At 71.3% G+C, this 114,354-nt stretch carries 100 protein-coding genes and 5 pseudogenes (2 of these 105 only partly in view); 76 read left to right on the top strand and 29 right to left on the bottom strand.

Annotated elements, in window-relative coordinates:
- From A3862_RS06835 to A3862_RS06810, 7 genes are all read left to right on the top strand, one after another.
- A protein-coding gene (locus tag A3862_RS06835; RefSeq protein ID WP_071000282.1) for an efflux RND transporter periplasmic adaptor subunit crosses the window boundary here: on the top strand, positions 1–253 show its 3' portion. The gene continues 1,115 nt to the left of window position 1, outside the view; the window shows 253 of its 1,368 coding nt (coding positions 1,116–1,368); the start codon falls outside the window, past its left edge; it ends in the stop codon at positions 251–253.
- Positions 254–264: 11 nt separating this feature from the next.
- On the top strand, positions 265–3,513 hold the full coding sequence (locus A3862_RS06830) for an efflux RND transporter permease subunit (protein WP_043075181.1): 3,249 nt from the start codon (positions 265–267) through the stop codon (positions 3,511–3,513).
- Positions 3,514–3,518: 5 nt separating this feature from the next.
- Positions 3,519–4,079, top strand: coding sequence for a threonyl-trna synthetase (locus A3862_RS06825; RefSeq protein ID WP_089231486.1), 561 nt, complete (start codon positions 3,519–3,521; stop codon positions 4,077–4,079).
- Between the two features lie 40 nt (positions 4,080–4,119).
- A complete protein-coding gene (locus A3862_RS06820) occupies positions 4,120–5,061 on the top strand; it encodes a cation diffusion facilitator family transporter (RefSeq protein WP_043075180.1) in 942 nt (313 codons plus the stop codon).
- A gap of 15 nt (positions 5,062–5,076) precedes the next feature.
- The gene (locus tag A3862_RS31425) at positions 5,077–5,247 is read left to right on the top strand and encodes a hypothetical protein (protein ID WP_159392781.1); all 171 of its coding nucleotides are present in this window, start codon (positions 5,077–5,079) and stop codon (positions 5,245–5,247) included.
- Between the two features lie 100 nt (positions 5,248–5,347).
- Positions 5,348–5,638, top strand: coding sequence for a hypothetical protein (locus A3862_RS06815; protein WP_024828429.1), 291 nt, complete (start codon positions 5,348–5,350; stop codon positions 5,636–5,638).
- A gap of 259 nt (positions 5,639–5,897) precedes the next feature.
- Positions 5,898–6,083, top strand: a complete 186-nt coding sequence (locus A3862_RS06810) for a hypothetical protein (RefSeq protein WP_160532428.1) — start codon at positions 5,898–5,900, stop codon at positions 6,081–6,083.
- Positions 6,084–6,932: 849 nt separating this feature from the next.
- Here A3862_RS06810 and A3862_RS06805 read toward each other — a convergent pair.
- Positions 6,933–7,232, bottom strand: a complete 300-nt coding sequence (locus tag A3862_RS06805) for a hypothetical protein (RefSeq protein ID WP_071000283.1) — start codon at positions 7,230–7,232, stop codon at positions 6,933–6,935.
- A 108-nt stretch (positions 7,233–7,340) separates the two neighbouring features.
- Between A3862_RS06805 and A3862_RS06800 the strand changes: the two genes are divergently transcribed.
- The 3 genes from A3862_RS06800 to A3862_RS06785 all read left to right on the top strand — a co-directional run bounded on the left by A3862_RS06800 (position 7,341) and on the right by A3862_RS06785 (position 11,479).
- Positions 7,341–7,613 carry a metal-sensing transcriptional repressor gene (locus tag A3862_RS06800; RefSeq protein WP_024828426.1) on the top strand — a complete coding sequence of 91 codons (273 nt, stop codon included), beginning with the start codon at positions 7,341–7,343 and terminating at the stop codon, positions 7,611–7,613.
- A 10-nt stretch (positions 7,614–7,623) separates the two neighbouring features.
- Complete coding sequence (locus A3862_RS06795) at positions 7,624–8,955, top strand: MFS transporter (RefSeq protein ID WP_071000284.1); 1,332 nt, start codon at positions 7,624–7,626, stop codon at positions 8,953–8,955.
- Between the two features lie 1,972 nt (positions 8,956–10,927).
- Positions 10,928–11,479, top strand: a complete 552-nt coding sequence (locus A3862_RS06785; RefSeq protein WP_043075177.1) for a PAS domain-containing protein — start codon at positions 10,928–10,930, stop codon at positions 11,477–11,479.
- 64 nt (positions 11,480–11,543) lie between these two features.
- Here A3862_RS06785 and A3862_RS06780 read toward each other — a convergent pair whose 3' ends face one another.
- The 7 genes from A3862_RS06780 to A3862_RS06745 form a co-directional block, all read right to left on the bottom strand.
- The gene (locus A3862_RS06780; protein WP_024828423.1) at positions 11,544–11,849 is read right to left on the bottom strand and encodes a hypothetical protein; all 306 of its coding nucleotides are present in this window, start codon (positions 11,847–11,849) and stop codon (positions 11,544–11,546) included.
- A gap of 879 nt (positions 11,850–12,728) precedes the next feature.
- The gene (locus A3862_RS06775; protein WP_071000285.1) at positions 12,729–14,648 is read right to left on the bottom strand and encodes a TniQ family protein; all 1,920 of its coding nucleotides are present in this window, start codon (positions 14,646–14,648) and stop codon (positions 12,729–12,731) included.
- On the bottom strand, positions 14,638–15,750 hold the full coding sequence (locus A3862_RS06770) for a TniB family NTP-binding protein (RefSeq protein WP_083374423.1): 1,113 nt from the start codon (positions 15,748–15,750) through the stop codon (positions 14,638–14,640). The genes A3862_RS06775 and A3862_RS06770 overlap by 11 nt, the downstream gene beginning before the upstream one ends.
- An 11-nt stretch (positions 15,751–15,761) precedes the next feature.
- Positions 15,762–17,864, bottom strand: a complete 2,103-nt coding sequence (locus tag A3862_RS06765; protein ID WP_111473455.1) for a DDE-type integrase/transposase/recombinase — start codon at positions 17,862–17,864, stop codon at positions 15,762–15,764.
- A gap of 98 nt (positions 17,865–17,962) precedes the next feature.
- Positions 17,963–18,748 carry a hypothetical protein gene (locus A3862_RS06760; RefSeq protein WP_071000287.1) on the bottom strand — a complete coding sequence of 262 codons (786 nt, stop codon included), beginning with the start codon at positions 18,746–18,748 and terminating at the stop codon, positions 17,963–17,965.
- A gap of 150 nt (positions 18,749–18,898) precedes the next feature.
- Positions 18,899–19,885, bottom strand: coding sequence for a hypothetical protein (locus A3862_RS06755; protein ID WP_071000288.1), 987 nt, complete (start codon positions 19,883–19,885; stop codon positions 18,899–18,901).
- Positions 19,886–20,860: 975 nt separating this feature from the next.
- The gene (locus A3862_RS06745; protein WP_124262950.1) at positions 20,861–21,556 is read right to left on the bottom strand and encodes a hypothetical protein; all 696 of its coding nucleotides are present in this window, start codon (positions 21,554–21,556) and stop codon (positions 20,861–20,863) included.
- A 482-nt stretch (positions 21,557–22,038) separates the two neighbouring features.
- Here A3862_RS06745 and A3862_RS06740 point away from each other — a divergent pair, with 482 nt between their 5' ends.
- Together A3862_RS06740 and A3862_RS06735 are read left to right on the top strand one after the other, a co-directional pair.
- Positions 22,039–22,791, top strand: a complete 753-nt coding sequence (locus A3862_RS06740; RefSeq protein WP_043075270.1) for a hypothetical protein — start codon at positions 22,039–22,041, stop codon at positions 22,789–22,791.
- Between the two features lie 219 nt (positions 22,792–23,010).
- Positions 23,011–23,592, top strand: a complete 582-nt coding sequence (locus A3862_RS06735; protein WP_043075269.1) for a toll/interleukin-1 receptor domain-containing protein — start codon at positions 23,011–23,013, stop codon at positions 23,590–23,592.
- Between the two features lie 22 nt (positions 23,593–23,614).
- Here the strand turns inward: A3862_RS06735 and A3862_RS06730 are convergent, their stop codons facing one another.
- Positions 23,615–23,971, bottom strand: coding sequence for a hypothetical protein (locus tag A3862_RS06730; protein ID WP_043075268.1), 357 nt, complete (start codon positions 23,969–23,971; stop codon positions 23,615–23,617).
- Positions 23,972–24,068: 97 nt separating this feature from the next.
- On the opposite strand from A3862_RS06730, the gene A3862_RS06725 reads away from it, so the two are divergent.
- Entirely contained in the window at positions 24,069–24,281 is a 213-nt protein-coding gene (locus tag A3862_RS06725) for a DUF2188 domain-containing protein (protein ID WP_043075267.1), read from the top strand.
- Between the two features lie 27 nt (positions 24,282–24,308).
- Here A3862_RS06725 and A3862_RS06720 read toward each other — a convergent pair whose 3' ends face one another.
- Entirely contained in the window at positions 24,309–24,518 is a 210-nt protein-coding gene (locus A3862_RS06720; protein WP_043075266.1) for a hypothetical protein, read from the bottom strand.
- Between the two features lie 208 nt (positions 24,519–24,726).
- Here A3862_RS06720 and A3862_RS06715 point away from each other — a divergent pair.
- Both A3862_RS06715 and A3862_RS06710 read left to right on the top strand, forming a co-directional pair.
- Positions 24,727–24,822 (top strand): annotated as a pseudogene (locus A3862_RS06715) (arsenic resistance protein ArsH); the annotation flags it as partial.
- 201 nt (positions 24,823–25,023) lie between these two features.
- Positions 25,024–25,512 (top strand): hypothetical protein, encoded by a 489-nt coding sequence (locus tag A3862_RS06710; RefSeq protein ID WP_124262949.1) that lies wholly within the window; start codon positions 25,024–25,026, stop codon positions 25,510–25,512.
- 127 nt (positions 25,513–25,639) lie between these two features.
- On the opposite strand, the gene A3862_RS06705 is transcribed toward A3862_RS06710, so the two are convergent.
- The gene (locus A3862_RS06705; protein ID WP_083374424.1) at positions 25,640–26,332 is read right to left on the bottom strand and encodes a DNA-binding protein; all 693 of its coding nucleotides are present in this window, start codon (positions 26,330–26,332) and stop codon (positions 25,640–25,642) included.
- A 256-nt stretch (positions 26,333–26,588) separates the two neighbouring features.
- Between A3862_RS06705 and A3862_RS06700 the strand changes: the two genes are divergently transcribed.
- The 8 genes from A3862_RS06700 to A3862_RS06665 all read left to right on the top strand — a co-directional run bounded on the left by A3862_RS06700 (position 26,589) and on the right by A3862_RS06665 (position 35,456).
- Complete coding sequence (locus tag A3862_RS06700; protein ID WP_043075265.1) at positions 26,589–27,143, top strand: metallophosphoesterase family protein; 555 nt, start codon at positions 26,589–26,591, stop codon at positions 27,141–27,143.
- A complete protein-coding gene (locus A3862_RS06695; RefSeq protein ID WP_043075264.1) occupies positions 27,140–27,937 on the top strand; it encodes a metallophosphoesterase in 798 nt (265 codons plus the stop codon). Before A3862_RS06700 ends, A3862_RS06695 begins: the two co-directional genes overlap by 4 nt.
- 133 nt (positions 27,938–28,070) lie before the next feature.
- Positions 28,071–28,844, top strand: a complete 774-nt coding sequence (locus A3862_RS06690) for a sigma-70 family RNA polymerase sigma factor (protein WP_043075263.1) — start codon at positions 28,071–28,073, stop codon at positions 28,842–28,844.
- On the top strand, positions 28,841–29,473 hold the full coding sequence (locus tag A3862_RS06685) for a hypothetical protein (protein ID WP_043075262.1): 633 nt from the start codon (positions 28,841–28,843) through the stop codon (positions 29,471–29,473). The genes A3862_RS06690 and A3862_RS06685 overlap by 4 nt, the downstream gene beginning before the upstream one ends.
- The gene (locus tag A3862_RS06680; RefSeq protein ID WP_043075261.1) at positions 29,460–32,888 is read left to right on the top strand and encodes a UvrD-helicase domain-containing protein; all 3,429 of its coding nucleotides are present in this window, start codon (positions 29,460–29,462) and stop codon (positions 32,886–32,888) included. The genes A3862_RS06685 and A3862_RS06680 overlap by 14 nt, the downstream gene beginning before the upstream one ends.
- A 143-nt stretch (positions 32,889–33,031) precedes the next feature.
- Positions 33,032–33,724 (top strand): multiubiquitin domain-containing protein, encoded by a 693-nt coding sequence (locus A3862_RS06675; RefSeq protein ID WP_043075260.1) that lies wholly within the window; start codon positions 33,032–33,034, stop codon positions 33,722–33,724.
- Positions 33,724–35,118, top strand: coding sequence for a ThiF family adenylyltransferase (locus tag A3862_RS06670; protein ID WP_071000290.1), 1,395 nt, complete (start codon positions 33,724–33,726; stop codon positions 35,116–35,118). The genes A3862_RS06675 and A3862_RS06670 overlap by 1 nt, the downstream gene beginning before the upstream one ends.
- Positions 35,118–35,456 carry a DUF6527 family protein gene (locus A3862_RS06665; protein WP_043075215.1) on the top strand — a complete coding sequence of 113 codons (339 nt, stop codon included), beginning with the start codon at positions 35,118–35,120 and terminating at the stop codon, positions 35,454–35,456. Before A3862_RS06670 ends, A3862_RS06665 begins: the two co-directional genes overlap by 1 nt.
- Positions 35,457–35,588: 132 nt before the next feature.
- Here the strand turns inward: A3862_RS06665 and A3862_RS06660 are convergent, their stop codons facing one another.
- The gene (locus A3862_RS06660; protein WP_160532431.1) at positions 35,589–36,536 is read right to left on the bottom strand and encodes a phage exclusion protein Lit family protein; all 948 of its coding nucleotides are present in this window, start codon (positions 36,534–36,536) and stop codon (positions 35,589–35,591) included.
- A 543-nt stretch (positions 36,537–37,079) separates the two neighbouring features.
- Here A3862_RS06660 and A3862_RS06655 point away from each other — a divergent pair.
- Together A3862_RS06655 and A3862_RS06650 are read left to right on the top strand one after the other, a co-directional pair.
- Positions 37,080–37,586, top strand: coding sequence for a hypothetical protein (locus A3862_RS06655; RefSeq protein WP_043075217.1), 507 nt, complete (start codon positions 37,080–37,082; stop codon positions 37,584–37,586).
- Positions 37,583–39,250 (top strand): TniQ family protein, encoded by a 1,668-nt coding sequence (locus A3862_RS06650; RefSeq protein WP_071000291.1) that lies wholly within the window; start codon positions 37,583–37,585, stop codon positions 39,248–39,250. Before A3862_RS06655 ends, A3862_RS06650 begins: the two co-directional genes overlap by 4 nt.
- A gap of 13 nt (positions 39,251–39,263) precedes the next feature.
- Here the strand turns inward: A3862_RS06650 and A3862_RS06645 are convergent, their stop codons facing one another.
- The 4 genes from A3862_RS06645 to A3862_RS32465 form a co-directional block, all read right to left on the bottom strand.
- Positions 39,264–39,926 (bottom strand): hypothetical protein, encoded by a 663-nt coding sequence (locus A3862_RS06645; RefSeq protein ID WP_043075220.1) that lies wholly within the window; start codon positions 39,924–39,926, stop codon positions 39,264–39,266.
- A gap of 262 nt (positions 39,927–40,188) precedes the next feature.
- Positions 40,189–40,926, bottom strand: coding sequence for a PAS domain-containing protein (locus A3862_RS06640; protein ID WP_236961832.1), 738 nt, complete (start codon positions 40,924–40,926; stop codon positions 40,189–40,191).
- 506 nt (positions 40,927–41,432) lie between these two features.
- Positions 41,433–41,954: a LysR substrate-binding domain-containing protein gene (locus tag A3862_RS06635; RefSeq protein ID WP_107645319.1), complete on the bottom strand. Its 522-nt coding sequence runs from the start codon at positions 41,952–41,954 to the stop codon at positions 41,433–41,435.
- Between the two features lie 295 nt (positions 41,955–42,249).
- Positions 42,250–45,150 carry a bifunctional diguanylate cyclase/phosphodiesterase gene (locus A3862_RS32465; protein ID WP_269467569.1) on the bottom strand — a complete coding sequence of 967 codons (2,901 nt, stop codon included), beginning with the start codon at positions 45,148–45,150 and terminating at the stop codon, positions 42,250–42,252.
- 158 nt (positions 45,151–45,308) lie between these two features.
- Here A3862_RS32465 and A3862_RS06625 point away from each other — a divergent pair, with 158 nt between their 5' ends.
- Entirely contained in the window at positions 45,309–46,829 is a 1,521-nt protein-coding gene (locus tag A3862_RS06625) for a hypothetical protein (protein WP_052517002.1), read from the top strand.
- Positions 46,830–47,060: 231 nt separating this feature from the next.
- On the opposite strand, the gene A3862_RS06620 is transcribed toward A3862_RS06625, so the two are convergent.
- Entirely contained in the window at positions 47,061–48,560 is a 1,500-nt protein-coding gene (locus A3862_RS06620; RefSeq protein ID WP_071000293.1) for a TniQ family protein, read from the bottom strand.
- Between the two features lie 499 nt (positions 48,561–49,059).
- On the opposite strand from A3862_RS06620, the gene A3862_RS06615 reads away from it, so the two are divergent.
- On the top strand, positions 49,060–50,073 hold the full coding sequence (locus A3862_RS06615; protein ID WP_043075223.1) for a hypothetical protein: 1,014 nt from the start codon (positions 49,060–49,062) through the stop codon (positions 50,071–50,073).
- A 309-nt stretch (positions 50,074–50,382) separates the two neighbouring features.
- Here A3862_RS06615 and A3862_RS06610 read toward each other — a convergent pair whose 3' ends face one another.
- Complete coding sequence (locus tag A3862_RS06610) at positions 50,383–50,661, bottom strand: metal-sensing transcriptional repressor (RefSeq protein ID WP_043343706.1); 279 nt, start codon at positions 50,659–50,661, stop codon at positions 50,383–50,385.
- Between the two features lie 371 nt (positions 50,662–51,032).
- Between A3862_RS06610 and A3862_RS06605 the strand changes: the two genes are divergently transcribed.
- Complete coding sequence (locus tag A3862_RS06605) at positions 51,033–53,369, top strand: restriction endonuclease (RefSeq protein ID WP_043075224.1); 2,337 nt, start codon at positions 51,033–51,035, stop codon at positions 53,367–53,369.
- A 130-nt stretch (positions 53,370–53,499) separates the two neighbouring features.
- On the opposite strand, the pseudogene A3862_RS06600 reads toward A3862_RS06605, so the two are convergent.
- Positions 53,500–54,232: pseudogene (locus A3862_RS06600) on the bottom strand (cation transporter).
- 58 nt (positions 54,233–54,290) lie between these two features.
- On the opposite strand from A3862_RS06600, the gene A3862_RS06595 reads away from it, so the two are divergent.
- The 12 genes from A3862_RS06595 to A3862_RS06540 all read left to right on the top strand — a co-directional run bounded on the left by A3862_RS06595 (position 54,291) and on the right by A3862_RS06540 (position 68,274).
- Positions 54,291–54,704: a MerR family transcriptional regulator gene (locus A3862_RS06595; protein ID WP_043075225.1), complete on the top strand. Its 414-nt coding sequence runs from the start codon at positions 54,291–54,293 to the stop codon at positions 54,702–54,704.
- 861 nt (positions 54,705–55,565) lie between these two features.
- Entirely contained in the window at positions 55,566–56,474 is a 909-nt protein-coding gene (locus A3862_RS06590; RefSeq protein WP_071000294.1) for a GGDEF domain-containing protein, read from the top strand.
- A 212-nt stretch (positions 56,475–56,686) separates the two neighbouring features.
- Positions 56,687–56,953 carry a hypothetical protein gene (locus A3862_RS06585; protein WP_024828390.1) on the top strand — a complete coding sequence of 89 codons (267 nt, stop codon included), beginning with the start codon at positions 56,687–56,689 and terminating at the stop codon, positions 56,951–56,953.
- 1,332 nt (positions 56,954–58,285) lie between these two features.
- Positions 58,286–59,242 carry a hypothetical protein gene (locus A3862_RS06575; RefSeq protein WP_052517004.1) on the top strand — a complete coding sequence of 319 codons (957 nt, stop codon included), beginning with the start codon at positions 58,286–58,288 and terminating at the stop codon, positions 59,240–59,242.
- A 99-nt stretch (positions 59,243–59,341) separates the two neighbouring features.
- Entirely contained in the window at positions 59,342–60,124 is a 783-nt protein-coding gene (locus A3862_RS06570) for a metallophosphoesterase (RefSeq protein ID WP_043075229.1), read from the top strand.
- A gap of 41 nt (positions 60,125–60,165) precedes the next feature.
- Complete coding sequence (locus A3862_RS31965) at positions 60,166–61,914, top strand: AAA family ATPase (protein WP_236961830.1); 1,749 nt, start codon at positions 60,166–60,168, stop codon at positions 61,912–61,914.
- Positions 61,911–62,915: a metallophosphoesterase gene (locus A3862_RS06560; RefSeq protein ID WP_107645320.1), complete on the top strand. Its 1,005-nt coding sequence runs from the start codon at positions 61,911–61,913 to the stop codon at positions 62,913–62,915. Before A3862_RS31965 ends, A3862_RS06560 begins: the two co-directional genes overlap by 4 nt.
- 52 nt (positions 62,916–62,967) lie before the next feature.
- On the top strand, positions 62,968–63,417 hold the full coding sequence (locus A3862_RS06555) for a hypothetical protein (protein WP_124262947.1): 450 nt from the start codon (positions 62,968–62,970) through the stop codon (positions 63,415–63,417).
- Positions 63,414–65,456 (top strand): AAA family ATPase, encoded by a 2,043-nt coding sequence (locus A3862_RS06550; protein WP_124262946.1) that lies wholly within the window; start codon positions 63,414–63,416, stop codon positions 65,454–65,456. The genes A3862_RS06555 and A3862_RS06550 overlap by 4 nt, the downstream gene beginning before the upstream one ends.
- Before the next feature lie 472 nt (positions 65,457–65,928).
- Entirely contained in the window at positions 65,929–66,813 is an 885-nt protein-coding gene (locus A3862_RS06545) for a hypothetical protein (RefSeq protein ID WP_124262945.1), read from the top strand.
- 367 nt (positions 66,814–67,180) lie between these two features.
- Entirely contained in the window at positions 67,181–67,318 is a 138-nt protein-coding gene (locus A3862_RS31420; RefSeq protein WP_159392782.1) for a hypothetical protein, read from the top strand.
- 41 nt (positions 67,319–67,359) lie between these two features.
- Complete coding sequence (locus A3862_RS06540) at positions 67,360–68,274, top strand: 3'-5' exonuclease (protein WP_071000297.1); 915 nt, start codon at positions 67,360–67,362, stop codon at positions 68,272–68,274.
- A 307-nt stretch (positions 68,275–68,581) separates the two neighbouring features.
- Here the strand turns inward: A3862_RS06540 and A3862_RS06535 are convergent, their stop codons facing one another.
- Complete coding sequence (locus A3862_RS06535) at positions 68,582–68,794, bottom strand: hypothetical protein (protein WP_043075244.1); 213 nt, start codon at positions 68,792–68,794, stop codon at positions 68,582–68,584.
- Positions 68,795–69,565: 771 nt separating this feature from the next.
- Here A3862_RS06535 and A3862_RS06530 point away from each other — a divergent pair.
- From A3862_RS06530 to A3862_RS06515, 4 genes are all read left to right on the top strand, one after another.
- On the top strand, positions 69,566–70,615 hold the full coding sequence (locus A3862_RS06530) for a DNA-processing protein DprA (RefSeq protein WP_024828379.1): 1,050 nt from the start codon (positions 69,566–69,568) through the stop codon (positions 70,613–70,615).
- A gap of 232 nt (positions 70,616–70,847) precedes the next feature.
- Complete coding sequence (locus A3862_RS06525; protein WP_159392783.1) at positions 70,848–72,083, top strand: HAD-IA family hydrolase; 1,236 nt, start codon at positions 70,848–70,850, stop codon at positions 72,081–72,083.
- 304 nt (positions 72,084–72,387) lie between these two features.
- Complete coding sequence (locus tag A3862_RS06520; protein WP_124262943.1) at positions 72,388–73,515, top strand: hypothetical protein; 1,128 nt, start codon at positions 72,388–72,390, stop codon at positions 73,513–73,515.
- 23 nt (positions 73,516–73,538) lie between these two features.
- Positions 73,539–74,210, top strand: coding sequence for a hypothetical protein (locus A3862_RS06515; RefSeq protein ID WP_043075246.1), 672 nt, complete (start codon positions 73,539–73,541; stop codon positions 74,208–74,210).
- 486 nt (positions 74,211–74,696) lie between these two features.
- Here the strand turns inward: A3862_RS06515 and A3862_RS06510 are convergent, their stop codons facing one another.
- Entirely contained in the window at positions 74,697–75,998 is a 1,302-nt protein-coding gene (locus A3862_RS06510) for a sodium:proton exchanger (RefSeq protein WP_083374428.1), read from the bottom strand.
- A gap of 46 nt (positions 75,999–76,044) precedes the next feature.
- Positions 76,045–76,596 carry a DedA family protein gene (locus A3862_RS06505; protein WP_083374500.1) on the bottom strand — a complete coding sequence of 184 codons (552 nt, stop codon included), beginning with the start codon at positions 76,594–76,596 and terminating at the stop codon, positions 76,045–76,047.
- 224 nt (positions 76,597–76,820) lie between these two features.
- Here A3862_RS06505 and A3862_RS06500 point away from each other — a divergent pair, with 224 nt between their 5' ends.
- Positions 76,821–78,341, top strand: coding sequence for a phospholipase D-like domain-containing protein (locus tag A3862_RS06500; RefSeq protein ID WP_043075248.1), 1,521 nt, complete (start codon positions 76,821–76,823; stop codon positions 78,339–78,341).
- Positions 78,342–79,104: 763 nt separating this feature from the next.
- Here A3862_RS06500 and A3862_RS31030 read toward each other — a convergent pair.
- Positions 79,105–79,674 (bottom strand): hypothetical protein, encoded by a 570-nt coding sequence (locus tag A3862_RS31030; RefSeq protein WP_124262942.1) that lies wholly within the window; start codon positions 79,672–79,674, stop codon positions 79,105–79,107.
- 182 nt (positions 79,675–79,856) lie between these two features.
- Between A3862_RS31030 and A3862_RS06495 the strand changes: the two genes are divergently transcribed.
- The 5 genes from A3862_RS06495 to A3862_RS06475 all read left to right on the top strand — a co-directional run bounded on the left by A3862_RS06495 (position 79,857) and on the right by A3862_RS06475 (position 87,890).
- Positions 79,857–80,441, top strand: a complete 585-nt coding sequence (locus A3862_RS06495) for a PepSY domain-containing protein (RefSeq protein WP_052517014.1) — start codon at positions 79,857–79,859, stop codon at positions 80,439–80,441.
- Between the two features lie 786 nt (positions 80,442–81,227).
- Positions 81,228–81,623 carry a hypothetical protein gene (locus A3862_RS06490; RefSeq protein WP_024828371.1) on the top strand — a complete coding sequence of 132 codons (396 nt, stop codon included), beginning with the start codon at positions 81,228–81,230 and terminating at the stop codon, positions 81,621–81,623.
- Between the two features lie 734 nt (positions 81,624–82,357).
- Entirely contained in the window at positions 82,358–82,768 is a 411-nt protein-coding gene (locus tag A3862_RS06485) for a hypothetical protein (protein ID WP_024828370.1), read from the top strand.
- Positions 82,707–85,676, top strand: a complete 2,970-nt coding sequence (locus A3862_RS06480; protein WP_133250924.1) for a phosphoribosyltransferase-like protein — start codon at positions 82,707–82,709, stop codon at positions 85,674–85,676. The genes A3862_RS06485 and A3862_RS06480 overlap by 62 nt, the downstream gene beginning before the upstream one ends.
- A 1,392-nt stretch (positions 85,677–87,068) precedes the next feature.
- Entirely contained in the window at positions 87,069–87,890 is an 822-nt protein-coding gene (locus A3862_RS06475) for a hypothetical protein (protein ID WP_071000299.1), read from the top strand.
- 186 nt (positions 87,891–88,076) lie between these two features.
- Here the strand turns inward: A3862_RS06475 and A3862_RS06470 are convergent, their stop codons facing one another.
- Positions 88,077–88,805 (bottom strand): hypothetical protein, encoded by a 729-nt coding sequence (locus A3862_RS06470; RefSeq protein WP_043074887.1) that lies wholly within the window; start codon positions 88,803–88,805, stop codon positions 88,077–88,079.
- 1,334 nt (positions 88,806–90,139) lie between these two features.
- Between A3862_RS06470 and A3862_RS06465 the strand changes: the two genes are divergently transcribed.
- From A3862_RS06465 to A3862_RS06450, 5 genes and pseudogenes are all read left to right on the top strand, one after another.
- Positions 90,140–91,264, top strand: a complete 1,125-nt coding sequence (locus A3862_RS06465) for a mechanosensitive ion channel family protein (protein WP_024828366.1) — start codon at positions 90,140–90,142, stop codon at positions 91,262–91,264.
- Positions 91,265–91,874: 610 nt separating this feature from the next.
- Positions 91,875–92,114 (top strand): annotated as a pseudogene (locus A3862_RS06460) (transposase); the annotation flags it as partial.
- Between the two features lie 328 nt (positions 92,115–92,442).
- Positions 92,443–92,724 (top strand): hypothetical protein, encoded by a 282-nt coding sequence (locus A3862_RS31415; protein WP_043074888.1) that lies wholly within the window; start codon positions 92,443–92,445, stop codon positions 92,722–92,724.
- Positions 92,720–92,857: pseudogene (locus A3862_RS06455) on the top strand (IS5/IS1182 family transposase); the annotation flags it as partial. The gene A3862_RS31415 and the pseudogene A3862_RS06455, both read left to right, overlap by 5 nt.
- Before the next feature lie 223 nt (positions 92,858–93,080).
- Positions 93,081–93,866 (top strand): annotated as a pseudogene (locus A3862_RS06450) (phage terminase large subunit family protein); the annotation flags it as partial.
- Positions 93,867–94,188: 322 nt separating this feature from the next.
- Here the strand turns inward: A3862_RS06450 and A3862_RS06445 are convergent.
- A complete protein-coding gene (locus A3862_RS06445) occupies positions 94,189–95,166 on the bottom strand; it encodes a hypothetical protein (RefSeq protein ID WP_043760108.1) in 978 nt (325 codons plus the stop codon).
- 30 nt (positions 95,167–95,196) lie between these two features.
- On the opposite strand from A3862_RS06445, the gene A3862_RS06440 reads away from it, so the two are divergent.
- From A3862_RS06440 to A3862_RS06430, 3 genes are all read left to right on the top strand, one after another.
- The gene (locus tag A3862_RS06440) at positions 95,197–96,390 is read left to right on the top strand and encodes a phage portal protein (RefSeq protein WP_111473452.1); all 1,194 of its coding nucleotides are present in this window, start codon (positions 95,197–95,199) and stop codon (positions 96,388–96,390) included.
- Between the two features lie 93 nt (positions 96,391–96,483).
- Positions 96,484–96,996 carry an HK97 family phage prohead protease gene (locus A3862_RS06435; protein WP_043760111.1) on the top strand — a complete coding sequence of 171 codons (513 nt, stop codon included), beginning with the start codon at positions 96,484–96,486 and terminating at the stop codon, positions 96,994–96,996.
- Between the two features lie 26 nt (positions 96,997–97,022).
- Positions 97,023–98,315 carry a phage major capsid protein gene (locus tag A3862_RS06430; protein WP_052083759.1) on the top strand — a complete coding sequence of 431 codons (1,293 nt, stop codon included), beginning with the start codon at positions 97,023–97,025 and terminating at the stop codon, positions 98,313–98,315.
- Positions 98,316–98,571: 256 nt separating this feature from the next.
- On the opposite strand, the gene dps is transcribed toward A3862_RS06430, so the two are convergent.
- The 3 genes from dps to A3862_RS06415 all read right to left on the bottom strand — a co-directional run bounded on the left by dps (position 98,572) and on the right by A3862_RS06415 (position 101,050).
- Positions 98,572–99,117 carry a DNA starvation/stationary phase protection protein Dps gene (dps, locus tag A3862_RS06425; protein ID WP_043353382.1) on the bottom strand — a complete coding sequence of 182 codons (546 nt, stop codon included), beginning with the start codon at positions 99,115–99,117 and terminating at the stop codon, positions 98,572–98,574.
- Between the two features lie 112 nt (positions 99,118–99,229).
- The gene (locus A3862_RS06420; RefSeq protein WP_078947095.1) at positions 99,230–100,153 is read right to left on the bottom strand and encodes a S1 family peptidase; all 924 of its coding nucleotides are present in this window, start codon (positions 100,151–100,153) and stop codon (positions 99,230–99,232) included.
- Between the two features lie 126 nt (positions 100,154–100,279).
- Positions 100,280–101,050: a S1 family peptidase gene (locus tag A3862_RS06415; protein WP_043760114.1), complete on the bottom strand. Its 771-nt coding sequence runs from the start codon at positions 101,048–101,050 to the stop codon at positions 100,280–100,282.
- Between the two features lie 25 nt (positions 101,051–101,075).
- Here A3862_RS06415 and A3862_RS06410 point away from each other — a divergent pair, with 25 nt between their 5' ends.
- The 12 genes from A3862_RS06410 to A3862_RS06355 are packed head-to-tail and all read left to right on the top strand — an operon-like array spanning position 101,076 to position 111,324.
- Positions 101,076–101,639, top strand: coding sequence for a head-tail connector protein (locus A3862_RS06410; protein ID WP_043760115.1), 564 nt, complete (start codon positions 101,076–101,078; stop codon positions 101,637–101,639).
- A 34-nt stretch (positions 101,640–101,673) separates the two neighbouring features.
- On the top strand, positions 101,674–102,027 hold the full coding sequence (locus A3862_RS06405) for a head-tail adaptor protein (RefSeq protein WP_043349544.1): 354 nt from the start codon (positions 101,674–101,676) through the stop codon (positions 102,025–102,027).
- Positions 102,024–102,452 (top strand): tail completion protein gp17, encoded by a 429-nt coding sequence (gene gp17 / locus A3862_RS06400; RefSeq protein WP_043387353.1) that lies wholly within the window; start codon positions 102,024–102,026, stop codon positions 102,450–102,452. The genes A3862_RS06405 and gp17 overlap by 4 nt, the downstream gene beginning before the upstream one ends.
- 11 nt (positions 102,453–102,463) lie before the next feature.
- Positions 102,464–102,874: a phage major tail protein, TP901-1 family gene (locus A3862_RS06395; protein ID WP_043349538.1), complete on the top strand. Its 411-nt coding sequence runs from the start codon at positions 102,464–102,466 to the stop codon at positions 102,872–102,874.
- A gap of 5 nt (positions 102,875–102,879) precedes the next feature.
- Positions 102,880–103,212, top strand: a complete 333-nt coding sequence (locus tag A3862_RS06390; protein ID WP_043387351.1) for a gene transfer agent family protein — start codon at positions 102,880–102,882, stop codon at positions 103,210–103,212.
- A 14-nt stretch (positions 103,213–103,226) separates the two neighbouring features.
- The gene (locus tag A3862_RS06385) at positions 103,227–103,430 is read left to right on the top strand and encodes a phage tail assembly chaperone (protein WP_075382066.1); all 204 of its coding nucleotides are present in this window, start codon (positions 103,227–103,229) and stop codon (positions 103,428–103,430) included.
- A gap of 9 nt (positions 103,431–103,439) precedes the next feature.
- Positions 103,440–104,012 (top strand): phage tail tape measure protein, encoded by a 573-nt coding sequence (locus A3862_RS06380; protein ID WP_043760119.1) that lies wholly within the window; start codon positions 103,440–103,442, stop codon positions 104,010–104,012.
- Between the two features lie 43 nt (positions 104,013–104,055).
- Entirely contained in the window at positions 104,056–104,697 is a 642-nt protein-coding gene (locus tag A3862_RS06375) for a DUF2460 domain-containing protein (RefSeq protein ID WP_043760121.1), read from the top strand.
- 14 nt (positions 104,698–104,711) lie between these two features.
- Positions 104,712–105,587 (top strand): DUF2163 domain-containing protein, encoded by an 876-nt coding sequence (locus tag A3862_RS06370; RefSeq protein ID WP_111473451.1) that lies wholly within the window; start codon positions 104,712–104,714, stop codon positions 105,585–105,587.
- Positions 105,584–106,159 carry an NlpC/P60 family protein gene (locus tag A3862_RS06365; protein WP_111473450.1) on the top strand — a complete coding sequence of 192 codons (576 nt, stop codon included), beginning with the start codon at positions 105,584–105,586 and terminating at the stop codon, positions 106,157–106,159. The genes A3862_RS06370 and A3862_RS06365 overlap by 4 nt, the downstream gene beginning before the upstream one ends.
- A complete protein-coding gene (locus A3862_RS06360; protein WP_111473449.1) occupies positions 106,147–110,055 on the top strand; it encodes a baseplate multidomain protein megatron in 3,909 nt (1,302 codons plus the stop codon). Before A3862_RS06365 ends, A3862_RS06360 begins: the two co-directional genes overlap by 13 nt.
- Before the next feature lie 18 nt (positions 110,056–110,073).
- Positions 110,074–111,324: a DUF2793 domain-containing protein gene (locus A3862_RS06355; RefSeq protein WP_111473448.1), complete on the top strand. Its 1,251-nt coding sequence runs from the start codon at positions 110,074–110,076 to the stop codon at positions 111,322–111,324.
- Positions 111,325–111,363: 39 nt separating this feature from the next.
- On the opposite strand, the gene A3862_RS06350 is transcribed toward A3862_RS06355, so the two are convergent.
- A complete protein-coding gene (locus A3862_RS06350) occupies positions 111,364–111,924 on the bottom strand; it encodes a GDSL-type esterase/lipase family protein (protein ID WP_236961821.1) in 561 nt (186 codons plus the stop codon).
- A gap of 86 nt (positions 111,925–112,010) precedes the next feature.
- Between A3862_RS06350 and A3862_RS06345 the strand changes: the two genes are divergently transcribed.
- From A3862_RS06345 to A3862_RS06320, 6 genes are all read left to right on the top strand, one after another.
- Entirely contained in the window at positions 112,011–112,520 is a 510-nt protein-coding gene (locus tag A3862_RS06345; protein WP_111473447.1) for a phage tail tip lysozyme, read from the top strand.
- Positions 112,521–112,586: 66 nt separating this feature from the next.
- Positions 112,587–113,108, top strand: a complete 522-nt coding sequence (locus tag A3862_RS06340; RefSeq protein ID WP_111473446.1) for a hypothetical protein — start codon at positions 112,587–112,589, stop codon at positions 113,106–113,108.
- A 40-nt stretch (positions 113,109–113,148) separates the two neighbouring features.
- Complete coding sequence (locus A3862_RS06335; protein ID WP_043387337.1) at positions 113,149–113,508, top strand: hypothetical protein; 360 nt, start codon at positions 113,149–113,151, stop codon at positions 113,506–113,508.
- A 1-nt stretch (position 113,509) separates the two neighbouring features.
- Positions 113,510–113,731: a hypothetical protein gene (locus A3862_RS06330; protein ID WP_075381255.1), complete on the top strand. Its 222-nt coding sequence runs from the start codon at positions 113,510–113,512 to the stop codon at positions 113,729–113,731.
- 197 nt (positions 113,732–113,928) lie between these two features.
- Complete coding sequence (locus A3862_RS06325) at positions 113,929–114,300, top strand: PepSY domain-containing protein (protein ID WP_043354854.1); 372 nt, start codon at positions 113,929–113,931, stop codon at positions 114,298–114,300.
- A 35-nt stretch (positions 114,301–114,335) separates the two neighbouring features.
- Positions 114,336–114,354: the beginning of a response regulator transcription factor gene (locus tag A3862_RS06320; protein ID WP_012321897.1), read on the top strand. The gene runs 659 nt beyond the window's last position; the window shows 19 of its 678 coding nt (coding positions 1–19); it begins with the start codon at positions 114,336–114,338; its stop codon lies beyond the right edge, outside the window.

The raw sequence follows: 114,354 nt of genomic DNA, 5'->3' as shown, positions 1-114,354 counted from the left end.
CGAGGTGGACGTCTCGCGCGACGACGTCGCCGTCCGCGTGCCCAAGGCGGCGGTCCAGACGGTCGAGGGCAAGAGCGTCGTCTTCGTGCGGACGCCGGAGGGGTTCGAGAAGCGCGAGGTCGAACTCGGCCGGTCCGACGACGACGCCGTCGAGGTCGCCTCGGGCCTGAAGGCCGGCGACGAACTCGCGGTCGGCAACACCTTCCTGCTGAAAGCCGAGCTCGGCAAGTCCGAAGCCGACCACGACCATTGAGGGGACGGACCATGATCGCCCGCATCCTCGACTTCTCCGTCCACCAGCGCTGGCTGATCCTCCTGCTGTCCCTGCTCGCCGCCGGCTTCGGCGGCTACGCGGTGACCAAGCTGCCGATCGACGCGGTGCCCGACATCACCAACAACCAGGTGCAGATCAACACGACGGCGCCGTCGCTGTCGCCGGTCGACATCGAGAAGCAGGTCACCTACCCGGTCGAGACGGCGCTCGCCGGCATCAAGGGCCTCGAATACACCCGCTCGCTCTCGCGCAACGGCTTCTCGCAGGTCACCGCGGTCTTCGCCGAGACCCTCGACATCTACTTCGCCCGCCAGCAGGTCGCCGAGCGCCTTGCCCAGGTCAAGAAAGACCTGCCGCCGGGCGCCGAGCCCGCGATGGGCCCGATCTCGACGGGCCTCGGCGAGATCTACATGTGGTCGATCCACTACGCGAAACCGGGCGACCGCAAGGTCTCGCAGGGCGGGAAGCCCGGCTGGCAGCCGGACGGCAGCTACCTGACCCCCGAGGGCCAGCGCCTCAGGACCCCGCTGGAGCAGACCGCCTTCCTGCGCACGGTCCAGGACTGGATCATCCGGCCGCTGATCAAGACCGTGCCCGGCGTTGCCGGGGTCGACGGGATCGGCGGCTTCGAGAAGCAGTACCACGTCCAGCCCAATCCCACGAAGCTCGCGTCCCTGGACCTGTCCTTCGCGGACGTCGGGCGCGCCCTCGACACCAACAACGCCAACCAGGGCGCCCGCTACCTGGAGGACAACGGCGAGGGCTACGTCGTCCGCGCCGCCGGCCGCCTGGAGAACATGGACGACATCGGCAACGTCGTGGTCGCGACCCGCGGCGGCATCCCGGTGCGGATCAAGGACATCGCCGAGGTCCGCATCGGCCGCGACCTGCGCACCGGCTCGGGCAGCGAGGACGGGCGGGAGGTCGTGGTCGGCACCGCGCTGATGCTGATCGGCGAGAACAGCCGCACGGTCGCGGCCGCCGTCGACGCCAAGATGGACCAGATCCGCAAGAGCCTGCCGCCCGGCGTCGAGGTCCAGACCGTCCTCGACCGGACCCGCCTGGTGGAGGCGACCGTGAAGACGGTGGCCAAGAACCTGTCCGAGGGCGCGACCCTCGTCATCGTCATCCTGTTCCTGCTGCTCGGCAACATCCGGGCGGCGATCATCACGGCGCTGGTGATCCCGGTCGCCATGCTGATGACCATGACCGGCATGGTCGAGGCGAAGATCTCGGCCAACCTGATGAGCCTCGGCGCCCTCGACTTCGGGCTGATCGTCGACGGGGCGGTGATCATCACCGAGAACGCCCTGCGCCACCTCGCCGAGAAACAGCATGCGCTGGGCCGGACCCTCGACACCGAGGAACGGTTGCAGACGGTGCGGGCCTCGGCCGAGGAGATGATCAAGCCGTCCCTCTACGGGCAGGCGATCATCATCCTGGTCTACGTGCCCCTGCTGACCTTCACCGGCGTCGAGGGGAAGATGTTCCAGCCGATGGCGCTGACCGTGATCATCGCGCTGGTCGCCGCCTTTGTGCTCTCGCTGACCTTCGTGCCGGCGCTGATCGCCATCGTCATCACGGGCAAGGTCACCGAGAAGGACAACCTGATCATCCGGGCGCTCAAGGGAGCCTACCGGCCTGTGCTCGGCGCCGCGGTCAGGGCGCCCTTCGCGTTCGTCGGCGGGGCCCTGCTGTTGCTCGTCGTCGCGGGAGCCTTGTTCACCCGGCTCGGCACCGAGTTCATCCCGACGCTGGACGAGAAGAGCATCGCGCTCAACGCGACCCGCATCCCCTCGACCTCGCTGAGCCAGTCGCAGGCTATGCAGCTCAAGGTCGAGCAGGTGGTCTCGAAGTTCCCGCAGGTCGCCTACGTCTTCTCGAAGACCGGCACCGCCGAGGTCGCCTCGGACCCGATGCCGCCGAACTCGTCCGACACCTTCGTGATCCTCAAACCGCAGGAGGAGTGGCCGGATCCGGAGCTGCCCAAGGCGGAGCTGCAGGAGCAGATCGAGAAGGCGGTCGGGCAACTCGCCGGCAACGTCTACGAGTTCTCCCAGCCGATCCAGCTGCGGTTCAACGAGCTGCTCGCCGGCAGCCGCGGCGACCTCGCCGTGAAGGTGTTCGGCGAGGAGTTCGAGCCGATGCTCAAGGTCGCCAACCAGGTCGCGGCCATCCTCAGGGGCATCGAGGGCGCCGAGGACGTTAAGGTCGAGCAGACGGCGGGCCTGCCGTTCCTGGAGATCAAGATCAACAAGGCCGAGGCGGCCCGCTACGGCCTCAGTACCGGGGCGATCCAGGACGTCATCGGCGCGGCGATCGGCGGCCGGGACGCCGGGGTCGTGTTCGAGGGCGACCGGCGCTTCCCCATCGTGGTGCGCCTCACCGACACGGTGCGCGAGGACCGGGAAGCCCTGGAGAACATCCCGGTGCCGCTGCCGCCCGGCCTGAACGGCCGGGCGACCTCGGTCCTGCTCAAGCAGGTCGCCAGCTTCTCCGTCGCGGAGGGGCCGAACCAGATCTCGCGCGAGAACGGCAAGCGCCGGGTCGTCGTCACCGCCAACGTCCGCGGGCGCGACATCGGCTCGCTCGTGGCGGAGGCCCAGGTGAAGGTCGGGAGCCAGGTGCAGCTGCCGCCCGGCTACTACGTGACCTGGGGCGGGCAGTTCGAGAACCTCGCCTCGGCCAAGAAGCGGCTCGCCGTCGTGGTGCCGGTGTGCTTCTTCCTGATCTTCCTGCTGCTCTACTCGGCGCTGGGCAGCCCGCGCGACGCGCTCCTCGTGTTCAGCGCCGTGCCGCTGGCGCTGACCGGTGGCATCGTGGCCCTGTGGCTGCGCGGGATGCCCGTCTCGGTGCCGGCGGCGGTCGGGTTCATCGCGCTCTCGGGCGTGGCGGTGCTGAACGGCCTCGTGATGCTGACCTTCATCAAGCAGCTCGTAGCCGAGGGCCGGCCGAAGCGGGAGGCGATCCTGGAGGGCGCCATGACCCGGCTGCGGCCGGTGGCGATGACCGCCCTCGTCGCGTCGCTCGGCTTCGTGCCCATGGCCATCGCCACCGAGACCGGCGCCGAGATCCAGCGGCCGCTCGCCACCGTGGTCATCGGCGGCCTGATCAGCGCCACCCTACTGACCCTGGTGGTGCTGCCGGCCCTCTATGCGCGCTTCGGCAAGGTCGAGCCCGCGAAGGCGGCCCAGCGGCCGGGCGAGGCGGCCCCCCGGCACCTCAAGGCGGCGGAGTAGGCGCGATGCGGGAAATCGCCGGACTCGCGACGGCCACCGCGCTGTGCGTCCTGAACCTGTCGCACGCGGCGCGGGCGGAGGAGGCCCCCGGCCGCGAGGCCCCGTTCGGTCTCGCCTGGGGCCCGGTCGCCACCGTGCCGCGGCCGCTCAAGGTCGACCGCGAGGCGAACCTGACCGGCCTTTACTATCCCAGCGGGTGGGGGCCGGCCACCGGATCGGAGACCGCGGAGGTGGTCCTGGTGGTCTGCCGGGACGAGGGACTCCAGGAGATGGTCTGGGTCGGCGTGCCCCTGTCCGGGGAGGCGCTGGAGCGTTCGCGCAGGACCATCCACGACGAGGGCGTGCGCCGCTACGGCGAGCCCGGGCCCGGCCCGTCGGCAGGTTCCGAGGTCTGGCCCGGCGGCCGTGCGCTCCTTGCCAGCCGCGGGACCGCCGACGGGCGGCGCCAGCTCGTGATGGCCGCCTTCGGCCCGGGCTACGCGGCCTGCTCGCAGGCCCATCGCGCCGCGACCGGGCATCCGGCCGGCGCGCACGTCGCCGACCTCATCGGGACGGACGGTCCGTGAGGCCGCCCCCCTCGCAACGCAGCACATCCGGAAGGTAGGCATGGGACACGGACACGCGCACGGCGGCGGCCATGGGCACTCGCACGGCGGTGGCATCCCCTCCGGCTCGGCGGCCGCCCGGAACAAGGGGCGCCTCGCCTGGGCATTGGCGCTGACCCTCACGTACATGTTCGCCGAGGTGGTGGGCGGCCTGCTCACCGGCAGCCTGGCGTTGCTCGCGGACGCCGCGCACATGGTCACCGACGCGGGCGGTCTCGCCCTGTCGCTGCTCGCCATCCACTACGCGGGCAAGGCCCCGACGCCGGGCAAGAGCTTCGGCTACATGCGCTTCGAGATCCTGGCGGCGCTCGCGAACGCCGTCGTGCTGCTCGGGGTGACCGTCTACATCCTCTTCGAGGCCTACCGCCGCTTCGTCGAGCCGACCGAGATCCTCGGCTGGCCGATGATGCTGGTGGCGCTCGTCGGCCTCGGCGTCAACCTCGCCAGCATGCGACTTCTGTCGGGCGGATCGTCCGAGAGCCTCAACGTCAAGGGTGCCTACTTCGAGGTCTTCTCCGACATGCTGGGCTCGCTCGGCGTCATCGTCGCGGCGCTCGTGGTGATGTGGACCGGCGTTCGCTGGGTGGACCCGCTGGTCGGGGCCGGCATCGGGCTGTTCATCGTCCCGCGGACGTGGCGCCTGCTGAGCGAGGCCCTGCACATCCTGCTGGAGGGGACGCCCCCGGGCGTCGACCTCGCGGCCCTGAAGGCCGAGATCGAGGCGATGCCGGGCGTCCGGCGCGCCTACGACCTGCACGCGTGGACGCTCACCTCCGGGTTCGACGCGATGAGCGGCCACGTGGTGGTCGACGACCCCGCCGGCGGTCCCGCCGTCATCCGGGCCGTCCGCGGGCTGATGAAGGAGCGGCACGGCATCGAGCACGTCACGGTCCAGGTCGAGGACGAGGCGCTCGCGGCCGAGGGCGCGCACCTGCCGGTGTGACCGGGGGCGTCGGACATGAGCAAGAAATCGGAGCGGCTCCAACCCGACTGGACGTCGAGGCCACGCGGCAGGCGACGCGTCAGGCCCTACGTCCGCAAGGCCGCCAACCGGGCGATGGTGGTCTACTCGATGGGGATCGCTGTCGCGCTGCTTCTGATCATGGCCATGAAGGGCAGGTTTCATTGAGGTGCCCGTCGTGGATCGGGATGTGCTCCGGCGAGGCCGGCCTTTGTCAATCGCGCGCGGGCGCACGGGAGGTTTCGGGGGCGATGCGAGGCGATAGATCATGAACAGCGAGCAGACGCATCACTTCGCGGTGACCACCACGGCGATGATCGCGGTATTGCGGACATCCACGATAGCGATGATGCATCTCGTCATGCAAAAATTGCCGCCTCACGAGCGGGAAGTGGTCTTCCGCGAGATCGCCAGCACGATCGGCGACCTGCCCCCCGACTACACCCAGGAGAGCCCGGTCGGGACGAGGTTCTACGAGGAGGTGGTGGCCGAGGCGCCGGAGCTCGCGAAGGCGTTCGCGCGGGACCTGCGCCGGACCTTCGACCGAAAGGATCCCTGACGCCGGGGGCCCGGTGCGGCCGGCCCGCGGCTCCCGGAACGGCGAAGATCGCCGCGCGACCGCCTTCCCGCCCCGCCGGGCGGACCTCGGTCCGATCGGGGGATGTCTCGGGGGGACGGCCCTCGGAAGTGCCATGAGGATATCGATGGGTTCGAGGGACCGACGTTCTCGGCGGCGCCGTTCCGGCAGCCGCGTCGATGGTGGGCCCGGGGAGCCCGCGCGGCCGGCCCGGCCCGCCACGGCCGTGCTCCTGGCGGGCGTGGCCGCAGCGCTCGGCGTCCCCGAGGCGGCCTTCCGCGATGGCTCGGCGGCGCTGGCAGAGCACGCCGAGACGGCCGCGATGTTGCAGGCGTGGCAGGGCCTGCGCCACCGGGCGGACCGCCAGGAGGTCCTGGCCCTCGCGCGCGCCCTGGCGTTGGCGCCCCCTGGCGGGCCGGGCCAATGACGACTCCTGTTCGGGGCCGCGGCGGACCGGCATCGCGGGCGACAGCTCGCACCAGCCCCGGCCGGCCGGCTTCGGAACGACATCCCAGAACCGAGCGGCGACGTTGAAGACGTTGCGCCCGCTCGCCGCCTCGCCGCCTCGCCGCGGACCGTGACCGCCGGACGCTCGCCGACCAGGGGCATGCCGCCTGCGCGCACCGCGGGGCCGACACGGACCTTCGACAGGTCGACGACCGAGTAGAGTTCGATCTCCAGGTTGTCCCGCCCGACCGCGGCCCCAGGGTCGACGCGGCGCTCGACGATCTTGCCCGCGATGTGTGAGCGGATCTCCTGACGCTCGCACTGTGCCTCCGGCTGGTTCGACAGGCGTCGATCTCGGCCGTGCCCGGGCCCGGGAAGATGAGCTTGCGCCGGGCGGCGTCCTCCCTGACCTTGAGGTCGGGTAGCTCGCCTGCGAGCGCAGGTACTGCCGCTCGGACATGATGCGCTTGGCACAGAGGACCTTGTCGCGCTCGAACACCGGCCTCCGGGGGGCGGCGGACACCCTGGCGACGGGGTGCTCGCCCTTCGATTCGGTGATCTCGCGGCCGTCGAGCGGGGTGACGACCTCGCCCTTCGCCATCCGGTCGCCGCGGCCCATGCGCAGCCTGGCGACCTCGCCGGTCGTCTTCGCCGTGATGGGCGCGGCCGGCATCCTGCGCCCCGAGCCGCCACGTCGCGATCAGGAAGCCGTCGGCGATGGTCAGCGGCGCGGGGAGGGGACGCCTGAACATGTCGATGCCATGGGCGGTCGGCCGCAGGCGTGGGCGCGCGGTGCCGCCGTTCGAGTGCAGGTACCGGACAGGCTTCCTCACGCCCTCAGTGGCTCGAACGGCTCCCGGACCCTGCCAGCGGCATGCACGGGCCGGTCGCCGACCGGGAACGTCGTGGCCGTCCAGGCGGCGCCCCCGGCGGCCGGAGCGAGAACGGGCATCGCGTCCTGCGCGCGGGATTGGGCGTGGTCGGCCAAGTCGTCCTCGGCATGCCGGCCCGCGCCATGGTCGTGGTCGGCGAACGCGTGCACGACAGGCGTCGTAGCCCCACGACGACCATCGACCATCGTCGGCATGACCAGGACGGCCATCGGCGCGAATGCGAGGGCCGCCGCCATGAGACGCCGCCACGAGGACACCCGACCCCCCTCTCTCGGAGCGAGCCAGCCGACGCCGGAACGTCGATTTCCCTTCTCATATCCTATCCGGGGGGATAGCACGTCGACATGGAACGTGCGCACGCCTCCCACCCGGACATCGTCAAGCGCCTGAGGCGCGCCAACGGCCACCTCGCCGGCGTCATCGCCATGATCGAGGAGGGCCGCGCCTGCGTGGACCTCGCGCAGCAGCTCCACGCGGTCGAAAGCGCCATCGCCAGCGCCAAGCGCGTCCTCATCGAGGACCACATGGAACACTGCATCGGCGACGGGGTCGGGGACGGCGGCACGACAGCCAAGGCCGCGCTCGCCGAGTTCAAGGCGCTGGCGAAGTACCTGTGAGGCTCGCCCGATGCTGAGCGTCCTCGCCGACCGTACCTACCGGCACCTCTACGCCGCGCAGGTCATCGCCCTGATCGGCACCGGCCTGCTGACGGTCGCACTCGGGCTGCTGGCCTATCGCCTCGCAGGCCCGGAGGCCGGCGCGGTGCTCGGCATGGCGCTCGCCATCAAGATGGTCGCCTACGTGCTGGTGGCGCCCGTGGCGAACGCATTCACCGGGCGGTTGCCGCGTCGCGCCTTCCTGGTTTCGACCGACCTCGTCCGCGCCGCCGTCGCCCTGATCCTGCCGTTCGTCGGCCAGGTCTGGCAGGTCTACGTCCTCGTCTTCGTGCTTCAGTCCTGCTCGGCCGCCTTCACCCCGACCTTCCAGGCGACCATCCCGGACATCCTTCCGGAAGAGCGCGACTACACCCGGGCGCTCTCCCTCTCACGGCTGGCCTACGACCTGGAGAACCTGCTCAGCCCGGCGCTCGCTGCGGTCCTGCTGACCGTCATCGACTTCCACTGGCTGTTCGAAGGGACCGTGGTGGGCTTCCTGTGCTCGGCGGCGCTCGTCGTCTCAGTCAGCCTGCCGAGCCCGAAGTCGACCGAGCGCCGCGGGATCTATGACCGGACCACGAGGGGTCTGCGCATCTACCTCGCCACGCCCCGCCTGCGCGGGTTGCTGGCCCTGAACCTCGCGGTGTCGGCGGCCGGCTCGATGGTCATCGTCAACACAGTCGTGATCGCGCAAGCCATCCTGCACCGGCCCCAGAACGACGTCGCCGTGGCGCTCGGGTTGTTCGGCGGTGGCTCGATGGTTGCGGCCCTGCTCCTGCCGCGGGCGCTCGACCGGCTGCCGGACCGGACCGTGATGCTGCTTGCGGCGGGTCTCCTCGGCGTCGGGCTGCTCGCCTTCGCCGCGACGACCTGGGGAGGCGTGATCGGCTGGCCGATGCTCCTCACGACCTGGCTCGTGCTCGGGGCTGGCTACTCCGCCGCCCAGACCCCGACCGGGCGGCTGCTCCGGCGCTCGGCCACGCCCGAGGATCGGCCCGCGGTGTTCGCGGCGCAGTTCGCCCTGTCTCACGTCGCTTGGCTCATCACCTATCCGCTCGCGGGGTGGCTCGGCGCAGAGGCCGGCCTGCCGGTCACGCTCGCGGTCCTGGCTGCGCTCACCCTGGCGGCCGTCGCGGCGGCGGCCGTGCTGTGGCCCGCCTCGGATCCGGACGTCGTCGAGCACGCGCATCCCGACCTCTCGCCCGACCACCCCCACCTTGCGGGCGCCGGCCGGGGCCGGCACGTCCACGCCTTCGTCATCGACGACCTGCATCCCCGGTGGCCGACGGCTAGGCCGGGCTGAGGCCGGCACGCACCGGGCGCTGCCGGCGGAACGCCAGGGCGCCGGTCCCAAGCCGTGCGCCCCATGCCGTCCACCGGGCGGGCCGCCGGCTGCGGGGAGGCTTGCTCGTCCCCGACATCTGCGTCTGACCGCGGTCTGCCGCAACGGCTGCGCATCCCGGTGGCCAGGCCGGCAGCCGCCCTGCGCGGGCCGGGCGGTGCTGCGCGGGACCGATGGGCGGGCGGCCAACTGTTCCGTCCTCGCATCCCGAAGCGCGCCGGAAGCGCGCCGCCGTTGCGGCCTGGCGGCGTCGTGGCGTCCGGGACCGTCGTTCGGTCAAGCCACCGAGCCACACTCCGACTCGGCCATCGGGTGCCGCCCGGCCTTGGCCGGGTGCGCGGTGGCCCGGGCCACGGCCCCGGGTGTCGGGCGCTTCGCCGCTCCCCACGAGATGCTGAAGGTCCGGCGTGGATCGGCTCGGACCGCATTCCCCTCGGTCGCCTGACGAGCCGAGCCGCGCGTGGCGTCCCAGGAAAGGGGCGGCACGTCCCCCGAGTGGCCATCCAACCCCATGACGCGCATCGAAGTCTCGCCCGCGAAGGACTTGAGCGTCCACGACCAGCGGGGGGACGACGATGCGTCCGTCCACGGGATCCCGCCCCGGGGCCGCGACGACGGGACGTTTCAGATGCCGTGTTTCCGCGCGCCGGGAATGGGCCGCGCCGCAGCGGCGGCGATCCGTTGCCTTGTGCCAAGAAACCGCGCGCGGCATCCTCAACACGGCTCATCGGTGGCCTCAGATCATGCGGCGGACGCGCGCGATCCCGGTCCCAGACGAGCATGACCGGAGCGGCTTCGGCGACATCACGCCGGTCCCGCCGCCGCCCGAACCTCGTGCGGCCCTCGCCGCCGAGGTCGCCGCGGCGCCGGTGTCGCTGCGGCAGCGCGCTTTCACGGACACGGCGACCGCCGCCGAAGGCAGGGCCGGACTTCAAGGGACCCCGGTTCCTGGCCGGAAAGGGAACGTTCCGCGTATGCCCGATCTGGGAGGATGGGTGAGCCGCCAGATCAGAATTGCTCGGAAGCGATCGCACGCCAGAAGCCTCAGGTGAGGGGTTCCAGCTGTCGCCGGATCTGCAGCTCACGCCGGGCCTACTCTCGAACGTCGTTTCGTGTGGCGGGATTTGCGATCTTGCGGTTCAGGCTATCGGTCGTATGGCCTTCGAAGGGTCGTTCCGACGTCCAACGTCGGCGGATCAACCCGATCATCGACTGCTTGGTCATTCTCGCCTTCGCGCCGGCTGGCGCTTCCCCATCCACTCGCAGGCAGCGCAATGATCGTAGCCGAGGCCGGTGTGATCACCCCCGGATTCCGGTCGGCGTCCACGACACGGGAAAGGCGGCCTGCCCGCTTCCGACCCAACCGAGCCGCCGAGAGCGCTGGCAGCTCCCCTCATAAGCGGCTGTCCTTCTCGGCGTGGGGGCCGGGTGGAAACGGGTTTCGGTGTGTCGGTGCGAAGTTGTGACAGCGCGCGCGGTGCCGCGTGCGCTCACACGCGGAGGGCGGCGTGGACGGGGACCGGTGCCAAGGACCGCCATCACCCGCTCCGGACCGTAGGCCAGGACCAGGAAGCCCATCTCGGTCGCCTCGTTTCTCAACCGGCGCATCCGGAAGTGCATCGCCCCCATCCAACCTCAGGGAGTCCCGAACCGCGATCGCGAGGCCAAGGTTACCGGTGCCTCCCCTGGCGGCGATGGCCCTGCCCGACTGCGCGGTCCCGATGTAGGATCGGTAGGTTTCACCGTTCGGCCGCCTTCCCGGTCCGCGACCTCGCGGTGGGCGTCGAGGGCGACCGCGCGGCCCGCGTCGGTCCGCAGTCCGTGCCACAGCCGCAGCATTCGTCAGGACCGACCGCTCGTGGCGTCGCCCTGGGGTCGAGAACCGCTCGCGTCCGTTCATCGCGCGCGGGGAGCACGGCCGGACCATGCGACGATGATCTTCGTGACCGACGCTCGCGGGCGATGCGTCTACGCCTGCCCTGAGTGGGAGGCACTCACCGGCCAGCCAAGCACGGAGGCCCTCGATCGGGGGTGGGTCCTACGCGTTCACCCGGACGACCGCGGCACCGCCACCGGCATTCTCGATGAGGCCCTCGCGAGCGGGGCGGAGTTCAGCATCCGGTATCGCCTGCTCAAGCCCGACGATACCCCGCGCTGGGTTGGGGCGGGTGGCGTGCCCTCGTTCGGCATCGAGAACGGCGCGTTCATCGGCTATCTCGGCTCGATCACCGAACTGGCCGGGGGGGCCACCGATACGATCGCGGCCTATGGCAACGTCGGTCGGTTCGTGCCGCCCCCACCCCACCCGGCGACCATGCCGATCGACACCCTCGACCTTATCGCCGATCACTTGATCATCACCCATTCGCTGATCGAGGAGGACGACGGGGCGAAGGCAGCGCTGCCGGGCGCGCGGATCGCCCTACTTGAAGTTGGCCTTGCCCTTGCCGCCCGGATGCGGATGCAAGGCCGGTCGCTGAACTGACCGACCAGGACAGAACCCGCGTCGCGGCGGACTGGATGCGGTCACCGGACACGAAGACCCACCGCTACCCCTGGCCCTCCTGCGAACCGTCGCATGCGGCCTCGGTCGCCGGCCCGGACGGCGGCTCATCCGGCGCCTCGGCGCCCGCCGCAGCGGCCTCGACGGCGGACAGCACGCGATGGCGCGTCACCGGGTCGGAGATCGCCGCGAACGCCCTGACGAGCCTTGCCGTCTCCGGATGGCGCAGCAGGTCGAGGACCGGCGATACGCCCTCGATCGAGCCGACCGTTCCGACGAAGAAGGTCGCGACCGGGACGCGCAGCCGATCCGCGATGGCTTGCAGGCGATCGGCGCCGGTCCTGTAGCCCACCGCCCCGTCCGCTGGTCGGCGCCGAACGGAGGCATGGGACGCGGGGCCGAGAGCTGTTCGGTCCGCTCCATGAGCGGTCGGCGTTTCGGCGACGCCAGTGCTGGTCGCGCATCCACCGGTCGGGCGTTTAGTGGTGGGGCGCCACCTCGACTTCGGCTCGGTCGTCATGTGCGGTGGGGACCTACGGGCGATGGCCGAAGCCTGCCGCCCCGACAAGGTTCTCAAACCGCACCACGCCGGATGGAGTTTCGTGCAGCGCAACAATCCCAGCGTGCGTCTGTGGCATGGCCCGGTCGTTCGGCTTGGCGGCACGTCCACATCCTGCGTCGCGTCGATGGGTGGGGAGTGCCGCAACGTTCGGGGCCCCGGCCCCATCTGGAGCGGCCGCCTGCGTGCCCGACGTCCGAACGGCCTGGCAGCTCTCCGATGCGTGCGCATCCGCCTCGGCAGGCCCGAGCCGGCTGCGGCTGCGACGGTCAGCGAGAGGTCCCTTCGGTTCAAGGACGGACACCCTGAACGAGGGGTCGACGGTGGAATGCCGATGTCACCGCCAGCGAGCCGTCGACGATCCGCCATGAGCCCCCGGGGCTCGGCGAACCTGTCCACCGACCCGCGTCCGGTCGAGCGAGGGGCCCGCGGACAAGGCTTTGCGGGTTCCTCGGGGGGAATCCGGGCGCGGGCCGGTCGACGGCTCGGATCGCGCGTCGCTGCGCCCATGACAGTCCGCAACCTCCGGCGAACACCATCGGCTGAGCCGCTTCCACGCTGCCGGTCGTCGGCGCCGCGGTCGAACGGCGCCGGGGTCGGCCGGCGGCCCCGACGGCGGGCTCGGATCGATGCCGGACGCTGGGCCGGGGCCTCGCGCCGTTCCGCGGCGCCCTATGGCGCTGCGCGGCGGCGGGTTCCTGGCAACCGGTCGGCCACGGCCCCGGCGGACGGGCGCACGACCGGTCGGGAGCCCACTCCAGGCCCGGGTCGCGGCGGCCGTCTCCGCCGTGTGGCCGGCGTCGCGCGCGGGAGGGTTCCGACGTCCTCCCTGCGATAGAACGTCGGGCCGCCGGGCGACCCGGACCCGAAGGCCGGCCCGATCCCGGACCGCGACAGCCTCCGCGCCATCGCCGCCGCAGACGTCCCCTCGGCGCGCGCCAGCTCGCCGGCGGACACGAAGCCCTGCCGGAACTGCGCCCAGTCCGCGCGCGCCACCTCGCGCCGGTGCCGGTTCCGGAAGCCGCAGGGCGCGCGGCGCAGCCCGAGCCGGCCCGACGCGACCAGGGACCTCGCGAGCCCGCGGTCGCCGACCCGGGCCACGACCTCCGTCCAGGGGACGTCGTCGCTGGGCGCCCGTTGCAGCGCCGCGACGTCGGCGACCCGGAGGACCAGGCCGGGGAGCCCGGCCCGGCCGCGCACCCGTCCCCGGGGGGCAAGGCGGCCGTCCAGGACCGCCCGCACGATCGAGCCGATCGACGACATGCCGCGCCGCGCGGCCTCCGGCAGCGGGGCGCAGCCCGCGGGCACGTCGCGCAGGCGCGGCACCCCCGTGAACACCCCGACGGCGAGCCGCTCCACGGCGGCCCGGTCGAACCGGTCCTCGCGGACCTCGCGCCCGTGCCGGGGCAGGACAGGGACCAGGCAGCCGGCGGACACGACCGAGGCCATCCCTTCGTTGGTCAGGCCGAGCGCCCGCCGCGCCTCGGCCGACCAGCACGTCGCGGCGGCGAGGTCGGCCAGACGGGCGCAGTCCGCGGCGGCGTAGAGCGGTATCGGGCTCGGCCCCGGCGCCGGGACCGCCCCGAGAGACGCGAGCAGACGCTCGACGGTCGCCTTCTCCAGGCCGGTAACCCTGCTGAGACGGGCGACCGTCCCGAGGACCGGCTCCGTGACGGGCCGGCCGAGCAGGTCCCTGCCCGGTTGAAGGGGCAGGGACGCGATGGCGTGCGCGCGGAGCGCCTCGCGGACCGGCCCGTAGGCCGGGTCCCGCTCGTCGTGCACGAGCCAGCCGTAGAGCCGGCCGTAGGCCACGCCGGGGGTCAACTCGTCGCGGTCCGGCCGGGCCGTCGCCACCAAGCCGTCGAGGAAAGAGCGGAACGGCGAGGGGCCGCCCTCGAACGCCGCCATGCCGGCGGACAGCAGCGGGCCGGCGTCCACCAGCCTGGCGTCGCTCCGCGCGCGGCGTCCGTGGAGGCGCATCGCGCCGACGCGCTCGACGAGGGGGATGGCGGCGGCCAGCGACAGCGCGTCGAGCAGCGGGACCCGGCGCCGTCCCCCGAAGCCGAGGCGTCCGAGGACGTAGGTCTCGCCGGGGAATCCGGCCTCGCAGGGTGTGGTGGCGGGATCCGGCATGCCGGCGTCCCCCGCCGCCGCCGCGGCGAGGTCGGTCCCGTGCCGGGGGCAGCGCCGGAGGGAGCGGACGTCCCACCAGGCCCGGCGGAACGCCCGGGGGGGCGGCGCGTCGAGCCGTGCCGCGTCCTCCGCCTCGCACGCGCGGCAGCGTCGCCGGGCCGGGGGCGACCAATCGGCCCGCGCGACGATCTCGTCGCCGAGCCGGACCGTCGCGCCCTCGACCACGAAGGTGGCGGCCCGCAGGGCGCCGGCGTCGACGCCGGCCAGCGCGGCGACCCGGTCCGTGTCGCGCCCCGCCACGACCGACCTCCAGTCCAGGCCGTTGGCGGCCGCGAACGCCGCCGGGCTCCCGGCCCCGTACCGCCGCGAGAGGCGTTCGAGCAGGGCGTAGGCCGGCTCGCCGCTGCCCGGCGCCAGGTGCAGCGGCAGGCGGGCCGCCGGCTCGGGCCTACTTGCCATAGCTCGGCTCCGGGACGCCGCCGGTCCCGCGCAGGCGGGTCAGGTCGCCCCCTGCCGGCGTCGCCGGGCGCCGGAGCGCCCTGCACACCGCGTCGGGTTTCATGAGGAACGGGTTGGCGCCGTCGCCGCGGCGACGCCAGCGCTCGTAGGCCACGGCGAGGGTGTCGTCGACGCAGTTGTGACCGGCCTTGAACGACATCTCCGCGGCGAGGTGGATGAGCTTGGACGCGAGGCCGACATAGCCGTCCGTCGCCAGCCGGAAGCGGTCGACCTTCTCGGCGAAGCCGCTTCTTGCCCGGAAATGCAGGGCCACGAGTTGGTCGTCGTAATGATTGAGGAAGTCGGCGAACTCCTCCCGGGCGGCCTCGCCGGCGAACGGCGTCATCGGCAGCTTCGCGCCGCGGCGCTCGAATTGCTTCCAGCGATCGAAGAAGGTCATGACGGACGGCTCGCCCGCCAGCACGAGCTGGATGTCGGTCTCGTTCAGGAGCGTCTTGAGGGTCTCGGACACGGTGCGCTCGTGCCTGTCCGTGCGCGCCAGGTTCACGATGTGCTGGAACTCGTCGATCTTGACCACCCGCACCCCGCGCGCCTGCGCGACCTTGACGAACTGCCGCATCAGCATCGGCTCGGACGGCCGGTCGCTCGCCTCGTACCCGGCCACCTGCGACAGCATCTTGACCAGGAGCGCCTTCATGCGGCCGGGCGAGGGCGCGTCCAGGCGCAGGACCGGCAGGGGGTCCGCCCAGCTCGTCTTGACGTCGGGGAAGTCGACCGCCGTCAGCTCGCGGTCGAGGACCCAGCTCTTGCCCGCCCCGGCCTCGCCGCCGATCACCAGGACGTTGCCCCGCTCCCGCCGGCGCGCGCGGTCGCGCAGCAGGCGCATCTCCCGCTGGGCCTCCCCGTACGCCACGGTGGGGACGTGGATGCGTTCCCGCATGGCCAGGACGAAGGCGTCGAGCCGGGCGGCGTTGTGCGGCGCGTCCCAGTTCGTCCTGCCGCCCCCCGCGGGGCCGCCGGGCGCGGCCGCGCCGGAGGGGGGCGCGGATCCGGGGACCGGCTCGCGGGAGGCGTGGGCGTCGGGCGTCATGGCGTGTGTCATGGGTGTCGTCCTCAGTCGTAGTATTGCGAGCGGGTGACCACGGAGCCGCGGCGGGCCGGCGCGCCGGCAGCCTCGGCGGGGGAATGCGTCGCCGCGGCGGACGGTGCCTCGGCCGCCTCGGGCGTCGGCAGGGCCGCGACGGCACGGGCCGGCCGGGCGGCGTCGGCGAACTTCTGCTTCCCCCTGCCCAGGGGCTTCCCGGCGCGGTCGTCCCGGCTGGCCCGCTCGAACATCTCCACGCGCGCGTCCGCCAGCGTCTCCCGACGGACCCGCTCGGATTCGGGCGTACGCTCCTTCGACCGGTTCCTGAGCCGCTTCCACATGTCGAGGTCGAGGCCCTCGATCAGGTCCGGCTCCTGGCAGGTCGCCCGGATCTCCACGTTGGGCTCGACCGTGTCGTCCCAGACGGTCATCGTCGTCAGGTCGAGCGGGTCGAGCGCGCACCGCCACTTCCGCTTGCGTCCGTGGAGCTCCCGCAGGCGCTCCAGCTCGGCGCAGTCCCAGTGCAGTTCGAGGTACTCGATGCCGGTGTCCTGGATCGGCTTCAGCAGCGGCAGGGCGGTAGCCACCACGACGTCGCGCGCGCTGGGCGGCATGTCCACCCCGAGGGGCGACATCTCCTGCCAGACCTCCATCGGCGTCCTGTGGAACAGCCCGCGGTGGTTCTTCTGATGGTAGTAGGCCGCCACCCAGATCGCGAACAGCACCCTGATCTCGCCCATGGTCATGCGGGCGCGGTCGTGCGGGCGGTAGTCGCCGCGCCGCTCCGGGCTTCCGAACGTTCGGCCGGGCATCGTTGCGAAGTTGCGCTGGACCTCGCCGAAGAAGCGCTCGACGCGCCCCTTCTCCCAGGGCGCCCGCCGCGGGCAGTAGAGCAGCTCGAAGCCGAGCTTGGCCGCCGCGGCCTTCAGGGCGAGGCTGTGGAACTCCTTGCCGTTGTCGAGCCTCAGGACCTTCGGCATCCCGAAGACCGGATTCACGACCGCGCGCCCGTTCACGCTCACGTCTGCCTTCGCCGAGAGCATGCTGCGCAGGCACAGCATCACCGACACGTACGAGGGGGGATCCAGCGAGATCGACCATCCCACCACGCATCGCGTCGCCGTGCAGATGGCGAGCGTCAGCCAGGGCCGCCCGGCGATGCCGCGCTTTCGCCGATGGGAGCCCTCCTCGGTCTCAAGCGGTTCGCCGCCGCGGTCGCGCACGACCGTCACGTCCAGGAGGACGTGATCGATCTCGATGACCTCGCACGCCTTCTTTGGCGAGGCCCGGCGCCGCTTGGCGTCGAAGCGCATCGCCGCCTTGCGCGGCTTGAGCCGGGCCTCGGCGAGCTCGCGGGCGCCGAAGCGCCCCGTGACGAAACGGTGGAGCGCCGTCTCCGTGAGCGGCGTGAGCCTGTCGCCGGTCTCCCGGTTGTGCTGCTGGACGCGCCCCGCCACGTACTCGTGGAGCAGGCGGATCGTCGGCCCTTCCTCCTGGCGGTAGAAGGTCCTGACGGCTTCGGCCATGAGGTCGACGAGGGCGGGCGCCAGCTCCCTGGGCTTGCGCCCCTTGCGATCGTCGAGCCGCACCAGGGCGGAGGGCTCGCGGCCGGACCGCTCCCAGCGCCGCATCCAATCCCGCAGCGTGGGGGCGGACGGCGTGGCCTCGGCCCTCGCCTGCTTCCGCGCCGCGGCGTCGGGCAGGAGGCCCGGGACGCCGGCCCGGCGCCGCCTGAGGCTCGCCACCGCCCGGGCCACGGACGCGTACCGGCGTGCGTTGCGCCGGAACAGCGTTCCGTCGCCGTTCTTCCGGCGCTCCTCCAGCCCGTCGATCGTCATGACGTAGTCCAGGCGGCGCTCGGCCTCCGCCTGCCTGTGGTCGGGGAACTCGGACAGGCTCCGCCGCAGGTTCTCGCGGATGCCGGCCGGCAGGGCCGGGTGCAGCTGCCTCGGGATCACGAACTTCCCGGAGAAGTAGAGCGACGCGATCTCCTTGGATCCGTGCGTCACCGTGCGCCCGTCCACCTCGCTCCGGAACACGCAGCCGGCCTGCTCGCGCGACATGTACGTATGCGTGACGTCCTCGATCCTGACCGACGAGCCGAGGGGGAAGTTGATGAAGGGCACGATCATGGGTCGCTGCCGACTTGCTGGGCGGTGGGCGCGGGAGGGGATCGACGGCGACGGGTGCGGTCCGGGCGGCCGGGACGGCCCGCCGCCGGGACGGGCGATCAGGCGCGCCGGTCCCGCTCGGCGCGCCGGGCGGCGCACAGCAGCAGGGCGATCGCCCGTGCCGGCCGCGCCATCTCGCGCTCGGTCCAGACGACGAAGCCGATCCCCCGGGCGTGGAGGGCCTCGCGGACGGCCCTGTGACGCGCCATCGTCCCGGGCCGACGGGCGAGGCGCCGCGGCTTGACCTCGACGTAGGCGATCCCGAGCGCGGTCAGCGCGCCGAAGTCGGCGGTGTATCGGCGCGGCGTCCCCGCGTCGTCCCACGACTCGGAGGCCGGTTGCTCCAGGTAGTCGGAGACCTCCCGCGCCTCCTCCAGCAGGATCGCGGCGGTCCGTTCGAGAAGGCTTTCGTAGGCCACCATCCGCCCCGTCTTCCTCGACGGCCGGAAGCCGCTGAAGGTGTCGCGGCGGCCGGTCACCAGGCGGCGCCGCAGGCGCCGATAGCCGGGGGGCGGCGCCGCGGCGGCCGGATCCGCGGCGAACGCGCCGCGCCAGGTCGCGAGGGTGCCGGCCGCCTCCTGCGGCCGAGGCCGACCCTGCGGGAGGACAGCCGGGGGTGTCCCGGAGACGGCCGGGCCGGGCCGCCCGCCGTCGGGGGCGGCCGCGACCGTCCGGTGGCCCGAGACGTTGCGGCACCAGGACGCGACCATCCCCGCCGGGGAAACGGCGACATGGATCCCGGTCGCCCGCTCCCGGAACAGGTATCCGTCGGCGATCGCCCTGACGAACTCATGGGTTTCGGCGGCGAAGGGGGTGGCACACATGGCGTGTCTGCTCTCGGTCATGGCAAGATCCTGGATCGGCGGCGGCGATCCCGAGGGTGGGGGCGGTCGCGGCCGTTCCGTCGGGGCGAGGTAGGCCCCGGCATGCGATCCGGGGCGCGGCGGGCGGCGCCCCGCCGACCGACGGTCGGCGCAGGCGGGACTGCGGCGCGGTCAGCCCGCGGTCGCGGCGATCTTCTCGCCGTCCGGTCCGAGCCACCGCCGAAGATGTTCGGCGAGGCCGCGGATGCCGGAGATGCCCATGTGCGCCGCGACCTTGCGCAGGACTCGTTCGGACGGATTCCGCTGAGACGCGCCGGTCGGCACGTAGTGGATGCTGACCCCGAGGGCGTGCGCCGCCTCGCGGAACGACGCGCTATGGAACTCGCGGGCGTTGTCGACCAGGACGGCGGTGGGGGCGAGGGCCGCGAGTCCGATCACCTCGACGCCCGCGGCGGACACGCCGCCATGGAGCAGGCGCACGAACTCGCCCGCTTCGAGGGACCGTCCGAGCGCGGCCCCGAACGGGCGCCCGCCGCGGTCCCACGCGAGGGCCAGGTCCGCCGTTTCCCCCGAAGCGTCCCGCAGGCGGACGATGTCCATGCGAACCGCGCCCTCCGGAAGCCGGGGGTCGGGGCGTCGCGCGCCGTCGATCCTGCCGAAGCGCCGCGGGGCATCCGCAGGATCGACGGCCGGCTCGGCCGCGCGTCGATGCGGGGCTTGGCGGGAGCGGCGCTGTTCCGGGATGACCGTGCGCGCGGGCGTCGTCATCGACACGACGCCGTGATCAGGCGTCGTGCCGGGCTTCGCCGGTCTCGCCGGCCCCATGACGTCCGGCAGCTGTGCGCCGTCGCCCATCCGGACAGGCCTGACGGGCGTCGCCGTCCCGCGGCTGCGCAGCACCGGGATCAGAGCGGCAGGGTCGCGGCCGGCGCTTTCGTACCGGCGGCACCATGCGGCCACGGTCCGGGGGGCCGGCGGCTTGCCGCCGACCTCCGCCGCGACCTCCGCGACGACGGCGGCGACCCTGGTCAGCGCAGGCCGCCGGGCCAGGCCTCGCATCGCGCGGACGTAGACGAGTCGCCGTTCGACTTCGGCGGCGAGACGCTCGCTGGGGGCGGGCGCGGCGTGGCGGGTGGGAAAGTCGTTCTGGGGGGGCATGGATCTTCCTTGCCTGGCGGCTTGCGGGACGAGCGGATGCCGGGCGGGCACGGGGCGGCCGCCGACCGGCGGCTTCGGGCGCCGCTGCACGGGCGGACCCGTGCGGGTCGTCGTCGTACCGCCGCGGCCCAAGGGGGACGCTGACGGACGGGGGCACATCGGGGACGGGCGGGCTCGCGCGGCGTCGAACGGCTGGCGCCGGCGGGGCGAACGTGCCGCCTGGATCCGGCTGACCGGGGCGGCCCCGACCGGAGAATGCGACCAGGACAGGTCGCCATGCCCGCGGTCGGGCAGGGATGTATGTTTGGGGGAGGGTTGAGCGCGGACGGGTGTCGCAGCGACGCTCACGGTCGTAATACATGCGAGAGCGGATGTATGCAAGTGAGAAAATGCGCTAAGGTCCGCAAGACTGTGGATAAGGCGTTTTGTACATCGTTAATACTATCTAAAGATCGACAAACGGCGCGGCCGGCTTCGTTCGCGTCCGGTCGCGGGGAGAAGCGCGCCGGCGTCCCGCCGATCGGCTCGGTCGAAGCTGCGCGACCCTTCGGAAGCGGGCGGCCCCGCGTACGGTCCGCCCGTCGAAGCGGCGCCGCCCGATCGATTGATCGACCGCCACCGCGAGGCTCGCCCGCACACTGCGGCGATTCCGGGCCTTGCCCGTCGCAGGTCGGACCGCGTCGACATCGGCGGCGGTGAAGAAGCAGGAGCCGCGGGCGTCGGCCAGCCATGCGTGGGGCATGGTCGGTCCGCGGGCCCGGCCTCTCCTTCGCCGACGTCAGACCGCGCAGCCGTGCTCCGGCCGGTTCCGCGGCGGCGCGGGCATCCCGGGCGACGGACGGATCCTCCGCGGGATGGCGCTTCAGGTCGCGGCGGAGCCGCGCCAGGGGAACTCCCACACGCCCTCCGTGCCGGCCATCTCCGGCCCCGTGGGCTGGCGGATCCCGTCGTCGGCCCGGGCCTCCGGCCGAGCCCCTAGCCGTTCATGACGATCTGCCAAGCGGCCGCGCCGGGGCTGACTTCCGGGCTGACCGCGCCGCACGGTTCGACCCCGTGGAAGCCGTTTTCCATCATGAGCAGCAGGCCGTGGGACTCGCCGTCCAGGGTGAAGACTTCCCAGACACGGATCGCGTCGCCGGCGCTGTGCCGGCGGGCCTCGTAGACGGGATGCGTGGGCCAATCGACCACCGGGTCGAGCACGACGGTGACGGCGGAGCCGGCACGCGTGTCGTCATCGTATTCGTCGGGGGCCATCGCGCGAACGAGGCCGCGCCGATCCTGTCGCGCCAGGTCGACGTCCGCGTCCCATCGCTGCGGCCGATCCACGACCCGCATGGGTCCGTCCAGGGGGAACAGCGCGACGCCGCCCGCATCCCGCGCCACGGCGAGGCGGCGTCCCGCCATCGTCACGAGCACCCGCGTCACGTCCGCGCCACCGCCTCGCCGAACGGTCGCGGTCTTGTCGGACTCCAGCGCGCGAACGATCTCCGCGGCCCGATCCGAGGTCCGCCGGTTTTCGCCGTGATCGATCGCGAAGGTCGACGTTCCCGACACGACAGCGCGCCTCACGCGCTCGAATGCCTCCAGCCGATCGCGATGCAGCGGCGGTCTTCGGGGGATCTGAGTGGGCTCCGGCATAGTTGGTGACTCCTGGTGCGGGATGGTCGGCACCCGCATTCCCCCGCGTGGCCAGGCGCCTGGTCCGACTATGGCCAGGGCGGAAACGGGGTCAGGGACGCCGTGAGCGAGCCGGTTCCGAAGGTGGCGCGATGCGTAGGCGCCGCGGCCATGGGCCGATCCGCGTCTGGCCGCGCAGGCCCTGTGGCGGTTCCGGGTCGGGGGGCAGCAAAGCCGTTCTGGCCGACGTTGGCGATCGCGGATTGAGCGGATGGTTAATGGGCGGCCAACTCCAGGACTTCGCTGGCTGGGCCGCGCGCCTGATAGCCGATCCAAAGATCCGCTTTCGGACATCTAAGTTCCACGTCGGGTCAGCCTAGAGTAAAGCGGGCCGCCATCACTTGATGACGGCCCGCTGCCTTTGAGCGTGGGCGGCGCCCGAATCAGCCGTCACCGGCGTTCGTCGCTGAAGGTTTTTTCGATCTCCTTTGGACGAGCGTCCCGGGTCACCTTCCCCTTGTCGGAAGGAGAACGTCATGAAGTCCAAGGAAATCATCGAGCGCCTGGCAGCCATGCCGCCTCGGCCGCCGGGGGTTCCTGCCGTGCCGCCCATCGAGCTGGTCGCGATGGTGACCCGGATGGGACGAAGCCTGAGACAGTGGAAGAAGGAGACCCTGGCCGATTTCGCCTGTGTCTCGTTGTCTACGATCGAACGCGTCGAGCGCGCCGAGCCGGTCGGCGTTGAAAGCCTGGACAGGGTCGCCCTCGCGCTCGGCTATGAGAAGGGGGCCTTCACGGCCGCCCGCATTCCCATTCCACGCGAGCAGGCCGCCGCCGAGTTCGTCGAGGAAATGGGTAACCTCGAAGCGGTTCCGGTACGGCCCTTTCTGACGCACCGGCAGGTCCGGATGGTCGCCGGCACGCAGGCGTTCTTGATCCATCGTCCGGAACTCGGGCCCGCCTACGACGCCGACGTCGAAGCCCTGACGGAATGGATCGATCTGGTTTCATGGGTGATGGGGCCGCATTCCATAGGCGGCGGCGAGTTCAACCGCAGGCGGGATCTATGCGGGAATGTCCTTGCATCGGTGTCCGAGTTGCGAAGGAGAGGCGTGACCGTGCTGGTCGCCGTGATGGAAGCCCCTATCCCCGGTATCCCGGACTGGAAGGTCGCGATCATCTCGCTGACCCCCCGTCTCTCGGATCCCGGGGCCACCAACCGGCGGACCATCCTCGTCGACAGGCGCTTGGTCCAACCAGGACCGGGATATCTGCCCCACCTCGCCTAGGCCGACGACCGAAACCCTTCCGGTTTGGGAACAAACCGGGTCCAGGGAGCATGACTCGCGACCTTGGCCGCTAGCCAAACGGGGGCAACGATGCGCGCCCGCGCTTCCTTATCCACACGGAAGGCCGTCCCCCGGCCCAAGGCGGCACGGCCGCCGGCGCGCACGACGAGGCCGTCCGGGCAGCCCGGCAGGAAGGAAAAGTCCGAGGTCAGGATCTTCGTGTCCTACTCGCACATGGACGCCGACGCGCGCAGGAAACTCGAAACGCATCTGGCCCCCTTGAAGGGCGACAACGTCTCGACTTGGTTCGACGGCGACATGAACGCGGGCGACAAGCTCGATACCGCCATCGCCCGGGCACTCAGGAACGCCCACGTCTTCGTCGGCCTGCTGAGCCCCGACTACCTGGCGAGCCACTACTGCTGGAAGATCGAGTACAGGCGCGCCATGAACCGGCGTGCCCGCGGCACAATGCGGGTGGTCGCCGTCGTCGTCCGGCCCTGCGACTGGAAGTCGACCCCGGCCGCAGGCTTCAAGCTGCTCCCGGAAGACGGGCGGGAGGTCACCCGCTGGCGCAGTGCGGATGCCGCCTATCTCAATGTCGCTCAGGGCATTCGACGCGTAGTGGCCGCCGTCCGACGGGAAATCGCGGCGGCTTCGCAGCCGGCCAAGCCGAAGCGGGCCGCCGCCAAGGCCACGGCGAAGGCGGCCGCCAAGGGTTCGGCGCCGCCGAAGGCGAAGAAGCCACGTGCCCGGGCGAACGTGGCACGCAAGCCTTCCAAAGCGGGCACCAAGACCTGATCCGCCCCGCGGCGGAGGTAGCCTAGACGTAGCCCGGGTTCGGCTGCGCCCAGATCAGCTGAAGTGTGTTCCCCTTGACCTCGATCTTCAGGGCCGTGAGGTCCTCCAGCGCCTGAGCCATGCCTGCGACGGCCGCCTTCCCGAAGCCGTAGGCCGGGATCTCCAAGGAAGGCCGCTTGCACTCGGCCATCGACACCGCTTCCTGGACGATCTGGCCTATATTCGTCTCGACGAAGTCGACGCCGGCGTCCCGGCCATACAGCTTCACGTCGCGGAACAGGTGGTGGACGCCGCCGTCGCGCGACATCTGCAGGGAGGCGTTCGACATCGCCCGGCGGTGGGTGTCCTGAACCTTGGCCTTGATCTCCGTAGGCGTCACGGGGTTCTCCCTTGGCGTGGGTCAAATGGTTGACCCGTGCATTGAAAGCGTGGCGGCCAGCCATCACGTCACGCCTAGTTGGTGACGGAGACTGCCGATGACCAAGCCAGGAAACATCTACGTGGAGCCGCGCGAGGACGGCGACTTCGCCGTGCGCCGCGAGGGATCCAAGCGCGCGAGCGCCATCACGCCGACCCAGAAGGCGGGGATCGAGCGGGCTCGCGAACTGGAGCCCGACAAGAAGCCGAACGTGGCGCGGGTCCGGAACACGAAGGTCGGCGGTCCCGACCAGTTTCGGAAGACCCGATAGTCCACGGCCGTCGGATCGCGACCTTCGTCAGCGAAGGGTTGCGCTCTCGTCAGGTTCGAGATGCCGGTCCGCTCCGCCGGGACCGCCCGACGAGACGTGGCCATTCAAGCGCTCCAGATGCTCGAAGACATGCTCGAAGGCGGCCGTGATGGCTGCCTCGAACGAGCCGTCCGCCTTGCCCCGGGCCTGCTTCAGGCCGCTGAGCAGTTCGCGATGCTTTTCGGTGTCACTCGACATGATGCGTGCTCCCGCCGGGCAAACCGCCCGGTCCTCGAAGCCAAGTTCTCGCGTATCGTCGGGTTCCGGACGGTGGATGAAGCGCGCCAATCAGGAGCGACAGCCTTCGCGACGCTTCCCGCCGGCGGGAGGTCAAACGCTGTTTTTCGGATCGGGACCGCACACGCGCCATAGGGCGGCAGCCAGCCCGACATTCCCCAGTGCGGGTACCCGCGAGCGCGCCGACCGCTACAGCGAGCGGAAAGAACGGGAGCCCGAGCGCCTGAAGGCGGTCGTCGCCGACATCGGCTTCGTGAAGCGTTGAGGAACCGTCCGGCCCGATCACGCTGCCCCTTCCCGATCATGCCGCGATCGGGTCAGGTTTCGAACGGGACGATACGATCGGGGGCATCGGAGCATGGACGAACCGGATAACGGGGCAGCAGCCGCGCCGAGCCCTCGCGACGAAGCCGAATTCCATCGGTTCACGCGCCTTCAGCTCTCCTGCTCCGATTTCGCGCAGGCCATGAGCGCGGCCACCTTCCTCCTGCAGGAACTGGAAGACGACGTCGTCTACGGCCTGCCGGCCTGGCGGAAGTTCCGTTGCTACGAGACAACGATGGTCGTGGCCTACGCACGACCGTTCTCGCAATCCAAGGGACGGGTCCCGAAGCTCGGCTGGAAGGCGCTCGGCGTCGAACTGTCCTCGGCCGAATTGGCCCTGCACGAGAAGGTCGTCGCCCATCGCAATAGTCTCTACGGGCATTCCGACGCCGACGCCGTGGAACTACGGATGCTGTATCTCCACGAGGTGTTCAATCACAACGGCGCGGAGATGAACCTGTTCATGCCGCGGTTCGAGGAGCGGCCGCGCTTCGACCTCGATGAGATCTTCCGCATCTACGAGCTTTGCTCGAAGCTGAACCACCATGCCTTCATGGCGTGTCAGGATCTCGGCAAGCAGTTTCGCGATCGCTTCGAGCCCCTGCCCATGAATTTGAGCGATCCCGATTGAGCGGTTCGCTGGCCGGCGGTCACAGAGAAACGCCGGGCGGATCCGTCGTCTGCGCCCGAATATGCCGGCGCGGATAAAGTCGGCACAATTCCGGCGGGCCAGCCGGCAACGACCGTGGCCGCTTCGCTCAAGCTGGGGGAGCCGCTTCCCTGGCGCGGCCGAGCGTCGGGAACGTGCCGCGCGAGAATCCCGTCTCGCCGCGCTCGAAATACCAGCCGTGGCTCACCCGCACCGACATCTTCTTGTGCAGTGTCCTCGGCGTCAGCGGCTCCCGGCGATCCGCCGCCCCGCGCACCGTCGCCGGCTTCAGGAGCCGGAGGATCTGCGCCGCGGTCATCGTGCCGGAGGCGCGCAGGATCTCGTAGATCTCCCGCATGACGCGGTCCCAGAACTCCTCCGACCGGCCCCGCTCCAGCCGCGCCTCGGCCCGCGTGACGCTCTCGCGCAGCCCCGCGATCTCCGCCTCGGCCGCGTCCAGACGATCCAGCGCCTCGGCCAGCAGTTCCTCGCTCGCACGCACGGTCACCGCCAGGTTCTCGCGGTCCCGGGTCAGCCGCGCCGCCGCCTCGGCCTGCGCCGCCGCCCAGAGATCCCCCGCCACCTTCGCCAGCGCATCCTGCAGCGGCACCGGCAGCTCTTTGATCTTCAGCGCTGGCGCGTAGCCCTTCGCCGCCTTCCACTCCGCCAGCGCCGGCCCGACCTCACGGTTCGAGCCGCCCTTCTTCAGAAGCGGGATCAGCGTCCGCAGCGACACGCGTCCGGTCCTGGCTAACAGCCCGTCCGCCGCCCTGAACAGTTCCTGCTTCCGCTGCTCATTCATGGCCCGCCCCCCGCCACGCCACGAGCATCACCCAAGATGGTTAACGAGCCTATGGATTTCGGTAGCAAATCATGGTCGCGTTACCGCTACCGCTACCCCACCGAGTCGCGCTCCTTGCGCCCCGGGACCGTCCAGGGAATAAGGACCGCCCCGACCCAGGAGCCCGCCATGATACGCATCGGTCGTCCCACGCCCCCCTAAAACCCGGAGCGCGAGACCACCTGCGTCGAGCCTCCGCCAAGCGCGCGAGGCTCTCATGCCCCCTCGGATCCTCTTCTCAAGCGACCATCATTTCGCGCACCGGGCCACCCTTGGCGACCGGCTGGGCCTGCGACGCCCCTTCGACACGATGGAGGCCCATGACGAGGCCCTGATCGTGCGTTGGAACGCCGACGTCCGCCCGGGCGACACCGTCTGGCACCTCGGCGACTTCTGCTACCGCTGCTCCGAAGCCAAGGCCCGGGAGATCTTCACGCGACTGAACGGCGCCAGGCGCTATCTCGTTCGCGGCAACCACGACCGCATCGGCGCGCGCCTGCCCTGGGACGGCATCTTCGACGTCGCCCACGTGCAGGTTCCGCTGCCGGACGGGTCTGTCCAGGGCGTGTGGTGCAGCCACTATGCCCACCGAGTCTGGCCCCGAATGCACCGCGGCGACATCCATCTCTACGGCCATTCCCACGGCACGCTGCCCGGCACCGCGGCGAGCACCGACGTCGGCGTGGACTGCTTCGGCTTCCGCCCGGTCACCCTGGACGAGATCCGCATCCGCCTCGCCGAGAATGCCGCCAACGACGGGAGGGCGCCATGACGCAGAAGCTCTGGGTCTTCAGCGACCTCCATCAGGAATGGCCCGAGAACGCCTGGGATCCGGCGGCGCACGCGCCGCCCGACGGCTTCGACGTGGCCGTCGTCGCGGGCGACGTCCATACGCCGCTCGTGCGCGCCTTCGACTGGCTCGCCGAGCGCCTGCCCGACGTGCTGGTCGTCTACGTTCCGGGCAACCATGTCTTTTGGTGGGACCGGGGCGAGGACCGCTACACGCTCGTCGACCAGCTGTCCCGCGGCCGGGACGTCACCGCGCGCCACGGCATCCACCTGCTGCTCGACGACGCCGTCGTCATCGGTGGCACGCGCTTCGCCGGCGGCACGCTCTGGACCGACTTCCGGCTCGGCCCCTTCGGGCTTCACGCCGCCATGCGCGCCGCCCAGGGCCGCGGCGGCATGAACGACTATCGCCGGATCCGGAACGGGCCGCGGTCACGGCACCGTGTCGAGCCGGGCGAGATCCTCGCCCTGCACAGGAAGACGCGTGTATTCCTGGAGGCGACGCTCGCGACGGCGCACGACGGCCCGACGGTCGTCGTCACCCATCACGCGCCGCAGCCCGACAGCCTGCCGCGTCCGCACGAGGATCTCGGCTGGTGCTACACCTCGGATCTGCGTGACCTGATCCACGCGTGCGGCCCGGACCTGTGGGTCCACGGCCACATCCACCGGAGCGTCGATTACCACGTCGGCCGGACCCGGATGGTCTGCAACTCGCGCGGCCACCACGAGGAAGCCAGCGGCTTCGAGGATGGTCGCACCATCGACCTGCCTTGATCGGCCACCGGAAGGTCAGCAGGGCCGCGCACTCCGAAGACGCACTTCGGGGAGAAGAGGACACGCCCGACGTTTCGAGCTTGGCGGCGAATCATCTTGAGGTAGCATTGCTCGAACGCGACACGGATCCGGCATGCCGCCTCCTCTCACGAAGCGCAAGAAAACGGGGGAACTCTATGTCAGGACGGCTTCCGTCGACGCCGCCATAGACCGTGCCGCAGGGCTCGATCTCGACGCCGTCATCCGCGAGGCCCGCGTCGACGATCGAGGAGCGCCGGGCTTCATGGAGCCCGAGTGCCTGCTCCACCTCGTCAGGTCGACCCGCCTCGACAATTCCGATGACCGCTTCGCGCAGCTGTTCGAGATCCTCCTCGATCGGGTCGCCCGGTCGTTGAAAGGATCCATCCGGCCGAGCTCCCTCTACGATCCCGAGGAGTTGCGACAGGAGGTGGCCGACAGGTTCGTCGACCTCCTGGTGGAGGACCGAAACCAGCCTGGGGACGGTCTCGACTACTTCGAGGTGCGTTTCGCAAGCGCGCTCGCCGCGTTGCGCATCGACGTGCTGCGCGCGTCCGGACGCCTCGCCGCCAAGGAAGATCACGTCGAGGACATGCACGACCAGGAGGGTCAGCCACTTCCCGCGCTGGCCAAGCAACTCAGGCAGTTTTCCCAGGCAGAGGGCGCCGAACAGGAAAAAGAACATTTCCGGAACGAGCTTCTTCGGGCGATCGACCGTTTGCCAGACCACGAAAGGGTGGCTGTCACGCTCGTCCTCAAGGGGCATCCCATCGAGGGCGACGACGCGGAAACCATTGCGAAGCTTTGCGGCGTCTCCGACCGGGCGATACGGTATCGCCTCCAGAAGGCGTACGAGAAGCTGCGTCGTGAACTCGGAGAGGGACGATGACGACGACCAGCACCGCGCGCGGCGCGCGCGACGTATTGATGATGTTCGCGACCGAGGGTGAGCCGACGCCGAGACGCCTCGAAGCGTATGCGAAGGATCACCCCGAGTTGCGCCGGGAGCTGACGGAATTGGCGGTCGAGATGGTGCTGGAACCCTCCCGCCCGCTACCGCCCGCCGATGCCTCGACAAAAGCTACGGTGGCGTCCGCATGGGCCCGTTTCCAGGCCGGAACAAGGTCGGACGTCGAGAGAGCCCCCGTGCGCAGCGCGGCGGCGTTGCCGAACGTCTTCGCCGGGTTCAGCGGGGCGGCCTTCCCGCGATTGGCGGCGCGCCTGGATGTGACCCCGCTCTTTCTGATCAAGATGAAGGACGGCCTCATCGAGGCGGCCCGCTTCCCGAGGGCTTTCTCGAAGCTCGTCGCCGATGAGGTCGGGCATGAAGTGGACCTCATAATAGCCAGCCTCGGACGACCCTCCGCGATACCCCGCGGCATGATGGCCAAATCGGACGGGAAACCGGAAGCCGGGGCGAAGCAGAGCTTCGAGGAAGCCGTCGCCACGTCCGGCCTGACCCCCGAGCAGCAGGAACGGCTGCTCAACATGGCAAGGGCCGAACGTGGATCCGATTGAGGCCGCGAGGAAACGAGCTGCACGCATCCACCGGGAGATCGTCGCCGACGGCGGTGATCCCTGGCAGCCGTTCGACATCGTCGTACGTGCCATCGCCACGCACGACCTGTGGCATCAACCGGTGCAGGCCGGCGACGTGTCGCTGCATGGATGCAAAGCGCGCATCGATCCCGACACGAAGGGGATCCTGTACGGCGAGACTGGCACGGCGGGTGGCGACGCCCTGTTGATCGGGCACGAGCTCGGCCATGTGGCGATGCACGGCTGCACGGACCCGGTCCTCACCCACCACACCGATCCCAGCCGCTCGGCGGAGAGCGGCACCGCCGTCGAGAAGCTCGTCGACTATGGGCGAGGCGAGCGTCGGGAGGTCCAGGCCGACCTCTTCGCCCGCGAACTGGTGCTGCCACGATCGGTCGCGCGCGATCGTCACGCGGAGGGCATGAGCGTCGCGGACATCGCCGCCCGCCTCGGCATCACGGAAGACGTCGTCACCCAGCAATTGCTCGATGCCCTGCTGCTTCCGCCGGTCCCAGACGCGGTCGCCGTCCCCTCCGGCGGTGCGCTCCGGCGCGACCCCAGCCAGGACATCGCCGTGGCGCACCGCGGCAGCCCCTATCTCCTTCAGGCAGGCCCGGGCACGGGGAAGACGAGGACCCTCATCCGGCGTGTGACCAGCCTCATCGACGAGGGCGTCGACCCGAACGGCATCCTCGTCCTGACCTTCTCGAACAAGGCGGCCGGCGAGCTGATGGACCGGCTCGCCCTGTCCCATCCCGAGGCGGCCGCCTCAGTCTGGATCGGAACCTTCCACGCCTTCGGCCTCGACATCGTCCGCCGCTTCCACGATCGGCTCCGGCTCCCTGCGAGCCCGCGCCTCGTCGACAAGGCCACGGCCATCACGATGCTCGAAGGGGTGATCCCGAGCCTGGCCCTGGACCACTACCGCGATCTCTGGGATCCCGAGGAGAACCTCGCGGACATCCTCGCCGCCATCTCGCGGGCCAAGGACGAACTCGTCGATCACGTCCGCTACGCCGAGCTCGCCGAGGCCATGGAGAGAGCCGCGACCGACGATGCGACACGCCTGCGGGCGAAGCGCGCGGCCGAGGAGGCACTCGTCTACGCGGCCTACGAACGCCTCCTGGCGGACAGCGACGCCCTGGACTTCGGCGACCTCATCATGAAGCCGGTTCGCCTGATGGCCGACCATCCCCAGGTCGCCAGGGCCTTGGCGCTCCGGCACCGTCACATCCTCGTCGACGAATACCAGGACGTGAACTTCGCCACCGTGCGCCTGATCGCGGCACTCGCGGCGGACGAGGGCGAGCGCCTCTGGGTGGTCGGCGACGCCCGCCAGTCGATCTACCGCTTCCGGGGCGCGACCTCGGCGAGCATGGGTGCCTTCAAGGACGACTATCCCAAAGCGACGGACGGCGCACTGACCGTCAATTATCGCTCCCGCGGCGAGATCATCGACACCTTCTCGGCCTTCGCGTCGAGCGTCGAGGCCTTCCGACGCCTCGGCGATCTCCGCCTCACCGCCGATCGAGGAGCCTGCGGCCGGCGACCGGTCATGCACGAGGCCGGCACGCCCGACGACGAGATCGCGCTGGTCGCCGCCTCCGTCGCCGAGGCGAACGACGGTGGGATCGACTATCGCGACCAGGCGATCCTCTGCACGGCCAACGACCGGCTCGCCGCGTTCGCCGCCGGCCTGACGGCTCGGAACATCCCCGTCCTCTACCTCGGGCCCCTCTTCGAGCGGCCCGAGATCAAGGACCTGCTCAGCCTGCTCGCCCTGTTCCACGATCCCCGCGCCGCGACGCTGGTGCGCGTCGCCATGATCCCGGAGGTCGCGATGGGCCTCGGCGACGTCGCCCTCGTCGCCGTCCACCTCAGGGAGGCGGCCGGCGGCCCGCTGGCCTGGCTGGAGGACGCCGACGCGCTCCCCGGCTTGAGCCTCGCCGGGCGTGAATCCCTCAGGCGCCTACGCGACGCCTGCGGCGGCTTCGAGGCCCGCGCCCATCCCTGGAACGTAGCGAGCGCCCTGGTGCTCGACAGGCTCGGTATCGCGCGCCGCATCGGCGGGGCCACGACGCTGGCCGACCGGATGGCCGGCGTCGCGGTCTGGCAATTCCTCAACTTCCTCAGATCCCTGCCGATCGAGGGGGAGTTCCCGACCTCCGAGGTCTCGCGTCAGATCAGGAGGTTGATCCGGCTGAACGAGGAGCGTTCGCTGCGCCAGTTCCCGGACGCCGCCCTGGAGCTCGATGCCGTCCGGCTGATGACCATCCACGGCAGCAAGGGCCTCGAATTCGACCTCGTCCATGCCCCGGGCATGATCGCGACGGGGCTGCCCAGAAGCGCGAAGGCGCCGGACTGCCCGCCGCCGGACGGTCTCATCGCCGGCAGCGCGGGCCTGACCGGCCTCCAGGCCAGCGTGGCCGGCCACGAAGAACAGGAGGCCTGCCTGTTCTTCGTGCTGCTCTCCCGCGCGCGGGACGGCCTGCGCCTCTACCGCTCCACGCTTCAGAAGGGTGGAGCGAGGAGGCGCAACCCGTCCGCGTACAACGCCCGGATCGCCGCGACGCTGGACCCCGCGCCCCCGATCGCTCCTCTCCCGGCACCGCCGGCTGCGGCCGCGCCGCCACCGGTGGCGGTGGCCTGGAGCGTGCCGGTCGAACTCGATCACCAGCACCTCGATTCCTACGGGAAGTGCGGCTTGCGCTTCCTCTACACCTACGTCCTCGGCCTCGGCGGCCGACGCGACGAGAACCCCTACATCCGGATGCACAACGCCGTCCGGGCGATGATCGATTGGCTCGACCGGAACTTCGACGCGGCGCAGGCCGAGCCGGCGGGCTTCGCGGCGGCGTTCGACGGTGCCTGGGAGGGGCACGGGCCGGCCGAGCATGGCCACGCCAACGCCTATAGGCAGATCGCCGAGGAGATGCTCCGCTTCCTCGTGGGCACGCGCGCCGAGGAAGGCCGGCAGCCCCCCAGGGCCCTGCGCCTGGGCGCCGGCGGCGGACATGTCCTGTCACGGGCGCACGACGTGGTGCGCACCCGTGACGGCCGCCTCGTCGTGAGGCGCGTCGCCACGCGCAAGGCCATGGCCTCGCTTGAGAAGGAGATCGAATACGCGATCCTCGATGCGGCCGCCGAGCAGGCCTTCGGCGAGCCCGTGACGGTCGAGGCGATCCACCTCACCGGCGCGACCCGCCGACCGGTCCCGCCCGACAAGCGGGCGGAACTCGTGGCCGCCGTCGCCCAGCACATGGCCGACGTCGGCGCTGGCCGCTTCGCCCCCAATCCCGGGCGCGGTTGCCTCCGCTGCCCGCACCTGTTCGCCTGCCCTGGCCTACCGGCCGGCGGCGCCTTCGTGCGGCACCCCCTGTCCAGGGAGCGCTGAGGCTCGGCCGGCCGGCAAGATGGCCGCGATCAATCCTGGAAAAAAAGTGAGCGCGGCCGTTTCCGGATCCGCCGGTCCCTTTCGATCAACCTCTCGACGGTGCGGGGAGCACCCGACCCACCGAGAGATCGAAAGGAACAGTCATGACGACCAACGGCCACGACAACGACCGCGACGAGGACGGCACCCGCAAGGTCCAGGTCTATCGCTTCCGCATCGACAAGACGGAGTACGAGAACCCGCTTCCGGACCTGACCGGCCGCGACCTCCTCGTCATCGCCGGCAAGCACCACCCGGAGCGGTTCAAGCTCCTCCAGAAGATCGGCGCCACCATGAAGCCGATCGCCCTCGACGAGGTGGTGCACGTCAGCGACAAGGGCGAGGAGCGCTTCATCACCCTGCCGCTGGACCAGACCGAGGGGGAGCAGGCGCTCCCCCTTCGCCGGGACTTCGTGCTGCCCGAGGGCGATCGCGAGACCCTCGACGCCACGGGACTGCGCTGGGAGACCGTCCAGGACATGGGCGTCCCCCGCGTCGTGATCCGCGGCTATCCCGTCCGGGCCGGCTACGCGCCGGAACGGACGGACCTGATGCTGCGGCTCCTGCCGGGATACCCGACCTCGCAGATCGACATGTGGTACTTCCACCCGCCCCTGGCCCGCACGGACGGCGCGCAGATCCGGGCGCTCGTCGGTGACATCTTCGAGGGCAAGCACTGGCAGGGCTGGTCGCGCCACCGCACCGGCCTGAACCCCTGGCGGCCGGACATCGACGACATCGGCACCCACCTCGCCGTCGTCGAGCACAACCTCGCCAAGGAAGTGGGGGCCGCCTGATGCGCGTCACGCTCGCCCTCACCGGCGCCCAGCACGCCGCGATCCACGCCCACCTTTTCCCGGGGGATGGCCGCGAGGCCGTCGCCCTGATGCTGTGCGGTCGGGCCGTGTCGCCCGGCCGCACCAAGCTCGTCGTCCACGAGATCGTCCCGGTGCCCCACGAGGCCTGCCAGCGCACCGACCGGCGCGTCACCTGGCCAACCTCCTACCTCGAACCCTTGCTCGACAAGGCGGCGCGGCGCGGGATGGCGGTGGCGAAGATCCACTCCCATCCGGGCGGGAATCTCCACTTCAGCGAGGTCGACGACGAGGCCGACGCCGCCCTGTTCGGGAGCGTCCACGCCTGGGTCGACGACGGGGCCCCGCACCTCAGCGCCGTCATGGTGCCCTCGGGCGCCGTGCTGGCCCGCGCCCACAGGGCCGACGGGACGCATGGCGAACTGCATCACGTCTGCGTCGTGGGCGACGACATCCGCTTCTGGAGGCCGCCGGCGGACGCGGATCGCGAGATCCCCGAGTTCGCCCGGCGGCACGCGCAGGCCTTCGGACGCGGCACCTTCCAGGCTGTCCGTGGGCTCAGGCTCGGCGTAGTCGGTTGCTCCGGCACCGGCAGTCCACTCGTCGATCAGGTCGCCCGGCTCGGCGTCGGCGAGATCGTGCTCGTCGATCCGGACAAGGTCGAGGAGAAGAACCTCAATCGCATCGTCAACACGACGCGGGGCGACATCGGACGACCGAAGGTCGAGGTGCTCGCCGGCTTCGTCGAACGGCTCGGCCTGGGCTCGCGGGTCGAGGCCTTCGCCCACGACCTCTCCCACCCCGCCGCCCTGCATGCGATCTCGACCTGCGACGTCGTCTTCGGATGCATGGACGGCGTCGAGGGGCGTGATCTGCTGAACCGGCTCGCGACCTTTTACGGCCTGGCCTACTTCGATGTCGGCGTGATGCTCGACGCCGACGGACATGGGGGCATCGGGCAGATCTGCGGCTCGGTCCACTACCTGCAACCCGGACGCTCCAGCCTGCGGGGCCGGGGCCTCTACACGGACGGCATGCTGGAAGCCGAGAGCCTCCGCAGGCAGGATCCGGCGGCCTACGAGGACCGGCTCGCCCGCGGCTACATCCGTGGGGTTCCCGAGGACCGACCGGCGGTCGGGGCGCTGAACGGGCTCTTCTCCAGCCTGGCGGTCATGGAGTTCCTGCTGAGGCTGCATCCCTCGCGGCTCGACCCGAACGGCGGGTTCGCCACCCAGACGTTCAGCCTGACGGCCGGCTACTGGGAGAACCTGCCGGACGAGGGCGTCGACGAGGCGTTGGCCCGCTACGTCGGCCGCGGCGACATGGTGCCGTTCCTGAACCGGCCCGCCCTCGACATGCTCGCGAGGGCAGCGTGATGAGGGATGCCATGCTCTCGAAGATCCGGGCCGCCCTCGGCTGGGTCTCCCGTCGTCGGGGACGCCACACCGCCGCCTTCGTTGAGGAGGAGCCGGACGCGCTCGCCCCGCGCACCGTCTACGTCGTGGGCGAGGACGGCCATCGCTGGTTCGCGGCTTTCGATTGCCCCTGCGGTTGCGGCGAGACCATCAAGCTCTCGCTCGTCCCCGGCGACCGTCCCGGCTGGAAGTTGAGGGATCATTGGGACGGCACCGCGTCGCTCGCACCCAGCGTCTGGCGCAAGGTCGGATGCAAGAGCCATTTCTGGCTCCGCAAGGGCAGGGTCGAGTGGTGCTGACCGCGACGCCGGCGTCGAAATCTCGTTAGGCGACGCCTCAAGCATGCCAAGCCATGCCCGAGAGCGCGACACACCCGGGCATGGCTTGGCCGGCCCGGGTCACCGGGATCTACGAGCCTTTCGAACCGCGCGTCAGCCTTTGAAGGCGGCCACCGCACGGCTCAGCCTGAACATCGCTTCCATCGCCGCGTCCTTGGCGGTCGGGACTTCCTGGTCCGGAGGCCATACGCCTTCCGGATCGACCAACACCTTGGTCACGTAAGAGAGCATCTCACAGGCGAAACTGTCATCCGCGAGTCTCAGGTCGCCGATCATCCTACCGATGCGATCCATCACGGGCGGATGCGTCGAGCTGTTTCCATGAGGGACGAGTTCGAATTGCGCCACCCAGGCAAGCCCGGTGAACATGCCGAGGGCACGCCGCTCCAGATCCAGCTCGGTCTCCGAGGGTCGCGTCTCCAGAGCCCTGCCCGGATCGACCTGCAACGATCCCTTCATCCAATGCGTGGCTTGCGCGTCGGCCTGGAATTCCTGTTCCTTGGCTTCGTGCGGCAACGGCTCGGCCACGGCATGATGGTTCAGCCTCAGATGAGCCAACTCGTGACGCATGATCCAGCCGAGTGCGTTCTCGAAGGTGCGGTTGCCGCCAAGGCTGGCACCGACGGCGTCGGGGTCCGGCACCGGAGCCCAATCGACCCAGCCGTCGAACTTGTTCCTGCTCAGTCTCGACGACAGTTCGAAGAGATGCAGCCCCTCCTCAAGCTCTCCGCCGATCGCAAGCTGCGGAGGGCCTGCGGTAGGGTCGGCTGTTCTCTGGGCCTCGAACATGGGACGTCCGACCCGAACGACCGCCTGGGAAAAAGCCCACAGGCTCGCAAGACCGTTCCAGGTGATCCTCACTGCAGGCGGGGGCGTCACGGCCGCGAACTCCGACCTGAAGGTCCGAGGAACTTCCAGAGCCAAGTCCTCAAGCTTCAAGGGCACTTCGGCCGGTGTCACGCCGGCATCGTCACAGCAGGCGAGGTACCATCGTTCGACGACGGGTCGGAATGTCGAGAACACCTGAGGAAGGCAACTCATGGATTTTGCTCTACGTGCGGCGCGGGACACGGCATCGAGTAGGTCGTGCCTGCCGCCGCCGATATGGCTAGGACGCCCATTGGCCATCAAGTATCGGCGGCTCGCACGCTCTCGGGGTGATCCGAGGCAACCCTTGGGCTAGGGCGCGAGCGAGCTTGGGGTTCGCGCGATCGGTAGAGAGCCCCCAGCGTCATCCCCGCTATCCACGGGAACGCATGAAAGGTAGTTCGGGAACTGCCAAATCTGTTGACGCCGATTCGCGGCGTTCTGTATGTGTTCTCGGCGCGTCGAAGGCGCTTCCTGTGCCCCCGCCGATGCGGAAGCACCCATACCGCCCTCGTAGCTGACGCTCGGGCGGCCCCAGCCTCGAAAGCCCTTCTATGCCCTGGACGTGCCCGCGAAAACGGGATCGCCGGCGTTCCCGCCGGTCCGCGACGCCCGTCGGCATAGCCGGCCGGCCGCGCATCCCTCGCCAGACCCAGAAACCTCCCGAGGCCTAGCTCGCCGCGTCAGCGGATGGCTGCCTCGCGCTTGGAGGCAGCCATGACCCGTCAGACCATCGAGAGCCGCATCCTCGGCAAGCGTCGCCCGCCGGCGGACCCCATCGATGTCGAGTTCCCCGTCGAAGCGGCCGACGACACCTACGTCGCCGCCTGCCTGAACGGCCTACGCCCCGCCCGCGACGTGCTTCCCACCGTGGCGCTCGCCGAAGCCCTTGGCCCCGCGGGTCTGCGCCGCCTGCGGGAAGCGGACGGCATCGCCGTCGTGGTCGAGGTTCCGAGCCCGGACTGGATCCCCGGCATCGAACTGGCGCTCCGGAGTCTCACCGATTTCGCCCACATCTGCTGCAGATCCGGCGCCTCACGCACTCAGGATAGACCGACGGAGGGCAATGAGAAGGTCGGGCGCCTGCTCTCGGACGGCGCGCGCGTCGCAGGCGTCTCGCAGAGCCCGGCGCGCTACCTGCCTGCGACCCTCGTCGCATCCGCCGACCTCTACGTCAGGATCGGGCCGATCTCCTGGCCAACCTGCGCCGGCCGACGCCGGTGAGCCGCTTCGACCTCGGTCGCTACACGCCCACGCACGCCGTCGGCGACAAGGCCGCGGAGGTCGGCGGTCACCGGCTCCCGCCCGGATCGGTCCTGACCTCCGCGACGAGGGTCTGCCCGCACTGCGTCGCGGAAGACCTCGCCCGGTTCGAGAACCCCACGAAGGCCCGGCCGTGGTCGAGGCTTGAATGGTTGCTGCTACCGGTCCGGGTCTGCGGCCGGCACGGGGCCGTGCTGGTCCACGTCGAGGCCGATGCGACGCTCCGGGCCGGTCACGACTTCTCGGCGACGTTGGCGCGCCGCGTGCTCCCCGTGCTCGACCGGCTCCGGGCGGAGGCTGAACCCGCCACTGGCACCGCCTTCGTGGACTGGTTCGTCGCCAGGCTCGATGGCATGCGCAATCCCGGCAACTGGCTCGACGACGTGCCCCTGCACGCCGCCTCGGCCTTCTGCGAGGGGCTCGGGACCTCGGTCCTTCACGGTCCGGGAACGCATCCCTCGGACATGGGCATGGCGGACCTCGCGCGGGCCGCGGAGGAGGGCTACCGCACCGCCGCGCAGGGGGCCGAGGCGGTCGGGAGCGCCCTCGACGGCATCGTCGGGCGCGTCCGTTTCGGGAAGCGCGGCTCCGTCGGCCATGGCAAGGTCTACGGGCGCGTCCACGCAGTCCTGCGGGCGAATCCCAAGGACGTCGCGTTCGAGAAATTCCGCCACGTCCTGCGGGAGCACGCCTTCGGGAGGCTCCCCATAAGCCCGGGGACCGCCTTCCTCGGCGTGCGGCTGGACGAGCGGCGCATGCACACGCAAAGGAGCGCCGCTTTTTCGAGCTCCCGGTCCGACGCCGGGCTGATCCGGCTGGTCGGCCCCGAGGCGGTCGCCGACGGGCGGCGGCTCTGGATCACCGTCGAGGAGTTCGGGAGGGTCGTCGCCGACGTCGAGGACCACCTCACGGCCAAGGACGTCGCCGCCAGGACCGGCTTCTCAGCGAAGCAGGTCGGGCACCTTGAGGAGGCGGGACTGCTGTCGCCCTTGCCCGAGGCCGACCGGAACGCGGGCTCGAAACGCCGATTCCTCCGTCCGGACGTCGACGCCTTCATGGCGAGGCTGTTTAGGAACGCGGTGCCGGTGGCCAACCCCGCCGAGCCGAGGATGACGATCGAGCGTGCGGCGCCCGGCTTGCGCGTCGGCACCGTCGAGATCCTGAACCTCATCCTCGACGAGCGGCTCGCATGGGTCGGACGCCATACGACGGGCGGACGCTACGGCGACCTCCTGATCGACCGCGACGAGCTATCCACGGTCCTCCAGGGCGCCGGCTCCCCCGACGACGTCACCGAGACCGAGGCGGCCGCCATGCTGGCCGGCGTGGACCCGGGGAGACTGTGGTGCCCGGTCAGGGAAGGGATGCTGGAATGGTCACCCGGATACCGCCCGCGCGATCCGCGGTCAGTGAGGGCGTTGACCAGGGCGAGCGTCGAGGCGTTCGCCTCGGAGTACGTCACCCTGAAGGAGGCGGCCGCCGTCCTGGGCCTCGCGCCCCAGCAGGCGATGCGTCGGCTCGCTGAAGCCGGCATCGGGGACGCGGCGGCGTACGACCGGGTCCGGATGAAGCTTTACCGACGCCGCGACCTGACGGCTTGCCTGTCGGCGGCCGACGCCGCATGACCGGCCGCGGCGTTCAGTGCATTCCGGGGGCGGCCGCCAAGGCCAGATCGAGGTCCGCCGGCGGATCGTACGACATCTGCATGATGCCGAAGGCCATGGCGGCGCAGCACATCCGGCTAGCGTCGTAACGGAGCTGGAACTCGGCAGCCTCCCAGGCATCGGCCGTGACGGGGGCGTCGCCCGAGATGTCGGCCCGGAGGACGTCGAGTTCCTTCCGGATGTGATCCGCGTCGAACGCGACCTCCGGAACGCGGGAGACAAAGTGTTGCAGCATCCGCGGGTCGACCGGGATCTGATGCTCGTCGAACCGGAACCAGCGTAGCCCCGTCGCCGGATCCGGGGGCGGGACGTTGTCGCGCTGGGCGCACATCGACATCATCTCGACCACGCTCTCGATGGCCTCCGCCCGCGTCGCGACGGGCTCGGGGGTTCCGACGATCCTCGGGATGCCGTGCGGCAGTCCCTTGAACTCCAGGTCGGCGTGCCAGCCGCCGCCTTCCTGGTACAGGTGGACGCCGGCTGCCTTGGAAAGCTGCCAGTACGCCTCGGCGGCGGCGTAGACGTTGCTCAGGGCTTCCACCCGCACGCCCGTCACGTCCACGAGCTGGCCCTTCAGCTGCCTGAGCAGGGACGCCGCCTTCGCCCGGTTCTGCGGATTGCTATGCTTGTAGCCCATGGCGAAGCCTCGTCCCGCCCACGGCGGGAGCGCCGGCCGGTCAAGCGATTCTCTGATCCCGGGCTGCAACCCAAAAACCGTCCGAAGCCTCATCACATGTGAGGTTGCGCAGAGCCTCGAAACATGTGCGGATCTTTGGTGTTCGAGGCACGCAACTATGGTGTTGCTTGCCTCTCATCCCCTACGTTCTCAACGCGGAACATTGGGTCGGCTATCAGCGCCCGGATACTCGACTCAGACCGGGTCGGCGCGCGGGGCCGCTTCAGTGTACCTTGGAACCGCGCGATATGGCGGGCCTCGCGGCGTCCTCGTGAAGCGAGGCCGCGAGCTGGCGTCCGAGTTCGTGCAGCAAGGCGTCGACCAGCAGCCGCAGCCGCGCCGCCTTGTCCGCGTCCAGGGAGCGGATCAGGTCGCAGGCCTCGATCGCATTGTCCGCGATGCGTTCCAACACGGACCCCGACGTCTCGAAGGCCGCGAGGAAGTGCGCGGGGCCATCGATGCGGCTGTCTGTCCGGCTGTCGGTCACGTCGATGACGATCCCGCGCCCGCGCATCCCACCATCTACGTCCCGCTCGTAGTGTCCGCGGGCGAGAACCCAGCGCACGACGCCCGGCGCGGGCAGGATGCGGTGCTCCCATACGAACAGCCCGCCTTCTTCCCGCACGCTGCGGCGGCGCTCTGGGTCCCGGGCCACGTCCTCGGGATGGAAGATTGAAAGGAGGTGCGCGCGCGAGATGCCTTCTGTGACCGCCGCGCCGGACAGCCCGAACATCCGTGCCATCACCTCGTCGGCGCGGACCCGGTCGGCGTCGACGTCTTCTTCCCACAGGCCGATGTCGAGCGTCGTGAGCGGCAGGGAGGCCGCCGAGAGATGGGCGTCCGCTGATCGGCGTGGCATGCTCTGTCCAGGTTCCAAGACCGCCGAAGGCATTTGAAACACAACCCAGGGCTGCGGAGCAATCCGAAAGGCAGCTTTCGTACGACGGGTCGAGGTGGCCATGCTGTGTTTGAGCGCGTCAGGCTAGGCATTGGCCGAAACGCGGCTTCGCGGGGCATGGGCTCAGGCTTCCCAGACAAGCTTCGCCCAGGTTTCGTGCACAGCCGCTTGCATCTGCCGCGGCAGCGCTCGACGCATGCCAGCTCTCGGATCCGGACCATGCCAGCTGCGCGGATTGCGATCGTCGCTTCCGGTAGGCGGCCATTCGTGGCTAGCCCGGAAAATCAAAGCAGGCTCAGAAGCGGAAGCTGACCCGCTCCACGCAACCGGACGTTCAGACTACGACCCATGTCAGCCATGAGAACGAGTGTCGGCGCTTGCCAAAAGCAGACACTTGCGAAGTATCAAAAGTTTGTATTTGGCGTACATAGTAACAAATCATTGAACGCCCTTAGAGGCTAATCTGCTTGTGGCGCGGTTATCTATACACGCACATCAAAAAGATTTAAAGCACCAATAAACATAGCAGATTTGATGCCGTATTGATGTGCTGGATCAGAGCCTTGGGCTTATCGAGCCATCGAAGGCGCTGCGGGGGAAGAGGGAGGCGAGAACCACGGCACGAGCGCGTGAATGCGGGGCAGCTCTCGCTGGATGATCGCGGCCCGAGCCAGCTCGGCGATCCGGGGTGCCAATGAGACCAGATAACCTCGGCGCGTGACCAGCAGCGGCTCCCGGGAAAACCCCGGACCGGGCAGGGGCAGGACGCTGACGTGGCTGGCATGCGCGATGCCCTGCAGCAGGCACAGGGGCGTGGTGATGGCGACCCCCATGCCGGTCGCCACCATCGCGACGAGACTGTCCGACGTGTCGAACTCGAACGCCCGTGGAGGCCGGAGACCCGAGCGGCTGAGGTGCCGTTCGACCTGCCCGCCGACATAGGAGCGCTCGCTGTGCCGGACGCGACGATGCTTCTCGAAGATCGCGGCCAATTCCTGCCCTTCGAGTTCCTCCCTGAGCCCGCGCGGCACGACCAGCACGTAGGGCTCCCGGTAGAACGGAAACCGCTCGATGTCGTCGAGGTCGGACATCTATCGCAGGTGATCGCGGCGTCGATGGACCGGCGGAGGAGCGCCTCGGAATGGGCCGCCCTGCCACCGTTCTGACGCCACGGTCGCTGAAGGACGAGCGCTTCGCTCGATCGCGCCAGCAGTGGATGCCGAGCGTCAGAACCGCCCCCCGGATGAAGACTTCGGCGGCATCGGGAAAAGATCGATGGCACCCCTGAACGGCATGTGCCTGCTGACAGGTCTCGCCCAGGTCAGCGCTCGCGTCGCGGGTGCCGGCGCCGCCTTCCGCCGAGCGTTCGGTGCACCGGCTGCGCGCCTACGCGACGCGAAGGTCCACCTCCGCAGCGAGCAGCGGGAGATACTCCGCTATCGGCCGTGGCATGCCGCGCAGATAGCCCTGCATCTCCGCGCAGCGGTGCCGCCGCAGGAATGCGAGCTGCTCCTCCGTCTCGATCCCTTCGGCGATAACCGGGACGCCGAGGCTCTCGCCGAGGCTGATGATCGCGCGCACGATCGCGCCACCCTTGCTCGTGACGCCGACTTGGCCCACGAACGAGCGATCGATCTTGATCTTGTCGAAGGGGAATGACTGCAGCGTGGCCAGCGACGAGTAGCCGGTCCCGAAATCGTCCATGGAGATGCGCACCCCGAGCGCCTTGAGGTCGCCCAGCACCTCCTGCGAGCGCGCCGCGCTATTGAGGAACAGGCTCTCGGTCACCTCCAGTTCCAGGCGATCGGGCCGCAGTCCCGTCTCCGCGAGCGCTTGCCTGACCACGTCGCACAGGTCGGCCTGCCGGAACTGCGCAATCGAGAGGTTGACGGCGATGCCGAGGGGCAGCCCCCAGGTTGCAGCCTCGCGGCAGGCCTCCCGCAGCACCCATTCGCCGAGCGGCAGGATCGCGCCTGTCTCCTCGGCGAGCGGCACGAACAGTGTCGGCGGGATCGCTCCCCGGATCGGGTGCGTCCAGCGCAGGAGGGCCTCGAAGCCGCAGGCGCGGCCCGTGGCGACCTCGAACTGCGGTTGGTAATGCAGCGCGAACTGCGGGGTGCCGATGGCCGCGCGTAGGTCGAGCGCCAGCTGATGCCGTTCGCGCGCCGCGGCGTCCATCTCCGGCTTGAAGAAACGGTAGCCCCCCTTGCCGTCACGCTTGGCGCGCACCAACGCCATGTCGGACGCGGAGAGAAGGCGTTCGCAGGTGTCGCCGTCGCGCGGGAACGAAGCGATTCCGACGCTGCAGCCGACGTCGATCCGCCGCTCGCCGTCCGCGAAGGGCGCGCCCAGCGCGTCGATGACGGCCCGTGCGGTCGTGGCGGGCGTCCTGCGGCCATCGAGGCCGGTCGCGAGCACGGCGAACTCGTCGCCTCCCAGGCGCGCGGCGACGCAGCGTTCGCCCAGCAGCCCCCGCAGTCGTTTGGCGACCTCGACGAGCAGGCGGTCCCCGGCGGGATGGCCGAACAGGTCGTTCACCTGCTTGAACCCGTCGAGGTCGAGGCAGAGGAGCGCGGCCTCCTGCCCCGTCCCGGCGCAGATCGCCAGCTCGCGGGCTACCACGTCCGCGAACTGCACGCGATTCGGCAGCTCGGTCAGGGCGTCGTGCCGCGCGAGGAAGCCGAGGCGCTCCTCGCTCCTGCGGCGCTCCGTGACGTCCTCGTGCGTGCAGATCCACCCCCCGCCGGGAACGGGCACGCGCATGACGCTGACGTCCCGGTCGTCGGACAGGCGGACGACGGAGGCCGTCAACGAAGGGGCGTCCGAACCCGGCGGGGTGACGACCATGTCCCAGTCGCCTCCCGCTTCCCCCCGCAGCGACAGGACGACCCGGCGGAGGTCTTCCGCCTTCGCGCCTGGCTCGCGAAGATGGCGCGGGACCGCGTACAGTTCGGCGAAGCGCTGGTTCATGACGACCAGCCGCCTGTCGGCGTCGAAGAGGCAGAGGCCCTGGATCATGTTGTCGAGCGCGAAGCCGAAGCGCTCGCAATGCTCACGCAGGTCGCGTTCGCCGCGGGCGCGCTCCTCGGCGGCGGCGGCGCGCCGCAAGGCGCGGGCCTGACGGAGGAAGAGGGCGGACAGGGCGGCGATGCATGACACCAGGAGCGCCGCCGACGCGCCGACGACGAAAGCCTGGCGCCGGACGGGGGCGAGGCTCGCCTCCACCGTCCGGCTGACGCTGAGGATGAGCGGGTAGCGGGCGAGGGCCTTCGTCGCGACGAGGCGCTCGTGGCCGTCGATCGGGCTGACGTTGCGCAGGACGCCGCCCGCCCGGTCCCGCGCGGCGATCAGCGCAGCCGCCGCGGTGGGCAGGACCTTGCCGATCGTGGCCGCCCGGTGCGGGTGGCGCACGAGCAGCATGCCGTCGTCGCGGAAGACCGAGACGACGGCGTCGTCGGTCGGCGAGATCTGCCGGTAGAGGCCCTCGAAGTAGCCGAGTTCTACCGCGCCGAGCACGAGGCCGAGGAACGTCCCGTCGGAGGCTGAGACCTTGCGGGCGACGTAGATCGTCCATGCGCCGTCGCCGCGATTCCGAACCGGTCGGCCGACGAAACGTCCGCGCCCCGGGTCCGCGGCGAGCGCCTTGAAGTAGTCTCGGTCCGCGATGTTGACGTCGGGGATCGGCCAGTAGCGGCTGAAGTTCAGCAGTTTGCCGGCGTGGTCGACGATCGTGATCGCGTTGACCTGCGGGAGCGCGGCGATGCGGGCCCTGAGGGCCAGGTGGAGGTCCTGCCGGCCCGCCGCCGCCGCGTACTCCTCGGACGTGGCGACGCCCGCCTCGCGCAAGCCGTCGATGACGGCATCCTGCACCATCTCCATCGCCTGCAGGGAGCGGTCGGCCTGGTCGGCGAGGACGGCCGAAAGCCCGACCAGGCCGCGCTCGACGTCCTGAACGGCCTGCCGGTTCATGTCGACCACGAGCAGCGCCGCGGCCGACGCGATCGCCAGGGCCAATGCGGCCAGCGCGGCGGCGAGAGCCGCGCCGGGGCGAAGCGCGGAGGCGAGCATCGACCGAGGTCCCGGCACCGGCAACAGGCTCCCCTTATGTCTTCGCACGTCCCGGCTGCCTTCTGGGGCCGGGTGCGTTGAGAATCTTACCGGTCGATCGACTTCCCCTGGCCGAGCCTCGAATACGATGAACCATGCGTTACGGTGGTGCTCGAAGCGCTCCCCGCGACCCGCGCGACCTTCGGTTCGGAGACCGGCACCGGCCGCGATGGCGCCCAATGCGTCCTCCGGCGCCGTCGCGCGCGCGTGATGGCGCCGGGCGCGCTTGACGCCCGGCTATCCTGCCACGTCCATGGCGGGTGCGGGGGGGGCGGCGCGAGATCCGTCGACCGGCATGAAATTGGAGCGGGTTGGAGATGGCTACGTCAGAGGCCGGCATGATCAGGGCCGACCTGCGCTTGCCCGACGTCCCGGGCCTCGATGATGCCGGGCTCGCGCATTGGTTCCCGGGCTTCGACGGGCAATGGACGGAGCAGACCAAGACGTTGCTGCGGGCGCATGGCGCCACCGGACTGGACCTGAACGCGAATTGGGCCGGCGTGCCGGCCGACTGGCACTGCACATGCTGTCGCAGGCCCAAGCCGATGATCGTGCGCAAGGCACGGAACGGGGTCCTGCTCGCGCATCTCGACCTGCATCACGACCACCTCCGGGATCACCTGCAGAGCCTGGTCGGCGCATGGGTGGGCGTCTCCCGGGTGGAGGGCGCCGGCGCCGGGTCGGCCCATGCCGGCGAGCACATGCGTGCGCTGGTGGTGCGCTTCCGCGACACGCTCGTTTGCGACGCGTGCAACGCGGCGGACGGCACCGCGAAGCGGCTGCTGGGATCGGAGATCCACCCCGCCTTCTCCTTCTCCCCGGCTGAGATCGGCCGGTTCATCCGGCCGCGGTCCAATGCGCTCCACGAGGTCGACGTGGAGGCGGCCTGCCGCACCTGGAGCGAGGTCAGGCATGGTTTCGAGGACCGGCTGGCGTTCGCCGCGCTCCTGGTCGAGCGGCTGGCCTCGGGGAGTTTCGCTCAGGAGCGCGGGCCGGACGCGGTCATGGCGTTCGCCAGGCCGGCGGACGAACGAATGATCGACCGTTGGGTCCGCGACGACCCGGACCTGCATGCGATGCGGACCTGGCAATTGGGGATCGAGGCGCGGTTGCGCGCCAGGTCCGTGCGCCGCGACGCTGTCGGCAACTCGGGACGGGCGCGCAAGCCGGTCGCCGGGCGGCGTCCCACCGCCGCCGACATCGCCGCGTTCGAGAGACAGGCCGGGAAGGGCTGGCAGCGGACGCCGCCCGATTGGGCCTGCCCGTGCTGCGGCCGTGGCAAGCCCGCGATCCTGCGTATCTCCGGCGGCGGCAAATGGTTCGCGGAGCTGCGCACCCATTCGCATCTTGAGCTGGAGACCGACCCGCAGAGCCGGGAGTTCAGGCATGCGCTCTACGGCCACGGCGGCGCCGGGCTCGTCGTGGCGTTGCGCCGGCAGGTATACGTCTGCTCGGACTGCGGCGACGTCTCCTCCAGGCTGCAGTCCGCCCGCCCCGTCGTGGATCGGAGACCTACGCTGACGCTGGAGGACATGCGCGAATGCCTCGGCGAGGTGCGCGACAACGAGAAGCCCGAGATCGATGTCGCGAAGGCGGAGGCGTGCGACCGGGCCAATCTGGCCTTGGCCGTGGCCGAGGCCGAGTTCGTCCGCCATCGGTCGCTGGCCATCGATCTCTGGGTCCTGCGGCTGAAGTTCGGCAGGCACCCCGACATCGCCGCCGCCCTGACGGGCCGGGCCCGGTCGGAAGGGCTCGACGTCGAGGCCATCCCGGCCGCGATGCGTTGGCTCCTGCGGCAAGGGGAGGCGCTTCATGCCGCGCATGTGCAGGAGATCGAGCAGGGCCGGCCCGCCGGGTGATCGGCCGTACGGACGAGGGCGGTTCGGGACCGGGGGCGGCACCCCGGTCGCCGCGCCCGCGCTGGACCTGTTCCCCGGGCCGGTCATGCCCCGCCTTCCGCGGCGGCGGCCGTCATCGGGGAAGCCACTATTTAGAGGCAGGTGGCGCTCGTGGCATCGACGACGCAGGATGCTACTTCCCGCAGCGTCTTCGCCCACTGAGCGCGGAGGCTTGAAGCGGCGCCCGAACGCTCAGAGATCTGGGGGCTGCATGTCCGCGTCCTGGAGAACCTCGATCGTCCGCCGGTCGAACAGAAGCGTCGTCGGCCCCTGCCCGCGGTCGAGCCGTGCGCACGGCCGGATCCTGTCGCTCAGCAGGTGCCGGATGGCCCGCGCGCGATCGTGGTGGCGGGACCCGCGGCGCAGGGCCCGCGACGCGTCGTCGAAGGTCATATGGTCCGCGGTCCGGCGACCCACCGTCGGGACATCGTACCGCAACGACGCCGCCAGGCGTTCGAGGGCGCTCCGGACGAAGCGACCGCGGGTCGCCTCGCCTTCGGCCCAAGGGACCCGCGGGAGGATGTCCATACCCGCAAGCGCCGACAGCGTCCGCGTGTCGAGGTCGAGGATGCGCCTCGCCTCGGGGACCGACACGGAGGCTTCGACCGCGTCCCTGAGCCTGGCGAACTCCTCCGCGCTGCATTCTCGCTCGCCCGCGGCGGCGAGGCCGGCGTGCCGCAAGAGACGATCCAGGATCGTCGGGTCGAGGCCGAGCCGGCGCCCCAGGGCGAGGCGGTGCTCCTGGACCACCGGCGCGAGGGTCTCCCCGAGCAGGGGGAGCTCGCGCGACACGACCCAGGCGGATCGGACGTGGGACAGGAGCGCGTCCCTGATCGGACCGGTCGCATCGCCGGGATGCGCTTCGAGCCAGCCCAGCAGCGGGTCGAGCAACCGGCGCAGGCGCCGGCCGTCGAGGTGGGGAGACGGTGGCTCCAGCCCGAGGAGGCCGGCCCGCAGCGCGCGGCCCCCGTCCCCGACAAGGCCGAAGCCGAGGGTCGCGCGCGCGCGGTCGACCTGCGGGCTGCTCCTGGACGCCGAACGAGGGCTCAGCGTCTCGCCGACCGCCAGGACGCATGAGAGCGCGTCGGTGAGCGGCATGGCGTCGAGGATCGCGGCGGGACGCGCCGGACCGAAGCCCAGCCGACCGACCAGGTAGGCTTCCCAGCCCGCGTCGGGGGCCGAGGCCCCCGACGCGGCGAGAAGGTCGTGACCGCAGGACGAGCACAGGCGCGGGGGGCGATCGCGCCATGCGAGGGGCGATCCGCATCCCGGGCAGGCGTCGAGCAAGGCGCAGCCATGGCGTTCGCAGCGGTCGACGGCCCGAAGGTCCCACCACGTCCGACGGTACTTCCAGAGCGTTGCTGCGTCATCATCGCCGTTTGAATCCTGTACCAGGCACGGGATGCAGACGCGCTTCGAAGGCGCCCAGCCCCGGAACGGCACGACGAAGCCGCCGAGCCGCATGCCGCGGGCCTCCCGCACGAACGTCGCGTCGGTCAACGACCGGGCTTCCAGGCCGAGCAACTCGCCGACCCGGTCCACGCCTACGCCGTGCCGCAAGGCCTTGCGATCGATTCCCAGCGAGCGGGCCAGCCGGTCGCCGTCGGCATCGCCCAAACGGGCGGCCAGCCGCTCGAACGCCTCGTACGCGGGCTCCCCCGGCCGCGGCGGAACGCGGATCGCATGTGGCATGGTGATGGCGTGCTGACGAAACCGGCCTGACGCCCGATCCCAAGGGTGGTTCCCCCTTCGGCGTCAAGCCTTCAGCCGCGCGGCCCGGCTAGGGGCAGCTCCACCCATCCGCGCGCCGAGGCAAGATCGGGCACCGGGAAGAAGGGCCGGCCGGCGGCGTCGCGCCCCGTCCACGGCTGGCGAGCGACGTCCGCGAGCGGGCCGGCCGACGGGGCCGGGACCGCACGGTTGCGTCGCTTCTCGTCCTGACCCGATCCCTGGCCGACCCGGCCGGGGCGACGCCCGCATCGGCGGCGCTGCGGCGATGAAGGTCATCGACCCTCGAACCGCGGCTCCATGCCGAGGCCACCCGATACGTGCCGTCGCGGCGGCCGGGCACGGTTCCTCGCGTCGGATCTCCGCCGCCGCCAGTCGCCGGCGCGCGCTCCCCCGGAATCGACGCTTCGGTGACAGGCCTCTATAGACGCGCCGCGCCCAGGGGCGGGCGATCCCCCCGCCGATGACGGAACGGAAGGACAGGATGCAGACGCAGCACGGTCTCGCGGGGGCCAACACCGAGGCGTCGTTGCGGTTTCATCGCTTTCACGAGAGGCTCAACCGTTCCCTCAAGACGCAGGTCATCGGGCTGGGGATGCTTAAGGACGCGATCGACAAGGGCGAGACCCGCGACGGCATCAAGGAGATCCTGTACGCCCAGAACGACCTCTGGGGCGGGATGCCGGACTGGGGCCGCCCGCAAGAGCTGATCGACGAGGGGAGGCTGGATATCGGGCGAGCGGGCGTCGTTCGCGGCTTCTCGGCGTTCGACCTGTTCCTGGACAACCTGAGCGCCGAGCTGGAGAGCTACGGCCGCTTCCGCGGGGCCAAGCCGAAGCCCAAGGGGCGTCTCCCTGCCAGGCAGGGTGGCGACGGCACCGACGACGGAGCGGCCGCGGCCGAGGCTGGGCTGACCAGATACTATGAGCGGATCGGCGCCGACCTCGACGGCGTCAAGTTCCTGCTGCCCCTGTACGTATACTTTCGCGTCGCTCGCAACTGCATCGCGCACCGCGACGCGATCGCGAGCGGCGCGGCGGAAGACCTCTCGCGAGGGGACGGGATCCGAGATGCGCTGGAGGCGTGGCCGGATCACACCGACGATATGCGCGTGCCGGAGATACTGCCGCTCAAGGAAGGTGCGGAGATCCTCTTCACCCACAGGCAGGCCCTCTCGAACTCTTCGATCCTGAGGCTGATAGCCATGGACGTCAACGAGAAGGCCTTGACCATATTGGGGGTCGAGGGCGTCGTTTACGCCGCGGCAAAACGCTTGCTTTCCATTCCGTCGGCGAACGATCCCGAGATCAGGAGAAGCATGCCGGCGACGATAAATTACATACTCTCGGATCGGTACAGGGTCAGGAATGTCGACTCGTTGGGTGCATCCAGGATCCTGTCCTCGCTCGGCATGAGCAAGAGGTGCGAGCGAAGGTTCCAGTCGCTTGTGGGTCCTGCAGGGATCGGCGGTGGCTGACGGGGCGCCGCGATCGGCGACGGACGGGCCGGCGCCGTGGGCCCGTCGGGCGCCCGTGACCCTTTTCTGCCGCTGGGCGGCGCCCCTGGCGAGGGCGTGAGCCGGCACCGCTGCGTCCGCCGTGGTTCGCATCGGCGCACCTTGCCGACGGACGGGAACTCGATCCGGGGGACCCGGCCGCGGCGCCGGGGCGCGCGTCCGCCGAAACCTCGCGTCCTGCCGTCGATGAACGCCTCGGTCGGACGATGGCCGGGCCACGCACACGTCCCCGGGCAGCCGCTGCTGGCGAGATCCGGATTCGGCGCCCGGTCACTTCATGTACGTCCGGATCGCCTTGATCAGGACGCTCGCCCCGTCGGCTCGGCCCGGATCCGGGTCGGTCGCCGGGTCCGCCAGGGTCCGGCGGACGTGCCGTTCCATCACCTCGGCCGTCAGGCCGTCGATCGCCCCGCTCAACGCCGACAGGAGCATGAGCAGCTCCAGGGTGTCGCCCTCGTCGACGATCGACCGCTCCACGGCCCCAGCCTGTCCCATGACCCGGCGGATGCGCGCGACGAGCTTCGCCTTGCCTGCGTCCGTATCCCCCACGTCACGGTCCTCCCGCCGCACCATAGGCTGAGCCGGACGGGGCCGTCGACCCTGGGGCGACAGGGCGGCGGGAGGCGCCGATGCGGGAGACCGGGAGGGCCGGCGCCCGGCATCCGTGGGCCCGTGGCGGACCGGACGCGCCGCGGGCGAGCGGGGAGGCGACGCCGCTCCGCGAAGGGGCATGCCCGGTCATCGTCCCCGCGGGCCGAAGGGGACTCCCGACCTAGCCGAGCATCGGGGGGCATCGTCCGCGGCCCCGTCGCGCCGGGCTTTCCAGTGCGGCGGCCGAATGCGCTATCGAATGGGTAGGCGATGCCGGCCTATCCTTTGGGCCTGGGCGAACGATTGCTGCCCTGGGTCGGAGGGACGGCATGGCCGGTACGATGCGGGTGCGGGCCGAGGGGCCCTGGAGCGACCTCGCCCTGCATACGATCGGGTGGAAGGCCTTCCAGGATCTATGCGCGCAGGTCTGCGAGGAGGTGCTGCGGCGCCCGGTCCAGGTCTATCGGGAGGCGCAGGACGGCGGGCAGGACGCGGTGTTCCTGTCGGGGCCGGGCGGCGGCCACGACGCGACGATCCAGTGCAAGCACTCCGCGGACGGACGGAGGCGCCTGAGGGTGGGGGACATCGCCGCGGAGCTCGCCAGCGTCGACCGGCTCGTCGCCCTGGGGCAGGCGAAGACCTACATCCTGATGACCAGCATGGGCGTGGACGCCCCGGTGGCTTGCGCGATACGCGCGCGGCTTCGTGCGCGGGGCGTCGCGAGGCCGCACGTCCTCGGCCGGGAATGGCTGATCCGGTCGATACGTGCGCGCGCCCGCCTGCGCGCCCTCGTCCCGCAGGTCTACGGCCTCGGCGACCTCGGGGCGATCCTGGACGAGCGCATGGCGGCGCAGTCGCGCGCGCTGCTGGAGCAGTGGCTGCCGAAGCTGCGTTCGTACGTGCCGACCGAGGCGCACCGCCGTGCCGTCCACGCCCTGAACGAGCACGGAGCCGTCCTGCTCCTTGGCAACCCCTCGGCGGGCAAGTCGACCATCGGCGCCATCCTCTCGGCGATGGCGAGCGAGGAGGCGGGCTGCACGGTGCTGCACCTGACCGGGCCGCGGGAGCTCGGTGACGGCTGGAATCCGAATGATCGGAAGCGCTTCTTCTGGATCGACGACGCTTTCGGCCCGAACGTCATGCGGGACGAGTACGTCCAGGACTGGAGTTCCGCCTTCCGGAAGATCGAGGCGGCCCTGTCGCACGGCAACCGCTTCCTGCTCACCTCGCGCCGCCACATCTACCAGCGCGCCAAGCCGCTCCTTGGGCAGCGCAACCTCGCCGCCTTCGTCGACGGGCGGGCGGTCGTCGACGTCGGTGCGCTCACGGGTGCCGAGAGGGCGCAGATCCTGTACAACCACGTCGCGTTCGGCGGCCAGGCGCCGGCATGGAAGGCGTCGGTCAAGCCCTGCCTCGACGCCGTGGCCGAGGTCGACGGCTTCCTGCCCGGGGTCGCCGAGCGTCTCGGCGACCCGGCGTTCACGCGGGGCCTGCGGCCGACCGTGGAGGGTCTCCTCCGGTTCATGCGCGAGCCGCGCGAGCACCTCGTCGAGACCATCGGCTCCCTGGGCGACACGCTGCGCGCCGCCCTGATGCTCGTCTACGTCCATCAGGGGCGACTGTCGGCCGACGGCTGGGACGACGACACGAGCCGGGCCGTGGCGGACCTGCTCGGCGTCCGCCTGGCCGACGTGCGCAACCGCATCGCCGAGCTGGCGGGCTCGTTCGTCGTCGAGCGGTCGGCCGGCGGCGGAACCTGGACGTTCTCCCATCCGACCATCGGCGACGCCCTGACCGAGATCCTGCGCGGGCAGGCCCACATGGTCGCGGCGCTGCTGCGCGGCATCGCCCCCGAGAACATCCTGTCCGGTTTCGTCTCGGAGGGGATGCCGGCCGCCAGGGACGCCGGCATCATCCCGGCGTCGATGAACGACGTCGTCGCCGCCAGGATCGCCGGAGTGGAGGACAGGCAGGACACCAACCGCTCGCTGTTCCTCTTTCTGGCGCGCCGGGCCAGCGATGACCTGCTCGCCCGCGTGGTCGCGGCGGACCCGGGACTCCTGGACAGGGCGACCTGGCGGACCGAGCGCGCCGCCGACGACCCGTGGCTCAATCTCGTCGCGCGGGCGCACCGGCTTCGTCTCCTCCCGGAGACGGTCCGGGCCCGGGCGGCGGCCGAGCTCGCAGCCGCGGCCGTCGACGGCTTCGAGCTCTCGTTCCTGCCGGATCCCGGTTTCCTGGCGCTGTTGCCGCCCGGCGGCCTCGTCGCGCTCGGGCTGGAACTCAGGACGCGCGCCCTGCCGGCGGTCGCCGGCCTGATCCGGCAGGCGGCGGCCACGGCCGATCCCGAGGAGGACCCTGACAGGAACTTCGAGCGCTTCGAGGAGGGGTTCGGCGCGCTCGCCGACATCGGCGTGCTCGACGACGGGGCCGAGGAACTCATCGAGGAGGCGCGCGACCTCATGGCGGAAGCCGTCCACGATCTAGTGCAGCGACGGCGGGAGCGGCACGCCCTGACCGAGCCCGGCGACGAGGAGGAGGAATGGGCCTTCGCCTCCGCGACCACGATCCCCGAGATCGCCGCCGCCCCGCCGCCGCCGCGGGAGCGGCCTCGGAGGTCGATCTTCAGCGACGTCGACCGAACCGATCCGACGGACGGCCGGTGAGACGCGCCGGTTCGGCCGGTTCGGCGGCCGCACCGAGGCCCACGTCCCGGCGGTCGCCGGCCCATGCCACGTCGCAACGCTCCGGCCGACGGAGCCCAGTCAGTCCGCGCTTGGCACCGGTCCGTATCGGCTACTCCACCGGCGCCGGGCGCACCCGCTCGCCCTCGCGGTACTCCGACCATGCCCGCCTTGGCAACTGCGCGGAGGAGGTGAGGAACATGCCGGGCATGAGGGCGGCGGCCGGAAGGTCGGGCCACGCGGTCGAGGTGCCCCGCACCGCCAGCACCGCGCCCATGGCGATGACATTGCCGATCGCGTCGTTGCGCGAGCACGACCAAAAGCGAGCGCATGTTCGCACCGCCGTCCTTGTACGGGCTCGGGAGCAGCACCGAGGCAGCGTTGACCGCCAGCGCCAGCTCGCCGGCCAGACCCATGACCTCCGCCTTCGGCAGGCCGAGGGCCAGCGTCTGGCAGACCGTCGAGCCGAACGCCATCAGCGACGGCGGCACGCCCGTGGTGAGCGCGGCCGACGCACGGGTGCGCAGGCTCGCTCCGATCACCGCCAGCCAGAGGCCGTAGGTCACCGTGTCGGCGAGCAAGGCCATTGCGTCGGCCTGAGCGCCTGAGACCCAGCGAGCCGGCCCGCCGCCATCTCTCCGAGGAACAACGCCCCGTTCCGGGCCGATCACCGTCCAGAGGATGCGCTTGTGGCGTGGGTTCCCGCCATCGAAGACCGGGACGCCGCCGGTGCAGCACGCAGCGGCCGCCGCGCCGTGGGCGATGGCGGGGGAGGGATGTCCCGCCGGTGCGGGCGCGGGTGGTTGGCAGCGGGCAACGCGTCTTTCGCAGCAGCCGTCGGCTATGGGGTGACTCGCCTTCGGCCCTCACCTACTTCTTATAGCCACCAAAGGTTCAAGGGCCATGGCAGAGATATCGATCGGCGAGCTGGCGCGGCGCTCAGGGGTAAAGGTGCCGACGATCCGCTATTACGAAGGCGTTGGCTTGCTGCGCGTCCCGGCGCGCACGGGTGGACTGCAGCGCCGCTACGACGCCGCCGCAGTGGCGCGGCTCCACTTCATCCGGCACGCGCGCGAGCTTGGGTTCGAGGTGGCCGCGGTGCGCGAACTGCTGGCGTTGAGTGAGCAGCCGGACCGCCCGTGCGCGGAGGTCGACGGCATCGCCCGCCGTCACGTCGAGGACATCGACCGGCGCATCGCCCGGCTCGTGGCCCTCCGACGCGAGCTGCGGCGCGCCCTGGACACCTGTGGCCGAGGGCGGGTCGGCGACTGCCGGGTGATCGAGGCGCTCGCGGATATGGAGCAACCTGCCGAGTAGCGGGCGGTCCGTCCCCGGTGTGATCCAAGCCGCGGCCCGTATGCCCGGGGAGGAGCGCCCCGCAAGAGTGGCGGGGGCGGGTCACGCCTGTCCGCCCGTCGTCGGGGATCGGGAGGGGCGGCCGCCGTCGAAAGGTCCGTTGGCCGTTGGGCCCGCTTCGGTCACCCGGACGGCGCGCCCGCCCCGTCGACGCTCGCTCGATACAAGTCCCCCCGCGGCGGCGACACTGGGCGCCGCCGGGCCGGCTGACGAGATGCGGCCGTCGTTCGCTCCAGTGCCGGAACGGGCGGCGGGGCAGGTGGCTCCGTCCGGCCGGCTCGGCCTCGATGACGAACCCAGTCGCCCGCCGTGGGGCGTGGCCACCGTGCCGGCCTCATCGCCCGGCGTGATCAGCCACCGCGCGACCAGGGCGTCGGCGATGTCGACGCCGAGCCATCCGGTGGGGTGATCGTAGCGGGTGCGGGCTTCGCGCAAGGCCGGATCCATCCTCGGGGTCGCCCCCCCGCAGCGCCGCGATCGGCGCGCCGGGATTCGCCATCGCCATCATCGCCTCCGGCCTGCGGAATACATCCGCCGAGACGCTGCGAAAGCAGCGTCATCGAACCTGATAGGCCTCGGTCGGGTGAAGCCCGCGAGTGGCGTCATTGATCCGGCGGCGTCCGCGGGACGACGGCCAAGGGCCATTGGTCGGGACCCGAACCCGACGGGACCGAAGGGATGCCGAATCCAGGCGGCGTCCGTCGTTCCGGCGAACGGGACCGCGGACTGTCGCCGGCGCCAGCCGCCCAGGACAACCTTAAGGAATCGCATGGCAATCTCGTGGCGCGGCGCTTGGCTCCGCGACCGATGGGAGGGAAGGCGATGCTGTCGCGGGGCAGGTTGCCGGACCGGCGTCCGATCATCCCACCGAGGGAATACCCGCTGGCGGCGTCGTGGGCGGTGCTGACCGCGGCCGGCCTCGCGCTCGCCACCATCGACCGCATGGTTCCTGGGATCGGCATGGGGCCCGCCTACATCCCGCTGATCGTCCTGGCGGGCTGGCGGCTCGGACCTGCGGTCGCCTGTGGCGTCGCCTTGGCCGCCGCTTTGCTGAACGTGTTGCCCGCCTTGCCCGAGGAAGCGGCACTGCCTCCGGCGGTCGCGGTCGCCCGGGCCTTCCTCCGCCTCGGCACCTATGCCTTCGTGGTTTTCGCCACCTGCACCTTGCGGCGCGCCTACGACCGCGAGCGGGAGGCCGCCCGCCAGGACGCGTTGACAGGCGCCCTGAACCGGATCGCGTTCGAGGATCACGCGCAGGCCGTCCTGTCGACGCGGCGCGGCGGGCGCCACGTCGTGGTGATGGCCGACCTGGACGGCTTCAAGGCGCTGAACGACCGGGAAGGCCATGCCGCCGGGGACGAGGTTCTGCGCCGGGTCGTTGCCGCGGCAGGGGCAACCCTCTCCCACGGGGAGCGGATCGCTCGGCTTGGAGGGGACGAGTTCGCTTTCCTGCTGCAGGCCGAGACGGACGCCTTGGCGGCAGTCCGGGCGGAGGCGTTGCACCAAAGCCTCGTGCATGCGCTCGCCGGCCGCGGCGTCGGCGCGAGCATGGGGGCGATCGTCCTGGCGGCCGGCTCGGGCGAGAGCCTCGCCGCGGCGCTACGTGCGTCCGACGCGCTGATGTACGCCGCCAAGGCCGGGGGCAAGGGGGGCCTGCGCCTCGGCAGCTTGCCGCCGACGGTGCGGGCCTCCCCCGAACCGGATGCCGCCGCGATCCCGATGGTTGCCTGACGTGCGAGCCGGCGCGGCAGGGCCCGCCGCCACTCGCGGGAACGGCTCGATGCCGCCGGCGATCCTCGCGGCCGACCTGACGATCCGGACCTCACGCATGATGCCCGCGGGCTGGGCGGTCGGCGCGCCCGCCGGTCGGCATGCATCGCGACCGTGATCGCATTGTCGCAGTGGATCGGGTAAGGGGTGCGGGCAGGTCGATGGAGATGCCTTTGGCCAAGGACGAAAGGAGCACGCTTCCCGGGCCGATGCCAGACCATGAGGATGCGGTGAAGGCGGAGGTCGAGCAGGTCAGCTCGAAGATCGACAAGGCCTTCCGCAAGCTCGCCAAGAAGATGCGCGAGCGTGCCGACAAGGCGAAAGCGAAGGCGGATGGGACGCGCAAGCCGGAGAGGCGCGCCGTCCTGCTCCGACGTTGCGAGCTATACGCAGACGCGGCGACGCACATCGAAGGACGATTCTCTGGTGGCGAGGATTAGCGTCCCGGCCTGAAGCTCGATGCCGGCCGATTCACGTCACCGTTCCGCCGGGGCACCGGTTCGCGCCCCGGCTCCGTCGCCCGGGCCCGATGCTGATCAGTCGGGATCGGCCGGGCATGGGGCGTCTGCCGGGTACGACGGCTTGCTTCCAACCCTGCGGGGGCGCCCGCATGCTGGCCATCCGGGGTGAACCAAAGTATAGAGTTCGCCTGATATGCGCCCATGTACGGGCGCACAGGATCCGAGACTACATACGAGGTGTGCTGGCCGTCCGGCGACAAGTCATGCGTCGGCGTGCCGTGTGGCGATGCAATGTCGCGGTGAGGCCTCTTGAGGGGCATCCGGCCGACGCCGCGCTGAAACTCCGAAGGTTTGCTGTGGTGGATGATGTCGATCCGTCCCCGGCCTCCCGGGCCGGCGGTCAGGAGCAAGCTTCCCCAGAAGGGCGGTACTGCGTCAGGCGCCTCGACGCGCGGGGTAGGACGATCCAGACCCACGACATCGTTGCCATGGATGGCGACGAGGCTGTGGAGTTGGCACACGCGCTCAGCGGAACGGGCAGGGCGCAGCTCTGGCACGGGGACAAACTCATCCACGAGATCGAGCCGTTCGCGTTCAGGCGCCGGCCGGGCGTTACGTGAGCGTGGAGCCGCCCGCCGCGCCCCGAAACGTCCCGCGCGCCGCGCGGGCGTTCGCCCCCGGCCGATGCCGTCATCGGGGCATGCGCCTCGGTGCGGTTGCCCGGGCCTGCCCGGAAGGGCCAAGTGTCCACGAGGCGGCCGTCCCGAGGCCGGCTTCGGGACGGCCGCGTCACCGGTCGGGTCACGGCAATGGCACGACCGACGCACTCCGCCGCCTCCGGCGCAAGCCACGCGCTGCGTGACCCGGCCCCCCGGACGCGGGAGCCGGGGCGCCGTTTCGCGGGGCGTCACGGCCATTCATCGAATGGCTCGGTGCGCGGGCGTCGCGGCTCGCCCTCCCGCCATCGCCGCGCGGGCGACGAAGCCAATGCGGCGTGAAGGCGGACCGGACCCACGATCAGGATCGACTGTTCCGACGGGAAAATATTTGTCGATATCCCCGCAATCAACAGATGTTTTGCCCGGTAAAGTCTAGACATCGAAGCGCTTCTGCTGTAGTGGACGCTTCTCCCGGTGAGACGTGCAGGTGCGCGCCCGGGCCCTCCATAATCCCCTGACCTCGACCATCGCCTTGTCCGCGGCGGCGCGTCGTCGTTCCCTGAACCAGCCGCGCCTCGGCGCGGCCCGGCCAGCGATGTGCCGCCGATGGCGTCCATCCCGGACGTCGTCCCGGCGTGCTTGGAGTTCCACCATGCTGATCGCCTTCTCCGGCGCCTCGGGGCGCACGGACGCGTCACACGCGTCCCTCCTCGCCGCGCACGCGGCCACCGTCGCGGACGGCGCGGCGACCCTGCTGGCGTCCGAGCGCGTCGCCGTGCCGGGATCGCGCACCGGCCTGCGCCACGTCCGCTTCCGGGAGACGGCGTCCGCGGGCGAGGTCGCCCGGGCGGCGGAAGCGTGTTTGCGGGGCGGCGGACCCGTCTTCGTCGACCTGCCGTCGAGGCACCTGCGCGCGGGAGCGGTCCGCGCGTTGCTGGACGCATCCGTCCTCGTGGTCGGCCCGCACGCCGCGGACGAGCGCGAGGCCGCCGCATGGCGCGCCGCACACACGACCCCGGTACCGACGTGGTATCTCGGCTGCCGACGCGCCGGCGGCGCGCCGGCGGCGGCGCGGTTCGCGGCCGCGATGGCGCTCCTCGATCCCGACGGACCGACGCTTCCCTGCGCGGTGCCGCCGCTAGGTCGGGGCGAGGCCTCCGGCCTGGCCGACGGGACCCCCGGAGGGCATGCCCTGCGGGTCGCGCTGACGCTGCTGGGCGCCGTTCGGCGGGCCACGGGGGCTCCCGGGCGGAACCTGCCGCCCGAAGCCCGCGAGGACGAGGCGAGGCGCATCGGCGAGGCCGCAGACGTCCGGTCGCTGCCCGAGAGGCTGCGCGACCTCGCCGACGACGTCGAGGCGGCGGAGGCCGGGCTCAAGCCGACCGCCGACGACCTGGCCGGCGCGCCCGTGCTCGACGGCTGGTCGTGCGACGCCGTCTTCGCCCCGGTGCTCAAGGGACGGGTCACCGGCCACCCCGGCATCGCCGAGGGGCACCGGGTGCGGACCAGCGAGGTCTACCTCACGGATCGCGCGACGTTCGCCCGGACGCTGTCGCGCTGGTACGTCCTGCGCACGCCGGCCGGCGATTCCGCGGGCGCCGTGCACTAGGTCGGCGCGGCCTCCCCGGGCCCCCGGTCCAAGTCCCAGTTCCAAGCCCAGTCCAGCCGAGCCGAGCCGCACGCGGCGTCGGTTGACGGAGTCTTGCGCATGCGCCTCTGGATCCTGTCCGACCTGCACCGCGACATGGGCGTCCCGTGGACGCCTGAGGCCATTCCTGAGGCCGATGTCGCCGTCGTCGCGGGCGACGTCGGCGAGGGGATCGAGACCTCGCTCGATTGGCTCGCGCGCACGATACGCCCGCACATGCGCGTGGTCTTCGTGGCGGGAAACCACGAATACTACCGGTCGTGCCGTCCCGACGCCCTGGCGGCCGGGCGGATCGCGGCGGCGCGGTCCGGCGTCGACTTCCTGGAGGACGAGGCCACCTGGATCGGCGACGTCGCGTTCGCCGGGTGCACGCTCTGGACCGATTACCGGCTGGACGGGGACGGGCGGGTGGCGTCCTCGATGGACGACGCCCGGCGGATGCTCGCCGATCACCGCCGGATCGACCGGGCGCGCCGCCCGGCGGCCATGCCGTTCCGGCCCGAGGACGCCGCCGCGGTCCACCGCGCCAGCCGCGCCCGGCTGGAGTCGCTCGCCCTCGACCGGGCGTGGACCCTGGCCCGGGCCCGGGTCGTCGTCACCCACCACGCCCCGGCCGCGGCGTCCCTCGACCCGGCCTTCGCGGGCCGGCCGCTGAACCCGGCCTTCGCCTCGCGCCTGGAGGGGACGATCGGTCGCCTGGGGGCTGCCGTCTGGGTCCACGGGCACGTCCACGCCAGCCGCGACCACGTGGTCGGTCGGACCCGGGTTGTCTGCAACCCCAAGGGGTATGGGCGCGAGAACCGGGCCTTCGACCCCGCGCTGGTCCTCGACGCCACGACCTGAGCGTCCGCCGCCCGTCCCGCCGCAACCGCCTGGAGAATGCCATGAAGGACGTGACCCCGGACATCGCGCGCGGCATCGTCCTGCGGCACCTGCCGCGGGCCCTGCGCGCCGGCCTCGACGCGGACGCCACGGACGGTCCGCTCCCGGCGCAGCTCGCCGCGGACGCCGAGGCGGCCACGCCCGGGCTGGGCGCCGGCGTGACGGCGTGGCTTCGCGAGAACGTCGGGCCGTGTCCCGGGCTGGACGTGCCGCCGCAGGACGGTGCCGCGGGGCCGGGGGAGGCCGACGGTTGCGGCCTCGGCGCCCTCGACCGGGCGGCCGCGCTCGGGGACGACCCCACCCTCCGGGAGATCGCCGACGCCCTCGTCCTGCTCGGCGCCTTCGAGCGCGTCGCGGAGCACGCCGGGCGCGCCGCGGCCGCGGCCTGGTCGTACCTCGATCGGCTCCCGGAGGTCGGGGCGCAGCTCCACCGGCTTGCGCCCGTCCCCGCAGGCGCTCAGGCCGGCGGGGACGCCGCGCGCGCGCCGTGGGCGCACCTCGACCCGCTCGGGAGGCCGGCGGCGGCTCCCGACGGCGCGACCCAGGCGACCGACGAGGCCGGGGCGTCCTGGCGCGCGGAACTCGAATCGGCGTTCGCGGACATCTGCCAGGAGGCGCGCCTTCTCGCCGTCGGCCTCTCGGCCGTCGCGACGGGCCGGTCCCGCGGCCTCTGGACCACGGGCACGCTCGCGCAGGTCGCGGCGGTCGTCGGGCAGGCCGTCGCGCAGCCCCTGACGGTCGCCGCCGAGCGGGACGGACGCCGGGCCGGCGAAGCGCGCGCCCAATCCGAGATCGCCGACCTGCGGGACATGGTGCGCGCCTACCGGGACGAGGCGGACCGCCGGCAGGACGGCGGGGCCGCCGCGGTCGCCGACGTCCCCGCAGGCCACGTCCTGGTCTGCCCCCACCTGAATCGGACGGGCCACAGCAAGGCCAAGGAGGTGGCGCGCGGCTACGAGAACGCGATCGGCACGGCGCTGCCGCTGGTCCCGACCCCTGACCTCGCCGGCGTGCGCCGTGCCCTCCTGGAGGAGTTCCCGCACGCCGTCGCGGCGGTGGACGCCACGCTCGGCGCGTTCGCGGCGCGTCCGCACGTCCACGCCCCGCCGATGGTCATCGCGGGGCCGCCCGGGTCCGGCAAGTCGCGGTTCGTCCGGCGGCTGGGCGAGTCGCTCGGCGTCGGGGTCTACCGCGTGGACGGCGCGAACGACGCCGGAGGCTCCTTCGGCGGCACCGAGCGGCGCTGGTACTCGTCCGAGCCCTGCCGGCCGTTCATGGCCGTCGCACGGCATGCCCAGGCCAACCCCATCGTGATGGTCGACGAGGTCGACAAGGCGGCGACGCGGACCGATCATGGGCGTCTCTGGGATTCGATGCTCCAGGCTCTCGACCCGGAGAACGCCGCCCGCTTCCCGGACCCCTGCCTGCAGGTCGAGCTCGACCTCTCGTGGGTCACCGTCATCTGCACCGCCAACGCGCCTGCCGTCCTGCCGGCGCCCCTGCTGGACCGGATGCGGGTCGTCCGGTTCCCGGAGGCACGCGCCGACCACCTCGACGCCCTGCTCCCGGGCATCCTCGCCGGGGTCGCCATGGAGGCGGGGTTCGACCCGCGATTCCACTTGCCCCTCGACGCGGTCGAGCGCGCCGCGTTGCGGGCGCGCTGGCGCGGCGGCTCGTTGCGGCGCTTGCGCCGGGCGGTCGAGGCGATCCTGCGCGTGCGGGATCGCGCGCTGACCCGGAGCCCGCAATGAACATCCGCCCGAGCGCCGACGGGACGGGGACGCCCGTCCGGGCGGAGCCGGGCGTGTGCTGGCTCGCCCCGGCCGCGATGGCCGGGATCCTGGCGCACGCGCGGGCCGCGGAGCGGGTCTCGCCGCGCCCCGCCTTCTGGGTGCTGTCGGACCTGCGCGTCGACCTCCGCCCGGACCTCGCGCTCCCGGAGCCGCTGCCCGCCTTCGACGCGATGCTGGTCGCCGGCAACGTCGGCCCGGGCCTCTCCGCGTCCCTGACCTGGCTCGCCCGGGCGCTCGACGGCCGGCAAGGCCGTCGGCCGGTCTGCGTCGTGCCCGGCAACGTCGAATACCGATCCGGCACGCCGATGGCCGAGGCGCTCGCCCGGGGTCGCGAGCTCGCCGCCGATCTCGGCCTCGTCCTGCTCTCCGACGACGCGTTCCGGTTCGGGCCCGCCCACGGCGACGGGACCGTCGTGGTCGGTGCCACCCTGTGGACGGACTGGCAGCTGGGCGCGTCGTCGGGCCGGCCCCCGGCGCGCGTCGCGGCCCGCACGGCCTGGGAGGAGGCCGGGCGCATCGAGCTCCGCCGCGGACGCCCCCTGACGCCCCTGGACACCCTCGCGATGCATGCGCGCAGCCGTGCCTTCATCGAGGACGCGCTGACGAGCGCGGCGATCGGCTCCCTGGGCCTCCCGCCCGGCCCGAACGCGTGCGTCGACACCGCGCTGCCGGGCGACGCGGCCGTCGTCGTGACGTGCCACGCGCCGACCCCGCGCTCGCTCCCCGTCGACTGGGAGGGATGGCACGCCGACCCCTGGCTGCCGGCGTCCCTGGCGTCGGAGGCCGCCGCCGCCATGGCGGCCTGGGGGGCCCCGTCGCTGTGGGTACACGGCAACGTGCCGGCGGCCGCCGACCACCGGGTCGCCAAGACGCGCGTGGTGGCCAACCCGCGGACCGGCGGCCGCGACCACGCGATGGCGGCGCACGCCTTCGACCCGACCCTCGTCGTGACGGCCTGAGGCGCCGCCACGATCCCGAACACCGGAGCTGGGAATGGGAGCGCACATGGACATGTCGAGAGCACGCGGCCCGCGCTTGGCGCGTCGGGGCGGGACGATGCCGCCGCGCTGCTGCCCGCTGACCCTGTGGCGGACCCGGGCGCCGTCCGAGATCGCCAAGTCCGACGTGACGGCCCTGGCGGGCGCTGTCGCCGCGACCGCGATCCTGCACGAGCGCCGCTGGCCCGCGGCCCGGGCCGGCGATCCCGCCGCGGCCGCGGCCGTCGCCATCGACCGGATCCGCCACCACGGTCCCGAGGGCCCGCTCGCCGACCTGGTGATGGGGAACCTTCTCGTCCTGGCGCACCGGGACGGCGACCCGACCGCGGGCGTCGTGCTGTCCCACGCGCTGCGCGCCCTGTCGCGGTCGCGCCCCGGCCACGGCGAGTTGGCCCGGATCGCGCGGGCGTGGACCGCGCGGTCTGGACGCGCGGCGCGGCCCCGCCGCGGGAGGCGCGCGTGACGGCCGGGGTGGGTCCGACCCGCGCCGCGTCCGCGATCCCGCGCCGCGAGGCGACGGCGCGCGCGTTCCTCGCCCTCCTGGTCGAGGACGGCCGTCCGGCGGCGAGCTTCGACGAGGCGGTCGACGCACTCCTCGACGGCCCCCGGCGCCCGAGCGCCGACCTCGCCGGCGCGGCCGTCGCCCTCGGCCGCGCGGTGGACGCCGTCGGCGGGGTCGGCGCGCTTCCCCGGCTCGGCCCCGCGATCCTGCTGGTGACCGTGCCGGCCATGGAATGGGTCGAGCCGGTCGCCTCCGCGTCCGCGCTGTGCCTCGTCGACCCGGGGCGGCGGTTCCCGCGCGGCGACGGCCGTGCGGGAACCGCCCTGGTCGTGCAGGCCGACGGCTCGTCGTCGGGGCACCAGCCGGACAGGCGAAACGGCGAGGTCCGGCAGGCGCTCCAGGACGGCGCCGTCGTGATCGGGGTCTCGCAGGATCCTGCGCGGCTGCTGCCGCGCGACCTGGTGCGCGGCGCCGAGCTCCGGATCGAGGTGGAGGCCCTCGACCCGACCGAGGTCGCCCTCGTCGTCGAGGCGGTGACGGGCGCGGCGCCGCGGTCGCGCCTGTCCGCCGCCGGGGCCGCGCTCTGCGATCCCGGGGACCTGAGCCTGGCCGTGCACGCCGCGCGCGGCGGCGAAGGCTCCGCGAGCAGGCTCGCCGCGATCGTGTCCGCCAAGGCCGGGACCGACCGGGGCGGACCGGGGCTGGAGGAGCTGCACGGCTACGGCGCCGCCCGCGACTGGGGCCTTTCCCTCGTCCTCGACCTGAGGGCGTGGCTCGCCGGCGGGCCGGCTGCGCCGCGGTGGGCCGACCTCGAATCCGCGGCCCTGCTGTCCGGTCCCCCGGGCGTGGGCAAGACGGCCTTCGCGGCGGCGCTGGCCCGCAGCGCCGGACTCCCCCTGATCGCGGGCTCGCTCGCGCAATGGCAGGCGGCCCGCGACGGCCACCTCGGCCACACCCTGGGCGCGATGCGCGCGTTCTTCGACCGCGCCCGCCGCTCCCCCTGCGTGGCCCTCGTCGACGAGATCGACTCCTTCGGCGACCGCGCGAGCTTTCCCGAGCATAGCCGGGATTACGCCACGCAGGTCGTCAACGCCCTGCTCGAACACCTGGCCGGGGCCGCCTCCCGCGAGGGGGTCGTGGTGGTCGGGACGACCAACCACCCCGGCCGGATCGACCCCGCGATCCTGAGGTCGGGCCGGCTTGAGCGCCACGTCCGGATCCAGCCGCCGGACGCCGTCGACCTGGCCCTCATCCTGCGCGGATACCTCGCCGGCGCCCTGCCGGGCCTCGACCTGCGGCCCCTCGCGGGCCAGCTGCTCGGCGCCACCGGCGCCGACGCCGAGGCGGTGGTCCGCCGGGCCCGCGGGCTTGCGCGCCGGGCGGGGCGCGACCTCGACGCGGCGGATCTTGCCGCGGCGGCGGCTGAGGCGTGGCCGCCGTTGCCCGCGAGCGTACGCCGCAGGGTCGCGGTCCACGAGGCGGGGCACGTGCTCGCCGCCGCGACGATCGGGGCGGGGGCGGCGTCGCTGTCGGCCGCGATCGGCGCCGAAGGCGGCGCGGCGTGGATCGGGGCCGGGGAAGGGGCGGGTCCCGTCACCGAGGCGCAGCTCGACGAGCGCCTCGCCATCATGCTGGCGGGCAGGGCCGCGGAGGAGGCCGTGTTCGGCGACGTGACGGCCGGGGCCGCGGAGGACCTCGCGGCGGCGACGCGCCTCGCCGTCGCGATGGAGACCCACCTCGGCTTCTCGCCGCGCACGCCCCTGGTGGCGCTCCCGAAGGCGGCCACGGCCGACCTGCTGCGCGTCCCCGGCGTGGCGGCCGCCGTGCACCTTCGCCTGACGGCGGCGTACGGGCGTGCCTCCGGGGCCGTTCGGGCCCGGCGGGCGGCCTTGGGTCGGCTGGCCGATGCCCTGGATCGCCAGGGCGACATCGGCGACGCGGCGATCAGAAAGATAATCCGGGGCTCGCGCCGCCGGGGCGAGCCGGACGCCGACAGGTGAGCCGTGGCGCCTGTGGACAATGTCGTCGATCCACGATCGCGGCGCCCCCGGCCGCGGTCGAATACACGGCGTTTCCGCGATCGAGTGCGCTGGACTGAAATAGTCTCGTCTTCGATCTGCGAGCAAACAGCGAAATCGACTGCGGCGATAGTCGATCTTGATCCCAAGTTGATCCAAGTGTCGCGTGCAGTAGAGCGGCGATCGATGCGGGAGGGTTCTCAAAACGAGTCAACATGACGAGGCATCGGCGGCGGTGCGCCGATCGCCTCACTGAGTTACCTGGCGCATCGACTGATCGGAGGGCGCGATTGGTGAACACGGCGCTAAGCGCGAAGGGAGAATGACTGCCTTCGCGCTACGGACTCGTGACTCATCTTCGACTGAAGGCGGCCGCGACAGGCGGACAACAATACCCCCCATGGGTATATTGGCATCGTCCCGTTCCGGGGACGCGTTTAAGGAGGGCATGCTTGTGACCAAGATCGCTTTCTTCTCCGACGACGACGCGGGCGCGCTGTGCGGCCGCATGCTCTGCCTCGGGTTGTCCGCCTTGCACGGCGACACCACCCTCGCCCTCGCCGGGGCGGCCCCCGCGGCCGGGGGCGCCGGGGCGCCCGGGGGGACGTCGGTCGTCGCCCTCGCCCCGAACGCGAATGCGTTCGAGGTCGAGCGGGCGGCGCGCGCGGCGACCACGCTTGGCGGCGACTTCGTCGCCGCGCTGCCCCTGACCAGCGTGCGCGACCGCGCCTTGCGGAATCAGTTCGATGCCGTGGTCACGGTCGGCTTCCAGGAGGCCTCCGCCTCCCGGGCGCTGAGGGCGGCGCGGTATCTCGCCGCGGAGGACGCCGGGGCCTTCGCCGCGGCGCCCCCGGCCTGGTTCCTGGCGGGGCCGGGGCAGTCGGAACTCCGGACCCGGGCGCAGCTGGCCTCGGCCGTGGGGCCGCGCCTGCCGTTCGCGACCCGGGCGCTGCCGATGGCGCTGCCCTGGCTGTCGCCGGCCGAGCGTCGTCGCCTCGCCGCCTGGGAGGCGGACGCGACTGTCATCCGCATGGGCATGCTCCTCGCCGCCTTGGCGCTCTGCGTCGCGGCCGATCCCGGGGCGAGGCGGCTGGAGGCCGCCGACCTCGCGACGCTGATGGCCGCGCGGACGCTGCCCGCCGAGCTGGCGTTGTCCGACCGGCTCGTCGGACTGGCCAACGCCTATGAGGAGCTCGACGCCGCCGTCGAGGCGATGGGTTGGCCGCGCCATGCCGCGTGCGCGCCCGGCCGGCGTGCGCTGCCCGCGCGGGTCGGCGCGACGCATGCCCGTCGGAGCTCGGACGGCGAGCCGGCCGGCATCATGCCGCGCCGGGCCTGACGTGGTCCGACGCCTGTCGCCGAGTTCGCCCGGGTGCGTCGGCGCCAGCCCGGGCGCCCGTCCCATCAAGCCCCCGGCCGTTCCCGATGCGGGGACGGTCGCCGTTCCGGACCCCGCTGCGGCATGCCGCTGGGCGCGGGCCGGCCCTTGCACCGAGGAGCGTAGAATGAGCGCACGGACATCCTTGTCATGCCCCCCGCGAAAGCCGTCCCGGCCCGAGACCGGCGCCGGGGAGGGAGCGGGCTGCCGCCGTGCGCGGGGACCGAGCGGGACGAGCGCCAGGCGTGCGGTCCCCGTGCGCGGCCGCGGGTTCCTCGCTGTGCCTCGGCGGGCGGCGTCTGGCCGCCGGCCGGACGATCTTTTCCGCGTGCCCTACGAGATCGAGCTGGATCCCGGCTTCGACGCGCGCGACGACCTCGCACACGGCCTCGACGGCTTGCCGTCGCCCGGCGGGCGCGGTTCTTCGAGGCGAGGCTGGGACGACCTTGACCCGAACGCCGACTGAGGCGCCGCGGTGGGCCGGCCCGTAACGACGAGGGAGACGACATGCAGACCTGCCCGGCGTCCGCGCCCGATCCCGAACCCGCGCCGACCCCGCGTCCCGCGTCCACGCGCGTCGCCGACGCCGCCCGCCCGGTCCGGCCCCGACCGGTCGATGGGGCCGCTCCACACGACGCCCTGCTGGCCCTCGACATCGAGACCGTCCCCGACGCCGCCTTGGTGCCCCCGGACTGGCCTCCCGACCGTTTCCCGAAGAACGCTTGGCACCGGATCGTGGCGATCTCGTTCGTCACCGCGGACATCCTGCGCGAGCCCGGCGGGCGGGAATCGTACGCGGTGACGGCGTGCCGCAGCGGCGGGGAGGGGGATTGGGACGAGGCGCGCCTGCTCCGGGCGTTCTGGAGGTTCTTCGAGGCGCGCCGCTACCGCGTGGTGACATGGAACGGCCGGGCGTTCGACATGCCGACGATCCTGGCGCGGTCGATGATGCACGGCGTCGAGGCGCCCGCCTGGTTCCGCCGCGGGACGCGGTGGGAGGGTTACCGGCATCGGTTCGCCCTGGACTGGCACAACGACCTGATGGACGCGACGTCCGAGCACGGAGCGGCGCAGCGGCTGACCCTCGACGAGGCCGCGGCCTCGATCGGCCTGCCGGGCAAGATGGGCGAGCACGGGTCCCGCGTGTCGGCGATGGTCGCCGCGGGCGAGACCGAGAGGGTCAGGGCGTATTGCGAGACGGACTGCCTGAACCTCTACGCGCTCTACCTGCGCTGGGCTCACCTGTCCGGACGGACGGACGCGGCCGGGCACGATCGATCGGTCCTCGACCTCATGGACCACCTCGACCGCGCGCGGGCGGCGAGCCCCCACCTGGGGCGGTTCGTGGACGCTTGGCGGCTCTGTTCCGCTGGTCGTGCGATGGTCGTCCCGGCCCAGGCCGGCTCGGAGACCATCGCTTGAGACGCGGGCGGTGGGTGTCTTGCTGGGACTGGTCCGGATCGGCGGTGGTTCCCTCGACGGCGCCGACAGGGCATCCTGACCGGCCGCCGGCTCGGGCTTCGCGGGCGACGCTGCGGCGTGAGTTAACTGGTCGTCGCCAAGGCTGACGATCCTGTCTCGCCCGGTAAGCCCGGTACGGATGCCTTCACCCGGAGAAACAAACGCGCGCCCCTGACGTGGCCGCAAGCTAAGCCGGCACGCTGAAGGAAGCAGCCACCCGTTTAGCCGGAACGAAGTGGATCGCGCCGGCAAGGGAGCCGCACACCACTCAACGCCGTTCCGCTTCCAAGATGCTGCGTAGGGCATCGAGGGCCGCATCGCGGCCAGCCTCGGTCCTGAGGCCGCGCCATAGGCGCATGCACTCGTTGTCGGCCCACAACCGCCGGGGCACCGTCCCGGAAATCAAATCCTGTACGGGGACGCCCAGCAGGCTGGCGATCATTTGCAGGCGGGAGTGGATCGTCTCGCGCTTTTCCGGCATCGTCTAGCTCCGCCTATCCCGCCGAACCAGAGAGCTGCATCAGCATACCCAGCTCCACTTGCGATTGAAAGCCGCGTCGCGATCATGCTTGGGTCGGCTAGATCGTCGCGGGCCGGCCCATCTGGGTTTGGCGCCTCGATATACGCGACGGGGTCATGGGGCCGGACCATCCGCGCCTGCCTTGACCGGCCCGGTTTGACCGGTCGATCCATTCCCTTATCGAGGTGGACGGTGTGCAGTCCGCTTTGCCAGGCTCGAAGTCTGCCCGGTTCGAAGTCGGGCGGGCGTCGGCGGATCGCGTCCCCACATGCGCGAAGCCGAATCGAGCCGGGCTAGGCAGCCTGCGATGTATCCGAGATCGCTCTGATCGCCCGATCGTTTCGTGGGCTGGCCCCGCGCCTTGCGTCGCGGCGATCCGCCGGGGCCATGTCATCGACGGGGCCTTGCAGTTCACGATCGAGGATGGCTCGCCTTTCGAAGGACTGGGACGCGCTGGCCGCCGACGCGAGGGGCTTGGCGGCCCTGGCGGCCATCCAGGTCGATGCCACCGGCCCGTGACCTCAATCCCGGCGGTCCGGGCGAAAGGGTCGAGACCCGCCCGGACACCGCTCGCGGCGCGCGCCGGGTTCGGCCTGAGCGACGGACGCGACGGACGAGCGCGACGCCGAGCCGCGGCGGAGGAGTCGTTCACGACGCCGTGGTACGATGCGCGCCGGATTCGGCGGGCGCCGACGCCCGCGCGTCGGCGACGGACAGGGGTAAGTGCCGCTCATGAGGGACATCGACACGAAGAGCCCCGCCGGCATCGTCGCGCTGATGTCCCTGCGCGGCCTGGGACCGACGGGCGCGGAGCGGCTCGCCGAGCGCTTCGGCACGTTGGGCGAGGTCTTCGACGCCGAGCCGCGGGGACTGCGTGGCATCGTCACGGCGGCGGCGGCGGCGTCGCTCCGGGACGCGGACGCCGTCGCGGATGCGCTCGCCAGGGCGGCCCGGACCCTGGATCAGGCCGACCGGCTCGGGGTACGCGTGCTCTCGGTCCACGACGGGGATTATCCCGCGGCGCTCCGGGACCTGCAGGACCGACCGCCGATCCTCTACGCGAAGGGTGACCTCCGGGCGATCGAGCGGAGCGTCGCCTGCATCGGCACCAGGGAACCGAGCGAATTCGGCCGGAAGGTCACGGCCGCCATCGTGCGGCGGCTCGTGGAGGCCGGCTGGACGATCGTAAGCGGCCTCGCGATCGGCGTCGACGAGCTCTCCCACGCGACCGCGCTTCGGTCGGGGGGGCGGACCGTAGCCGTGATGGGCGGCGGCCTGGACGGCGTGTATCCCCGGCAGAACGCGAGGCTCGCCGACGAGATCGTGGACGGGGGCGGCGCGCTGCTGAGCGAGCAGGCGTTCGGGATCCCGCCGGCCCCCCGCAACCTCGTGCAGAGGGATCGGCTGCAAAGCGGCCTGTCCGTGGCGACGTTCGTCATGCAGACCGACGTCAAGGGCGGGTCGATGCACACCGTGCGCTTCACCCTCATGCAGGGGCGCCTCCTGTTCGCGCCGGTGCCGCGGGCCCGGCACGCCGAGGAACCCAAGAGCCGGGGCATCCTCGCGCTGACGCAAGTGCCCGGGCGCAGGCTGTCGGCCATGGTCGGGGCCACGGGCGAGTATGCGGAACTGCTCCTCCGGAGGTTCGGCGAGAATGCCGTCGCCATCCCGCTGGAGAGCGGCGACGACTACCCGGCGATGCTCGACGCCATCGAGGGGCGGCTGTCCCCGGCGCGCCCCGGAGGGGAGGGGAGGGCGACGGCTCAGATATCGATGATCTGAGCGGCGTCCCGGCGGGAACCCGGGCCGGCGGCCGAGGGTCGAGGCCGGACCGCCGACGTTGCCGACGTCACGGTACGCCGATAGCCTGGCGGGCGCTTGCACGCCGAGTCGGGCCAAACGTCGTCCGGCGCGTGTCTTGCGGGTGGCGCCAGGCTGCCCGACGGCACGCGACGCGTGGCCGCCGCCCCGGGGCGTGTCCCTGGCGCGGATGGCGGGGGGGCCGGCGGACGCCATGACCAAGACCTTCCTGTTCGACCTCGACATGACCCTCGTCGACACGTCCGCCCTCGCGACGCTGCGCAAGACCCAGCAGTGGCACCTCGTGGCCGCCAACATGCACCTGGTCAGGGCGTTCCGCGCGCTTCCCGGGGGCGTCGCGCCCCACGAGATGCCCGCGGCCCTGTCGATGGCGGGGCACCGCGTCGGGATCGTCACGTCCTCCCCGCGCCCCTACGCCGAGGAGATCACGAGGCTGTTCCGCATCCCCTACGACGTGCTGGTCTGCTACGAGGACACCGCGGACCATAAGCCCGACCCCGCCCCCCTCCTGGAGGCGCTCAGTCGGCTCGGGGTCGCGGCGGGGGCGGACGTCCACTACGTCGGCGACGACGTGGGCGATGTGGAGGCATCGTACCATGCGGGGATCGTGTCCGTCGGGGTGGGGTGGAGCCCGACGTCGCCCTTCGAGTTCTCGTCGGCCGCCCCCGACATCTTCGTCGGCAGGCCGTCGACCCTCCTGAGGACCGACCGGCTCGGGAGCCTGCCCTACGTCGGCGAGAGCCTCGCGGCGGGCCGGCCGTACTACGGCCATTGGGGGTCCATCCTACGATGCGACGACGGCCCGGGGGTCTATGCGCTGGGTCGGTACTTCACGACTTCCGACCCGAGGCACGCCGGGAGCCGGCTGTCCGAGGCCGTGCTGAGGCTGAAGGAGGACGATGGGCCCGCCGAGGCGCTCGGCCGCGCCCTCGGCAAGGCGGTCGACCGCCTGGACTGGACCCCCGACATCGTCGTTCCAGTTCCCCCCAAGCCCTCCCAGGCGCGCAACAGGTTCGCCGCGCTGCTCGGCGTCGCCGCGCAGCACATGCCGGACGAGGTGGAGGTCGAGCGCGACGGGCTGCGCTGCACGCGGGAGGTGGAGGGTTACAAGGCGCTCGGTCCCCTCGAACGGCGCGAGGCGGTCAAGGGCGCATTCGAGTCCGAGTTCACCTGGGGGCGAGCCAAGATCCTGCTCGTCGACGACGTCTATACGACGGGCGGCACGACCGCCGCGTGCGCGGAGGCGTTGCTCGGCGACGGCGCCTCGGAGGTCCGCATCATGGCCCTGGCCAAGGACCAGCGCACGTTCGCGAGGAAGGTCTGCCCGGCATGCGGCCGTACGATGCGCGTCAGGATCAGCGGCGTCGGGGTCAAGTTCTGGGGTTGTTCCGGGTACCCGGACGCGTGCCGCAACACCGAGGACCTGTGAGGACGGTCGAGCGCGTCCCCGGGCCCCTGGACTTTCGGCGATCCCGGCGCGGGCGGTCGGTCCGTCGGGTCCCGACCTCCCTGGGCGGCCTCGTGGTCAGCCGCCACAGGCTGGACGTGGGTGCGGGCGTCATGCGGGGGAGGAAGCCGCATGATCGCGGTGAAGAAGGCCTGCCCGAGGGCCATGCGAAGCGCTCGCGGCTCATCGGCGGGCGCATCGTGGGCGGCGCCGCGGCCGGTCGCGGGGTTTGTCCACAGGTTTGAGCGCAGCCGGGAAGGCCCCTCAGCCGCCCGCTCATCGGTTTGTGTTCGGCGACCCGGGATTCATCTCCCGCCCCGGAGTTGCGTTCGGGCGGCCCTCAAGAAGCCTCGCAAGGCCCTTCGACTGTGCCTCGGCCGCCTCGGGCAGCATGGGCCATGCGCTCGGTGAAGTTGCTACCGCCTCGGGCTTTTCTCGCGAGCGAACGGCAGTGAGCATGGCGTCGGAGCCGCCTGGACCTGTCGCCGGCCCGGAGACGATCGCGATGCCCGACCGAAGTGAAGAATGCGATGGTCACATGCCCGGCACGGGAAGCGACCTGTCGAGGATGTTCGCCCTCGACCGACAGGGAGCGTTCCCGCACACTGGCGATGACCGCGCGCGACCGCAAGGCGATCCGGAGCAGTGCCGGCAGGCGTTCGATCTGGCGTTCAGTCGTGAAGACGCGGATCCCGCCGCGGTCCATCCCGTCGACCTGAACGCGTCACTGCTAGAGACGTTCGGCCCCGACGGGGTGCTCGGCATCCGCGAATTCGTCGACCGCCACGCACGGCTCATGGCGAGCCGGTCGCGCCGCATCGAACGGTTCCCCCGGCCGGATCCCGATCCGCGTGCATACGAGGCGGCGGGTGCCTTCGCCGGCCGGTGCCACCGCCTGCGGCTCCTCTCGGTCGAGGCCGGCCCAGGCGGGGAGCCGCGCCACCGGCTGATCGACCGGGAGATGTCGTTCGCGCTCCAGGGCCGCCGCGCGGTCCGGATCCGCGGTCTGACGCAACAGGAGCAGGCCCGCAAGATTCGCGGCGAGCGAGCCCAGGCCCGACGGGCGGAGACGCTCGACCGGAAGGCGCGGGAGGTCGCCACGCCGGTCATCGGACGGCTCGTCGACGCGCTGGTCCGGCATGATCGCGACCACGTCGTGCCGCCGGCCTGGCACGACGACGGGTACCTGCCACGCGAACTCGTCGGGCGGCGCATCGCCGAGGCGGCCGCCTTCATCGTCGAGTACCATCACGTGGCCGGTTTCGACCGGGCCCGGCTCGCGCGGTGGCAGGCGACCCTGACCGGTCGGGTCCGGCAAGCCCCCAGGCCGAGGCTCCTGACGGCGGGCGCCGCGGCGATCGCGTCGGATGACGAGGCCGCGCTCCTCGGCCTGGTGCGGACCGACGAGGCGTGATGACATCGCCGCGAAGGCCGAACATGAGCGCGAATGACAACCGCTGGCCTGAGTTCGAGGACCGAACATGCGCGGTCGACCTGGCGCGGCGGATGGCTGAGGCGGATGAACGCTTGCGCGTCGCGCCGCGTGACATGCCGACGTTGCAGCGCCGCCTTGAGTACGTTCTCCGGGCCTTCGAGACCGATGACCTGGCGGTGGTGTGCCGCGCGGCCGATGGTACGCCGACCGGGGCCAACCTGACGGAACATGGCTTCGATCTCGCCGCGAGGTTGAGCCGGGGCGACATGGCGCTGTTCCCCGCGATGGGCAGGGTGAAGGCGGTGAGGCCCTGGAACCGGTGTCGGCTCCGCACCGTCCGCGAGCGATCCAATGATTTCGGGCCACCGCGAGACGGCCCGGCGAGGGTGGTGGCGACCGCGCCGTCGCACTATCGGCTAGCGGACGTCGAGGGATCCGAGACGGTCGTTCTCATCGACCCGATCGAGACCTGGCAGTCTCACCCGGCCCAACTCTCGTACGGGCGTAAAGTGGCGACCGTTCGATCGGCCTGGGAAGTCTTCTCGATCGAAGGCCGTTCCCACGGTTTGCTTTTTGAGACGTCGAACGGATACGAGGGCATCGACGCTAGCGGCGGGCATCGCGCCGAGGACACGCTCCCGGGCGCCGTTTGGCAGATCAGCGTCAACTACTGACAACCGAGTTGGGCGACGCAGCGATTTCTTGGAGCGGAGAGGCGGCATCGCACCTGCGCATGCCCGGATCTGGCCGCGTCGACAGCGCGGGATCCGTGTGGCGCATGCCCCTTCGCCAGGCCTCATTTGCCCTCGCCTTTCCTGCCGGACGGGGTTGGCTGCGCGGGGTCTCAACCTTGCGGATTGCCGGCGACGCGTTTCGGCTCGCCGGTATGCATAGCGTGGCGCGAAATAAGCGCCCCTTGAGATCGGAATAAACGACCCTTGAGCCCTGTGCGCTCTTCGAGAGCGACCGCGCCAGTCATCGACGGCCGCGAATAAGCTGCCCCGAACGCGAACGGGGCCATGCGGCCTCACGCCCTACGGAGCGATCTGCAAAGCCTGGAAGGGCGCGCCCCCCTACTTATCCAGAACCCGCACCACCAAGCTCCGCGACCAAACATCTAGCCCAGGCGGAATCCCCTCCGCCGCCTGGGCTAGATCGTCTCAGCCGACGAGCGAACTGGCTTCTCGCCCGCCCCGCCGCGGGGCCGGATCGTCCCTGTCTTCGGACGGCTCGACGTCGGAGACATCGCCCGTGATTGCGCTGCGCAGCAGAGCAACGAGCCGCCGCCGATTGATCAGGAACAGGAGGCCGGCCAGCCCAAGGTAAGTCCAAGCCAGCCAAGTCAGCGTCGTGATCGTGCGCGCCTCGTCGTTGCGGTAGACGAAGGCCAGCCCGACCTGAACGGCGAACAGACCAGCCAACGTTAGCGCGGACACCAACCCGAAGCGCAGGCGCAGCAGGAGCGCGATGCCGAGCAGCGACTGGGCCGCCGTCAGGAAGAACTCCTCGTTCTGGCGCGTATCGAGTGGCAGGGGGCTCGTCGCGCCCGCACCAATGCTCAGGGCGAGCGGCAGCATGCCGACGAGCAGGGTCCACTGGTTGATCTTGTCGCTGATCATCGCGATCAGCCCGTCACCGGCACGGTTGGCACGCACGAACAAAACCGCCACCGTTATCGCCGGGGCCTCGCTGGCCAGGGGGGCCAGCCACTGGATCAGCAGGAACTCGTTGAGCCCAATCGCCCGGCCCGTGTTGACCATGGCCTCGGCGAAGGGCTCGGCTGAAACCAGGATCACGCCACTCGCCGTCGCCACAAGTCCGGCCATTGCCGCCCATTGCAGGCCCGGAGACAGTGTGTCGAGCGCCGCGGCTGGTCCCGGCTCCTCGGCTTCCTCCGGATTGTCGCTCTTCTGCATGCTGCGCACGCGCCAGACATAGGTTCCGAAAATCGCGAGAAGCACGACGAAGTCGACGAGCGAGATGGCGCGCTTGAGGACGATCACGAAGGCGTAGAGGCTGGCAACCAATAGGAACCCGACCTCGACGGCGTTGCCGGGCGCGAGGCCGATCGAGCGGTGGCGGTCCTTCATCCAGTGCAGCCCGACCATCAGCGGCCAGGCCAGGCCGACGAGCAACCGATTCGCGCCCGTCATGTTGGCGGCCGCGTACTGCGCGTACCGCGAGTCCGGGCCGGAAGCGCCAGCCATGTAGGCATAGTAGATGTCGACGGCGTATTCCGGCAGCACGGTCACCAGCGCCACTGCTGCAAGGATGAGGCCTTGGGAGACGTACTGCTCGGCCGTCTCAGCGCCCCAGGACAGCAAAAAGCCAGCGGCCAGGATGGCGATGCCGAATGCGGCGACATCGACAAAGGGGCTCAACCGCCAGCCCCCGAAGCGGAGGATGACGGCCGGAAGGGTTGCCGCGACAGCGACGGCAACCAGCATCAGAAAGCGCTTCACGCGGGATCCTTCGCATCATGCTTCGGCCTGCCCGCCTGTCCATGCCTCAGCCCCGAGCGCCCGTCCCGGGCTCGAAGGTGGCAACACGGTAGAGATAGAGCACGAGCGCCAGGATCAACACGCCATTGCCGATCGGCTCGACGAAACGGCCCACCAGGAGGTAGTTCTCGCCAAGCCAGTATCCGGCCGCCGTCAGCAGCCCGGTCCAGACGATCGTGCCCAGGGTCGAGCAGACCAGAAAGGGCGTGAGCGGCATTGCGGCAACCCCGGCCGGCACCGAGATGAGGCTGCGCACGCCCGGGACGACGCGACCGATCAGAACGGTCACGCCACCGCGTCGGGCGAACCAGGCGCCGACCCGGTCGACCTCCGCCGGGCTCAGGGTCAGCCAACGACCATGCCGGGCGGCGAAGCGTCTCAGGCGCTCGCGCCCCAGCCAGCGCCCCACGCCGTACCAGATCAGCGCTCCGGAGAGCGATCCGGCCGAGCCGGCGAGGAACACGCCGACGAGGCTGAGTTCGCCGCGTGCCGCGGCAAAGCCTGCCAACGGCATGATAAGCTCGGAGGGGATCGGCGGGAAGATGTTGTCGACCAGCATCAGCAGGAAGACGCCGAAGGAGCCGGTCTGCTCGATCGCAATCACAATCCAGTCGACCAGCGCAATCTCCCCTCAAGCGGCACCGAGCCGCGGCCTTCACCGCCGCGGTTCACGTCGGGAACGCGCCGAGTAGGCGCGGGTTCATACCGGGGCGCCAAAGCGAAGCCCGCATCGTGCCAGCGCGACGATGCAGCGAGCAGGTATCGGGAGAACGAGACGCGCTGATGCATCATCCACCCCACACGGCACCGGTCGCGCTCACAGGCGGCACAGAGTTGCTGCAGCCAAGCTTGACCTGCTGGCGTATCGAGCGGACAGCGCGTTTTGCCCCGATCATCGATGCTGCCGCATACTTCGCTCATCTGCGCAGCGCTCTCTTGGGCGCCCGCCATGCGATCCTGTTCATCGGCTGGGAGTTCGATACTCGCATCAAGCTCGATCCCGATCACCCGCTGCCGGGCTTGCCGGAGGAGCTTGGGCCGTTCCTGGCGGAACTCGGTCGGCGCAGGCCAGAGCTCAGCATTCGGGTGCTGCAGTGGAATTTGGGGCTCCTTGGCACCCTGGCGCGCGGAACTACGCCACTCTACCTCCTGAATTGGATGCGCGCTCGCGGCTTCCAGTTCCGACTCGACAGCGCCCACCCGCCGGGGGCCTCGCATCACCAAAAGATCGTGGTGATCGACGATGCGCTCGCCTTCTGCGGCGGCATCGACATGACAGACGACCGCTGGGATACCCGCGCCCACGATGATCATGATGGACGGAGGGTGCGCCCGTCAGGGCGACCCTACGCGCCGTTCCACGATGCCACGGTCGCGGTAGACGGCGCGGCTGCCGCGGCCCTGGGTACCCTCGCTCGCGAGCGCTGGCGGCATGCCACCGGCGAGCGGATCGCGCCGCCCGGTCCGCCCGTGCAAGATCCTTGGCCTGATGGGTTGACGCCGCTTCTGCGCGACGTGGCGGTCGGAATCGCTCGGACCGCGCCTGCCTATCATAGCCGCCCTGGCGTGCATGAGATCGAGCAACTCTACCTCGCCGCCATCACAGCCGCTCGGCACACGATCTACATAGAGAGCCAATACTTCGCCGCACGCTGCGTCGCCGAGGCCGTTGCTGCCCGCCTACAGGAGCCGGATGGAGCCGAGATCGTTGTCATCAACCCAGCTCGCGCCGTCGGTTGGCTTGAGGAAAAGGCGATGGGGCGGGGCCGAAGCCGCGTCCTGGCACACATCCGCTCCGCGGATCGCTATGGGCGCTTCCGCATCTACCGTCCCGTGACGGCGAACGGGCAGCCGATCTACGTGCATGCAAAGGTGATGATCGTCGACGACCGGGTGCTGAAGATCGGCTCATCCAACCTGAACAACCGCTCGATGGGTCTGGATACGGAATGTGATTTGGCCGTCGAAGCCGCGTCCGATCAAGGAACCGATCGAGCGGTCGCGGCGGGAATCCGCGGCTTGCGGAACGCTCTTCTAGGCGAGCATCTCGGCGTTCCGCCGGATGAGGTCGCAAGATCGCATTCCCGCACGGGCTCGCTCATCACCACGATCGAGGCCCTGCGCCGGGAGGCGGGGCGTACCCTGGTCCCGCTCGACGCATCAGCTGTTGAGGTCGTGAAGCCGTTGAGCGACGGTGAGCTTCTTGACCCCGAGCGGCCCGAGCCGGTCTGGCGGGCTGCGATGCACGCCTTGGCCGCCAAGCGCCACCGTGTAGCCGATCCCGCAGCATTCCTTGAATGGTGACGGGGGTGCGGTCATGATTTCCAAACATATCGGAGTAATAGGCCATATTCTCTCCTATAAATGTTATTTCTCTGCTGATTCTTCAGACAAGATTTGTTGATTGATGAACCAAACTTTGAATTATCACTTTCTTGTGCAGTCTGATAGATTTGGTCCGATGCTTTTCCATGGTAGACCACGCCAAAATGTATATTTTTTCTAATTTCGGTGACGATATGAAAAAATCTGAAGGCCTATAGCAAACAAAAATTCGCCATCAAAGGATAGATATATTAGTTGTTGAGATTCAATATCCTATGTGCCGCTTCTCGCGAAGGCCTGATATGAGAGCCTGGTATTTTGTTCTTTGCGCGCCTGGTTCAGGGATCGGAGAGGCCGACGCAGCCTCTAACCTCGAAACGGTCCGGAAGCCGTATGGCGGCGAGAACGTGAGGGGCATGCGGCTCGGTCCCAATAACGGAGCGGCAAGCGCGGCGGATACGGCTGACGACCCATGAACGAAGTCACGTTCACCTTTCCATCATGCACGAGCTGCGCGAATACAAACTGAAGCCTCGATCACGTAGGCTTCAAATCGATGGGGACCAATTCATGGGCGGCGCAGATAGTGTTCTATGAAACGTTGCGGAGGCCGTGGGCGAAGGGGATGGGTGACCGATGAATACGCTCGTAGTCGGCGGCGCCCCTTCTTGGTTGACAGCCGCGGTCGATCTAAGCTGTCACCATCGGACTGTGATGGTCGCCGGCGGCGCCGATAGCCTGGTTAGATGCTGCAGTCGGCGGCATGCCGACTGCAACACCACGCTCTCTCTTTTGATCCAGCCGACGGAACCGATGGTCGCTCGCCACGGATCGACGACTTCGAGTTCCAGCGAAATGAGTTCCTTCGACCGAATCGGTCGCGGCGGGCGCGTGCCTGGCGATCCCCAGGTGTGGCCGCATGGAGCGCCGCGTCCGGATCGAGCCGCCGGACGCGGCCGATCTCGCGCGCGCCGTACCGTGGCCGCCGTGTACCTGTGCCCGACGGCAGCCTATCCGGTTCGCCATCGAGTTCGCCTGGGTGAAAGGACTTCGCTCCCAGGATGGACCGGCCCCAGGCGGGTCGGATACCCGGGGCGGGTGTGTCGATCGGGCCGACGCTAAGGCTGTCGTCCAAACCGATCACGCGCTTGAGGATACCGAGCGACAGCTGGGTCTTGCGAAGGATGTCCGCGACGGTCGTGCCAAACGCCATGTGGTAGGTCTCGACGCGCTCTCTCATGCGAGTCTTGATATTGCGCGGCAGGGTATGGGGCGGCATCGATACGCAGTGTAAAAAGCGCAGCAATCCCATCCGCTGCGGCATCCGTCGGGCGGAAACATCGATGCGAGGAAGACGATCATCGGCTCGGGTGCAAGCCTGAACCAGGCATCGTGAAATCTCTAACGGCCGGAGCTGCTGCCTCTGGCCGCCCTGTTGCACTTGCGCCGCGACCGCACTGCTTCGTAACTGTTCGAGAACCGACGGAAGACGCCATGTCCCGAATTGCCCTTTCCATCGCGCTGCCAATCATGGTTGGCCTCGCCACGGCTCAGACGGGCGCGATCGCCCGAATTGCGGCGCCGGCGGCTATCCCTTCGAGCGGCGTGCAATTGGCCCACGGCACGACCGGCCACAGAGAGCGCGATTACGAAGGGCTGCCGGCCGCCAAGGTCTCTCTGGTCGAAGCCCTGGAGATTGCCGAGGGCGAGGGGCCTGGCCGCGCTATCATGGCCGAGTTCGAGGGCGGGATTGGCAAGCCTTGCTACGAGGTCAAGCTGCTCAGCGACGATGGCAAGCTCACCCATCATCGTGTCGACGCTAATTCCGGTCAGGTGACCAAAAGCGACGATCATCCGATCGAAAGCTATTTCACTTCATTGAAACCGTCTAACCTGCGAGATGTCGATTTGAGCTTAAGGCAAGCGGCCGTCATCGCTGCGAAAACTGGCGACAAGGTCGCGGAAGCTCAAATCGAACGCGAGGATGACGGCGTGCAATACAAAATCACGGTGGTGACTAACGGCGAGGGGCACGAGGTCAAGGTCGGGGCTGACGGAAGGATCATACCGAGCAGGTAGGACTGGCCCGGCCCCGGAGGAGCCCCACGTCCGCCCCGGCTGCATCGACTCCGCCGTCCATCGAACCGGTTCCTCGCATGCGCCGCTACGCCTCGGGATCGCCCTTGGTTCCGGACGTCTCAGGGGCGAAGCGAGCGCGGGTGTTTGCGTTGTTCTGAAAGACACGAAGCCGCCGCCAAGTGATCGGGAACGGGGGACTGGCCAGCCCGAGAGGTGTCCGAGACAGCATCGTGATCGTGCGCACCCCGTCGCCGCGGCGGACGACGACAGTACGACATGCGTCGCAGGCGTCTTGTCGAGATCGTGAGCCTCGGCCGCTCGCCCGAATGGGCTGATGCCTGCACTGATCGCGATCTTTCCGCCGATTGAGTCCTGCAGGCGCGAGACCGCGGTGGCGAGATCGTGGTCAACGCGGATCTCGACTGCCCATCCCAACCGGGGCCGGGGATCTATGAGATGATCGCGACGACCCGGCGTCGATTGATCTGTCGGGTCGTCGGTTCGAGTTCGAAGACAGGTCCGACGACGTCGCACGGGTAGGTCGACGATCGTTGCCAACCGTCGGTGGCGGCTCAGCTGCGGACGTCCTGGTTTGCCTGCGTTGTGGGCGGCAATGCGGTCGCGCGCAGTCCGCCGGATGCTTGCACAAGCAACGGGGCCAGCGTCGGAACGTTATCTCTCGCGCTTGCACCGGATCGAGGAGGGGTGGCTTTCACCAATCGTTAACCATGCCGACGATCAATTGTCCGCGAGGGGCCTCAGTGCACAAGCGGGTTTGATGCATCGATGGGTGAGGTCACGGGGCGCGATCTGGCGATCGGGGGCATGCGGGTGCAGGCAGCGCGCTTGCGAGTCATTATGGAGAATCTCGCTAACGCAGAATCGACGGCGGCCACGCCGGGAGGCGACCCCTATCGACGCAGGCATGTCCTGTTCGAACCCGTCGGCGAGGATCCGTCCCCAAGGCTGCGCGTCGCCGCCAACACGTCGGCCTTTCCGCTCAGGCGGATGGCCGACCACCCTGCCGCGGACGCCGCGGGCTTGGTGAAGTTGCCCAATGTGAACAGCGTTGCGGAAACCATGGATCTCCGCAACGCCATCGGCGCCTACCAAAAGAACCTGGACGTGGTCTCCGCCTTCGAGCGGATCGAGCAAGCGACGATCGACGTCCTGAAAGCTTAGATAGATGTGAGTCGGAGCCGAAGGGCGCCCTCCCTCGGGAGAGCCAACATCCTCGAAGACCGAAGGAATCTCGATTCGAAGTGAGGCCCCGGTCGGCGCCGGTCAGGACCCTGCGGCCTTCCCGATCTTGGCAGAGGAACCAACGGGCCAACTCGGTTCTGGTTGGGAGCCGCTTCCAAGCCGACCGGCAGCTCGACGCTCCCAATCGGCAGGTGCGGCGACAGGGGCCGGACGCGCGGGCCTAACAGCGAAAGGTCGCCCCTGCGTGGCCTGCGTCGACCGGCTGCCGCCCCCCGCCGAGGCGTGGCATCGGGTCTACGAACCGTTCACGGATGTGCGGGCCGCTTTGGGAAGGCGGGTAGGGTTCGTCGACGAGCGCGACCGGCTGTGACCCGAGGAGACCCGACAGGTTTTCCGGGCCCGGGCAGCGCTCGTGACAAGGACGCAGCGAGGGCCGATGCTTGGGCGGACGGAATCGGCCTCGGTCAGCTCCGCCGCGATGATCCGCCGCCCGCCTCGCTGGCCGGTCACGCGAGTTGCGGTTATGTCGCGGGGCCGGAGTCCTAGCCCAGCGGTCGAGAACGGACGTTCGGGCGCCAAGGCCCGTCGGTTCGGTGGCTTGGCCCTGCCAAGCCCGACGCGGACCGCGGCGCGGTGCACGATGGCTGGTTAAGGAGTTCTTGATATGTTCCGTGGCAGGCACGCATGTCGGGATCGATTCGGGGTCGGCTGAGATGGCACGCATAACGCTCGACGGCTTCATCGAGGCGTTCGCCGCCTACCTGATAAAGCGTGGGCGCAACATGGTCAGGTTGAACGATCCCGACGTCCGGGACGGCCTATACCGCGTCTACCTGTTCCTCGATGGGTTCGCCGGCGTGGACGGGGCCGCGGACAAGGATCTGAGGCGCTCGATCGTGAACATCAGGAACGTCTTCAGGCCCAGTCCGATCGGCTCGTTCGATCGTTTCGAGACGCTGCTGCGCGCCAAGCAGGTGTACCTGACGGACCATCCCAACCCGTACTATCAGGACATCGTGATCAAGTTGCCGGCCGAGATGGCCGACCGGATCGTCGCCGGCCTTGACGACGCCACGTCTGATCTCGCCCGGGACAGCGTCGACCGATACCTGGCTGCCGGATGACGTGACGGGCATGGGCGTCAGGCGGATCAAGGAGAGGCTAGACGCGGCGACCGGTTTCTGGCCGGCCCTGCACGGCGCCCTCGACGCCCTCGGCTTCGACGGAGGTTACGTGGAGCGGCTGACCGCGCCGCCGCACGGCGGCCGTCGCAAGTACGTCAAGGATTCGGTCTGGGGCATGATGGACTTCGAGCCGCACGAGCTCGCCATCATCGACTCCCCGCTGCTCCAGCGGCTGCGGCGGATATCCCAGCTCGGCCTGACGTTCCTGACCTATCCCTCGGCCGAGCACAGCCGGTTCTCGCACACGCTGGGCGTCACGCACGTCCTGAAGCGGCTGGTCGCATCCATCAGCGACGCCGCGCGCAGGGAGCCGATCCTGCGGGCCGGCAACGATGAGTACCAGCTCTATGACCCGTCGGCGGACGGTGCTGTCGCACGGAGCCTCGCCCACGCCGCACTGCTCCATGACGTCGGTCACCTCGCGTTCTCGCACGCGGGGGAGACGGCCTTCTCCGCCGGGGCGGGCCTCCTGGTCGGCGGGATGGAGCTGGAGGACTTCATCGCTTGCTTCAGGGAGGAGGGGTTCGAGTCGGGCCTCTCCGAGTGCCTGTCGATCGCCGTCTGCCTGTCGCCCCGCTTCCGGGCGTTCTACGGGCGCGTGCTCGGCGCCGACGACGTCGATGGCCGGCTGCGCGAGATCTGCTGCTTCATCGGCGGCGTGCCGCACGACCCCCGGTACCCCGGCCTGGCCAACCTCATCTCCGGGGCCGCCGTCGACGCCGACAAGATCGACTACCTGAACCGCGACGCCCGCCAATGCGGCATCCCGGTGGGCGTCGACGTGTCACGCGTGTTCCTGAACTCGGCCTTGGTCCGGATCTCGCAGGACCAGGCACTCGCCCTGAGCCGGTCGCGCATCGGCCAGACCGGAGGCGGCCGGTTCTCCGCCGGCGTGCACTTCATCGTCAACTCGTCGGGGATCGACACCTACGACGAGCTCGCCAACGCCAAGGCGGTCCTTTACCAGCGCGTCTACCTGCACCAGCTCACGCGCAACGCCGAGCAGGTCCTGTCCGAGGCCGTCCACGGGGCGATCCGCGATGCGCCCGCGACCGCCGGTCCGGACCCCAGGGACATCTTCACGTGGTTCGGGTACGGCGACGACGAGTTGCTGGCGCGCCTGTCGCGCGAGCGGGGCTCGCGCCAGATCGCCGCCCGGCTGGTCACCCGGGATCTGCCGAAGCGGGCGTTCGTGATCTACCGGGACGCCTGCGAGCCGTTCGTGAGCCTGCGCGACGTGTTCGACGCGGGCGAGTGGGACGTGCACGACGCCCGGGGCGCGCTGGCCGACCTCGAACTGGTCTACCGACGCGCCACGTGCTGGCGCCTGTTCGACCAGCTCGTGCCGGTCGACCCGGTCGAGAGGCCGCGGCGGCTGGCGGAGCTGCGGGACCTGATCCGCCGCGAGGCCATCGCGGTCCGACGCAGCGTCGACCCGGGCTTCGTACCCCCGGCGCCCAACGCGGCCGAGCCCTACGTCGGCCTGTCGCCGCGCTTCGAGCTCAAGCCGATCAACGAGGTGCTCGTCCGCGAGAAGAACTCGATCGGCCACAGCGGCCAGTGGACGAAGTCCGAGGAGCTGTCCAACGCGGACAATCTCGGGCGCGGCGTCGACCACGTCCACGCGGACCGCGAATGGCTCCCCTACGTCGCGGTCGCGTGCACGAAGGTGCTCTACGACCTGCACGCGGGGACCATGGCGTCGTCGATCCCCGACGGGGCGGCAACGGGCGACGGCTCCGCCCGGGAGGGCTTCCCCGTCCGACCGCGCCTGCTTCTGCGCCTGGAAGAGGTCTGCTCGCGCACGGGCGTCGACCACGGCAGGCTGCTCGACGACATGGCGACGGCCGCCCGCGCCGGCTATTTCGGGGCCGCCGAGCGGATCGTGCCGCTCGACGGGGGGTTGCTGCCGCGGTGCGGCACCGTCGCGGCGCGCTACGCCACGTTCCGGGGGGAGGGGGGCTGGCAGGTCAGCCCGGGATCGGTGGCTGCCTTCGTCCGCCAGTTCCCGGTCGGCCTGCGTCCGGAGATGCTGTCCCTGCTGGCGGAAGGGACGATCATCACCCGCGGCGCGGTCGGGCAAGCCTTCGATCGGATGACCGCCGCGTCGCGGGCCCGGGGTGAGGGTGGAATCGTCTTCGCCCGCTTCTCGCCGAACAGCGGCAACGTGACCGGCATCGCGCTGGAGCAGGAGCGCCGGGACACCTATCTCGGCGCCGGCCACGGCTTTGTCCGAAATCTGGCCGAGCTTGAGGTCCGCCTGGCGGGTGGTCCGGCCGACTGCGTCGCCTTCGTCGACGACCAGTTCGCCAGCGGCGGCCAGGCCAGCGCCCAGATCCTGCACTGGGCCGGCGTCCCGCGCGAGCGATGGCCCGCCGCGATCCAGGGCGAGCGCAACATCGACATGAGCGCCCCCGGCGACCGGACGCTGGAGCTGCTGCGGTCCGGCAGGGTCAGGCTGATGTTCGTGCACGGCACCGAGTCCGGGCGTACCCGCGTCGTCGAGACCGCGCGGTCCGCGGGCTTCGCCGACCTCGACGTCGTCTTCGACCGACTGATCCCGGCGAGCCCGATCCTGTCGGGACCGTTGCGGGAATTCCTCGCCGAGGTGGGTCGTGGCCTGTTGCGGGCCATCAGGCACGGCGACGCTCCGGTCGACGCCGCGGCGGACGCGGCGCTCGCGGCCGACGCGGTCGGCTACGGCGGCATCGGCAGCGTCATGGTCACGCCCACCAGCGCCCCCTCGCACGCGATCACCGCGCTGTGGTGTCCCGGCGCCTATGCCGGGCAACCCTGGCTCCCCCTGTTCCTCAGGCGCGGGTACCGGAAGCACCTCGTCTTCGGGTAGGCGGCGCCATCCGGCGGTCCCGGGCGTGTCGGCGAGTTCCGTCGTCTCGGTCCGGGCGGACCGAAGTCCCGAGCACGAGCCCGGCCCACGTCGTCGGCCCCGGCGCGGAAGCCGACGCGCTCGACGCTCCGGTCGCGGGTCCAAGTCCGACTCCAACCCACCTTGTCCCCGGAGCCGGGAGCGGGGGCCCGGAGTGGTCATGGCCAAAGCGGGCTCTCGCCTGGCCGCGCCGCGCTTTGATGACGCGTCCGTTCACGCGGCGTGCGGCCGCCTGGATGATCCGGATCGCATCGTCCTCTGCCGAGGATCGTCCTGACATCGTGGCGCCTTATCAACGGGTGAAGCCGACCTCTCGTCGCTACGCCCTCGCGCGACGCCGCGAGCGCCGATGCTGTCTGTGGCCCCGTCACGGTTGTGATCCTGCCACACCGCCCGCGGCGACGGGGTCCGTGTCCCTGATCCCCATTACGGTCGCGGCTTCGCCCTAGGCGAACTTGGGGTGCGCGACCGGTGCGGGCGGCATGACGCTTCGCGCTCGCCGGGCCGCGGGATCTCCCTCCTCCAGCCGAGCGAAGTCGCCGCCAATTCGAGCCCGACGATCCACGAGGAGCGATGCCGTGACGCTGCCGTTACGTATCTCCACCCCGTCGCCGAATGGACGTCACGAGGATGGCGAGGGGTCGTGCTATTGCGACCTCGTCGAGATCAACGATTGGGGCGCATTCGAGATCGTCGAGGCGCTTTCCGGAGAGTTGGCGACGCTTCTGCGACAGAAATCCACGAGCGCCTATCTGGTCCGCACGCATGGCGACATGGAGGTCGGTCCGCCCTTCTGCCATCCCGACGCTGACGATGAGCCGATGTACTGCGCGGTGGACCATCTCGGGAGAATCGAGCGCGATCCCGCGGCGAACGAGGCGCTGTGGCGTTGCGCGAACGCCGCCGTGGAACTTCCCGGGGGGGCACCGGCTCGCCGAGCCCGCCAGAGATCGAGTAACGGACTCGGCGGCGCGCGCGCTCGCGCACGATCGATCCCCCGTTCTCGACGCCGTGGCGGAAAGTGCGGACGGCCTTCGAACGCCCGGCCGAACGAGATCGCGGGCCCGCCGTCGTTCGGGACCATGGCGGACGGCACGACCGAGGGGCGGCGAAACGCTGCCGCTGCGTGTGGGCCCCACGCCGCTGTCGCCGTCGAGACCGGGGTATCCGTCGCCGTCCAGGCGTCGTCGTGGGTCCAAGCCGGATCGGCCGGTCGGCCACGGATGCCACGCCGCGAGCCACGCCAGACATCGACGTTTCGTCAACCAATGGATCGACTACCCGACCCCGCTCAGGCGTCCGTTAAGCCGGGCCGCCGCATCGTGCCGAAGGAAGGATGTCCGGGAGGCGAACATGCAGATGGAGTCGGTCGGGGGCGGGGTTGTCATGGATCCCAGGCCTGGGACCCTGCCGCATTTCGACCTGTTCGCGCGAACGCTCGGTGACATCGACTCGCCGGAAACGATGGCGTGGTGGTCGGATCCCGATTGGAGGGGGCACGTCGCCCTCGCGGTGATCACGGAGCGTGGGAGCGCACGCATCGCCTCCTCCAGTGTGATCCTGGGCGGGGGCAGGCAGGCGGCGCCGACCGCGGGCTCCGGCGATGCCGGAGATAGGCGCGCCTTCCTGAGACGCGAGGTCGAACGTCAGCGCTCGGCGTCGAGATCCGCGATAGACCGTGCCCTGGCGGGATTGGCATTCCGCCCCGACGGGGCGACGTTCCACGTGACGAGTGCTTTTGCACTGCGTACGGTGAAGGCGCATCTCGACGTCGGAAGCGGATGGGCGGGCGGCACAGTTCGTCTGGGGCGGGAGACAGCCCTTCGGGCGGGTGGCGGGGCAGCCTCGCGCAGCGTGCCGGGGGTGGGGGATGGCCACGCATGCGGCGCGAGGGCGGTCGACGCGCTCGCCGACGATCTCGCCACTTGGCTCGAACGCCAGTACTTCCACGACGACTGGAACCCCGACGATACAAGTCAGGCGGCACTGTCCCACGCCCTGGCTGTCATGGTCGCCGCTCACAACGGCGAGATCAGCGACTCCTTGGCGATCGGCCGTGCCGGAAGCCTCCCGGCGCCAAGGTCGTCGGCGGGAGGGGAGACCGGGGCTCAATCGCGGCTGTCCGATCACCACGCAACCGGCCGTGCGGTCACGCCGCTCGAACCCCTGGCATAGGCTCGACGCCCCCCCCAGATAGTGCGACTCACGATCGTCGGGCCGACCGGGCCTCCGAGCCCGCGTCGGTCCAGGGTAGCCGTGGGGCCGTCAGCCACCCCGCGAATGTCGCGATGCGCGGCGCTCGCGGCGTTTCGGACGCTTTCGGGCGTGCTGTCGCGGAGCAGGTCGCCGCAGCCGCCGAGATCAAGGAAGGGATGGACCCGACGGAACCGCCTCTCGGTCCGCTTCATCGCGCAACGATTCGGCCTCGGCGAGGTACTTAGCCCTGATCTGCTCCTCCTGGTGTTCGATGCGCTGAATCCCGACCAAGTGCCCGCAAACCTGGAAGACCAGCTTTTCGATTTCGTTTTCAGGCGAATTTCGGCGCAGCAGCGGACCGAGCGGCTCAGGGGCGGCCAGCAGCCCCTGATGCGTTGGCACCGTCCCGCGAATCAGTTCCTGCCACGCCTCGGGCAGCATCGTTAGTTTGCCCTCGGCTTTCCTCTTGAGCTCATCGGTGAGCCACTTCTCGTTCCTCGTCGGTGTATTGGCGACGAGCCTCGCAAGCTCGGCGAGCCGTTCGTCTCGCTGGGTCACGCGCAGCTCGTCCATGTAGCCGGCATGATCGTTTGCGTAGGCGGTCGCGAGCCCCCGCGCATGGTTGAACGCGGCGTCGATCGCCGGCGGCCGCCTCCTGGGATTGTGGCGCAGCACCACATCGCGGCTGCCGTCCTCGGACCGAAGTACGGTGAACATGACCGTTTGGGAGTGCGGCCGCAGGTAAGGCCTATCCGTCAATGTGTAGGGCAGCGAATCCAAGGGGACGACGCTCACCCACACCTCGTCGCCGAACGCGGCCGCGACGTGGCGCGTCCCGAAAGGAGTTTCGTGTATCTCGACATTCGCGACGCATGTTTCTGTGGCGATGGGCATGGGAACCTCCTGTGTGTCGCAGCGAGGTTCGCGGTTGATCATGCAAGGGACAAACGTCAGGGCGGCGCAAGCGCCATGCAGCTTCAGAGTTTAGCTGCTGACGCCGCGGACGCCTGATGCGTCATTGTCGGGCGCGATCACCGAGCCAGACGGATTGGCCGGGGAGATACGTCGGCTCGACCAGGCGCAACTTCTCTCGCGTGGTCCTGCGGCCGGCGCTGCACCGAGGTGAGCACCTCGACGCGCTCTTGCGCGCACGCCTCGGCAAAACTGAGAGTGCTTCGGGTCATTCTTGGCGATTATGCAAATGCTCCGAAGGGATCGGAGCATCGTGGGGCATATTGCGTGAGTGTAGATGGATGCGACAACCTAAGGGTAACTGATAGATTCGGGCCAACGGCGGAATTGTTCGGTCAGACACACTTTGTCACGATCGCGAGGATCTGGAGACAAACCCGCGATCTATCTTGATCGTCGCGCTTTCGACCGACGCCGAATATGCCAAGGATTACCCCCTGGAGACGGCCGAGGAGGATCGACGCCTCGGCAAAACGGCTCAGAAATACCGAGCCCTGCCGTGCTCGGCCACCCAGCTATCGTAGTCTTCGAGAGCCAGACCGCGTCCGTTTATCCGAACTTTCGAACGTCTCCAGACAATCCGCAGCCGACACGGAGTTTTAGATGATGAAACAAACTGTCGAGTACTTGACGGCCGCATTCATGTTCGTCGCGACAGTATCGAGTGCGACCGCCGCCCTCGCATTCGAGCGTGGCGGCCATGGCGGTGGTCCGGACTGGGGTCGGGCAGGCGACCATGGTTCGCCTCCCGGCGGCGATCGCGCATTCCGAGGGGGTAGTCACGGGTCTGCGAGATTTGGCCTCCATCGCGGTCCTCGCTCCAACACGTTCCTGCCGGCCGTCCCGTTCGCAGGAGGGCGGCAACACCGGCCGCGCCCTCACTAGGACGAACAGACGGTCGGCTACATTCGAGGCGACCGCCGTCTGTCTCGCCTCCGGAACCTGGCGTTCGCGGCAGGTCCAGTTCGTGGGCGAGGTGGGATCGGCCAGTCCGCGCCGTCCTGCAGCATTATGTTCCGTCGCCGCGATGACTACGATCACTTGCCGGATTATATCTTCCGATAAGGCGGTCCAATATGTCACGCCTGTTTGCCGAGACGTGTATTCACCGGTTGATCGTATTGGTGTCGAGCGTCCTGGGGCCGACGACACCGACGGCACTCGCGGTCGGTAGGCAACGAGGGTGACAGTTCGAGCGGAAGCGTCTTCCCCGTCGCTCGCGCGTCACGCTTCATTTTACAAGATGTGGAGAGTCGATGCAGCATGCGGATATTGTGCTTACTGACGCTATGCGATGGCTGCGTTGGTTGCCGGGCTGGGCGCAGAGTGTCGCTCTTGTTCTCGGATGTTTTGTTGTTGTGCTGCCACTTCATCAGTTCGCGTATCGCTTCCTGACACGAGCGTCTCAAGACCGAGGCCTGTTCTGGCGCTCACTCGTTCGACGGACGCAAGGTCCCACCCGTCTCTGCCTCATCATCGTCGCTGTTGGTGCCGCTTCCGCCGTCGCACCGGTGTCCCGGGAGGTCCGGGTCTTGGTGAACCATCTTCTGCTCGTTGGTTTCGTTGCGCTCGCCGGTTGGTGCTGCTGCATCGCGATCCACATCGCTACCGTCATTTACCTGCGGCGATTCAAACTCGACGCTGAAGACAACCTTCTCGCGCGCAAGCACTTCACCCAGGTGCGCCTCCTCGAACGCGCGGCCGTGACGCTCGTGGCGTTGATTACGGTCGCCGTGTGCCTGATGACGTTCGAGCCCGTGCGGCAATACGGCGTAAGCCTTCTGGCCTCGGCGGGAGCCGCGGGCCTGATCCTCGGTCTAGCGATGCAGCCGGTACTCTCGAACCTCGTTGCCGGAATCCAAATCGCGATAACGCAGCCTATCAAGATCGAAGATGCGGTCATCGTTGAGAACGAATGGGGTTGGGTCGAGGAAATCAACTCGACGTACGTGGTTGTTAGGCTTTGGGATTGGCGTCGGCTTGTCGTGCCACTGACATATTTTATTCAAAAGCCATTCCAGAACTGGACGCGCGAGGGTTCGTCGCTCATCGGAAGCGCTTTCCTCTACGTCGACCACACCGCGCCAATCCCAGCCATGCGGAAAAAGCTTGCAGAGATCGCCGCGCAATCAAATCTCTGGGACGGAAAGGTCGTGAATCTCCAGGTCTCAGACGTGCGAGAGAACGTGATTGAAATTCGAATGCTGATGAGCGCTCGCAATGCTTCGCAGGCCTGGGATCTGCGATGTGAAGTCCGGGAGAAGATGGTCGGCTTCCTGCAGGCCGAGCTGCCCAGCGCGCTGCCGCGGTATAGGACGGAATGGCTCCGAATCGATCGTGACCGTCCAACACAGTCAGCAGGCTGCGCCCCGGCACAGTAGTTCGGCGTCGGCGCACTTCACCAACACGCCGCGAACGCTCATCATCTCGTCAATCATCGGGGGCTCTAGGTTTGAGGCAGGTGCTCGCAGCCGAACCTTACCCGGCATTCGCCGATGCCCCCCACCCCCGCGAGCTACACGACCACCCGTGACACGACGGAAGTTCGGATGGGAGCACCGCCGATTCCCATGCTTGGCTTATGTAGCCAACGGACCGGCCAGCCTGCGCTTTGAGGAACGACCACGATCCCGACGCCATATTGACCTTGAGTTGTGCATCAGCCGGTTTAACTTGATCGTCCCCGGCCATGAAACCTCTCGATCCGGTGTTAGATGCATGGGATCGCATGCGCGCCAGCCGCTTCCGTCGCTGTCTGGATTTGAAGAGTGATTGAAGCTGTCGGAACGGAGCACTTATGGCTATCTTGGATCATGCATCCGGTCTACCTTGCCTTGAAGGAACGTGAGATCAATCGCTGGCCGGGCATGCGCTGGACACGATCATAGCACCGCGCCCCTAAGAGCCCGTCCGGTAAGGGTCTGAAGCGGGGTTGAGTGGCCGGGATGGCGATGCTTCCAGGGGGGTGCTGAAGCCTGACTTGGAAGCGCCATGTGGACCCCGACCACCCGGCGGCAGCATAGCCGCGTGGGCCTTCGCTATGAAACCGAACTGACCGACGCCGAGTGGGCGGTGATCGCGCCACTGATGCCGAGGCCGGCGCCCTGTGGTCGGCCTCCGCTCTGGACGACACGGGAGGTCCTGAACGCCATCTTCTACGTTCTGAGAGGTGGGATCTCTTGGCGGATGATCCCCAAGGATCTGCCGCCGCGCTCGACCACGTTCGGCTACGGTGCCTATCGCTGCATCGGCAGCGACGGCCATCGGTTCGATGGGAAGCCGGTCTGCACCAACCGGCCCGTCCGCAGCGATCGCCTTAAGCGCGCTGTCTGGACCGAGGTCGAGGCCATCTTGAACGATCCCGCGCGGGTGGCCCACGAATACCAGCAACGCTTAGCTGCGGTGAGCGCCAGGGTGGGCAGTGCCGCGGACTTGGGCGAGGCGGAGCGCCGGATCGCCACACTCCGGCGCGGGATCGGTCGGCTCATCGACGGTTATGCTGAGGGCGTGATCGAACGGAGCGAGTTCGAGCCGCGCATCGCCGATCTGAGGGGGTCGGGTGGCGCAACTGGAGGAGCAGCGCGAGGAGATCCGGGCTGCGAGCGAAGCCGAGCGCGAACTGACCTTGATTGTTGGCCAGTTGGAGCTCTTCTCCGCTCGCGTGCGCGAGAGCCTCAACGTTCTGGACTGGACGGCCAAGCGCGATGTTCTTCGTCTCATGGTTCGGCGCATCGAGATCGATGATGGCCACATCGAGATCGTCTTCCGCGTGCCACCACCCCCGAGCGGGCCGGATCAGGCCGACGCTCGCAGAGGGCAACGTTGTACAGCGGACCGTTGAGAGGTTCTTCGCCTGGATCAGCCGCAATCGACGCCTCTGGAAGGATCCGGAAGCGACACTCGCCTCCGCACGAGCCTTCCTCTACGCCGCAGCCGTCATGATCCTCGTCAGGCGCCTCGCCCGATCAGCCTGACTTCTCGGACGGACTCTAAGGAGCCGGATGGCCGCCGCGGTACAACTTCGTGCGCCTTGCCGCGGGGTCTGACGCGCCGGGGCAATTTATTCTGATCATATTCGTGGGATGGGTAGCTTTTTCCGCGGGACGGGGGTGTGTAATTTAAACAGGGTTTTGCCTAACCCCTTTTTGGCATTGGGAATTTGTCAGCCGCCGGGGGCAGTTTTTTCCAACTCCCTACATGCGCCTCGGCGCCCGGCCGCGCAACTGCGTGACGACGACCCCCCGGCCGGTGCCGCTGATCCGCCGCCTGCTCGCCGATCCGCGCACGGTGGTGAGCCGGGCCCGGACGCATGACAACGCCGCGCATCTCGCGCCGGACTTCCTCGACCAAGTGGTCGGGCGCTACGCCGGCACCCGGCTCGGCCGTCAGGAACTCGACGGCGAGCTCATCGCCGACCGGGACGACGCCCTGTGGAACCGCGCCGCGCTGGAGGCGGGTCGGGTCGCCGCCGCGCCCGATCTCGGCCGGATCGTCGTGGCGGTGGATCCCCCGGCCGCCTCCGGGGCGCGCTCGGATGCCTGCGGGATAGTGGCGGCCGGGCGCGCGGGGGGGCACGCCTACGTCCTGGCCGATGCGAGCCTCGCCCGTGCCACCCCGCAGGCCTGGGCGGGTGCGGCGCTGGCGCTCTATCACCGCCTCCAGGCCGACGCCCTCGTGGTCGAGGTCAACCAGGGTGGCGAGATGGCCGCCGCCGTGCTCAGCCAGTGCGACCCCGCGGTGCCGGTCACGCGGGTGCACGCTACGCGCGGCAAGTATCTCCGCGCCGAGCCGGTCTCGCTGCTCTACGCTCGCGGACTGGTCCACCATGTCGGGGCGTTCCCGGCGCTGGAGGACGAACTGTGCGATTTCGGGCCGGACGGCCTGTCCGGCGGGGCCTCGCCCGACCGGCTCGACGCCCTCGTCTGGGCGCTGACGCATCTGATGCTCGGGCCGCAGGCCGAGCCGCGGATCCGGCGGCTTTGACCGCGGCTTCTAGAAAACAATTCGGCGCGCTTCCGTGAGAAGCGCGCCGGAGGTGGTTCGTGGTCTCTGGAACGAACTGCATCCTGTATACACAATGTCGTGCGCCAGAGCTGTAGCTGTCCTGCCACGGCGTGCCGTCCCGTGCTGGGAATCCCCACCACAATTCTTTCCGCTTGTGCGACGGCGGCGGGTGGATCGGGCCGCGCATCCTAGGGGCACGATCCTTGCCGTCAGCTGGGGGCGCCGCAGGCGCGCCCGGCATACAGGACCCCGGGCCCTCGGCGGGTCCTGCAATCCGGACGGTCCAGCACGGGGGGCGCCGTCATGGAGGCGCGGTCAGGGTCCGCAGGGCGGCCCGGACGTCGGCCAGGGAGCCGACCAGGGCATAGCAGGCGAAAGCATGCGCGCCGGCGGCGGCGTGCGTCACCCGGAACCGGCAGCTCAGGCGGTTCGCTCCGGCCTCGGCGGCGACCGCGAAGCCGGGGCGCGGCGCGTCGGGCTCCTGCTCCGGCGGGCCCGGCGCCCAGACCGCCAGGGCGTGCGAGCCCTCCGGCGTCGCCAGGATCACGGGGTCCGGCCGCTCCCCCGGTTCGGGATCGAGGGGCGCGATCCCGCCGCTGGCCGGGTCGAAGCGCCAGGCCGACGAGAATTCCGCCGGCACGGCGGCGGCGAGGGGTTCGAGCCGGAGCGCCGCCGCGGCCTCGGCCAGGTCGAAGCGGGCCTGCACCTCCACGGCGTTGCCGAGGCCGGGCAGGCCGAGGGCAATCCGCTTGTGCAGGATCGGCGCGGGCAATGCCGCGGCCGCGGCGCCCGTCGGGCAGTCTGACGGGGGCTCGTCGGCGGGATCGGACGGCCCGTCCCAGGCCATGCGGGTCTCGGTCTCGGCCCAGCTCCGTCCGGCGCGCAGGGCGCGGAGACGGCGCGCGGCGGGTTCGCCGGTGGGGTCCTGCGGGGTGCCCGCCTCGCTCGCCCGGCGGCAGCCGCGTCCGGACCCGACCTCCGCCCGCGCCTGCAGGGCATCGCCCGGTTCGGTATCGGCCAGGAACGTGACGCCGTCCCAGGTCAGGGTGTCCACCGCTCCGGCGACCCGCCGGGACAGGCGCAGGCTGATCTCGGACCGGCCGAAGGGGCGCGCCAGGATCAGGGTTCCATCGGGTTCCGGCCAGAGGGGCGCGGGCCCGGGCGCATCCCCGGCCCGGGCGGGCGCGGCGAGGAGCGCCGCGACGAGGCCGCCGAAACGGGCGGCGCGGAAGCGCGCCCGGAACCGCGCCTGGGGCCGTGTGGGGAACCGGGGCTGCATCGCGTGACCATAGCTCAGGAACGGACCGGCATGTCGACCCTCCTCGAACGGCTGGCGCGGGTGGCGCGCCGCGCCAGCGGCGGCCCGGTGCTCGCCACCAAGGCCGCCGCGGCCCCGGCCTTCGCCCTCTATGCCGAGGGCCGGGCCAGCTGGACGCCCCGCGATCCGGCGGCCCTCGCCCGGGCCGGCTACCAAGCCAACCCGGTGGTCCACCGGGCGGTGCGGCTCGTCGCCGAGAGCGCCGCGAGCCTGCCGCTGATCGCCACCGGCCCCGGGGCCGAGCGGGCGGGCGACCTCCTGGCGCTGCTGGCGCGGCCGAACCCCCGGGAGAGCGGCACGCACCTGCTTGAAACCGTCTATGCCGATCTCCTGCTCGGCGGCACGGCCTATCTCGAGGCGGTGAGCCTCGACGGGCGGATCGCGGCGCTCCAGGCTCTCCGGCCCGGGCGCATGCGGATGCTGCCGGGCCCGGACGGCTGGCCGACGGCCTATCTCTATACGGCGGGCGGACGCAGCCGCCGGTTCGATCTGCCCGAGCCCGGGACCGCCGTGGCGCCGATCCTGGCGCTGGCGCTGTTCCACCCGGACGACGAGACCGGCGGCCTCGCCCCGATCGCGGCCGCCGCCGCGGCCCTCGACATCCACAACGCCGCGAGCGCCTGGAACAAGGCGCTCCTCGACAATGCCGCCCGGCCGTCCGGGGCCCTGGTCTTCGCCGGGGCGTCGCTGTCCGAACCGCAATTCGACCGGCTGAAGGCGGAGCTGGAGGCGAATTACCAGGGGGCCGCCAATGCCGGCCGTCCCCTGCTGCTGGAGGGCGGCCTGGACTGGAAGCCCCTGGCGCTGTCGCCGCGGGACATGGATTTCGTCGCGGCCAAGAACGCGGCGGCCCGGGAGATTGCCCTGGCCTTCGGCGTGCCGCCGCTGCTGCTGGGGCTGCCCGGCGACAACACCCACGCCAACTACGCCGAGGCCAACCGCGCCCTCTACCGCCAGACCCTGATCCCCCTCGCCACCCGCACCGCGCAGGCGCTGGCCGGCTGGCTGGAGCCCGCCTTCGGCCCCGTCGACCTGGAGCCGGACCTCGATCGGATCGAGGCGCTGGCGGTGGAGCGGGAATCCCTGTGGCGCCGGGTCGAGGCCGCCGATTTCCTGTCGGTGGCGGAGAAGCGCGAGGCGGTGGGCTACCCGCCCGCGATGCCGCAGGAGCCGGGTTCCCGGTGAGGCGCAGGTCTCCTTCCTCCCGGCGCGGGGGAGGGAGGGCCCGTGGCAGCTCCGAACGTCCCCTCACGACCCGCTTCACGCGAGGATCCCCCCATGGACGGGCATTTCTCCGGCTATGCCAGCCTCTTCGGCGTGCCCGATCTCGGCCGCGACGTGGTGGTGCCCGGCGCCTTCGCGGCGAGCCTCGCCCGGCGTGGGGCCGCGGGGGTGCGGCTCCTGTTCCAGCACGATCCCGCCGAGCCGATCGGCCGGTGGCTCGCCCTGCGCGAGGATGGCCGCGGCCTGTTCGCGGAAGGCCAGCTCAACCTCGCGGTGCAGCGCGCCCGGGAGGTCGACGCCCTGATGCGCGGCGGCGGCCTCGACGGGCTGTCGATCGGCTTCCGCACGCTGCGCGCCCGGAAGGGCGCCGGCGGCGAGCGCCGGCTGCAGCAGGTCGATCTCTGGGAGATCTCGCTCGTGACCTTCCCGCTGCAGCCGGGGGCGAGGGCGAGCCCGAGCCCCGGGCCGGATCCGGAGGCCGACGCGATCCGCGGCCTCGCCGGCCTGATCGCCCCGCTCCGCACCGCCAGACCCGCCGCCCGGCCTCGGCTGGCCGCGCGGTCCTGACTTTCACCCCGCCGACGAGGCTCACGATGGACGCCCAGACCCTGAACACCGATCCCGCCTTCGCGACGAAGAGCGGCCTGCCACTCCTGGAGAACAAGGCCGCGCAACCCGAGGGCGGCCCGGTCCGCTCGGCCCTCGACGAGCTCGCCGCCGCCTTCGCGGCCTTCAAGGAGACGAACGACGCCCGGATCGACCAGATCGAGGGCCGCCTCGGCGCAGACGTGCTCACGGAGGAGAAGCTCGCCCGGATCGACGCGGCCCTCGACGCCGCCCGCACCCGCCTCGACCGGATCGCCCTGGAGCGGGCCCGGCCGCACCTCGGGCAGTCGGACATCCGCGAGGCGGGGGCCGCGCACGAGCACAAGGCCGCCTTCGATCTCTACGTCCGGGCCGGCGAGAGCGGCGGCCTGAAGCGCCTGGAGGCCAAGGCCCTGTCGGCCGGCTCCGGGCCGGACGGCGGCTACCTCGTCCCCGACACGATCGAGCGCACCGTGCTGACGCGCCTCGGCCAGGTCTCGCCGATCCGGTCGATCGCCAGCGTGCAGCAGATCTCGGGATCCCAGTACAAGCGGGCGGTCTCGGTGGGCGCGCCGGTGACCGGCTGGGCCGCCGAGACCGCGCCACGACCGGAGACCGCCGCGCCGGCCCTGTCGGAGATCGCGTTCCCCGCCATGGAACTCTACGCGATGCCCGCCGCCACCCAGACGCTTCTCGACGATGCCGTGGTGGATCTCGACGCGTGGCTCTCGGCCGAGGTGGAGACCGCCTTCGCCGAGCAGGAGGGCGTCGCCTTCGTGTCCGGCAACGGCGCGAGCCGCCCACGGGGCTTCCTCAGCTACGACACGGTCGCCAATGCCGCCTGGGTGCCGGGCAAGCTCGGCACGATCGCCACGGGGGCGGCCGGGGCCTTCCCGTCCGCCAGCCCGGCGGACGTGCTGTTCGATCTGGTCTACGGGCTGCGGGCGGCCTACCGGCAGAATGCCGGCTTCGTCATGAACCGGCGCACCCAGAGTGCGATCCGCAAGTTCAAGGATGCGGAGGGCAACTACCTCTGGCAGCCGCCGCTCGCCGCCGGCCGGTCCGCCACGCTGATCGGCTTCCCGGTCACAGAGGCCGAGGCGATGCCGGATCTCGCCAAGGACAGCCTGTCGGTGGCCTTCGGCGATTTCCGCCGGGGCTACCTCGTGGTCGACCGCACCGGGATGCGGGTGCTGCGCGACCCGTACTCGGCCAAGCCCTACGTGCTGTTCTACACCACCAAGCGCGTCGGCGGTGGGGTGCAGGATTTCGACGCGATCAAGCTGCTGAAATTCTCCTGAGGGGATGCCGCGTCGCTCCCCCTCGGCGCTTTCGGATCGCCGCGCCGGTTCATCCGCGATGCGCGCTCCTCCTCCGTCAGGGAGAACCGGGACGGGGGGCGTTCGGACGTAACCGGGCCGCTCGGTCCAAAGCCGCCCTCACCCCTGGCCCCTCCCCACAGGGGGAGGGGGGATTGCACGCGTCCGGGACGGCGCCGGTCTCGGACGGGGACGTTGTGATCCCTCGGGCCAGCGCCTTCAGAAGGACCGCGCGCCTTCAGCGGCCCGGATTGCCGTCGCGCAGGGCGCCGGTCGGCTCCTGGACGTGGGCCTCCAGGAACCAGAGGTGCTTGTCGACCGCCCGGGAGATCTCGGTGAACAGGTCGGCCGTGCCGGGATCGCCCGCTTCGTCGGTCTCGTCGATGTTCTCGCGCACGGCGTTGGCGTAGCCGGCATAGCTGTCGATCAGCGCCGCGACGTGGTCGGCGATGGCGTAGATGCCGGTCGGGTAGGGCGGCAGCTTCGTGCGTTCGGCGACCACCTGGGCCGATCCGAAGGCCGTGGCGCCGAGCTGCACCGCGCGCTCGGCGACCTTGTCGTTGAGGTCGTCCAGCTCGGTGCGGAAACCGTCGAGCATCTCGTGGATGCCGATGAACTGCGGGCCCTTCAGGTTCCAGTGCGCCTGCTTGATCGCCAGGGCGAGGTCGATGCCGTCCGCGAGCCGTGCGTTCAGGGCGTCGATCGAGACCTTCTTGGCGTTCGAGTCGGTGTCGTTGCGGGTCTTGTGGGTCCGGGGTGTGGTGCTGGTGCCGCTCTCGGCCATGCTTTCGCTCCGTCAGTCGAAAAGGTTCGGATGCGAAAGTGCCGGTGCGGCCTCAGGTTCCCGCAGCCGCGACGGATCCGCGGCGGCGGGACTGTTTCGCCGCAGGGCGCGCCTAGCGGTTGCGGCCGGGGCGCGCCATCCAGTCCGACCGGTTGCCGCGGGAGGCCGCCTCGCCGACCTGGATCCGCTGCAGTTCCGCCGAGCGCGAGGCGATCCAGCCGGCATGCTCGGCCACCGGCGTCACGGCGGTGAAGCCGCCGCAGGCGGTGCGGCGCGTGCCCTGCTGCAGGGCCCCGCTCGACCAGCTCACCACGCCGACGATCCGGTAGCCGCCGGGGCCTCCGGTCAGGATCGGGCCACCGGAATCGCCCAGGCAGGCACCGGCGCCCGAGGTCTCGGCCATGCGCCGCCGGTCGGTCACGACGGTCACCCGGTTGGCGACCTGCAGGGAGCCGATCGACACGAGATGGGCGAGACGCAGGACCCGCGCCGAGTTCCGCCGGTTCTCCGCCACCACGCCGAAGCCCGCGATGTCCACCGGCTCGCCGTTGCTGATCGAGCCGGCGCCCCGGGGATCGAGGGGCACGTAGTCGTTGCCGAGCGGCTGCTCGAGCTTGAGCAGCGCCAGATCGACGCCGGGCTGATCCTCGGGGGTCGTGCCGGGCACGAAGTCCGGGTGCATGGAGGCGGCGATCACCGGGGTCCGGTGCTGCCGGAAGCTCCGGTCGACGCTGATCACCGTGTATCCGGCGGGGCGCATGACGCAGTGGGCGGCGCTGAGCACGAGGTCCGGGGCGATCAGCGTCCCCGAGCAGATCTCGCCCTCGGTGCTCTCGATGCGCACCACGAAGCTGCGCGCGCCGTTCGGATCCCGCGTCGTCGCGCCGTTGATCACCGCGGCGGCGGGCGTGGGGAGCAGGCCCGTCAGGGCGCCGAGCAACGACACGCCGAGCAGGCCGCCCCACAAGCCGCCCCTCAGGCCGCCGCGCAGGCTGCGCTCGCGGGGGCCGGCCGTCCGGATCGGGCGAGGGGACATCGGGATCTCCGGGCGCGCGCTCTGCGCGGGTGGGGGCGCCGGATGCGGGAGGCGGCGCGCGGTGAGCCTAGAGCAAGGCAAGTGCCCGGCCAAGCTGAGGTTCCCTGCGCACACGTCGCCGTGACGTTACTCCGTCCAGCGCGCGGTCCGGTTCCAGCCACCGAGCACGCGATCGATCCAGCCGCGCTGCGGCCCCGTCAGGATGCCCTGGGTCAGGCCGCCGCAGGCGCCGCCGATCCAGGCCGACAGCGCCAGGACGGCCCCGTCCGGTCCCGCGATCGGGCCGCCGGAATCCCCCTGGCAGGCGCCGCCGCCCGTGCCCTTCAGCCAGACCAGGACCCGGCTCGGCCCGTAGGGCTCGATCACCGGCAGCCCGACGCTGCGATAGGTGCCGGTGGAGCGCGGATCGCCGGGCTTGGCCGCGCCGTAGCCCGACAGGGTCAGGATCTCGCCCGCCCGGGCCGGGGCGGCGCTCAGGGTCACGGGCGCGAAGCGGGTCGGCAGCGGCGTCGCGGTGCGCAGCAGCGCGAGGTCGATGGAGCGCCGCCGGGCCGCGGCCGCACCGGGCGCGTAGCCCGGATGCAGCGCCTGCGCGGCGACGTCGACGAGGACCGGTTCGCCGGCGGCGTCGCGGAAATGGACGCGGTGCTCCCTTGCGTCGGCGAGGCAGTGGCCGGCGGTCAGCACCGTGTCGGGGGCGAGCACCACGCCGGTGCAGACGCCGCCCTTCGACGACAGGACCATCACGGCCCCGCCGGCCGGGGCCTCGGTGCCGCCGACCACCGCCTGCGCCGGGAGGGCGGCGAACGCCAGGATCGGCGCCAGGGCCGCCGCGAAGGCCGCCGCAAGGCTCCCCCCCGCCGGGTGGCGCACCGGGCGGCGCTTCGAGATCGGCATCGGACCACCTGCAGAGAGACGCGCGATGATCCCGTTACGCATCGAGGCCGCCGCCGTCGAGCCGGTGGGCGTGCCCGACCTGCGCGCCTACCTGCGGTTCGAGTCCGATGCGGGCGCCGACGAGGACGGGCTGCTCCAGGCCCTGATCGGTGCGGCGCGCGCGAGCCTGGAGATCGAGACCCGCCGGATCCTGATCCCCGGCCGCTACCGGATCGCCCTGTCCGCATGGCCGCCGGACGGGCAGGTGCCGCTGCCCCTGAGCCCCCTGGTCGCGCTCCTCCGCGCCGGCTTCGCGGAGGCTTCGGGGGGCGTCACCGACCTCGCCGCGGGGCTCGTGCGCCTCGGCCCCGATCCGGGCGAGGCGCCGTCCCTGCGCATCGATCCCGCCGTGCCGGATCCCGCCGGCCGCACGATCCTGATCGAGGTCGCGGCGGGATACGGCGGCGACGGGCCGCCGCTCCCCGAGCCTCTGCGCCTCGCGATCCTGCGTCTCGCCGCCGCCCGCTACGAGCATCGCGGCGACGAGCCCGATGCCGCCCGTACCGACGCGGCCGAACTCGCCGCGCCGTTCCGGCGGATGCGGCTCTGACACGGCTGTGACGCTCGCTCCCGGAGTTTCCCCGATGGCGTCCTCGTCCCAACACCCGCCCCTCGGCGCGCGGCGCCGCCGCTTCGTGCTCGAACGGCCCCTGGAAGAGCCGGACGGCTTCGGGGGCGTGCTGCGCCGCTACGTGGCCGGCCCGGTCCTGTGGGGGGCCCTAGCCCCGGCGGGGATGGCCGATCGCCCGGCGGGCGGCCGCACCGACACGCTGCCCGCCTACCGCGTCACCCTGCGGAGCCGGGCCGAGCTCGACCCGACCATGCGGCTCGCCGCCGGGCCCCGCCGCTTCGCGATCCGCGCCGTCACCGAGCCGGATGCGCGGGGCCGCGACCTGATCTGCCACGTCGAGGAACTGCCCCGGGAGGGCCGGTCGTGAGCGATCCGGGCCCGCTCCTGGCGCTCCGCGCCGGCCTGATCGGCCGCTTCGCCGCCGATGCCGCCCTGGCGGCCCTGCTGGGCGGCCGGGTCCGGCTCTACGACGAGCCGCCGCGGGGCACGCTCCCGGTCTATGCCCTGTTCGGCGACGCCGAGATCACGGACGATTCCGTCGACGGCGCCGAGCGCCACCGGCACAGCCACGCGATCGTGGTGATCGCTCAGGCCGGCTCGGTGCGCACCGCCCTCGACGCCGCGGCGCGGATGGCGGCCCTGCTGCAGGACGCCGCGACGCCGCCCGTCCTCCCCCTTGCGGGCTGCCGGCTCGTCACCCTGCGGGTGCGGGCCGTCCGCGCCCACCGCGACGCCCGGACCGGCGAGGCCCGCGCGAGCCTGACGGTCGAGGCCGTCACCGAGACCCTGTGAGGAGAAGGCCGATGGGCGCGCAGAAGGGCAAGGACCTGCTGATCCGGGCCGGCGACGGCGCGGGCGGCTTCACGGCGGTGGCGGGCCTGCGCAGCCGCCAGATCACCCTCAACGCCGAGACCGTCGACGTCACCAACGCCGATTCCGCCGGGCGCTGGCGCGAATTGCTGGCCGGCGCGGGGGTGCGCCGGGCCGCGATCGCCGGCTCCGGCGTGTTCCGCGACCAGGCGTCGGATGCGCGCCTGCGGCTGCTGTTCTTCGAGGGCGCGGTCGAGGTGTTCCAGATCGTGATCCCGGCCTTCGGGACCCTGGAGGGACCGTTCCAGATCGCGAGCCTCGAATACCGGGGCGACCATGCCGGCGAGGTGACCTTCGACATGAGCCTCGAATCCGGCGGCGCACTCGCCTTCGCGGCGGCCTGAATCCCATGGCCAACCGGATCCGCGGCGAGGTGCCGCTCGACCTCGGCGGGCAGCGCTACACCCTCTGCCTCACCCTCGGGGCGCTGGCCGAGCTGGAGACCGCGCTCCAGGCCGGCGATCTTGCGGGCCTCGCCGCGCGCTTCGCGGGCGGGCGCGTCTCGGCCCGCGACCTGATCGCCCTTCTGGGCGTCGCCCTGCGGGGCGGCGGCCACGATCTCGACGACGCGGCGGTGGCGCGGCTGCCCCTGGCGGGGGGGCTCGATGCCGTCTCGGCCGCCCTGGGGGACGTCCTGGCGGCCGCCTTCGGGGAGGCGCCGGGCCCGGCAAACCCTCCCTAGAGCCGGATGCGGATCTGCCGCCGCGTCCGGCTCCGGGCCGCTTCCCCTGGGACGACGCCCTGGCCCTCGGCCTCGGCGCTCTGGGCTGGCGACCCCGCGATTTCTGGTCGGCGACCCCGCGCGAATTCGCCGCCGCGCTCGGCCGGCGCGGCGGGCCGGAGCCGCTGACCCGCGCCGCCTTCGCGCGGCTGCTCGCCGCCTATCCCGATCCGACATGAGGCGCCCCGATGGCCGAGAGCGAGACCGACACCCAGGCCGACGACCGGATCAGGCAGCTCGAGACCCTCGACCGCTTGGCGCAGACTTTCGGCCGCAGCCTCGACACGGCCCTGACCCGCGGGGCCGCCTCCGGTCGCAGCCTCGACGGGGTGCTGGGCACGATCGGGGCGCGCCTCGCCGGCGTGGCGGCGCGGGCGGCGGCCGGGCCGATCCAATCGGGCGTCACGGGCCTCATCGGCGCGATGCTGGGCTCGGGCTCGGAGACCGGCTTCGCCCGGGGCGGCGTGTTCCGGGGCGGCCGCGTCCAGCCCTTCGCCGCCGGCGGTGTCGTGGCCGCACCGACCTACTTCCCAATGGCGGGGGGCGCCGGCCTCATGGGCGAGGCCGGCCCCGAGGCGATCCTGCCCCTGGGCCGCGGTCCGGACGGGCGGCTCGGCGTCGCCGCGGGCGGCGCTCAGGCCCGGCCGGTCTCCGTGACCGTCAACATCGCGACTCCCGACCCGGGAGCTTTCCGCCGCTCCGAGGCCCAGGTGACCGCGAGCCTCGCCCGGGCGGTGGCGCGCGGCCAGCGGGCGACGTGAGGGATCCCGCCGCCGACGCCCCGCTCCAACCGCCGAGTTCGCCATGGCCGACGACTTCCACGAGGTGCTGTTCCCCCTCGACGTGTCCCTGCGCGCGAGCGGCGGCCCGCAGCGGCTCACCGAGATCGTGACCCTGGCCTCGGGCCGGGAGCACCGGAACGGCCGCTGGGCCGATTCCCGCCGCCGCTACGATGCCGGGTTCGGCATGCGCGGCCTCGACGCGCTGCATACCGTGCTCGCCTTCTTCGAGGAGCGGCGCGGGCGGCTCTACGGCTTCCGGTTCCGCGACCGGGTCGACGGCCGCTCCGGGCCGCCCGGCCGGCCGATCGGGCCCCTCGACCAGCCTCTCGGCACGGGTGACGGCACCGCGACCGCCTTCCCCCTGGTGAAGACCTACGGCGCCGGTCTCGCGCCCTATCGCCGCCGGATCGCCAAGCCGGTGGCGGGCAGCGTCCGGGTGGCGGTCTCGGGCCGGGAGATCGAACCCGGCGCCTTCGCCTGCGATCCGACCACCGGTCTCGTCACCTTCGCCTCCGGCCAAGTCCCGCCCCCGGGCGCCGCGGTGACGGCGGGCTTCGCCTTCGACGTTCCGGTCCGCTTCGACACCGACGCGCTGACCATCGACCTCGCCGCCTTCACGGCCGGGGAGATCCCGAAGGTGCCGCTCGTCGAGATCGTGCCCTGAGGAGGCGTGAGGCCATGCGCGACATCCCGGAGGCCTTCGCGGCCCATCTCGCGGGCGGCGTGACCACCCTGTGCCGCTGCTGGTCCCTCCGGCGGCGCGACGGGCTCGCCCTCGGCTTCACCGACCACGACCGCGACCTGACCGTCGCGGGCCTCGTCCACGCCGCCCGCACCGGGCTGGAGGCGGCCGAGGCCAGCGCCGAACTCGGCTTCGCGGTCTCGGGCGGCGACGTGGCCGGGGCGCTCAGCAGCCTCGGCCTCACCGAGGCGGACATCGCCGGCGGCCTCTACGACGGCGCCGCGGTGGAGACCTGGCTGGTGGACTGGACCAACCCCGAGACGCGGCTTCTCATCGACGTCGCCACCATCGGCGAGGTGCGCCGGGATGGGGACGCCTTCGTGGCGGAGCTGCGCGGCCTCGCCCACCGGCTCGGTGCCGAGCGGGGCCGCACCTATCGGGCGACCTGCGGTGCCGATCTCGGTGATGCGCGCTGCCGGGTGGACCGCGCCGCGTGGACGACCACCGGCCGGGTGACCGGCGTGCCGGAGCCGGCCACGCTCGCGGCGACGCTCGTCGGCGCCTTCGCGGATGGCCTGTTCACCGGCGGGCGGCTCACCTGGACCGCGGGGGCCAATGCCGGGCTCGCGGCGGATCTGCGCCTCCAGCTCGGGTCCCTGATCGAGCTCTGGACCGTGCCGCCCCGGCCGATCGCCGTCGGCGACGGCTTCAGCCTCACGGCCGGGTGCGACAAGCGCCTCGCCACGTGCCGCGACCGCTTCGCCAATGCGGTCAATTTCCAGGGCTTCCCGCACATGCCCGGCAACGACGCGGTGATGCGCGCGGTGCCGGGCTCCGACCACGTCCTCGATGGCGGGAGCCTGTTCCGATGAGCGCGATGCGGCGGGATATCGGTGTTGCGGCGCTCGGCGAGGCGCGCCTGTGGCTGGGCACGCCCTACCGGCATCAGGCCTCGCTCCGGGGCGTAGGGTGCGACTGCCTGGGCTTGCTGCGCGGGGTCTGGCGCGGGCTCTACGGGGACGAGCCGGAGGGGCCGCCCCCCTATTCGGGAACCTGGGCGGAATCGGCCGCGCCCGGGACCGACCCCCTCACCGAAGCGGCCGCCCGCCACCTCGTGCCGGTGCCGGGACCCCTGGCGGATCTGGCGCCGCGGGCGGGCGACGTCCTGCTCTTCGCCTTCCGCCGCCACCTGCCGGCGCGCCACTGCGCCATCGCCACCGGCGACGGCGCCATGATCCATGCCCACGACGGCGCGGTGGTCGCCGAGGTGGCGCTCACCGGCTGGTGGCGTCGGCACGTGACGGGGGTGTTCCGGTTTCCGGACGTCCCGTCGGGCCGCCGCGGCGTCGCCGAGTCCGACCTGCGGCCCGGCCGCGGTGCGCATCGAGACCGCCGAGTCGATGGCGAACAGGTCGATCTCGGAGCCCCGCCATGGCGACGCTGATCCTGTCCTCGGCCGGCGCGGCCGTGGGCACCGCCCTCGGCGGTCCGATCGGCGGCATGGTCGGCCGGGCGCTCGGCTCGGTCGCGGGCGCGGCGCTGGGCGGCGCCCTGTCGGGGTCCGGGCAATCTACGCGCTTCGTCGAAGGGCCGCGGCTCGCCGACGTGGCCGGGCTCACCTCCACCGAGGGCGATCCGATCCCGCGGGTCTACGGCCGGGCGCGGATCGGCGGCACCCTGATCTGGGCGACCCGTCCGCTGGAGGTCGCCGACACCGCGGTGCAGCGCGCCGCCGCGCCCGCCAAGGCCATGGGCGGCCTGACGGGCGGCCAAAGGACCGTCACGACCCGCTACACCTACTTTGCCAACCTCGCGGTCGGTCTGTGCGAGGGCGAGATCGCCTTCGTCCGCCGGATCTGGGCGGACGGCAAGGAGATCGACCAGGTCGGCCTGAACCTTCGGGTCCATACCGGCGGCCCCGGCCAGGAGCCCGACCCGCTCATCGTCGCCAAGGAGGGGGCTGAGAACGCGCCGGCCTATCGCGGCCTCGCCTATGTGGTGTTCGAGAACCTGCCGCTCGCCGCCTTCGGCAACCGCGTCCCGCAATTCGCCTTCGAGGTGATCCGCCCGGTCAACGGCCTGTTCGGCCGGGTGCGGGCCGTCGACCTGATCCCCGGCGCCAGCGAGTTCGGCCTCGATCCGGACCGGGTCACCGTCGATCTCGGGCTCGGCCGGACCGAGGCCGCCAACCGGCACCAGCTCCAGCGCGGCACCGACGTCGTCGCCTCCCTCGACGCCCTCCAGGCGCTCTGCCCGAACCTGCGCCGGGTCGCCGTGGTGGCGACGTGGTTCGGCACCGACCTGCGGGCGGGATCCTGCCGGGTCGTGCCGAAGGTCGAGGCCGCCCACAAGCGCGCCCTGCCGGAGGATTGGCGCGTTGCCGGGATCGCCCGCGACCGGGCCGAGGTGGTCTCGACCCTGCCGGACGGCAGCCCGGCCTATGGCGGCAGCCCCGCGGATGCGGGCCTGACCCGGCTGGTGGCCGAGCTGGCGCGCCGGGGGCTCGCGGTGTCGCTCTATCCGTTCGTCATGATGGACGTGCCGGCCGGCAACGCGCTGCCCGACCCGCACGTCCCCGGCGCCGCGCAGCCCGCCTATCCCTGGCGCGGCCGCATCACCTGCGATCCGGCCCCGGGCTGCCCAAGAAGCCCGGACGGGACCGCCGCGGCCGACGCGCAGGTCGCGGCCTTCTTCGCGGGCGGGTACCGCGCCGCTCTGCTCCACTACGCCGGCCTCGCGGCCGGCTGGGCGGCCTCCGGGGTGCCGCTCGCGGCCTTCGTGATCGGCAGCGAGCTCGTCGGCCTCACCCGGGTGCGCGGCGCCGCCGGCTACCCGGCCGTGGACGCCCTGCGCGACCTCGCCGCCGCGCTCCGCGAACGCCTCGGCCCGGCGGTCACCCTGGTCTACGGCGCCGACTGGACCGAGTACGGCGCCCATGTCCGCGACGGCGGCGCCACGGTGCGCTTCCCCCTGGACGCGCTGTTCGCCGATCCGAACATCGGCGCCGTCGGGATCGACTGGTACCCGCCCGTCTCCGACTGGCGCGACGACCCGGACCATGCCGACCTCGCGGTGACCGGCGACATCGCCGACCGGGCCTATCTGAAGGCCCGGGGCGCGTCCGGCGAGGCCTTCGACTGGTACTACGCCGACGCGAAGGACCGCGCCGCCCAGGCCCGCCGGCCGATCACCGACGGCGCCGCCGGCAAGCCGTGGCTCTACCGGGCCAAGGATCTCGTCGCGTGGTGGTCGAGCCCGCACATGGAGCGCGACGGCGGCGTCGAGACCCGCAGCACCGCCTGGGTGCCGGCCGGCAAGCCGATCTGGCTCACCGAGATCGGCGTGCCGGCGGTGGACAAGGGCACCAACGGCCCCAACGTCTTCCCGGACCCGAAATCCTCCGAGAGCGCCTTCCCGCCGGAATCCCGGGCCCTGCGGGACGAGCTGATCCAGCTCCGCGGTCTGGAAGCCGTGATCGCCCGGTTCGACCCGGCCGTGCCGGGCTTCCGGGAGGCCGACAACCCGGTCTCGCCGGTCTATGGCGGCCGCATGGTCGATCCCGACGGGATCTTCGTCTGGGCCTGGGACGCGCGGCCCTTCCCGGCCTTCCCGACGGTGCGGGGCGTCTGGGCCGACAACGCCAACTGGCGGGTGGGCCACTGGATCACCGGCCGGATCGAAGGCTGCGACCTCGACCTGCTGGTCCTGAGGATCCTCGCGGATTTCGGCTTCGACGCGCCGGTCTCCGTGGAGGCCGCCGCCTATCTCGACGGCTACGTGATCGACCGGCCGCTCACGGCACGCGGCGCTCTGGAGACTCTGGCGCAGGTCTACGGCCTCGACGTCTCGGCGGTGGCCGGGACCCTGCGCCTGCGCGGTCCCCGCCGCGACCGGCCCGTGGCCCTGGCCGAGCCCGACCTCGTCCGGCTGTCGGAGGACCGGCCGGTCCTGCACCAGGTCCGGGCCGAGGAGAGCGCCCTGCCGCGCTCCGTGGAGCTCGGGATCACCGAATCCGAGAGCCCGGATTACCGACGCGCCACGGCGGCGGCCGTGCGGCCCGCCGGCCTGCGGCGGCGCGAGACCCGGATCGAGTCGGCGATCGTCACCCGCCGCGAGACCGGCGACGGGCTCGCGGAGGCGCTGCTCGACCGGCTGATCGCGGGCCGCGACAGCGCGGTGTTCACCGTGAGCCCGCGCCGGGTCGAGCTGGAGCCCGGCGACCTCCTGGCGGTGCCCTGCGCGGTGCCGGGCGGCACGGTCCTGCGCCGGATCGACCGGATCGACGACGCGCCCACGGGCCGCCGGATCGAGGCGAGCGGCGTGCCGCCCCGGGCGAGACCCGGGCGCGGGCTGCCTCGCCAGATGGCCCAGGCGGCGGTGGCGCCGCCCGCCTTTCCGGGACCGCCGCTCGCCCTGGCCCTCGACCTGCCGGTCGACCGCGGCAGCCCGACCGTCCTGCAATACGCCGCGGTGGCGGCCGAACCCTGGCCCGGCGCGGTCGCGATCTGGCGCGCGGCGGGCGACGGACCGCTTGCCCTGCACCGCGTTGTCGACTACCCGGCCTGCCTCGGGCGCACCCTGTCGGCGCTGCCGGCCGGCCCGCTCTGGCGGATCCAGCGGGGTGTGCATCTCGACGTCGCCCTGCGGCGCAGCGCGGCCCTCGCGTCGATCGGGGAGGGCGCGATGCGCGCCGGGGGCAACCTGTTCGCCCTGCTCGGCGCGGATGGCGCCGTGGAGCTGCTCTGCGCGGCGAACGCGCTGCTGACCGGGCCCGACACCTACCGGCTGTCCGGCTTCCTGCGCGGGCTCGCCGGAAGCGAGGCGGCGGCGGGGCGCGTCAGCCCGGCGGGGAGCCTGATCGTGCGCCTCGACGACGGCGCCGTGACGCCCCTGATCGACCGGCTGGACGAGGTCGGCCGCGCCTTCCGCTACCGGATCGGGCCTGCGGACAGCGATCCGGCCGATCCGGCCTTCACCGAGATTACCGCCACGGCCGGCCTCGCGGCGCTCACGCCGCTGCGGCCGGTCCACCTGCGGGCGCGGCGCGGCGCGGATGGCGTGCGGCTCTCCTGGATCCGCCGGGCCCGCCGCGACGGCGACGCCTGGGAGCCGGCCGAGATCCCGCTCGACGAGCCGGAGGCCTACGCGGTGACGCTGTTCTCGGCCGCCGGCACGGCCCTGCGCACGCTCCGGGCCGAGGCCCAGCACTGCATCTACGCGGACGAGGCGGCCGATTTCGGCGGGGCCCAGGCGCATCTCGACGTCGCCGTGGCGCAGATCGGGCAGGTCGCCGGCCCCGGCCCCGCCTGTCGTGCCCGCATCCCCGTCCGCACGGCCTGACCGCCCGGGAGTTGCCCCATGTCCGACGCCACGCCCCATCTCGGCCTGCCGCTGATCGCCGCCAGCCAGGCGCAGAAGCACGTCACCCACAACGAAGCGCTCGGCCTTCTCGACGCCCTCGTCCAGCTGGCCTGCCTGGACAAGGACCTCACCGCGCCGCCGCCGAGCCCCGCGGAGGGCGACCGCTACCTCGTGGTCGCCACCGAGCCCGGGGGCGCCTGGGCGGGGCTCGCCGGACAGGTGGTGCGCTACGGCGACGGCGTCTGGACCGGCGCGGTGCCGCGGGCCGGCTGGCTCGCCTGGCTGATCGACGAGGCCGACCTCTACGTCTTCGACGGCGCGGCCTGGACGAGCTTGAGCCGGACGCTGACGGCGATCCAGAGCGTCAGCCGCCTCGGGATCAACACGGGGGCGGACGCCACCAACCGCCTCGCCGTCAAGGCCGATGCCGCGCTCCTGACCTGGGACGACGCCACGCCGGGCAGCGGCGACATGCGGGTGTTCGTCAACCGCAAGGCCGCCGCCCGCGACGCCGCTCTGGTCTTCGAGACCGGCTACGCGGCGCGGGCGATGCTGGGCACCCTCGGGAGCGACGACTTCAGCCTGAAGGTCTCGCCCGACGGGTCCGCCTTCGCCACGGCGCTCACCGCCTCGGCCCGGACTGGCGGGATCGACTTCGCCTCGGCCGAGACGGCGCTCGCGGCCGCCCCCACCACCGACCTCGGCGGTGCGGGCACGCGGCGGGTCCTCGTCACCGGCGCGGCACGGATCGCGAGCTTCGGCGCCGCGGCCGACCGGGAGCGGTTCGTGCGCTTCTCGGGGGCCGCGACCCTGGTCCACGATCCTGAGGCGCTGGCGCTGCCGACCCGGGCCGATCTCGTCACGGCCCCCGACGACACCTGCATCGCCGCCTCGGACGCGGCGGGCTGCTGGCGCGTGCACCACTACCAGCGCGCCGACGGGACGCCGCTCGCCACCGGCGCGCAGGTGCTCGGCGCGACTGGGTCGGTCCGGCTCCCGGGCGGCCTGATCGTGCAATGGGGGCTCGTCACCGCCGCCGACGCGGACGTCGCGGTGGCGTTCGGCACCGCCTTCCCGGGGAGCTGCCTCGGGGTCTGGGCGCAGCCGGTCGCCGGCGCCGCGCTCTACGCCGCGCAGGTCAGCGATGTGGCAGTCGCCGGTTTCACGCTCCGCACCCGTCGCGCGACGGCCGGTTCGGTGGCGGGCGCCGGGTCGGTGCCGACCTACTGGCTCGCGCTGGGTGCGTGAGCGCCTGACCCTGCGGGTCCGTCGCGGCCGCGTCCGCTGTCAGTCCGGGACTGCGCCGAGGGCCCGCAGCATGACTGGCTCCACAGCCGCGTACCCCGCCCCGTTGAGGTGGATGCCGTCGTCGGTGAGATCCCGCCGGAGCGCCCCCTCCGCCGTGGCGAGCGCCGGCCCGTAATCGACGAGGCGGGCGGGGCCCGCCGCGCAATAGCTGCGCAGCCATCCGTTCAGGGTGCGGATCCGCGCCACCGGGCGCAACTCGGGGCGCCAGCCCCAGAAGTCGCTCGGCATCACGGTGCCGATGGTGAGCGGCAGACCGGCCGCGAAGGCCATCCGCCCCATGGCGATGATGTTCTGGGCGATCGCCCGGTCCGGGACCGGGCCGCCGATCTCCGCGATGTCGTTGATCCCGCAGAGCAGGTGGACGCCGCGCGCATCCGCGGTGTCCCGGAGGAAGCGCGCCCGGATCTGCGCGCTCGTCTCGCCCGGCACCCCCCGGGCCACGAAGCCGTGTCGCGCGAAGGTCTCGGCCCGCACGACGCCCCAGGCGGCGGTGATCGAATCGCCGATGAACACGAGCGGCCGGTCCTGTCCGCGTCCCACACGTCCCCCATCGGCGCCGAGCCCGGGATCGGGCGGCGCCGCCTTAGCCCGGCGGGGTCGGGCACGCCACCGTCCGGAGCACGCCCATGTCGAGCCCCCTCCCGAATGCGCTGGATTCCTTCGCCGCCGCATGCCGCCGCCTCGGGCCGCGGCTGATGCGCGATCTCGGCCTGAGTGACGTCCAGGCCGCCGGGCTCCTGGGCAATCTCGGCCACGAGACCGGCGGGTTCCGCCACCTCCAGGAGATCGCCCCTGCGGTGCCCGGCTCCCGCGGCGGATGGGGGCTCGCCCAGTGGACCGGCCCCCGGCGCGTCGCCCTGGAGGCCTGGTGCCGGGCGCGCGGCCTTGATCCCGCCGATCCCGAAGCAAGCTACGGCTATCTCTGCGCCGAGCTGCGCACCACCGAGGCGCCGGCCCTCGCCGCCCTGCGAACCACGACGACCCTCGCGGCCGCCACCGAGACGGTCTGGCGGCGCTACGAGCGGCCGGGCGTCGTCGCCCCCGCGCGCCGCCTCGCCTGGGCCCGCCGGGCGCTCGCCGCCCTTCGCGACGGCCCCGCCGCTCCGGCACCGGCCCGGCGGCCCGGACGGGCCTGACCGGCCCCGTCGCACCCGATCCCGAGCCGGCCGGGTCCGCCGCGCGCATAGCCACGGAGATCGACGATGATGCACCGTATCCGGGCGGGCCTCGCCCTCGCCTGCACGAGCCTGTCGCTTGCCGCGCTCGCCGAGCCGGCCGCCGCCCGTTCCGCCACCGACCTGGCGATCCCGTGGGGCGACTGGCTGGTCGGCCTGCTCCAGCCGGTGACCGCCGCCCTCGTGCCCCTCGCCGCCGCCGCCGTCACCGCCGGCATCGCCCGGGTCGCGCCCTGGGCCGCCTCGGTGCTCACCCGCGATCGGATCGAGGCCGCGATCCGCGCCGGGGCCGAGTTCGGGCAGAATGCCGTGGCCGGGGCCGCCCGGGGCCGGACCGTCGGCGTCGATGTCGGCGCCGCAGTGGTGGCCGCCGGCGCCCGTCACGTGCTCGCGACCGCCCCCGCGCACGTCGTCCGGAAGGCGGGCGGGCCCGAGGGCGTCGCCGCGCGGATCTTCCGGGCGCTGCCCCTCGATCCGCAGGCGAGCGCCGCCAACGTCCTCGCCCCGGCGCTGACCCAACTGCGCGAGCCGGACAAGCGCCGCGGCTGAGGCCGACGCCCCGGGAGCCCGTGGAACAGGGATCGACGCCATGAACACCGCCCGCACCACGACCCGCAGGGCCTCGGGACGGGCGGTCGAGCCCCCCGAGGACGGGGCCGGTCCCGGCGTCGCGCTGGGCGGCCGGCCCCGGACGATCCGCTTCCCGCCCTTCTGGCACGCGTGGTTTGCGCGTCAGACCGAGCCGCGGCTCGCCGCCCTCGACGAGCTGGTCGACGCGCATGTCGAGCGCCGGGCGCTGCGCCGCTACCTGCGGCGGCTGAAGCACGCGACGGTGTTCGCCTTCGTCGCCGCGGCGGCGGCCGCGCACTGGTTCTCCGATCAGGTCGCGTGGCTCGCCGCGCATGTCCCGGCCCTGCGGGCCCTCTGGAAGCTGCTGACGGGAGCGTGAGATGCGTCTGCGCTGGGACAGGGTTCTCGACCGGGCCTGGCTCGCCCTGGCCGCCGCTACGGCGGTGACGGTCGCCGTCCACGAGGGCGGCGCGGTCGGCCGGCGCGCCTGGACGCTCGGGTCCGGCGGCGGCGCGCTGGCCGCGCCGGCGGGACCCGGCGGGGTCAACCCGCCGGCCCGCGCCGCCCTGGCCTGCGGGCCCGCCCCCGCTCCGTCGCCATGACGGCGGTCGACGCGCCTGTGCGAAGCGGCCCGCGGCGTGGAACCGGGCGCCGCCTCGGCCGTCATGTCGGCACGATGCCGTCCGCCGCCAGATCAACCGCGAAGGGAATGTCCGGACCGACGCCGACAACCGCCGGGGTTGACGCACGGCTACGTATTCAGGACGCATTCAGTGCCCTGGGCGCACATCGTTCGCCAATGCGCTACGCCATCGCCCTCGTCGCCATCAGCCTGACCGCCGCGGCCCTCGCCGCGGGCGGGTTCGGCTCCATGGCGGATGACGGGCCGGCCCCCCAGACGGGCGCCGTCTCCAGCCAGGCGCCGCTGCGCATCGAGAGCTGCCTGTCCCCCGCCGACCTGCGCGAGGAGGTCGGCGAGCGGCGGGTGATCCCGCCCGTGGCGGCGATCCGCGCGGCCCGCACGGTGATCCCCCGGGCCGAGATCCAGCGGGCGAGCCTCTGCCGTCACGAGGGCGGCCTCGTCTATATGCTCACCGCCTTGCGCCGGGACGGGCATTTCGTGCACGTGATCGTGGATGCGCGCACCGGCACCGTGGCGGGACAGTATTGAGCGGGCGCCGCAACCGTGTCGGAGGGGAGTAAGCCGTGCGACTGCTCGTCGTCG

Origin of the sequence: Methylobacterium sp. XJLW (genome assembly GCF_003254375.1) — a bacterium.
In the GTDB taxonomy this organism is placed as follows: Bacteria; Pseudomonadota; Alphaproteobacteria; order Rhizobiales; family Beijerinckiaceae; genus Methylobacterium; species Methylobacterium fujisawaense.
Note: the sequence above shows the minus strand (reverse complement) of the source record. Positions and strands in the feature narration are given on the sequence as shown.

What these genes read in the sequence shown, in the direction of transcription:
- A3862_RS06830 (WP_043075181.1), top strand. Translation starts at nt 265, where the DNA reads ATGATCGCCCGCATCCTCGACTTCTCCGTCCACCAGCGCTGGCTGATC.
- A3862_RS06825 (WP_089231486.1), top strand. Translation starts at nt 3,519, where the DNA reads ATGCGGGAAATCGCCGGACTCGCGACGGCCACCGCGCTGTGCGTCCTG.
- A3862_RS06820 (WP_043075180.1), top strand. Translation starts at nt 4,120, where the DNA reads ATGGGACACGGACACGCGCACGGCGGCGGCCATGGGCACTCGCACGGC.
- A3862_RS31425 (WP_159392781.1), top strand. Translation starts at nt 5,077, where the DNA reads ATGAGCAAGAAATCGGAGCGGCTCCAACCCGACTGGACGTCGAGGCCA.
- A3862_RS06815 (WP_024828429.1), top strand. Translation starts at nt 5,348, where the DNA reads ATGAACAGCGAGCAGACGCATCACTTCGCGGTGACCACCACGGCGATG.
- A3862_RS06805 (WP_071000283.1), bottom strand. Translation starts at nt 7,232, where the DNA reads ATGGCGGCGGCCCTCGCATTCGCGCCGATGGCCGTCCTGGTCATGCCG.
- A3862_RS06800 (WP_024828426.1), top strand. Translation starts at nt 7,341, where the DNA reads ATGGAACGTGCGCACGCCTCCCACCCGGACATCGTCAAGCGCCTGAGG.
- A3862_RS06795 (WP_071000284.1), top strand. Translation starts at nt 7,624, where the DNA reads ATGCTGAGCGTCCTCGCCGACCGTACCTACCGGCACCTCTACGCCGCG.
- A3862_RS06785 (WP_043075177.1), top strand. Translation starts at nt 10,928, where the DNA reads ATGATCTTCGTGACCGACGCTCGCGGGCGATGCGTCTACGCCTGCCCT.
- A3862_RS06775 (WP_071000285.1), bottom strand. Translation starts at nt 14,648, where the DNA reads ATGGCAAGTAGGCCCGAGCCGGCGGCCCGCCTGCCGCTGCACCTGGCG.
- A3862_RS06770 (WP_083374423.1), bottom strand. Translation starts at nt 15,750, where the DNA reads ATGACACACGCCATGACGCCCGACGCCCACGCCTCCCGCGAGCCGGTC.
- A3862_RS06765 (WP_111473455.1), bottom strand. Translation starts at nt 17,864, where the DNA reads ATGATCGTGCCCTTCATCAACTTCCCCCTCGGCTCGTCGGTCAGGATC.
- A3862_RS06760 (WP_071000287.1), bottom strand. Translation starts at nt 18,748, where the DNA reads ATGACCGAGAGCAGACACGCCATGTGTGCCACCCCCTTCGCCGCCGAA.
- A3862_RS06755 (WP_071000288.1), bottom strand. Translation starts at nt 19,885, where the DNA reads ATGCCCCCCCAGAACGACTTTCCCACCCGCCACGCCGCGCCCGCCCCC.
- A3862_RS06740 (WP_043075270.1), top strand. Translation starts at nt 22,039, where the DNA reads ATGAAGTCCAAGGAAATCATCGAGCGCCTGGCAGCCATGCCGCCTCGG.
- A3862_RS06725 (WP_043075267.1), top strand. Translation starts at nt 24,069, where the DNA reads ATGACCAAGCCAGGAAACATCTACGTGGAGCCGCGCGAGGACGGCGAC.
- A3862_RS06720 (WP_043075266.1), bottom strand. Translation starts at nt 24,518, where the DNA reads ATGTCGAGTGACACCGAAAAGCATCGCGAACTGCTCAGCGGCCTGAAG.
- A3862_RS06710 (WP_124262949.1), top strand. Translation starts at nt 25,024, where the DNA reads ATGAGCGCGGCCACCTTCCTCCTGCAGGAACTGGAAGACGACGTCGTC.
- A3862_RS06705 (WP_083374424.1), bottom strand. Translation starts at nt 26,332, where the DNA reads ATGAATGAGCAGCGGAAGCAGGAACTGTTCAGGGCGGCGGACGGGCTG.
- A3862_RS06700 (WP_043075265.1), top strand. Translation starts at nt 26,589, where the DNA reads ATGCCCCCTCGGATCCTCTTCTCAAGCGACCATCATTTCGCGCACCGG.
- A3862_RS06695 (WP_043075264.1), top strand. Translation starts at nt 27,140, where the DNA reads ATGACGCAGAAGCTCTGGGTCTTCAGCGACCTCCATCAGGAATGGCCC.
- A3862_RS06690 (WP_043075263.1), top strand. Translation starts at nt 28,071, where the DNA reads ATGCCGCCTCCTCTCACGAAGCGCAAGAAAACGGGGGAACTCTATGTC.
- A3862_RS06685 (WP_043075262.1), top strand. Translation starts at nt 28,841, where the DNA reads ATGACGACGACCAGCACCGCGCGCGGCGCGCGCGACGTATTGATGATG.
- A3862_RS06675 (WP_043075260.1), top strand. Translation starts at nt 33,032, where the DNA reads ATGACGACCAACGGCCACGACAACGACCGCGACGAGGACGGCACCCGC.
- A3862_RS06670 (WP_071000290.1), top strand. Translation starts at nt 33,724, where the DNA reads ATGCGCGTCACGCTCGCCCTCACCGGCGCCCAGCACGCCGCGATCCAC.
- A3862_RS06665 (WP_043075215.1), top strand. Translation starts at nt 35,118, where the DNA reads ATGAGGGATGCCATGCTCTCGAAGATCCGGGCCGCCCTCGGCTGGGTC.
- A3862_RS06660 (WP_160532431.1), bottom strand. Translation starts at nt 36,536, where the DNA reads ATGAGTTGCCTTCCTCAGGTGTTCTCGACATTCCGACCCGTCGTCGAA.
- A3862_RS06655 (WP_043075217.1), top strand. Translation starts at nt 37,080, where the DNA reads ATGACCCGTCAGACCATCGAGAGCCGCATCCTCGGCAAGCGTCGCCCG.
- A3862_RS06645 (WP_043075220.1), bottom strand. Translation starts at nt 39,926, where the DNA reads ATGGGCTACAAGCATAGCAATCCGCAGAACCGGGCGAAGGCGGCGTCC.
- A3862_RS06640 (WP_236961832.1), bottom strand. Translation starts at nt 40,926, where the DNA reads ATGGCCACCTCGACCCGTCGTACGAAAGCTGCCTTTCGGATTGCTCCG.
- A3862_RS06635 (WP_107645319.1), bottom strand. Translation starts at nt 41,954, where the DNA reads ATGTCCGACCTCGACGACATCGAGCGGTTTCCGTTCTACCGGGAGCCC.
- A3862_RS06625 (WP_052517002.1), top strand. Translation starts at nt 45,309, where the DNA reads ATGATCAGGGCCGACCTGCGCTTGCCCGACGTCCCGGGCCTCGATGAT.
- A3862_RS06620 (WP_071000293.1), bottom strand. Translation starts at nt 48,560, where the DNA reads ATGCCACATGCGATCCGCGTTCCGCCGCGGCCGGGGGAGCCCGCGTAC.
- A3862_RS06615 (WP_043075223.1), top strand. Translation starts at nt 49,060, where the DNA reads ATGACGGAACGGAAGGACAGGATGCAGACGCAGCACGGTCTCGCGGGG.
- A3862_RS06605 (WP_043075224.1), top strand. Translation starts at nt 51,033, where the DNA reads ATGGCCGGTACGATGCGGGTGCGGGCCGAGGGGCCCTGGAGCGACCTC.
- A3862_RS06595 (WP_043075225.1), top strand. Translation starts at nt 54,291, where the DNA reads ATGGCAGAGATATCGATCGGCGAGCTGGCGCGGCGCTCAGGGGTAAAG.
- A3862_RS06590 (WP_071000294.1), top strand. Translation starts at nt 55,566, where the DNA reads ATGCTGTCGCGGGGCAGGTTGCCGGACCGGCGTCCGATCATCCCACCG.
- A3862_RS06575 (WP_052517004.1), top strand. Translation starts at nt 58,286, where the DNA reads ATGCTGATCGCCTTCTCCGGCGCCTCGGGGCGCACGGACGCGTCACAC.
- A3862_RS06570 (WP_043075229.1), top strand. Translation starts at nt 59,342, where the DNA reads ATGCGCCTCTGGATCCTGTCCGACCTGCACCGCGACATGGGCGTCCCG.
- A3862_RS31965 (WP_236961830.1), top strand. Translation starts at nt 60,166, where the DNA reads ATGAAGGACGTGACCCCGGACATCGCGCGCGGCATCGTCCTGCGGCAC.
- A3862_RS06560 (WP_107645320.1), top strand. Translation starts at nt 61,911, where the DNA reads ATGAACATCCGCCCGAGCGCCGACGGGACGGGGACGCCCGTCCGGGCG.
- A3862_RS06555 (WP_124262947.1), top strand. Translation starts at nt 62,968, where the DNA reads ATGTCGAGAGCACGCGGCCCGCGCTTGGCGCGTCGGGGCGGGACGATG.
- A3862_RS06540 (WP_071000297.1), top strand. Translation starts at nt 67,360, where the DNA reads ATGCAGACCTGCCCGGCGTCCGCGCCCGATCCCGAACCCGCGCCGACC.
- A3862_RS06535 (WP_043075244.1), bottom strand. Translation starts at nt 68,794, where the DNA reads ATGCCGGAAAAGCGCGAGACGATCCACTCCCGCCTGCAAATGATCGCC.
- A3862_RS06530 (WP_024828379.1), top strand. Translation starts at nt 69,566, where the DNA reads ATGAGGGACATCGACACGAAGAGCCCCGCCGGCATCGTCGCGCTGATG.
- A3862_RS06525 (WP_159392783.1), top strand. Translation starts at nt 70,848, where the DNA reads ATGACCAAGACCTTCCTGTTCGACCTCGACATGACCCTCGTCGACACG.
- A3862_RS06515 (WP_043075246.1), top strand. Translation starts at nt 73,539, where the DNA reads ATGAGCGCGAATGACAACCGCTGGCCTGAGTTCGAGGACCGAACATGC.
- A3862_RS06505 (WP_083374500.1), bottom strand. Translation starts at nt 76,596, where the DNA reads ATGCTGGTCGACAACATCTTCCCGCCGATCCCCTCCGAGCTTATCATG.
- A3862_RS06500 (WP_043075248.1), top strand. Translation starts at nt 76,821, where the DNA reads ATGCATCATCCACCCCACACGGCACCGGTCGCGCTCACAGGCGGCACA.
- A3862_RS31030 (WP_124262942.1), bottom strand. Translation starts at nt 79,674, where the DNA reads ATGGGATTGCTGCGCTTTTTACACTGCGTATCGATGCCGCCCCATACC.
- A3862_RS06495 (WP_052517014.1), top strand. Translation starts at nt 79,857, where the DNA reads ATGTCCCGAATTGCCCTTTCCATCGCGCTGCCAATCATGGTTGGCCTC.
- A3862_RS06490 (WP_024828371.1), top strand. Translation starts at nt 81,228, where the DNA reads ATGGGTGAGGTCACGGGGCGCGATCTGGCGATCGGGGGCATGCGGGTG.
- A3862_RS06485 (WP_024828370.1), top strand. Translation starts at nt 82,358, where the DNA reads ATGGCACGCATAACGCTCGACGGCTTCATCGAGGCGTTCGCCGCCTAC.
- A3862_RS06475 (WP_071000299.1), top strand. Translation starts at nt 87,069, where the DNA reads ATGCAGATGGAGTCGGTCGGGGGCGGGGTTGTCATGGATCCCAGGCCT.
- A3862_RS06470 (WP_043074887.1), bottom strand. Translation starts at nt 88,805, where the DNA reads ATGCCCATCGCCACAGAAACATGCGTCGCGAATGTCGAGATACACGAA.
- A3862_RS06465 (WP_024828366.1), top strand. Translation starts at nt 90,140, where the DNA reads ATGCAGCATGCGGATATTGTGCTTACTGACGCTATGCGATGGCTGCGT.
- A3862_RS06445 (WP_043760108.1), bottom strand. Translation starts at nt 95,166, where the DNA reads ATGCAGCCCCGGTTCCCCACACGGCCCCAGGCGCGGTTCCGGGCGCGC.
- A3862_RS06440 (WP_111473452.1), top strand. Translation starts at nt 95,197, where the DNA reads ATGTCGACCCTCCTCGAACGGCTGGCGCGGGTGGCGCGCCGCGCCAGC.
- A3862_RS06435 (WP_043760111.1), top strand. Translation starts at nt 96,484, where the DNA reads ATGGACGGGCATTTCTCCGGCTATGCCAGCCTCTTCGGCGTGCCCGAT.
- A3862_RS06430 (WP_052083759.1), top strand. Translation starts at nt 97,023, where the DNA reads ATGGACGCCCAGACCCTGAACACCGATCCCGCCTTCGCGACGAAGAGC.
- dps (WP_043353382.1), bottom strand. Translation starts at nt 99,117, where the DNA reads ATGGCCGAGAGCGGCACCAGCACCACACCCCGGACCCACAAGACCCGC.
- A3862_RS06420 (WP_078947095.1), bottom strand. Translation starts at nt 100,153, where the DNA reads ATGTCCCCTCGCCCGATCCGGACGGCCGGCCCCCGCGAGCGCAGCCTG.
- A3862_RS06415 (WP_043760114.1), bottom strand. Translation starts at nt 101,050, where the DNA reads ATGCCGATCTCGAAGCGCCGCCCGGTGCGCCACCCGGCGGGGGGGAGC.
- A3862_RS06410 (WP_043760115.1), top strand. Translation starts at nt 101,076, where the DNA reads ATGATCCCGTTACGCATCGAGGCCGCCGCCGTCGAGCCGGTGGGCGTG.
- A3862_RS06405 (WP_043349544.1), top strand. Translation starts at nt 101,674, where the DNA reads ATGGCGTCCTCGTCCCAACACCCGCCCCTCGGCGCGCGGCGCCGCCGC.
- A3862_RS06395 (WP_043349538.1), top strand. Translation starts at nt 102,464, where the DNA reads ATGGGCGCGCAGAAGGGCAAGGACCTGCTGATCCGGGCCGGCGACGGC.
- A3862_RS06390 (WP_043387351.1), top strand. Translation starts at nt 102,880, where the DNA reads ATGGCCAACCGGATCCGCGGCGAGGTGCCGCTCGACCTCGGCGGGCAG.
- A3862_RS06380 (WP_043760119.1), top strand. Translation starts at nt 103,440, where the DNA reads ATGGCCGAGAGCGAGACCGACACCCAGGCCGACGACCGGATCAGGCAG.
- A3862_RS06375 (WP_043760121.1), top strand. Translation starts at nt 104,056, where the DNA reads ATGGCCGACGACTTCCACGAGGTGCTGTTCCCCCTCGACGTGTCCCTG.
- A3862_RS06370 (WP_111473451.1), top strand. Translation starts at nt 104,712, where the DNA reads ATGCGCGACATCCCGGAGGCCTTCGCGGCCCATCTCGCGGGCGGCGTG.
- A3862_RS06365 (WP_111473450.1), top strand. Translation starts at nt 105,584, where the DNA reads ATGAGCGCGATGCGGCGGGATATCGGTGTTGCGGCGCTCGGCGAGGCG.
- A3862_RS06360 (WP_111473449.1), top strand. Translation starts at nt 106,147, where the DNA reads ATGGCGACGCTGATCCTGTCCTCGGCCGGCGCGGCCGTGGGCACCGCC.
- A3862_RS06355 (WP_111473448.1), top strand. Translation starts at nt 110,074, where the DNA reads ATGTCCGACGCCACGCCCCATCTCGGCCTGCCGCTGATCGCCGCCAGC.
- A3862_RS06345 (WP_111473447.1), top strand. Translation starts at nt 112,011, where the DNA reads ATGTCGAGCCCCCTCCCGAATGCGCTGGATTCCTTCGCCGCCGCATGC.
- A3862_RS06340 (WP_111473446.1), top strand. Translation starts at nt 112,587, where the DNA reads ATGATGCACCGTATCCGGGCGGGCCTCGCCCTCGCCTGCACGAGCCTG.
- A3862_RS06335 (WP_043387337.1), top strand. Translation starts at nt 113,149, where the DNA reads ATGAACACCGCCCGCACCACGACCCGCAGGGCCTCGGGACGGGCGGTC.
- A3862_RS06330 (WP_075381255.1), top strand. Translation starts at nt 113,510, where the DNA reads ATGCGTCTGCGCTGGGACAGGGTTCTCGACCGGGCCTGGCTCGCCCTG.
- A3862_RS06325 (WP_043354854.1), top strand. Translation starts at nt 113,929, where the DNA reads ATGCGCTACGCCATCGCCCTCGTCGCCATCAGCCTGACCGCCGCGGCC.